This window comes from Planococcus salinarum (genome assembly GCF_007004625.1).
Taxonomy (GTDB): Bacteria; Bacillota; Bacilli; order Bacillales_A; family Planococcaceae; genus Planococcus; species Planococcus salinarum.
Window position 1 is genome coordinate 57,672 of the sequence record NZ_VIFV01000007.1, and the last position, 99,039, is coordinate 156,710.

The following is a 99,039-nucleotide window of genomic DNA, read 5'->3' on the forward strand; positions in this document are numbered from 1 at the left end:
ATTCTCTATTACATATTCCGTCCGCTCGTCCGGTTGCTTGAAAAACGCATGGGACGGGTATCAGCCATTCTGTCGATTTTCATGTTATTCACCATTGTCATTTTCCTTCTCGGCAGCTGGCTCGGCCCGCTATTGGCGAACCAGGTAATGACACTGATCAATAATTTCCCGAGCATTATCGTACGTGTGCAGCACTGGATCAATATGGCGCTGGAAAGTGACTGGTGGCAATATATCGAAGAACAGGATGTCATGCCGGCCCTTCAGCCATCGACGTTGACGGACAATTTTTCTGCTGCATTTGAAAGCTTCGGTGCAAATATCATCGATTTTCTTGGCAGTTTCATCAGTTTAATGTCCAAACTGATCATCGTTCCGTTTGTTCTGTTTTTCCTGCTGAAGGATGGCGAACGGCTGCCTGACAGCTTTCTGAAAATCCTGCCGCAGGATTCACGCGATGATGGACGGAAAATCCTACAGGATATGGACGATAATTTGAGCGCTTATATTCAGGGGCAGGCGATTGTCAGCTTGTTTGTCGGTGCACTCAGCCTGGTCGCTTATATGCTGCTCGGCTTGGAATACGCGGTCATCCTTGCGCTTGTCTCGATGTTCACAAACCTCATACCATTTCTGGGCCCATTCATCGGCGCTGTGCCAGTGCTGATCGTGGCGTTTTTCCAGGAGCCGCTGCTGGCGTTTTGGACCGCAATCGCCATCCTCATCATCCAGCAGGTGGAGAGCAATCTCATCTCGCCGAATGTCATGGGCCATAAGCTCGAAGTGCATCCGGTGACAATAATTTTTCTTCTCTATATCGGCGGGAGTTTTGCCGGAATCATCGGCATGATCCTTGTCATTCCGGTTTATGCTGTCGGCAAGGCCATAGTGGAGAATCTTTACCGCCTGATCCGCTTGAAGTATCCGGAACTGCGCTGAAAATTCCATACGCCAGTTCTCTTTCCGGTTACAATGATTTTGACTGATATCCCTCTGAACAGAAAGAATCTTTTGAACCCTGAAAAAAATACCCCCGGTGAGTCGTTTTAACTGCATACGACGCCGGAGGTATTTTTTCTTTCATTCTATTGGGTTGTTCCATCATATTTCTCATTACGGCTTCTTCGGCCACAAACATTATGTGTCGAGCCGCCTGCCGGACTTAAGAAACTAACTGTTTCTTGACCATCAGCCCTGGTTTAATTTTGTTTCGATGTCGTAGGCTGCCTGTTTTTCAGCCAGCCACGCTGCATATTGTGCATTCAATGCTTCATCGAATAATATCTCTTTGATCTGCTCTCTGCTGTCTTCCAGTGTGGCTTCAGAAGCTTCGGTTTTGTCTGTTACTTTGATGATGTGGTAACCGAATTCCGTTTCTACCGGTTCGCTGATTTCACCGGGTTCCATGGCAAATGCTGCCTCTTCAAATGCAGGTGCCATTGCACCTTTTCCGAAACTGCCAAGTTCCCCGCCGTTTTCGGCAGATGCCGCATCAAGTGAGTATTCTGTGGCAAGTTCTGCAAAGTCGCCGCCATCAGCCAGTTTCTTCGCAACTTCTCCAGCTTGCTCTTTTGTTTCAGTTAAAATGTGGCTGGCTTCGACTTTTACTCCTTGACCAAGTGATTCCTGGTTTTCTTTGAAATACGTTTCTATTGCCTCATCGGTGATCTCGATGTCAGGACCAATCATTTTTTCGATTTTCAAAAAGTGCTCCATCTCGGTTTTGAGATCTTCCATTGTCAGGCCGCTTTCTGCAATGGCTGCTTCCAGCCCCTGGGCACCGCCGTACATTTCTTCATATTCCACCAATTCCGCTTCCAGCTCTTCTTCAGTTACGGTAATGTCCGCTTCCTCAGCTTCCTGGCGTATGATTTCATTGGAAATCAAAACATCCAACGCTTCTGCTCCATTTGTCTGCACCATTTTCTCATAAAGTGCATCCTGTTCGATTTCTTCTCCGTTGACGGTCGCAACGACTTCTTCTTTATTAAATCCGACTATCAGGAATACGACCGATGCGGCGATGATTCCGATTGCAATGTACATGGCTTGTTTCATTTACCATCCCTCTTTCCTTTTGTCTGTACCCTCACCTTAGCAGGCGTTTATGAACAAACTATGACCGATGCATTAACAAAGATGAACAGTTTGCCGACTTGCGGCATGACTTTAGGGAAACCACAATCACCTGCTTGTCTGAACACAAAAAAAGGAGAAGCTGTATTAAAAGCTCCTCCTCACCATAAATGCAATTCAGTTTTACTTCCCTGCCTGATCGCGTTTTACAATCTTGTCGCTCACCTGCTGGCCGCTCAATGTGACCATCGGCATTCCGCCGCCCGGGTTGACGGTGCCACCGACGAAGTACAGATTGTCGAAGAGCTCACTTTGTTTTTTGTGCTTGAAGCCGCCGTTCCGTTTTTTGTCGGAAACGGTGCCGTAAATCGCGCCGCGGTCGGATCCATAGGTACGTTCAATATCATGCGGCGTCCAGACGTCGCGTGTCACGATATTGTCGCGCAGGCCGTGCAGGCCCATGCGTTCGAGCTTGTCCAGGACGCGTTCTTCAAACGCCAGATATTCTTCCGGTGTAAACGGCTCCTCCTGTATATAGGGAATATGCGGCAGGATTTTGATGTTTTCGTGTCCGGGTGGCGCCTGCGTTGGATCGGTTTTATTGACGTTGACCAGATAAATGGTCGGATCGTCCGGCAGTTCGTGTTTTTCGAATACTTTGTCCATCTGCTCGTGCAGGTTCTCCGAAAAAAAGAAGTTGTGGTGGTTCAGGAACGGATAGGTTTTTTTGACACCGAGATGCAGCACAAGGCCGGAGCTCGAGGGTTCGTATTTGTTCACCAGTTTCGTGACAAACTTGTCGTCAACGTCCACCATTTTTTTGTAAAACGGAATGACTTCCATGTTCGAAACATAATAATCAGCGGTTTTGACCGAACCATCTTCGAGCTCGACTCCCGCAATTCCTTTGTCTTTGCTCGTGTGCGCACGGACAACGCCCATTCCTGTATGGAGTTGAACGCCTTCCTCTACCGCAAGCTTCGTCAGGCCTTCCGCCAGTTTATGCGTGCCGCCTACTACATACCAGCAGCCCTGGGCATGTTGCATATAAATCATCATATTGAGGACCGCAGGCGCGCTGTAGGGAGAAGAACCGACGTATTTGACGTAATAGGACAACATGTCGCGCAAATGCGGGTTGCTGATGCGTTTCGCAATCGCGCTGTACATCGTCGACGTCAAATCGAATCCGATCAGCGTTGCAAGGATGCCGTTTTGCGCAACCGCCTCTCTCGGTGACTCGAAGCCTTCTTTTAAGTAGCTGTGTTCTGTCGTCTTGTAGATACGCTGTGCATATTTCAACAACGCATAATACTCCTTCATATCTCCGTGGGTCAGCGCGGGATTAGCCCGCTCCATCAAGTGGAGGTCGCGGTACAGATCCAGTACTGTGCCGTCCGGAAAGAACGAACGCCATTCCAGCTCCAGCCGCTTGATCGGCACATAATCTTCCATCCGCTTGCCGCTACCCTGGAACAATTTATCGAAAATATGAGGCATCGTTAAAATGGACGGCCCCAGGTCAAAGCCGAACCCGTCCTGTTCCAGACGGTTCACTTTCCCGCCGATATGGTCGTTCTTTTCATACAATGAAACCGAATACCCTTTTTGCGCAAGAGAAATCGCCGCAGACAAGCCGCCGAGACCCCCACCGATGACGATCACCGATTTAGTAACATTCCCCATATATGTACCGCCTTTCTTCCCTCATCTTTTTCAGCGCATCGAATCCTTTGATCTCACCCCATCAAAGACATTGCGATACCCTCTTGCTTATAGCTCCAATATACCTTCTTCATGAGCTTTCTTCAGCCCACTGCTGTTCTCCTTCTTATTCCCTGCATAGAAACCATAAAAACTTTTTATATAGTTTTTGTATAGTAATTATACACTTTATTCAATGGAATGGGTGAACACTTGCCTTACCCGTTGTATACGTATAAATTGGTAGCCCACTGTGATTCAGCCAGCAAAAAAAGGACCATCCCATTTTAGTGGCATCGTCCTTACGCATCTTATATGGATCCTCAAGCTTTTTTACAGGTCTGTTCCCGGTTTTCTGCACTGGCTTCTCAGCCGACCAGGTACCCTCTTCTCCGAAAATCAGCTACGGATTTTCTGGCGGATATCCATTGTTTCCTCTTTTTCAATGGCATCCCACTTTTTCTTCAATCGTTTATACAATTTGTATCCCGCAATGTATTCCTCGTAGCCACGCATCTCCCACTTGAATGTATCTTTCAATTCCGCAGATTGATATTCTTCCATAAGATATTCATCCTTTCGTTTATGAAGCTGGATTTTTTCATCGGATTCTTTATCGTTTCGTGCGAACCCTCTGTATGGCTGCACAAGCCGGTCAGCCTTTCTGGAATCATTGCTCCAGCTTTTGCCACGAGAGGAACTTCTCGCGGTGGGCTTTCATATAACAGGGGGTAATACCATACAATTCGTCCGGACAATGTTGGGACAGTTGCAGCAAGTGCCGGAAAACTTTTTCAGATATCTCGTATTTTTCCAGACAATTTGGCATGGCCTTTACTTTTTCGGTTGCCTCTTCCATATCCACGTCATCAATCTGGACCCAGAGTGTTTCAACTTGCGTCTCCTTCTCCCTGCCCTTGAAACGGGTAATTTCACGTGCCAGTCTGGCGAATAAAGTGATGGAGCTCAAACCATTTTCCTTTTGCACATCTTTGGATTTCAGGAAGAGATAAGTGATTGAATTCTGAGAAACCAACTTTTTATCTGCCATTTTTCAGTTCTCCTTTCCACTTCTGGTCAGATTTCTTTTTATAGAAGGAACCGATCAGACCAACGGACTGTTTATGGATCACCGGACCCATTATTGTTAAGGGAAATTTATCGTCCTCACCCTTATTCAATGATTCATACAGTCTAAAGTCTGCCGAATGGAATGTTGCTCTAATTCCATTTACTGATGGGTGAAATTCTCAACCACTGTTCTGCCTTCAATTTCTTCTGATATCTTTACGATTTGCCCTTTTTCATACATGGAGTGGACGGTCCGTTTGGAAAGCGTTTTTTTGTGTACATTGTCCATAAAGCCGATGGAGAACCATTTTCCGTCGGCAGTTTGGACAAAGTCGAGAAGCTTAAAATCTACTTCTTTTAATAACATTTCAGTTACCTCCAGTTTCATTGTCGTTGTCTTCTTCTGGCTGCTGGCTTTTCGGTTCCATGGTTCAAGCGTCTACCCAGGCGGTTTCAGAGCTGAGGTTTTTACTGAACACCGTATTTTTCTCACTTTCACCCTACCCTATTCAGGTGATTGGCGCTGTGACATTTATCACACTTACAGAAAAATATTTTTTCGATAAAACAGGACTATAAATCCACTGTTTTTTTAAAATAATATTTTTTTGTCTTTCTTTGTTACTAACAGACTACCCCAATACCCAATAAATGTAAAGAGCATTAGCAGAGTGTTTTTTCGTGGACTTCTATTCAGGTTTTTTTGTTCCCTGCGGCATATAATAAAATACAGCATTAATCCTGCATCTTTGTTAATCATTAAACATCCTTTATCCCTACGTTTCTCCATTCTTTTTGCACAACTTGGGAATATAGTGAATGAATAAACTCACAAATTGCTATGAAAGGAAGTGACGGAAATGAAAAAAGTTATTTTAGGTTCATTTGCCCTCAGTTTTCTATTAGCCGGCTGCATCGGCACTGATAATACCAGACAGCCCCAGGACTCCCCGATGAATAATGGACACATGGGCGGCCAGGACGGCAGAAATCAGGAAGGCCTGAATGAGAGGGGCATGGGCGGTATGCCGGGTGCGAGGATGGCTGGGTTTGTTCCCTCCCTCGAATCTTCTGAAGGAATCCGGGAACTGTCGATTCCTCCTGTATTGGAAAAACAGCAAGGGCAGGACTTCGATTACGAAGTTACCGCCCAACAGGGCACCACTGAATTTTTCGAAGGCATTTCGACTGACACATACGGATATAATGGTGATTTGCTTGGCCCCACACTTATGCTGGAGGAAGGCGAAAGGGTCGATGTCAAAATCACAAATGATTTGGATGAGCCTACCACTTTCCATTGGCACGGCCTTGAAGTTCCCGGTGAAATAGACGGCGGTCCCCATGGAATCATCCAGCCGGGCGACAGCCAAATCATCACTTTGGAAGCGGATCAGCCCGCCGCCACCCTTTGGTATCATCCCCATGTCCACGGCACGACAGCTGAACAGGTATTCAAAGGCCTGTCGGGAATGTTGCTCATCGGCGAGGCCTCCGGCTCTGATTCAGAGCTTCCGGATGAGTACGGCGTTGATGACATCCCGCTCATTTTCCAGGACCGCCTGTTTGATGAAGACAAGCAATTGAACTATCGCAGGCTGATGAACCTGGACGGCACTTTAGGTGACATTTCCATCGTCAACGGAACCATTAACCCGAAACTGACCATCACGGAACCCGTCATGCGTTTCCGGTTATTGAACGGAGCTAATGCGCGGAATTATACGTTCCGGTTAAGCAATGGCGCAAACTTCACACAAATCGCTTCTGACGGCGGCCTGCTGGATGAACCCGTTGAAACCGACACGCTGACTCTGGCCGCTTCGGAACGCGCTGAAATTCTCATCGACTTTTCGGCGATGACTAAAGAAGAATCCCTCGCCATCATCAACGAGGAAGGGACGATATTGCTCCCCTTTGATGTGGCTCTCGCTGATTCTCCTGCAGACTCTGCCGAATTGTGGACCTCTGAAGAGCCATTTTTGACCCAACAGGAAAAAACCATGCCTGTCTCAAAGGAAATCGAGTTGTTCGGGATGGCGGATATGGTGACGATCAATGGGAGAAAATTCGATATGGATCGCATTGACATGCGCCAGGAACAAGGTGTCACAGAAGTGTGGGAAATCTATAACCGGTCCGATATGATGGGCGGCATGAGCCACCCCTTCCATATTCACGGCACCCAGTTCAAGATCATTTCCCGCGATGGCAAGGAGCCGGAACCGAACGAACAAGGCTTGAAAGACAGCGTGCTGGTTGAACCCGGTGAACGGGTGAAGTTGCTCGTCACGTTCCCGGAAAAAGGCGTTTTCGTTTTCCACTGCCACATTTTGGAACATGAAGATAACGGCATGATGGGGCAAGTCGAAGTGTACTGACACTTCAACGACCAGACCAGAAAGTGAAATGGCCTCCTCCAATAAAACAAAAAAAAACACCCCCATCGTCGCACGCAGGAACAGCGACTGACTGGAGGTGTTTTTTTCTGTCTGGATTCAACATAGCGCACTTACAAAATGATCGTTTACTGTTTTCCTCATTACCGGAAGCACAAAAAGTTACTCCCATAATCCCTGAATTACCGGGTTGTTTCGGTGCGAAAGGCTAAATAGGAATTTTTCACATCAGGGTTGGCCTCCAAAAATTGAACCAGACTGCTTATGCAAAATGCTGTTTCCTTCCCGATATGATGTTCAATTCCTTCAATCTCCTGCTGCATATTCCGGCCCGGGATTTCCAGGGTGCAATACAACCGCTCCAGCGTCTGGTGTTTATCCGCAATGTCTTTGGCTATGCCGCTCCCTTTGGGTGTAAGTTTGAAACCGCGATACCTTTCGTAGGAAACGAGTTTTTCTTCATCCAGCCTTCTCATCATTTTGGAAACGGAAGAAGGAAGGACCCCCAGTAAAGAGGCCACATCGGCAGCCTTTGCGTACCCCTTTTTCTCATTTAATGTGTATATCTTTACCAAATAATCTTCCATATTAATAGTTGGCATCGAATCCGCCCCTTTTGGCGTATCATTTTGCTTCAATGGTTGTCTATCGCATCATGATGCGCGCATTCCATAAAACCTTTTCATACGGATTCCACTTTCATGGCCTCAGTCCGTTAACCCCTCAAAAATCATATCGATGTTCCATTCCATCATTTTCAGGTACGTATCCCCGTCTTCTCCCGGCTTGCCAATGGAATCCGTAAACACCTTCCCTTTGATGTCTCTGCCCGTTTCCCTTGAAACCATCTCCATACTGCGGGGATCGATGCTGGTTTCCAAAAATAGCCCTTGAATCTCCCGATCTTCAATAAGATCCAGAATACGGGTGATCTGTTGCGGAGTTCCCTGGTTTTCCTGATTAATTTCCCAAATATATTCCGCGGTGAAGTCATAAGCTTCGCTGAAGTATTTGAATGCACCTTCACTCGTTACAAAAATGCGCTGCTCTTCCGGAATCTGACTGTAGCGTTCAACGGCTTTCTCATGAAGCGCCTCCAATTCCCCTATATAGTCCTGCGCATTTTTTTCGTACTCTTCTGCATGCTCCGGATCAATCCCGATGAGGGCGTCTTTTGCATTTTCCGCATATTTAATACCGTTTTGGATATCGAGCCAAGCATGGGGATCTTCTTCCCCTTCTTTGCCTTCTGTGGTTAAAAACATCGGTTCGATGCCCTGGCTCAAACGGAAGACAGGAGCGTCATCCCCGGCTTTTCCGGCGGTCCCCATCAAATTTTCAAACCAGGAATTGCCTTCTTCGAGATTGAGGCCATTGTAGAATACGGCATCTGCATCCGTAGTTTTTTGCACATCCAACGGCAGCGGTTCATATTCATGCGGATTGGAGCCGATCGGAGCCAAACTGTGAATTTCCACTCTGTCTCCTCCAATATTTTGGACAATGTCATAAATGATGGAATACGTCGCCACCACCTGCAGTTTGTTTTCCGCTGCATCCGTTTCTCCCTCTTTTGAGTTTGCACATCCTGCCAGGACAAACAGTAAAACCAAACTTGTGAATAATATAATTCTCTTCTTTACCATAGATATTCTCCTCTTTTTAAATATTTTTACCCATCAATTCGTTACGGTTCTTTCGGGCATTTATTTTCTTCCACAAAATTCCCTGTTTCGGTGACAAAAGAAAAGCTGCAAAAAATATTGCCGTCGCCGCAAGGACGATCGTAGCGCCGGATGCCAAATTATAAGTGAAACTGAAATATAATCCGATCACCGCAGCACTGGCACCGATGGCAGCTGACAGAAATATCATTACCGACAGACGGTCTGTCAGCAAATACGCTGTGGCTGCCGGAGTGATCAGCATGGCGACTACGAGCACAATGCCGACTGTCTGCAGGGAAGCCACGGTCACCATCGTAAGAAGCGTCATTAAGAAATAATGAATGAGCCGGACCGGAAGCCCGTAGACTTCGGCCATGGTTGGATCAAAAGAGGTAACGAGCAGTTCCTTGTAAAAAACGTATACAGAAACCAATACGATTAACCCTATGGCCAACGTAATCCATACATCCGAAGGACGGACAGCCAATACATTCCCGAACAAGATGTGGTACAGATCCGTGCTGCTCTCGAGCACCGTGATGAGAATCACGCCCAAAGCAAAAGCTGCGGTAAACATTATGCCGATCGATGTATCCTGTTTGATGCGGCTGTGCTGGCTTACAAAGCCGATACCGATTGCTGTCAGCACTCCTGTGAATACAGCGCCGAAGAAAAAATTGATTCCCACAGCATAAGAAATCGCCACACCCGGTAAAACGGCATGGGAGATTGCATCCCCCATGAGAGCCATTCCTCTCAAAATGATAAAACAGCCGATCACACCGCAAACAATACCCACCATGATGGAAGTCAACAATGCTTTTTGGAGAAAGTCATATTCGATCAGTCCTTCTATAAAAGCCATGTCAGTTCACCCCCGCTTCATGCAAAAAGGATAATTCCTTTTCATAAGCTTTGAGCATAATCTCCGGACGCATTACTTCCTTGGGCTTGCCGGTATGAATGACCTGGTTGTTCAGCAAAAGCAGCTCATCGAAGTATTCGGTCGCTTTGCTTAGATCGTGGTGGACAACCACCACCGTTTTTCCTTCATCACGCAGATCTTTCAACAGTTTGACAATCGTTTCTTCGCTGACCATGTCGATACCGACAAAAGGTTCATCCAAAATGAAAAGATCGGCATTTTGGGCAAGCGCCCTGGCAAGGAATACACGCTGCTGCTGTCCACCTGACAGTTCACCTATTTGCCGATTATGAAAGTGCTCCATCCCCACCTTTTCCAGACAATCGTAGGCAAATTCCCTGTCCTTTTTCTTTGGACGTTTGAAAACTCCGAGCTTGGGATACGTCCCCATTAAGACCGTGTCCAGAACATGGATGGGAAAATCCCAGTCAAACTCGCTCCGTTGTGGGACATATGCGATTTTTTCGCGATTTTCTTCCAACGATTTCCCGAAAATTTCTATCTTCCCCTGATCAATCGCAACCAGTTTCAATAACGCTTTCAACAGGGTCGATTTTCCAGCGCCATTTGGCCCGATGATTCCCAGGACATTCCCGGCTTCAACAGAGAAATTGACCCCCTGAAGCGCCGATTTCCCATTGTAGGATACATGGACATTTTTTAATTCCAGTACAGCAACCATTTACTTCCCTCCTGACATCATTTTTCCTATTCAAAATTGTTTTTCCTAAAGGAAACTTTTTTCTTAGTCTATCCTTTTCTCCGCGAAATGTAAATGGAAAAGCAAAAAGAAGACCTTCAGCCGATTGTTCGGCCTGAGGTCTTCCTTTTTATGTCAGCATTTAGTTGGGGCACAGATGACCGAAATTGATCCGGTGCCAGTTTTCTATCAATCTTTCAATTCCGTTTAACTTTCCATGACTTCCAAAAATTCTTTCACAGTCCCATAAGTTTGGATGTCGCTCATATTGATGCCCAAACTGACAGCGGTTTGAGCGATTACCGGACGGATCCCTGTCACCACCGGCTGGATCCCAAGAAGCTGCAGGATGTCCCGTATTTGAAAAATCTGCTGCGCGACATTCGTATCGAAGTGGTGGATTCCGGAAAAGTCGATTACGAGTCGTTCAATGTCCATATCGACTATTTTGGGAATGACTTCCTTCGACAGATAAACAGCTCTTGAATCGGTAAACTCACCGATGAGCGGCATAATGCCTATTCCACTTTTAATGGGAACAATGGGGGCGGCCAATTCCATGATCTCCTGTTCATTTGCAGCAAGTATTTTTTGGTTCTCCAGATTAAAATTCTTTGTTGTCTTCCGGATGGCGTCATCAAAAATATATATGACATGGTGATAAAGCCGGGAAACTTCACTGGCATCGCTGCTTTCGAGCAAGCCCCTGTTCTGAATTTCCTGCAGCAGCGACAGCCGGAATGTGCTGATGATTTCTACCGTTTTTTTCAGCAGGGTGCCGTCATAGTAAAAGAACCGATCAATATCATAATCCAGTTCCATCTCCTGTGTCTCCTGGCGGGTACTCAGCAATCCTATCGAAACCTTATCCAAAAGGAGCCCGATAAGCTCGTAATGTTTTGCCAGCTGTTCTTCGGTCAGCTCAAGTTGCAATTGATTCGTTGCCTGCCGCAACAGATTTTCGGTCAGGGATTTATTTTCCTCTTTGATGAATTCAGCTATTTTGTAAAGTATAGTGTCCATTCCTCTCTCCTTACACTCAGCCTATCAGCCGTTGTATAAAAGTTATATAAAGTGATTATTTTTTTATTATTCCCCGCGAGGGACCGTGCGAAACCATCGGCGGAAACAGTTCCCGGAACACAGGGAACGAACCTTCTTCCACTTCCGGAATTCCGTCACAAAAAAAAGCACTCCGCCAAGTGAAGCGAAAGTGCACATCCATATCCAAAGGAAAACCTCAAACCCTATCTCTTTTGCGTGATTTCAGTGCTTCCCCCATCAGGAAACGCTTGTTTCGTTAATCCCGTCATCTTCCATCAGATAGCTGTGGCGCGCACGCAATTGCGCTTGCAGCTGTTCCGAGAGCCGGGGTGCGTCATAGGCACAAACTGCAATCAGTTTATTTGCCGAAATGAATTGATTTGCCGTTTTATCATATGTGAGAATCTCTTTTTCAAGGTCCTCCCGGCTTCCCCATTCAATATGGCCCCATGTACGGAAAAACTGGCCTTCGCCTGCAGCCGTATTGAGGGCATCTTTAAAGTATTGAACAATTGAGACCGGAAGAAAATTCCCTTCTCTCCAATAGAATTCGAAGTTATTGGCAAAGCGCACCGACTTCAATTCCTCTGCTGTCACCAGAGATTCCAGGCGACGATAAATCAACGGGGTAAGCCGCGGGTTTTCAATTATCAATATATAATCGCCATTTCGGATCCCATCCAGGATAAAGACCAACACATTGTTGATATAAGACTCTTTTTCTTCACTCAGATAAAAGATGTGTGCTCCATCTGTTTGACGCATCGCAGATGTAAGAGCTGGAATTCTTTTTTCCACCCATTTCCTCCTGTCTATGCATTTGTTTCATTTCCTCAAGTGCAACTCAGTTTTTCATTCAAATAAAAGACGATAAGGAAATCAATCATTATAATATATATCATTATTCAGGAGTAGTCTACCCTTATCTCTCATTCTCGGATTCCCCCGTGGCAGGCTGCGGGCAGCAGACGGGGGCCTTATGTAGGCAAAGAAGAGATTGAAGATGAAGATGAGTTGAAAAGGGACATAACGGAATTCACAAAAGACGAAGCGAAGGTGCATGAACTGCCGGGTATGGGTTGAGGCAACCAAAAAACGCAGAGAGTGCCGCCGCCTCCTCTGCGTTTTTTAGTTGCCGGGAACCCTTGCTTCTGCTCCAACGTCCTGCCAGCTCTTGAAAACCACTTTTCTTCTGATCAATTTCTTGTGTTTTTTCGCTTTTCGCCAGCGAAAAGCATCCATTTTTCTTTTGAACTTAGCTTTTGATGCGTTATTGACCAAAGTCAATCCTGATGTCCGCTTTCCAACCTGCTATTCGGGGTTATCGGGCCTGCGGATTGGCGGATATCGGCGTTCGTGAGATTATTTCCGCGTTCAGCGAAATATTTCCGCGTTCAGGAGATTATTCCCGCGTTCAGCAAAATATTTCCGCGTTCAAAAGATTATTCCCGCGTTCAGCGATTTCTTCACCCATTCGCTCTTCGATTTGAGGCGGTGAACTATCAAAAAAAACAGTAAATGTAATAAATGAATCTATTTACAAAGTATTACGTATCATATATATGGCAGTAAAAAAATGGAGGGATCATTTGAGAAAGTTTCTGTTTATATCGTTTATCGCAACGGCATTCATACTCACAGGTTGCTCTGAAGCGGAAACCCCGCAAATCGGGCCGTACCCTGCAACCGAGATCTTTTCTGACGAACCAGCGGCAATCGGCTACATTGTGGATGTTTTGGAAGAAGAACAGGTGATTTTTGTGAAAAGCGGCGTCACCAAACAAGAAGCAATGGAATTGGATCGCCAAGACATTGGTTTTAACATGCACACGTTTTATTCGAATTCCACCACATTCGACGGAAAACTGAAGAAAGGCTATAAAGTGGCTGTTTGGAAATTCGAAGAAGAGGAAGGCAATGTTCATGCCATATCAGAAAAAATTATCGTCCTGGAAAAATAGAACTGTCCGGATTGAATGGGAATATATCCAATAAGTATTCAGAAGGAATTTGAAATGAAGAAAATTCTGCTTTCCGTAACTGGTGGATTGCTGCTTGGGCTGATGCTCTCTTTTGTTTTTTGGGACTACCAGGGATCCACGTATGGGGTGAAAAACCAGGCCGGAGTGAATCGAACCATCAGTGAGATGGATTTCGATTTCATTTTCAGATCCTCCCTCCTCGTCATTGGGACAGCAGTTATTATCTACTTGATCTGGAGCTATATCAATAAGAAGAATCATGAAAAGTTTGTGAAAAAGTTCAATGCTGATAAAAAACGATGAGACAGGCCATAATTCTTTGAAACTGGAAACCGCACACAAAAGTCCGGATTTACACGTAGAAAAGGAACCCAACTAAAAAACCCCGAATGTGCCACTTTATAAAAAAGTGTGCATCATTCAAGGTTGTTCAATCCGAACGGCCTTCTTATTTTTGAAAGGCTTTTTTCATTTGTGTTTCACTGCCGAATTAACACATGGAACTTAAGTTAACACTTCTTTAGTCAAAAGCCACATTGTGCTGCGCCAGATCCTGATTTGTCCAGGTAATCGTCGTGCCCGGTGCAACCACGATTGTTTCTTCACTGAATTCATAATCGGCAATATCCAGTTCCACTTCTCCTGATTGTTCAGCTCCTTCTTCAACGATAACCGTCATTTTCATCACTGGGTGTGGTTCACAAAAAATGGAGAACTCCCCTGTTTCATTGAATACAAAGCTTGTGGTATCGCCTTTCGATAACAGTTCCGAAGCCTCTCCGCTCATTGCTTCTGGAGCTTGCTCTTCCTCCGGAACTTCAACGGACTCTTCCGCTTCTTCTGCTTCTTCGCTTTCTTCACCTGATGCTTTTTCGGTTTCTTCTGTTCCTTCTGCTTCTTCGCTTTCTTCTGCCGCTTCTTCACCTGATGCTTCTTCGGTTTTCTCTTCTTGTTCTACAACTTCCGTTTCTTCGGCAGCGGCATTCTGATCTTCACTTGTTTGCTGGCCGTCGTCTCCGCATGCTGCTAAAATCAATGCACCACCTGCAAGTATCAGCCCTAACTTTTTATTCATAATAACTCCTCCTCCTTATCGCTCTTATTACTTAAAACGCAAGAAGGAGGGATTTAGATCAGTTATGGCGAACAATGGAGGAAGTTGCCACAAAGAAATATGGATATAAAAGCGACGAAGCGTGGAAGTTCGCTTCTTGGCACCCATTGTATTTCAGCTGTAATCGACCAATCGTAAATTCCTGATTTTGTTTAACTCTTATTTAAGGTGGAAAACACCCCTTGATACCTTTTTGACAAAGGAGTAATTTTATGCAAAAGAAGCAAGTTGGCGTTGTATTCTTCGTTTCATTCACCATAGTCATTGCCCTGGTGCTTGCAGGCGTTTTTATGCCAGAAACACTCCAGCAATGGAGCAACGCCACGCTGTCGTGGGTCAAAAAAAGCTTCAGTTGGTTTTACATGCTGGTAATGACATTTTTCGTCTTCATGGCGCTCTTCCTTGGATTCGGACCTTATCGGAAAATGCGCCTCGGCAAACCGGATGAGAAACCCGAGTATTCGTTTTATACATGGATCGGTTTGATTTTTGCAGCGGGCATGGGCGTTGGACTGGTGTTTTATGGAACGGCCGAACCGATTCTCCATTACATCAATCCGCCACCTGGAACAGAAGCCGAAACAAGGGAAGCGCTAAGAACTTCCCTGCAATATAGCGCTTTCCACTGGGCGCTTCAGCCTTGGGCGGTATATTCCGTTGTGGGACTGGCCATCGCTTTCAGCAAATTTCGGGAAGGGCGCCCGATTCTTCTCAGCCAGTCTTTCCATCCACTCATCGGCGACCGTGTTGACGGATTCGCCGGAAAATTAATCAACATTGTTGCGGTTATCACAACAGCCATCGGTATTGCCACCACTTTCGGTTTGAGCGCATTGCAGGTCAGCGGCGGTATGTCTGAAGTGTTCCCTGTGCCGAATACAACGGCCACCCAATTGATCATCCTTGCAGTCATCTCAGTACTGTTTATGATTTCTGCATTATCCGGTGTCAACAAAGGCATCCGGTATTTAAGCATGATCAACCTGGCCATCGCCGGCCTGTTATTGCTCGCCGTCATTATCCTGGGGCCGACTGCACTCCTTTTTGAAAATTTCATAACGGCAGTTGGCGGTTATTTGGGCAATTACCTCGAACTTAGTCTGACGCTGGCGCCATATTCCGATGAAGGCTGGTTCGGCGAATGGACCATCTTTTTCTGGGCATGGGCCATTTCATGGGCACCTTATGTCGGGACCTTCATCGCCCGGGTGTCCCGCGGCCGGACCATCCAGGAGTTTATCATTGGGGTACTCGCCGTCCCTTCCTTTCTTGGCATTTTGTGGTTTACAGTTTTCGGTGGCACAGCGATTGACATGCAGATCAACGGTGTTGCCGATATTGCCGGACCTACCACGGAAAACCAGGAGCTGGCGCTGTTCTTAATGCTCCAGAACCTGCCCGGCGGATTCATATTGAGCATTATGGCTTTACTGCTGATTGCAATTTTCTTCATTACCTCAGCAGACTCGGCCAGCTATGTGCTCAGTACATTGACGTCGAGCGGCGCCATCCGCCCATCAAAAGCTGTCCGGTTGGCCTGGGGCATTCTGATTGCCGCCACTGCCGCCTCGCTTCTCCTGAGCGGCGGACTTCAGGCGCTGCAGTCCGTCGCAATCATTGCCGCGCTGCCGTTTTCCATCATCATTGTGATTCTGGCCTTTTCACTCATCAAAGGCCTGAAAAGGGATAAAAAACGAGAAGGGTGAAATCTGGAGTTGGTGCAGATGAACACACAAACCACAACAAAAAAACCTCCGTAAAAGTGCCTGGGCACTTCGCGGACGTTTTTTTATTTTCCAATACTTTTACAAACGAAGAAGCTCCATTCCCCCCCGGTTCTAAATCATTCAGGAGTAACGGAGCAACAGACTTTCTGAAGGATAGAATTCCGATAATCGCAACATCCCTCATCCTTTTCGCGCTTCCCCCCCTTTCATCGGCGCCTCTTTTCCTGCCGCAGCTTTCCAGAATCCCTGGACAGTATCGATCAACGCGAACAATGCGACCATAAACAGGATGCCGCCGACAATCCAGTTCAGCGACCCCAAAGATCCGAACAGGTCTTCCAGCCGGGTGAGAAATCCTTCGACGAAAATATTCGGGTTCGTGAAAATCAGGAAAAAAGCCAGCACAGACAGCGCATTGACAACCAGATTGAAGGTGGCAAGCCGCATATCCCACCGTCTCCGGATCCATTTCCACAAATCCATCAGCACCTGCAGGATGACGACGAGCACCACGAGCGGCCAATAGGACAGCAGAATGCTTTGGTTGAAAGCCGGCGTCACCATTGCCAGCCCATTCGCTCCCCCCTCGTAGATTCCCACCAGATTATCGGCGTTAAAGTAGACCGACACCCAAATGGCGGTCCAAATCAGGTCAAATGCCGGCTCGCTTCGCGGAATCGTTCTTTTCTTCGGCATAAAGCTTTCGCTGTCTTTCAAATCATCCGGCGTCCAATCCCTTTCAGGCAACACCAGGGGCTCTTTTCCCGCCGCGCGATTTGAACGGTCGACCCACTCGATTATCACGAATACGAGGGTCACCCAGAAAAAGACACCGACTACCACGTCGATAGCAGCTGCAATTGCGTCCGCAAAGAGACCGGCCATGACGCTGATTACAGAGGCATTGCCCGCACCCGAGAAAATGGTTGTAATGATCAGCACCACCAGCACAACGGTCAGAACAATCGGAATGATGATTTTCAGCAAGGTCAGGTACAGATCAAAAAAACGGGGGCCGATCAAATACCTCGGCATCGAAACGGTGCTGGATATTTGGCTGGCATTGATTCCGCTGGTTATGGCACTTGGAACGATTGCACTTGTTATTGCGGAATACACACCGATTTTCAAAATCATTTCCTATCCGTTAATCCCGGTACTGACGCTGCTCGGCTTGCCCGAAGCTGCTGAAGCTGCGCCAACATTCCTGGTCGGTTTCGCTGACATGTTCCTGCCTGCTGTGCTCGGCAGCGGCATCGAAAGCGAACTCACCCGTTTCGTTCTGGCCGGTGTATCATTGGCACAAATCATCTATATGTCGGAGATCGGCCTCTTGATCCTCCGTTCGAATATCCCGGTGAAAATCTGGGAACTGGCTTTGATCTTTGTTCTGCGGACAATTATCACGTTGCCGATCCTTGTGATATTCGGTCATTTATTTGTTTAATAAAATCAAAAAACCACTTCCAGGAACTTTTTCCTGGAAGTGGTTTTTTATCTTTTTAGCCTGTGGCCAGCTTTTTTCAATAAACAATAAAGTTCTAGACTGGATAAACCGTCTCCACTTCGAACTTTCCGGAGCCCGGCAAAGCTTCAATCAAATCCGCTCCGAACAACGTGGCCGGTGTAAAGCTGCCGGATGGATAGTCGCCTTCCAACAAGCGGCTGACAACTTCCAGTGCTCCATAGACCGTCAAATCGTAGACATTCGCTGACTGGATCCGGACGGTGGTTGTGACACCCTCCGCATTGCGGGCTTCTCCCCAAATATACGCGGGTGCCCCGGCACGCAATTTCTCGTCCGGTCCCTTTACCCGCAGGCTGACCCATTTCTTCAAGCGTTTCTGAATAACCGGCTTAGCAAGCAAAGAGCCGGCCGGGCTGAACAGCCGGGCACCGATGATGCGCGACCGTTTCATGGGAATCCAGGTGGAGATATTCGGGATGCCCGTCGTATGGAAAGCAGTCGACACATCGCCCCACGGAATCCCGATCGCCGTGCGGGTTCCGCGGCCGAAATCGATCTTGCGGCGCTGGCTTCCGATCGGCACCGGCACCAGTTGGCCGTCACGGCGCTCCGCACTGCCGGAACCCATGCCTTCAATCATTGTTTTGTACGTGCCGGGCGAAATGCCGGAGTCGGAATCAAAGCCGAGCGCCAGGTTCGTTGCATCCGGCATCAGTTCTTTCAGCTTGCGCGCCGTGCAGTCTGTCGGTATGACATCAAAGCCAACACCCGAACAAATGGTGATGCCGGCTTCTTTTGCCGCTGCATTCTGCGCGAAACTGTGCTCGAACACGGGAATCTCCCCGGTGATATCCAAATAATCGGCACCCGCTTCCAGGCATGCCTTGATCATCGGTGCGCTCGTTTTCTGGAACGGGCCGGCGCAATGCAGGACAAGGCCAATGTCGGAAAGGTTTTCAGCCGCAGACGGCCCCACCGGAAATACCCTCGCTTCCAATTCCAATTCCTTGGCCAGATAATTGATCATCTCGAGGTTTCGTCCGCCAAGCACAGGGTTCATGCCGCGTTTCTTCGCTTCCCTGGCGATCAATTCACCTGTATAGCCGTAAGCTCCATAAATCAGCCATTTCTTCTGCACGCGCTCCACTTCCTTTTCTTGTATAGTTAAGGTTTCTAAAAGCATACCTCTTGTCAGGAAAGCGTTCAAATCTTACGAGCAGGTGCTGTATCGTTTTATCAGCGATTTCTTGGGGTTTATCAGCGATTTCCGGACGTTTATCAGCGATTATTTTGAGTTTATCAGCGATTTTTTCACCTTTATCAGCGATTCTTTTAAATTCGACAATGTTTATTCCTTGGAGACTTGTTTTCCATCGGCTTGCAGAAAGTTTTTTTATGTAGTAAGATTTTCAAAGTGAACAACTGCACCACCCATACTCTCTGTATAACCTTAAGAATACGGCTTAAGGGTCTCTACCAGGAACCGCAAAATCCTGATTACAGAAAACGATCTTTTCGTTTTCTGTAATCAGGATTTTTTTTATTTTCTGACTTATTTTTTATTCGAAAGGAAGCGCATTTACTATGAATTTGAAAGTGTACATTTTAGCTTTATCGACGGTCGCAGTCGGACTCGTGGAACTGATTGTCGGAGGGATCCTGCCGACCATCGCCGCCGAATTCAATGTGTCGTTGAGTTCCGCCGGCCAATTGATTACTTTATTCGCGTTAATCTATGCAATCGCCGGTCCGGTACTGTTGGTGGCCACCAGCCGCTTCGAGCGTAAGAAAGTTTATCTGATTTCCCTGTTCATCTTTTTCCTCGGCAATGTCATGACGTATTTCAGTCCGGATTTCACCTGGATGGTGATTGCGCGAATCATCACAGCTGCAAGCACGGCGCTGATTGTGGTGCTGTCGCTGACCATCGCTGCGAAAATTGTTGAGCCGGCTTACCGGGCAAAAGCGATCGGCCTCATTTTCATGGGCGTCTCTTCATCGCTCGTTCTCGGCGTTCCGCTCGGCATTCTCATTTCGGATGCATTCGGCTGGCGCGTCATTTTCCTTGGCATCGCCGCCTTGTCGCTCGGCTCGATGGCGCTCATCGCGCTGTTCATCCAGCCGATTCCGGGCAGCACCGCCATTCCGCTGAAACAGCAGCTTAAAGCCGTGGCCAGCGCGAAAATCGGCACCGCTCACCTGGCAACGATGTTCATGCTGGCGGGCCACTATACAGTCTACGCCTACTTCACGCCGTTTCTAGAGACGACAATGAACTTGAACCCGTTCTGGGTCAGCGTCTCTTATCTTGTATTCGGCCTGGCAGCAGTAAGCGGCGGCGCAATCGGCGGCACCATGTCCGATTCGATCGGCTCGAAGAAAAGCATCCTGATCGTGATTTCCGCGTTTGCGGTCTCGCTGTTCCTTCTGCCGTTCACTACATTTTCACTCGTGATCTTCATGCCGGTGATGGTCGTTTGGGCAGCGCTCAGCTGGGCGCTCGCCCCGCCGCAGCAAAGCTATCTGATCGAAACCGATCCCACCACTTCCGACATCCAGCAGAGTTTCAATAACTCCGCGCTGCAGGTCGGCATTGCGCTGGGTTCTGCGATCGGCGGCTTCACGCTCGCCCAAACCGGCGAGGTAACCAGCACGGCCTGGGTCGGCGCTGTGATTGTATTGGGCGCGCTCGGCTTTGCCGTCTTTTCGTTGACACGGCCGGCGGTTAAAAGAAATGAAAAGGAAATTGAAAGCATGTAAATTAAAAAGAGGGCCGCGAAAAATTTCGCGGCCTTCTTTTTTGTGTTTTGAACTTACTAAAAGGCTTTTCGCCTGCGAAAAGCTTCCTTCTTTGGGTTGGTGGTGAGAGGTGGATGGTGGGTTTTGGGTTTATCGTCGGTTTTTGATGGTTTATCGTCGGTTTTTTGGGGTTTATCGTCGATTTTTTGTCGTTTATCGTCGATTTCCAACGGTTTATCGTCGATTCTTCCAATTTACCAAAAAACAGCCATCACCTGATCAGCGCTTTTTCACTCTATAGACACGCGTCTTCCGTTCTCCCGTCACCTCGAGGTCGTACTTTGCCAATATACGCCACACTGCTGCCGGTCCATCCACTCCACTAAACGCCCGAAACTTTCTATTCGTCAATTCCCTGTCAATCAATGAAAAATATTCCTGCACCGCCAAATGGTCGGCAGCGGCATCTTTGTGGCCGCAAGCCTCGCAAATCCAGGATTTCTTTATGCGCTGCATGCGGTGGGTCTCGCATTTATTGCAATAGACTCCGGTTTTTAAATCACGAAGGTCAATTCTGTAAAACTCAATCAGGGGGGATTTTTTAAAGGGGACCTGGTTGGCCGCAATCAGTTTCTCAATGTCCGCGAGCGGATGAGAAACAGCGGTTAGGGGACTGTCCCGAAGAATTCGGTGAAGATATTCGTTCATCTGGTATGTTTTGCAGCTCAATGCGCCGGCAGGCTTGGCGCGGAACACGCATGAGTTCGCGGTAAAGACGAGCAACCCGGCAACGGGCAAATTGATGCGGTGCAGCGCAAACCATTTTTCTATGAAACGGATGTGCTTGTTCAGCTGAAACACCGGATTGTCCAGATTCTGCATTTCGCCGCCTGGCACGGCTTTCTTATAGTACTCCTCGTTCACCGCGTCATAGTGGATTTCACCGCTGACATATTTGGAATCCAGCACAATGGCGCAGCGCTCGGTCAGCAGCAGCCCATCAATCTGCACCGCCCATTCGTTCAATTTCATCTCCAGATTCCACACCGGCACATAATTCTCTTCGAAAGAGAATTCCTTAAACTTTCGGACCATCTTCCCTTCGCCGCGTATTCCGGCAGTCACCCGGTGCAACTGATTTTCAAGGTATTCTCGCTGGCGATGGTTGTAAGGAATCCGTTTCAATAAACACTCAAGCGCTAACGTTTTAGGCAATAAATCCAGCTCTGTTCTTATGCCTTGCACCCCCTTCAAAATGTAAAATTCAAACCTTTTGCTCAATGTGAATGGAGTAATTTCACGCTTTAATAGTAACATATTCCCAGTAAGTGCCTTATAAATTTTTCATCCAACAGAACTACTGTAAATTTTGTTAAGAGTTGGTGAAGACTTCCGCCAAAGGGGTCACGGAGAGACTAAAATCGGTTACCCTGTACGTGAAGGCAAACCAATTCGGAGGAGGAAAATCATTTGAAAATTTCCGCTCAGAACATTTCACTTTCGGCACTCACTTTTGGACTGGTATTCATGACAGGTTTTGAACCCAAACTATTTCCCCAGGAGACCGCGGCCGTCGATAAGAAATATGCGCCGGGGCAGGAAGTGATTGAACGGCTCGGTCCGGACCACGCCCAGGTGTTGGCAGAATTGGACCAGCTCGAACAGCATGTCGCCAGCAAAGGTTCTTTGTCGCTTGACGAATATCTTGAGGTTCAGGGCCAATTGGACAAACTGTTGCAGCGTGTAAATGACACAGCGGTAGCGAGCGGAGACGCGGATGTCGAATTGTTGGGTGAAATTTTGGAGCTGCAGGAAGTGGTTATCGGGATAGATGTTCGCTGACTGTAACAGCTAGTAATAGATAGACAGACGGTGCGATGCTGCGGCATTGCTTTTTTTATTGACAATGAAATTCCACTTCAACCCGACCACAAAAAATAGCAGGACCAACCACTGCCCTGGTCGCCCTGCTAAACTCCGTATGATTATTATAAGCGTTGGAACTTGCATAACGCTCCTTTGCATCTGCTGAATAAATTCCTTCCTAAGCCCCCGGCTTCATCTCCTGCCGGTTCACCCACTCACGCACCATTTCCACATAGGCTTCAGGTTCTTCGATCCCCGGCATGTGGGAACTCTCTTCGAATACATGGAATTCCGCATCCGGCGCGAGGCTCGCGTAATATTCCGTCGCCTCCGGTGTGGCTTCGTCGAAACGTCCGCAGGAGAACAGCGCCGGAATGTCAATTTCCGGCAAACGCCCGGTCACATCGAAGTCTTTTAATGTGCCGGTGACGGTGAATTCGGATGCGCCCCACATGTAGTTGTAAACCTGCTGGTTCATTTGCTTCATGTCTTCCACCAGCTCTTCCGGCCATGGATCGACGCGGCACATATGGCGTTTGTAATAGGCCATCATCGCCTCCTGGTACTCTTCGGAATCGGTCGTTCCTTCCCGTTCACTCCGTTCAATCGTCTCCTGGATGTCCTGCGGGAATTGCTTCAGATACTTGCGCTGGTCCTGCTCCCAGCGCTGCGCATCCAAAGCCGGCCCTGAAAAAATGACGCTGCGGACGCCGCCTGGTTTCTTGAGCAAGTACGACGCTGCGAGCACCGTTCCCCAGGAATGGCCCAGAATATGGACTTCCTTCAGGTCCAGCGCATCGATGACTTGCTCCAACTCTTCAACAAATCGCTCGACCGTCCAAAGCGACGTATCTGTCGGACGATCCGACTTGCCGCTCCCCAGCTGGTCATACTGAATTACCGGACGGTCCGTTCCGAGTTGCCGCAGCGGATCGCTTTCGCTGCTTTTCGATCCGGGCCCTCCGTGCAATATGAGCAGCGGGATGCCGGGACCTTTTCCGGTGATCCGGTACCAGACATTGCCGCCTGTCACTTCGATATGCCCTACTTTTACATCTTCCATTTATCTCCAACTCCTTTTCTTTATACCTGTTCCATACCCTTTCTGTACCTGTATTAAAATCCCTTTTTTTCAAGAAAACCGTCCGGGCTTGGATGGATTCACTCGGCTGCCAATCCATCTCCCCTATAATCCGTTTCACCTGCTGTATAAAATATTTTACCTCACGTATAGAACCGTTTACCTCACGTATAAAAATTTTTAGCTCACATACAGCATGATTTCCCTCACCGTTCCAAATTGCCAGCTGACACCCGCATTTATTCCTTCCCCTTTTCCAGCCTTTCCAATTGTGAATACGAGCACCCACCTACTATAATGGAATAAGTCAGAATATTTAAAATGAAGAGGAGGATAAATGTGAATAAAACAGCGGTTGAGACATTGTTCGTGAATCATTTCGTAGACGGTATTTTGGATCCTGAAAAAGAAATGCTGGGGCCGGTGAAGGACGGCGGCACGATTATCGCCAATTCGGCTCCGGGATGCTGGGGACCGATGATCACGCCCAGCATCATCGGCGGCCATGAAGTGACGAAGCCGGTGTATGTGGAAGGGGCGGAACCGGGAGACGCCATTGCCATCCGGATCGAGTCCATTACGGTGACGTCGCACGCCACCGCCTCCGGCAACGATAAAATGATTGAAGACCGTGCAGACGGCGACGGGTACGTGGCAGCGAAATGCCCCGAATGCGGAACCAAGCATCCGGAAACCGTCATCAAAGGCATTGGCATGGAAGCGATTCGCTGTGCGAACTGCGGAGCCGACGCCACGCCCTTCGTCTTCACGAATGGCTACACCATTTTCTTCGGCGAAAAAGGCGATGTCGGCCTGACCCTGCCGAAAGAAGCAGCTGAAACCATTGCCGAAGCCGGGCGGTTTTATATGAAAACACCCGAAGCGTCCGTACAGAATCCGGTGGTGACGTTTGCGCCGCACGATTTGGTCGGCACGATGGCGCGCATGCGGCCTTTCCTTGGCCAATTGGGGACGACGCCGTCACGCGCCACCCCCGATTCCCACAATGCCGGCGATTTCGGCTCGTTCCTGGTCGGCGCACCGCATGATTACGCGGCCACGCAGGAAGAACTGGAGACGCACCGGACCGATGGCCATTTGGATGTCAACCGGGTGCGTGCCGGTGCTGTGCTGATTTGTCCGGTGAAAGTTGCCGGCGGCGGCGTCTACCTCGGCGATATGCACGCCATGCAGGGCGACGGCGAAATTGCCGGCCACACGACTGACGTTTCGGGCATCACACACCTCCAGGTCCATGTGCTGAAAGGGATGAACATCAAAGGCCCGATCCTGCTGCCGAACGTGGACGACCTGCCTTATACGGCAAAACCGTTCACAGCGGAAGAAAAGCAATCCGCCCAACACATTGCGGACAACTGGAACGTCAATAAAATCGAGGAATCCTATCCGGTGTCCTTTATCGGCTCCGGTCCGAATCTGAATGACGCAACAGAAAACGGCTTGAAACGCGCTGCTGACTTTTTCGGTGTCACCGTTCCGGAAATCATGAACCGCTCGACAATCACCGGCGCGATCGAAATCGGCCGCCACCCGGGCATCGTCACCGTGACGTTCCTGGCACCCGAACAGTATTTGCGAAAAACCGATTTGTTCGAACTGGTAAAAACCCAATACGGTTAATGAAAAGAACCGCGCTTCCCGAAACGGAAGCGCGGTTTGTGTTTGGTTGATTTCATTTTCCTGTAAGTTCCCGCATGTGCCGATCCCCTTCACCACCCGGCTGCATGAATTCCCCTTCTCCTGATTAACCCTCCTCGTTTTCGGGAATCGACTAAAGAACGCATTTTTGGAATGCAGCATATAATCAGAGGAGGAAAATCGAATGAGCAAAACAGCAATTATCACAGGCGGCGGCAGCGGACTGGGACAATCAGCGGCACTGCGCCTCGCGGACGAAGGCATCAACATCTCGGTGGTCGATATCAGTGAAGAAAGCGGCAACGAAACGGTCGACAAACTGAAGGAAAAAGGCGTCGATGCCATCTTCATCAAAGCCGATGTCTCCAAAGCGGATGAAGTGAAAAACTACGTCGATAAAACGCTTGAGCATTTCGGCACGATTGACTATTTCTTCAACAATGCCGGCATTTCCGGCAGCGGCAAAAATTTCCTCGAAACGGATATCAAGGAAATCGACCAGATTGTCGGCATCAACCTGCTCGGCGCGCTTTATGGTTTGCGCTATGTGGCAGAAGCGATGCTGAAAAACGGCGGCGGTTCCATCGTCAATACCGCTTCCAGCGCCGGAGTTATCGGCCAGGCATCCGTCGTCACGTACGGTGCCACAAAACACGGCATCGTCGGCATGACGAAGAGCCTGGTTGCTGAATACGCAAAAGACGGCCTCCGGGTCAACGCCATTGCACCGGGACCTACGGAAACGCCGATGGTCAAAAAATTCTTCGACGACAATCCGGACATGAAAGCGAGCGCCGAAGCGGGCATTCCGCAGAAACGCCTCGGCACGCCGGAAGAAGTCGCAGAGCTCGTCGCATTCCTGCTGACGTCAAACGCCCAGTACATCAACGGCGACACCATCCGCATTGATGGCGGCTTTACGAATACGAAATAAGCAAAAGCCATGCCCGGAAAGGTTCCGGACATGGCTTTTCTACCGCTTATTTGTCTCATTCGAGCAAACAGAAAAATTTCGCTGCGGGGACACTGCTCCTGGAATTTTGATCATGTAAAAGTCATATCCGCGGACCATCTTCTATCATTCATATCCCCGAGCTCTTTTCATCAGGTTTCTTCACCAGCCGGAGGCCAGTCTCCCGTAATTTTCCGTGCAAAGACCACTTGCCCTGCATGATACGTATTGTGCAGTACGATTGTCTGCAGATAGTCGGTGCGGGTATCTTCCCGGCCGGCAACCACTTGTTCCGATAAGTCTTTCCCCGCTTCCTGTTCGGCTTCCTGCAAACCTTTCAGAAAATACGCAATAGCCGAATCCCATTGGTCTTCGCTTTCCGGCACCCGGGAAGCCGGCCAGGATTGTTCATCGGGATTCTGGCTTTTCGGCGTTTCACCTTTTAAAAGATCCAACATGAAATCCTGCCAATAATTCATATGGAACAACAACTCCCAAACCGTATGCGGGAAGTCCCCGGATTTGTTCCCTGCCTGTTCCCAGTCCATTCCATCAAAAACCGTCGCTGTATCGACGTTTACTCCTTCTCCATGGAGACCCTTTTTAAAAAATTGCTGATTCATGATATTCCTCCTCGAGTTTTTTCGCCTGTTTTATTCGAACGGCCCCTCCAACGCAATCTTCCCGATCGTCTTGCCTGTCGTTACATCGCCTCTCCTTCGTTTTCTTCCTTGTCCACTGTAATGTGATTTTCATTTTACACATCGCGTCAGAAGCATACAAAATATTGAACTGCTCCCAGAGGGGAAAGGGCAACTGATTGGAGATAATTTTATGCATCATTGCCAACAAGATAAAGGCGCTTTTTATCGCGGCACAAAAGCAGACTAATGCGCGCGGAAGTCGACATCCGGCCTCCCTGTTCTGCTAAAGCATATTTTATTCCAGTGGGATCTCCATTCTTCTGCTCTTCGTGGTCATACCAAGGGATTTGTAAAATTCAATGGCGGCCGCATTCTCCTCGGATACTCCCAGTTCAATGCTGTTCACTTGGAGGCGACGGCCCAAATCAAAAACATGGTGCATCAGTTGGACGCCGATCCCTTTCTTCCTGTGTGCTTCTGCAACGCATAAACTGTTTATAACCAACACTTTCCTTGCGTTCACAAACGAATTTTCCGTTATCGCTTCTTGCTGCGTCACGACAAAACCGACCAGCTCATCCCCTTCGGCAGCCACAAATACATGCTGCTTCTCATCAGCCAGCTGGCTTTCAAAAAAACCGCGTTCCACTGGCGCGGTATTCTCTTTGTACAAATCGGGCCTTACCGAGACATGAAATTCATGAACCTGCCGGAATAAAGGCAGCAATAAATCATAGTCGTTTTGTGCGGCACTTCGAATAACTATCTCCATAATTTCTTACCCCTCACAAATGATTTCATTCATATAGTACCTTATTCACCACCGTTGCCGCAAAGCCGTTCTGATCGAACTGGTTTGGTCGGTCGGCGTTCGTACATTCCATCACCTTACCCTATACATTTTAACATATATATCCAATCAAACTGTATGCTCTTATGTAAAAATCCTCCGGCACTGGCCGGGTGCCATCGTGTCCATTAACTCCCAAGTAAAATAATCTGAATTTTTCGTTAATTAATTGATATTCGAATAATAATCCGTTATAATAGGGTGCGGAAACAGGAATCAGTAATATTTATTTCAGCTATACTGGTTCTGATTGTTCAGATGCGGCCGTTTGCTGCGCTTGAAAAAATTGATGATTGTCCTGCTGAATGTCGTCGGCTGGAGAAAAAAACCAGAGAAAGCTTATTCGACAGTCACCCTCCCGCCCCCGGAACACGAGCTATGCGTTCACCCATTAAGGAGGAACAGAGTATGTGGAACATCAAGAAAAGCATTTTCATCGACCGGCCGATTGACGAGGTTTATCGTTACGCCATCGACCCGACTCGCTGGTTCCAGTGGTATGTCGGCCTTTCCGAGCCCGAGAATTTAGTCGGCACCGGCGAAAGCGGCACAACGCTGGACATGAAATACACGATGCTGGGCATGCATCTGCCGATTACCGTCAAAGTGGTCGAAACAGGGCAGGATGGGAAGAATTATTTCTGGAACGGCACCATTAAAGGTGCGATAAGCTCCGATCAGCGCTGGACATATGTTCCGGAAGGAAAAGGTGTGGATGTCACAATCGACATGAACTATGAAATGCCCGGCAAGCTGCTGGGGAAAGTGGCAAATAACCTCATCGTGAAAAAACTGATGGACAATTCGATGGATCAAACCTTGAACAACCTGAAGGCCGTGTGTGAAACATCCGAAAACTACAGCATGAATTGAGTTGAACACCCAGCCAATTGAAACCGGCCGATGAACGCACAATCATCAATTTAAAACAGCCGCTCTGAAGGATCTCCTCCTGCAGAGCGGCTGTTTTTTATTTCATCTCCTCCAGGATACTTACACTGGTTCAATCCTTGCGCTTCCGGTGGACGCATTCCACGGGAGCGGCGTCAGGCCCGCTCTGTTCCCGCAGCACATTCTAAAAATCCGCCAAATTTTTGACTCGCCTTTCGCGGAAAGCGTAAAGTAAAAGAAACAGACATGAAGGAGGAGTTTGAAAATGGACGAAATTCCCTTAATCGTTACAACCAGCTGGCTGGCTGAGCACTTGGATGATCTGAAACTGAGGATTGTGGATGCGACGGTATTCATGAAATTCCCGGAAGGCGGCGGACCGCCGAATGTGGAATCCGGCAAAACCTCATATGAACAGGGACATATCCCAGGCGCCGTATACGCCGATCTGGCCGGAGAATTATCGGATCCGGATTCCCCCCTGCCTTTCACTGTTCCGCCCCGCGGATTGTTTATCGAAAAACTGACTGAGCTTGGAATCGGCGATGACACATACACCGTCGTTTACGATCAGAACGCACTGGTCGGCGAAACCGTTGCAGCTTCTTACTGGGCGTCACGCCTCGCCTGGCAAATGCGCTATGAAGGATTCGGCAGGATTGCCATTTTGGAAGGCGGCCTGCAGAAATGGCAGGCGGAAGGCCGCGAATTATCAAAAGCGAAAGTTATTCCTCCGAAAGCCGCTTTTACCGGGAAGCAGCGCCCTGAAATGCTGGCGACCAAAGAAGACGTCCAAAAAGCGATCGAAGACGAACAGACCGTTCTCATCGACAGCCTGTCACCGGAAGAATTCCATGGAAACCAGTCAGCCGATCCGCGTACCGGACATATCCCAAGCAGCCGGAACGTCTTTTTCGCCATCCACGCGGACGAACAGACAAAAGAACTCTATGATGACGGCAAATTGCGTGCTTCTTTTGAACAGATCGGTGCACTCGATCCGGACAAGAAAGTCATCACCTATTGCGGGGGCGGCATTGCCGCAACGTGGACCGCACTGCTGCTGAACAAGCTCGGACAACCAAATGTCGCTGTTTACGATGGCTCGATGAACGAATGGGCAAGCGATCCTTCCTGTCCGGTGGTCAAAAGTGAAAACAGCTAGTATTCAATGAACAAAAAGGGCCGGCTGAAATTCATCCGCATGAATTTCAGCCGGCCTTTTGGCATCAATCGTTTTCACTGATATCTTTCAGGTTCTGCAATGTTTGTTCCATGGAATTGGACATCAGCTTTTTGAAATAAAGTGTATTGGCCAATTTCCCCAGAATGCTGCCCGGCAGTTCATAATCCATTTCAACTTGGATTTCCGTGCCTTCTTCTTTCGGCAGATAGCGCCAGGTTTGTTCGGCATCAATAGCGCCTGTGATCAGGCAGCGCCATACGTATCCGTCATCCACCGGCGCATTTTCCAGCACAAGCAAGTGCAGCGACAGGTACCTTCCGAAAAAGGCATACTTGAGATCCATGCTTGTGCCTTTCTTTCCTTTTCCGAGCAGGTTCTCCGCTTCGGATAAACCAGCGTACCATTGGTACCAGAGCTTCGGATTCGTTGCGAATCGGTGGACTTCCTCCACCCTGCGGTCGATGAAAACTGTTTTCTTCAAATTCCACATTTCAGCATCCTCCTCTCGGCTTGAATTTTCTGCATCATTTCAAGGGGACCTTTTAAAAAAGTACCCGGTTGATTCCAATGGTTGCTGTCCGAAAAAAAGGTTGAAATTCCAAACTCTATTCGCCTAATCCACTTTCATCTTTCATTAATATAACAGGTTTCGGTTAAATAATCTGACTTTTCTGATATCTTTAAAATTTTGTGGTAACATCAGTAGCATAGAAAGAGGATTGATGAGGCGCATCACTTCTGCTCCTTCTTATGGAATTCTCCACTCTTGTCTTTGTGCCTCAGTTTCACAATGGCAATGGCGGTGATCGAGCCGCCGATCAATCCCATGATCATGTCGATCATCGTATCGTCCGGATCGCGCCCCTGTGCGGTGAAACTGAATAATTTATCGCCCGCAAACTCCAGCAGTTCCCAGACAGCCGCTGCCGCCAGGGAAAAGCAGATCATGTACAGTGCGATAAAGGCGTCCGGAAGATGTGGCGCTCCCCCGTTGCGCAACAGACGTCGCAGGATGATCCAGCTGGCGTAGCCGATCCAGATGCCCGAAAAAATATGGAGAAAATCATCAAAGTGATCAATCCGGTAGCCCCCGCCGAATGTTCCGACGACTACTGAGAAAAAGACAAAAACATAGACGATGCCTGCGAAAATGGATGGCAGCGGATAATGTAAATGCCTTTGCACAAGCGCGATGGCCGCCATGACCGCAACAGTCAGAAAACCCATGAACACTTTCGTTCCGTTGTCCTGGCTGTACATGTAAATGATACCTGCCAGCAAAGAAGCCTGGACGGACCAATAGACAATCCGCTCCACTGCGACCGCCCGCCTGTTCTGCATGGATTTCATGAGCATCACCCTTCCGGCCTGCCTGTTATTCACTTGCCCTTGTTGTATGTATTCAACAAATATCGAAAATCCCCTGTCGCCTTGTGCGCAATGCTGCGAATGTTTTAGTGAAGAAAGGAGAATCCAGTTATGAAAACGTTTGTGAGGGTGTTAATCATCTTAACCGCCCTGACCGTCATCGGTGTTATCGCTATTTTTTACGCCATCTACAGTTCGGATCCGGAGCAGCAGGACGTATTGGAGGAAAAAACTTTTGACGCGGAGGTCCGCGAGATGGAAATCCGGGTGGATAATTCCCGGGTGGATTTTCTGCCAAGCGAGGATGAAAATTCCCGCGTTGTGCTTTCAGGAAATAACGATGATTACACGCTGGAGACTAATGTATCAGGAGGACGGCTGATTGTGGAAGTGGAAGAACGGTCCCCATTTTTCAATTTCGGCCTTAACCGCTCTTCCACACTGCAAGTCTTTGTCCCGGCAGACGGAGTGTCGTCGCTCACTGCAGACAGCACGAATGGCGCCATTCAGGCGAACGGCATCAGTGCCGATGACGTGATGCTCGAAGCGAATAATGGCCGCATCGAACTGGAAGCGGTCGACAGCGAAACGCTCAGTGTCGAAACTGCCAATGGCCGCATTGAGCTGACCGATATGGAAGCCGACATTGCAGTCCGCGCTTCCAACGGCCGGATCATATTTACGGATGTATCGGGGGATTTGCAGGCGAAGGCCAACAACGGACAGATCGAGTTGATTGTGGACACGCTCGATTTCCCTGTCGATTTTGAAACGAACAATGGACATATTGAAATCCAAACCGAAAACGAACCAACGAACGCCCGCATCGAGTCACGCGTCGATTTGGGGAGCATTGATGTATATGGACAAGATTCCGAACAGGTCAGTTTCGGCAACGGCGAAGTGCTGATCAATCTCGTTTCGAATAACGGCCGCATAGAGGTGGACTGAGAGGGGTGGACTTCAGTGGGGTTGAAAATCAAAAGAATGCAATTGCCCGATAGCCGGACGTTTTCATATATTGAAGCAGGTGATGCGCCCGGCATCCCGCTCATATTGCTGCACGGCCTCGGCGACACCTGTCGGACGTTCGAACTTTTGTTGCCGCATTTTCCCGACCGGATCCGCGCTACCGCTTATACCCAGCGGGGCCACGACGGCATCGATGCTCCTGAAGCTTCATACAGGACCCAGGACTTCGAAGCGGATTTGCTCCTGTTTATGGAGGCTGCGGCCATCCCGAAAGCCTTCATCCTGGGCGCTTCGAGCGGCGGTTTTGCCGCCAGAAGTTTCGCGGCACACCACCCGGAGCGTGTTCTGGGGCTCATCCTGATGGGTGCCCCTTCCGCGCTCGGCGACAAACCGGACATCGTGAAAACGCAAAAATCCACTTTATCCCGCTTAACCGATCCGGTCAGCCCGGCGTTCATCAAAAATTTCACCGAAAACCTTTTCACCAAACCTGTGCCTCCAGATTTCCTGGAGAGGATGTTCAGCGAATCGCAAAAAGTGCCGGCCCGTGTCTGGAGAGAAACCAGCGAAGCGGTGGTGAAAGAGAAATTCCCAGGCCCTCTCATCAATGTAAAAGCTTCCTCGCTTATTGTGTGCGGCGGTCGGGACACCATTGCCTCACCCGAAGATCAGGAAAAGCTGGCCGGCGCCATCACAGATGCCCGCCTCACCATTTTTCCGCAACTTGGCCATATGCTGTACTGGGAAGACGCCAAAAATGTCGCAAAAGAAATCACCTCTTTTATCGACGAGGTCAGGATGGGGCCGGATTCAGCAAAATTCGAATACGAATAAAATCGAAACTAAGCACCGTCCCTGCTTCGGAATGGCGGTTCGTTTTTGTATTTGAGCGTGTCGCTTTTGCATCCAGTGTTCTCAGCCATTTCCATCTTTCCCTTATAGGCTCCCATTTGAATTCGCCAATCAAAAGGCAGGCAAGAGACCGTTTGATAACGGCTCTTGCCTGCCTTTTAGTTTCGCAGAATAATTTCAATCAGCCGCCGATATACGACATGCCGATCTTGTTGCGGTTTTTGGCTGTCAGTTCGGTACGTTCATCTGAATAGCGGTCGTCGCGGCGCTGCCAGACCGCGCTGATTTTGCGGAATAATTCAGCGTCGTCCAATCCCGTACGCAGCAATTCCCGGATATCGAATCCGGAATCAGCGAACAGGCACGTATAGAATTTGCCGTCCGATGATAGCCGGGCGCGGGTGCATGTCGAACAGAAGGATTCCGATACAGATGTGATAAAGCCGACTTGCGCGTCACTGCCTTTGAAGCGGTAGCGCTTCGCCACTTCCCCGTAATAATCTTCATCGACCGGTTCGAGATCGTACTCCGCCTGCAGCATTTCCAGAATCTCTTTTTTCGTGACGACTTTTTTGAAGCTCCAGCCGTTGTCGTTGCCAACGTCCATGAATTCGATGAAACGCAGTGTGATGCCACGCTCCTTGAAATAGGCTGCCATCGGCAGGATTTCACTTTCATTGACCCCTTTTTGCACGACCATATTGACCTTGACATCAAAGCCGATTTGCTGGGCGCGATCGATTTGCTTGAGGATCGGATCCGGCTTGACGCCCCGGCCGTTCAGTTGACCGAAAAGCTCCGGGTCGAGCGCATCCAGGCTGATGTTCAGACGTCGAAGCCCAGCCGCGTAAAGGTTTTCAGCGTGGGCCCCGAGAAACAGGCCGTTCGTTGTCAAGCCGATGTCCTCGATTCCCTCCACAGAAAGGATCATTCGCACCAAATCCGGAAGGCCGCGGCGCATCAATGGTTCGCCCCCAGTCAAGCGGATCTTTTTAACGCCCATTGCCGCGAACACGGCCGTGAGTCGATGGATTTCTTCAAACGACAATAATTCCTCTTTCGGCAAAAACGCATAATCATCGCCAAACACTTCTTTCGGCATGCAATAGGAGCAGCGGAAATTGCAGCGGTCCGTCACCGAGATGCGTAAATCGCGGATAGGCCGTTCAAATCGGTCCTGTACTGGTGTCACTGCCATGTTCATCGGCTCCTTTCAAAAAACCCGGTTTGTTGATGTTGCGAAAAGCGTCTGTCTCCCCGACTGCTGAGCTGTCCAGCCATTCGGTCTCCACCTTCGCCATGAATACCATGACCCGCAACTGTTCCTCGTCCAATTCCTGTTCCAAACGATCCAAAATGCGTCCATTCCACAGACTGAATAACGGAATGTCGTGATCGTCCGTCCGAATGGCGGTGATATCCACGCCGGGTGAAGCCGCTTGCATCAGCGCCGAAGTTTCCGCAGCCCCGATGAACGGCATGTCGCACGGCAGGACCAGATACTGCCGCGCCGGACGTTCAGCCATGGCCGTGTAGATGCCGGCAAGTGGGCCAAGACCCGCAAACTTTTGGCTGTCGCTGATGACATCCAAAGTTTGCGGAAAGCGCCCCTTCAATTCCGGTCTCGTGATGACGACGACATGCTCACATACCGCTGCCAATGCATCGTAGGCATATTCGTAAAACGCTTTGCCATCCAGTTCAGCGAAAGCTTTCGGCGAGCCGAAGCGCCGGGACAAGCCGCCCGCGAGCAAAATACCGACTGTTTCTTTCATCCTCCGCTGACCGGCGGGATGAATGCGGCAACGTCACCCGGTTGCAGCCGGTCTTCCGGCAACGCATATTCTTCATTGACCGCAATGCGTGCAGCACCCGCGTCAATGCCGGGATATTTCTCCGCAGCCCATTGCGCCAGCTGTTGAACGGTATAACCCGACAGATTCGCCTGTTCCTGGGAAACGCCTGTCACTTCTTTTAATCCCGCAAAATAATGCACAGTAATCATACCCCGTCTCCTTCCGGCTTTTTCTTCTGGTCACCGATCCATTCTTCGCCGTCTTCCCATATTTCCTTTTTCCAGATCGGCACGATTTCCTTGATGCGTTCAATGGCGTATTCGTTCGCCTCATAAGCCGCTTTCCGGTGGGGCGATGACACGGCAATCACGACCGCGATGTCGCTGATGGCCAATTCGCCGATACGGTGGGCAATCGCCGTTTGGGCACCGGGCCAGCGCTCTTCAATTTCCGCGCCGATCTGCGCCAGTTTCTTTTCCGCCATCGGGACATAGGCCTCGTATGCCAGGTACAGCGTCCGGACGCCTTTTGTCCATTCACGCACATGCCCGGTAAACAAGGTCACTGCTCCCGCTTCCGGCCGCAGGACCATGTCCGCATAATGCTGCGGATCGATTGCATGTGTCACAATTTCAAATGTTTTCATGGCGAGTTCCTTTCCAGCCAATCCGCAAACCATTGCGTGATGCGGTCCGTTTCGTTTCGGGCGATCACAGCGCTGGCGTCGACGTCCACACCTTCGTGCGAAACGACGAGTGCGATCCGGCTGAGCGATTTCAATTCCTCCCAATCGCCGAGCGATCGGAGCAGTACTATTTTTTCATAAGGTGCTTCTTTGAACCCTTCGATAAAGATAAAATCAGGACCATTTTTTGCAGCCATGGCGACCAGTTCTTCGACAGCCGCCTCTTCTTTTCGGACATGCTGCTGAATGGCCCCGCCACCGTAGACAATAGCGGATTCAGCACCGCCATTGAAAAAGCGCATACTGTCCGTTGTTGCCGGCGGCATGTCGAGTGCACCGGCATGGCCGTGATGCTTGACGGCTGCGACCCGTTTGCCGCTTGCCGCCGCCTGACGGATCAGCTCCAGCATCAGCGTCGTTTTGCCGCTGCCCTTAAAGCCGACGACCTGCAGGATCTTCAATTCATCCACTTGGCGGCACCTTCTTCTACACCGAGCAGCAGGACATCGACGCGGTCACCCTTTTGAAAACCCCGGCTGCCGCCCGGCAGGACGATCAATGCATTTCCTCGTGCGATAGATGATACAGCATTCGATTTATTGAAACCAGCCGGACGAACTTCTTCGCCGTCGTAGACCGCGCGGATGAAGCGCGTGAAGGGATTGGCTTTTTCAAAATCTTCCGCGAGCAACGCCGTCGTATGCGGCACGAATGGTTTTTGTGCCCCCATCATTTGGAGCAATGCCGGGCGTACGAATAATTCAAATCCGGTAAAGCAGGCGGATGGATTGCCGGACAGACCGAACAGGAAACGGCCGTCTGCCACGGCGACCGTTGTGACACTGCCCGGACGCATGGCGACTTTATTGAACAGTACTTTCGCGCCCAAGCGTTCGTAAATCGCCGGCAGAAAATCGAAATCGCCGACCGAAACGCCGCCGGTTGTGATGAGGCAATCGGTTTCCTGTGCCGCTTTCTTAACCGCCTGATAACTTTCTTCCAGGTTGTCGATCGACATGCCATACATTTTACAGGCAATGCCCATGCGCTTGAGCTGCGCCATGATCATCGGTCCGTTGCTGTTGCGTATTTTGCCGGGTTCGAGTGCGTCTTCGACGCCGAGCAGCTCGGTGCCGGTCGACAGAATGCCGACGGTCGGCAGTTTCGCCACGGTCGGCTGTGAGTAACCGAACGTCGCCAACAGGGCGATTGTCCCGGGGTTGATCACATTGCCGCTCTCAATGACCACTTCGTCCTTTGCCACGTCCTCGCCTTGCAACGATACGTTTTCCAGTTTTTCAAACGGTTTGCGCAGCGTAAACGTGTCGCCTTCTTCGACCGTTTGCTCAAACATCACGACCGCGTCCGCACCCTCGGGTAATTGGGCCCCCGTCATGATGCGGATGGCTTCAAAAGCATTCAGCCTTTTGTGCGAAACTTCGCCGGCGCCGATATGGTCGATGACCCGGAATGTGACGCGCGATGTGCCGGATGCGCCGGCACTGTCGGCGGAACGGATGGCATAGCCGTCATAAGGCGAGCGGTCGAATGGCGGTACGGCCGACGTCGCAGTCAAAGGCTCCGCCAGAATCCGGCCGTAACTGTCTTCTAATGGCACTTTCTCGGAAGCGAGTGAGCCGGCATGCTGCAGCACGGCGGCAACCGCGTCTTTTACTTGCATAGGGGTTCGTTTTTCCACCACTGGCTCCAACTCCTTATAATCCGTGTTATACTTTCATCATTATATGTGAAAAGGGTGATTTACGTGAGTGAACTAACGCATTTCAATACGCAGGGCCGCGCAAAAATGGTCGATGTTTCCGATAAGGCTGAAACCGTCCGCATCGCCCGCGCACAAACTTCCGTTATCGTGAACAAAGACATTTACAGCCAAATCAAAGACGGGGCGAATAAAAAAGGGGATGTGTTTGCAGTCGCCCAAGTTGCAGGCATCATGGCAGCGAAAAACACTGCCCAAATCATTCCGATGTGCCATCCTCTCGCACTCAGCGGCGTGGATATCGCTTTCGAATGGAATGTTGATGAAGACCGAAACCATTACGAAGTCCGGTTGACCACCACCGTCAAAACGACCGGCCCGACCGGTGTCGAGATGGAAGCGTTGACGGCTGCTTCGGCCACCGCGCTGACCATTTACGACATGTGCAAAGCGGCCGGCAAAGAAATGGTTATTGGACCGACGATACTGCTGCAAAAAAGCGGCGGCAAATCCGGCGATTATTCCCGCGGCTGAAGATGCTTGGTCAACTCAAAGACAATATGGCGGAGTTCCGGCAAAATGAGCTTATCCATTGCCAGGCGCACCGCACCGCGGGACCCTGGCAGCACGAACAGCGCTTTAGTGCCGATCGTTCCAGCGGTGGCGCGGCTTAACAGCGCTCTCGAGCCGACGTCTTCCGTGTAGCTGAGGAAACGGAAAAGTTCGCCAAAACCGGCAAGTTCTTTTTCGAATAAAGGCGCCACCGCTTCGAGTGTGACATCCCGTTTGGCAATGCCGGTGCCCCCTGTTGTAATGACGGCGTCCACGGATTCATTTTCCAGCAGACGCCCAACGGCTTGCCGGATTTCAGCGGCATCATCCCTGACGATTTCATAGGCCTCGATTTCGAGGTCTTTTTCCTGTGCCAATTTCCGGATCAGCTGCCCACTTTCGTCTGTCCGCTGATCCCGTGTGTCGCTGACGGTCAGAATCGCGATGGAAATCGGCCCTGTAGAATGAAAAACTTGTGACATGGTGGAACCTCCTTTTTAGCCGAACAGTTGATGATATATTTTCCGGCCATCCGCTGCATTGCGGATGCCGTGGATGATCATGCGGCCATCGCCGAAAAACACCATCCGGTAACCAAGTGCGCGCAGTTGCACAAAATAAGGGGTGCGTTTGACTTCCGCACCCATTCTGTTGGCTGCAAATTCCGCGTCATCGAGTGTGATGGTGCGCGTTGGATCCGGCAAAATCTGGACCGCTTCCCTGCCGCATAACACCGCGTACAAGCCTTCCGAACTCCGCATGAGTGACGGGAATGCCGGGTTTTCACCGCATGTTTCGCATTGCGCATTTTTGATGCGAGCGATGCCGATGTCGTATTGGGAGTTGTCCCATACATTGAAATAATGCACTTTTTTCCGCATCGCCTGTTCGTTGCCGCTCAGCCATTTCATCGCTTCGGCGCATTGCAGGGCAGCTGTTATCTGGACGGCCGGCGAAATGATGCCCACCGTGTCACAGGTTTCATTGACCGCAGGCAGCACCGGCACCAGGCAGCGGAAACAGGAACCTTTACCCGGTACAAACGGGAAGACGGCTCCGGAACTGCCGACGCACGCCCCGTAGATCCACGGCACACCGTACTTCACGCTGGCATCGTTGATCAGCAGCCGCGTTTCGAAATTATCCGTGGCATCCATGACAAGGGTGCTTTTTTTTATGAGTTTTTCCATCAGATCCGCGCCTAAATTTTCCAGATATGTATGGAGTTTCAAATGTGTCCGAATCGCCTTCAGCCGCTTTTCCGCAGCCACCACTTTCGGCGTCATCGCCGCCGCATCCACTTCTGTAAAAAGCTGTTGGCGCTGTAAATTGGAAAACTCCACGTAATCGCGGTCCACGAGGTGGATTTCACCGACGCCGGCACGTGCCATGGATTCCGCAATGGCCGAACCCAGTGCGCCGCAGCCGATAATCGTGATGACGGCCTCCTGAATGGACGTCTGGCCTGAAGCTCCGATCGGTTTAAATAGGGTCTGCCTCGAGTATCTGTCTTCCAAACTGTCCACCTCTTTCCGTCAATCGCTGTTCTGTCATCTGCCCCCGGTCCACTTTGAGGATGCGGTCTGCGAGTTTTTCCGCATCCGCTTTCAAATGGGTCACAAAAATCACCGGAATTTTCCAGCGCTCGTGGATTTTTTGCAGTTGTTGCTGGCACAGGGCGCGGGTGTCATCGTCCAAAGCGGAAAATGGTTCGTCCAGCAGCAGGATATCGGGTTTTGCCGCCAGCGCCCTGGCCAGTGCGACCCGCTGCTTTTCGCCGCCTGAAATCTGGTGCGGGTATTTATCCAGCAACCCTGCAATGCCGAGCAGCTTCGACAGCTCCGTGATGTGCGTCAAATCATCGCCTTTTTTGGTGCCGTACAATATATTTTCCTCGACCGACAGATGCGGAAACAAGGCATAGTCCTGAAACAGGTAGCCGGTCTTTCTTTTCTGGATTTTCAACGGTTTTTGTCCCTCTTCGTAAAAAACTGCCCCGTTCAACGCAATGCTTCCGGCATCCGGCTGTGCAATGCCCGCGATGCAATTGAGCAGCGTCGTCTTGCCGGAACCCGAGGGCCCGATCAATGCGATGATTTCATCTTTCATCGAAAACTCCATGGCCAGTTCAAAATGATCCAGCTTTTTTCTGAAATTCACAGTAAGCATGCCAGCAGTCATTCCCTTCCGATGCGGATAGCATTTTTCCTGCGCCAATAATTGACCCAGCTGATCGCCGCGACGCCCAGCGCCGAAATGATGACGACCCAGAAAATGGCTTTGTCCATCTGTCCCGCTTCATACGCGAAATAGATCGCCAGCGGTATGGTTTCGGTCAAACCCGGTATGTAGCCGGCGATCATCAGTGTCGCGCCGAACTCGCCGATGGCCCGGGCAAAGGCCAAAATCACACCAGCCAGAATGCCCGGCCACGCCAGCGGAAATGTCACCGTCCTGAATATCTTCCATTCGGAAACGCCCATCGTGCGGCCGACATTTTCCCAGCGCGGATCCACTTTTTCAAATGCCGCGAGTGCGCTTTGGTACATGAGCGGCAGCGACACCACAAACGATGCAATGGCCGCGCCGACCCAGGTAAAGACCACCCGGAAGCCGAAGAGGTTCTCCAGCAGGATGCCAAGCGGCCCGTTGACACCGAACAGCACGATGAGCGCAAAACCGATCACCGTCGGCGGCAACACAAGCGGCAGCAGGATCAGTGCATCGACGAAACTTTTGCCAAAAAAATCTTTCCGGACCATCAGCCGCGCGAGCGCTATGCTGACAATAAACACGCAAACTGTGGCTATTGTGGCCACTTTCAACGACAGGAATAACGGAGACAAATCGTACGGCATCATGGCTTTTTGCCTTCAATCGGCATAAAACCGAAATCCGCAATGATCTGTTGGCCCTCTTCCGACAAGATATAGGACAGGAACTTATCTGCATGCTCCTGCTGACTGGATGCGGCCACCATCGCGGCCGGGTATAAGATTTCTTCGCTTCCGAGCGGCATCATGCTCATGTCCGCCACTTCCGCGGACAACTTCGCGTCCGATGCATAAATGATGCCGGCTTTTGCGTTGCCGCTTTCCAGGTACGTCACGACCTGGCGCGCATCTTTGGCGTAAATGAGCTTCCCTTCCAACGACTGCCAAATATCCAGCGCTTCCAGGGACCTTTTGGAATAGCCGCCGAGCGGCACGCTGGCAGGTTCCGCGATGGCCACTGTGCCATCAACCGATGACAGCACCGCTTCCACTTCCGCGCCTTCTTCGATGTCGGAAGAGGCGGCAATGAGCAGGCCATTTCGGGCGAACGGCGCAACGCTGTCTTTCGTGGCCAAGCCTTTTTCCACCAGCGTTTCCATATCTTCAGTGCTTGCCGACAGGAAGACATCCGCCGGCGCACCGTTTTCGATTTGGTTCCGCAATTTGCTGGACGAACCGTAATTCGCAACAATCTCTACCGCCGGATTGTCCTCGTTGAATCCGGCGGTCAGCTCTTCCACTACCCCGGACAAACTCGAAGCCGCCGACACCATCAAGATTTCTTGTTCTGCCGATGGATTGGCTGTGCAGCCGCCCAAGATTCCCGCGGCAAAAGCCAAAACAAGCAGTTTATTTATTAATCGCATAACGCAACTTCCTCCACCGACCCCAGATTTATATCTCTAATTCCTAGCAATATTGTCATTCTACGCCAATAACATTCAAGAAAGCCAGAAAACTTTACAGAAAATTTGACAAAACAATAAAAATCAGCCGTAAAATCCGAAGATTCCACGGCCGAAGGGTTATTGAATTTTATTCACTGACCACTTTGTTGACGGGTTTGACCGAAGCGGTTTTCGTGAGCGAGCGGATTCGTTTGATATCCACTCGGATGACCAGGGAAATGATCAGAGCGATGACGAACAGGCCGGCGAAGAACAGCAGGCTTCCTTCGTAACTGCCCGTCTGGTCTTTCATGTAAGCCGCAAACATCGGACCCGCAAGACCGGCTGCAGCCCAGGCCGTCAAGATGTAACCATGGATCGCGCCCAGCTGTTTCGTGCCGAAGATATCCGCAATATAGGCCGGAATCGAAGCGAATCCACCGCCGTAGCACGTGTAGACCACTGCCAGCATAACTTGGAACAGCAAGGCATTTGATGTAAATGGCAGTAACGCAAACAACGCGATTTGGATAACGAAGAATGCCGTGTACGTGTTCGGGCGTCCGATATAATCGGAAATCGATGCCCAGCCCAAGCGGCCAAGTCCGTTAAAGATTCCGAGTACGCCGACCAAAGCCGCTGCCTGGACAGTCGTCATGCCGATGCTGTCGATTGCGAGAGGTTTCGCTGCCGAAAGAATGGCAATGCCGCAGGTGACGTTGATGAACAGCATGGCCCATAAGTAGTAAAAGCGTTTCGTTTTCACAGCTTCGTTTGCTGTCAGTTCTGACAAATCCGTTTTGCGCTGAACTTTTCCGGTGTCGAGTTTTTCTTGATAGCCGGCAGGCATCCAGCCTTCCGGCGGTTTTTCAAGGTATAGAGAAGACAGTGCCATGATCGCCAGATAAGATGCACCCAGAATATAGAACGTGTTTTCGATACCGACCGAAGTGATCAGCACTTCCATGATCGGGCTGCTGATTGCAGCGGCAAAACCGAAGCCCATGATGGCCAGGCCGGTGGCAAGGCCCCGGCGGTCAGGAAACCATTTAACCAAGGTTGAAACCGGTGCGATATAGCCGATACCGAGCCCGATTCCCCCAAGCGCGCCATAAAAAACATACAGCAGCGGCAAGGACGAGAGGCCTACTGCAAACCCGGAACCGATAATACCGGTCCCGAAACAGATAGCGGCGACCAGTCCGGCTTTCCGCGGACCATACTTTTCAACGAAACTGCCAAAGAAAGCAGCGGATAATCCCAAAAATAAAATTGCGATGCTGAAAGTAAGCTGAACCTGGCTTGTGGACCAGCCGAATTGATCGATCAACGGGTTGGTGAAGTTACTCCAGGCGTAGACGGAACCAATGGAAATGTGGATCCCGACGGCGGACAATGCGATGAGCCATCTGTTCTTCGGTTTCTTTTTCATGTTTTGCTTTCCTCCTGCTATTCTTTTTTTATGTAAAATGAATTCAGAAAATCCAATTCATTGGTTTTCGCTTGTCGGGATCATGTTGCCGTCTTTCACGCGGACCCGCTGCGGGCCGGAGGAAACGCTTACTTTTATGCTTGCCGAAAGTGTTTGGAAGAAAACTCCAAACAGGAAATCCGGGATGCTAATATTTCAAAATATTAAGACTTTTAGCATCATAGCACCCCGATTTTTATTTGTCACCATTTTTTTTTTCACAAAAATTGATGCTGGGTGCCGACGATACGCTGGGGGTTGGTGTAGACATTGAAGGATTGGCCACGGATAAAGCCGACTGCCGTGATGCCGAGTTCTTCGGCAAGGGTCAGCGCAAGCTCGGTCGGTGCCGATTTCGACAGCACGATTTCGCAGCCGATTTTGGCGACTTTCAGCAAAATTTCAGAAGAGATGCGGCCGCTGAAGACGATGACCTTGTCGGCCACAGGGATGTCGTTCATCAGGCAATGTCCGTAAATTTTGTCGAGGGCGTTGTGCCGGCCGATATCCATGCGGGATACGATGATGCCGTCCGCATCGCAAAGCGCCGCGTTGTGGACCCCGCCAGTCTGCCTGAACATTTCGGCGGAGTCCGCCAGCTGTCCCATCAGGCGGAAACAATTCTCCGGCGTCAGCGTCACGCGCGTGCTGTCCATTTTCTTCGTAATCATCGCATCGTGCGCAAAGACAAATCCCTGCCGGCTCATGCCGCAGCACGAACTGATAAAGCGTTTGTTCTGCAGCTGCTCAAAAAACGGGTACACTTTGGCGGCCGTGATGTGAACCGTCCCACTCTTTTCATCGACCCGGATTTCCTCGATGTCTTTGTAATTCGGGATGATCCGTTCCGAAGCCAAAAAACCGATGGCCATTTCTTCCACGTACTCCGGCGAACAGACAATGGTGATGAATTCCTTGCCGTTGATCTTGATGGTCAGCGGCTGTTCGACCACGACCCGGTCCTCTTTTTCGGTGAATGCTCCCTTTTCATAGCGCTGGATGATGCGCTTCTTATCTTGCTCCATCTGCTTTCACTCCCTCTTCAGGTTGCTGGTCGATGGGACGGTCGAAAAGAAAGACCGACACCGCAATGTCATCCTCCACTTTGATGTCCGAGAACAGGTGGACAAACTTCGCGCCGACCAATTCCTCCATGCCGCACGGAGCTGCTTCGGCGTATACGCTTTGGATCATCCGCGTGCGCGCGGCATGTACCATCTCTCTGCCCTGCGGTGTGCGGGCGATAAATTCTTCCGAAGGGCTCAAGTTTCCGTGTAAAGTTGTAACGGCCATGTCGTTGATGAAAACCGTATGGATGCGCTCCGGCCCTTTGCCAAAAAGGTTTTTCCGGAGTTTGCGGATGATATCGTTGAACTCGTGGATTTGTTTGGACACGATCATCTTCTACTCCTTCGAAAAAAATTTTTTGTAATTATTTGATAAATTGATTGTGCATCATCAATGCATTAGTTTATAATAATAGCATATGTAGGCACCACCGTATTTATTGCGGTAGCGCTTTCACCCAGCAGAATATTGGATTGGTACTTTAGCATGTCCTGTTAAGACACTATTCCACTATGAATCATGTGCACTTGTCAAGTGTATTTTTTCATAGTGGAATTTTTTTATCCAAAATTAACCCGGCACTCCATTACGGAACAGCCCCACAAGGAGGTATATGCATGTCTATAAACATCAACGGCGCGGCTTATGAATTCAAAGAAGGACAGACGATTTTGCAGGTGATCAACGAACTGAAGATTTTGCATCCGCAAATCTGCTACATGCCGGAAGTCGACCCGATCGAAACTTGCGATACGTGCATCATGGAAGTGAACGGCGAACTGAAACGCGCGTGTTCGACAAAAGCCGTTGCCGGCATGGATGTCCAGCTGGCCTCTCCGCGCGCCAAAGAAGCGCAGACTGAAGCGATGGACCGAATTTTGGAGAACCACCTGCTGTACTGTACGGTATGCGACAACAACAACGGCAACTGCAAAATACATAATACCGTCGACATGATGGAAATCGAACACCAGAAATATCCGTTCGAACCGAAATGTTCGGTCGACGAAGTCGATTTGACGAACCCTTTCTACCGCTATGACCCGAACCAGTGCATCGCCTGCGGCCAGTGCGTCGAAGTGTGCCAGAATCTCCAGGTAAACGAAACGCTGACGATGGACTGGAACCGCGACCGCCCGATTGTCCTGTGGGACGGCGGCGCAAAAATCAACGATTCTTCCTGCGTCAGCTGCGGCCAATGTGTCACGGCCTGTCCGTGCAACGCGCTGATGGAAACATCGATGCTGGGTGAAGCCGGCTTTATGACCAAGATTCCGGAACCGGTCATGACACCGCTCATCGAATTGGTGAAAGACGTTGAACCGGGCTACAGCGGAATCCTCGCGATTTCCGATGCAGAAGCCAAAATGCGCGAAACGCGCACGAAGAAAACAAAAACTGTCTGCACGTTCTGCGGCGTCGGCTGCTCATTTGAAGTATGGACGAAAGACCGCAAAATCCTTAAAATCCAGCCGGTATCCGATGCGCCGGCGAATCAGATTTCCACTTGCGTTAAAGGAAAATTCGGCTGGGACTTCGTTAACAGCGAAGAACGCATCACCACGCCGCTCATCCGCAAAGGCGACGAGTTTGTCGAAGCCACTTGGGAAGAAGCACTGGATCTTGTTGCATCTAAATTCAAAACCATCAACGACAGCTACGGCAAAGATTCAATCGGCGTCATTTCTTCTTCGAAAATTACCAATGAAGACAATTACGTCATCCAGAAATTGACGCGCCAGGTATTCCAATCGAATAACGTCGACAACTGCTCGCGTTATTGCCAATCCCCTGCGACCGACGGCTTGTTCCGCACAGTTGGCATGGGTGGCGATGCCGGCACGATCAAAGATATCGCAAGCGCCGGACTCGTCATCATTGTGGGTGCGAACCCTGCTGAAGGGCATCCGGTTCTCGCGACTCGCGTCAAACGGGCACATAAATTGCACGGCCAGAAATTGATCGTCGCCGATATGCGTAAAAACGAAATGGCTGAACGCTCAGACATCTTCATTACTCCGAAACAAGGAACGGACCAGGTATGGCTGATGGCCGTCACGAAATACATGATCGACAACGGCTGGCACGATCAGCGCTTCATTGATGAAAACGTCAATCACTTCGGCGAATTCACCGAAGTGCTGGACCAATATACATTGGAATATGCGGAACAGCAGACCGGCATTGCCAGAGAACAACTGGTCAACATTGCCGAAACGATCCGCGACGCTGACGGCACATGCATTCTTTGGGGAATGGGCGTTACACAGAACACAGGTGGTTCGGATACATCCGCTGCCATCTCCAACTTATTGCTCGCAACCGGCAACTACCGCCGTCCAGGCGCTGGCGCTTATCCGCTCCGCGGCCACAATAACGTACAAGGTGCCTGCGATATGGGCTCACTTCCAGGATGGCTTCCAGGCTACCAGCACGTAACCGACGACAACGCCCGTTTAAAATTCGAAACGGCGTACGGCGTCAAAATCGACGACACACCGGGCATGGACAATATCCAAATGCTGCGCGCTGTCGAAGAAGGCATCATGAAAGCGATGTACGTGGTCGGTGAAGATATGGCGCTTGTAGATTCAAACGCCAACCATGTGGACGAAGTCCTGTCCCAACTGGACTTCTTCGTGGTACAGGATATTTTCTTCTCCCGTACGGCTCAATACGCGGATGTTATCTTGCCTGCCGCTCCTTCACTCGAAAAAGATGGCACATTCACGAACACCGAAAGACGCGTTCAGCGTCTTTACAAGGCATTGCCTGAACTGGGCCAATCAAAAGCGGATTGGTGGATCGTCCAGGAAATCGCCAACCGCCTCGGCGCCGGCTGGAATTACAACCACCCAAGCGAGATCTTCGCGGAAATGGCCAGCTTATCACCACTATTCAGCCAGGCAAATTACGCTTCAATGGGCGGCTGGAGCAGCTTCCTGTGGGGCAGCCTGACTGGCGAAAGCACGCCACTGCTCTACGTGGACGGCTTTAACTTCCCTGACAAAAAAGCGCGCTTTGCGCTATCCAACTGGATCGAACCGGTCGTGTTCCCAGAGGAATATGATCTGCACATCAATAACGGACGCCTGCTGGAGCATTTCCATGAAGGCAATATGACCAATAAATCATCGGGCATCCAATCGAAATTGCCGGAAACGTTTGTGGAAGTGTCGCCTGCTTTGGCCGCTGAACGCGGACTCGAAGACGGTTCGACCGTTCGCCTCGTGTCGCCATACGGCGCATTGAAATTGCCGGTTATCGTCACTGGAAGAGTCAAAGGCAACGAATTGTTCCTGCCGATGAACTCGGTCAAAAAAGAGACGGCCATCAACTTCCTGACCGGACCGGCTGTCGACCAGCGCACCAACACCCCTGCCTACAAGCAGACGAAGGTCCGGATGGAAGTTTTGAAAGAACACGGCAAGCGCCCGTTGCCGCGCTCCAACCCGCGCGACAAGAAACGCAATCCTACGACCGGCATCGAAGTCGAACGGAAATGGGCGCGCGAAGGTTACGTACATTTGACCGATTAAACAGTGGAAAGGTGATGTCCTATGGCGAGTCCGATTAGACAACTGACAAAAAAACAGTTGAGCCCCGATGAAATCCGGCAAAACAAACTGCATGAATTGGAATCCCTGCTGGCTGAACAAGACCAGGCGCTCAATAAATTATTGAAAATCACAGGCGATCTGAACGACGCCGGCATCCTCGACGCCGTGCTCGCGATGGTCAAAGCCAAAGAAGGCATCGCGGAAATCGTCGTCCACCAGGCAACCCGCGAACCCATCACCAACCTCATCAACAATATGATGAGTGCGGCCGGTGCGCTTACCGCCATTGACCCGGCCATGACCGAGAAACTGGCCGCGAGTGCCGCCAACGGCTTGAAAGAAGCCGAAAAGGAACGCACCAATGACAAGAAAATCGGGATTTTCGGGCTGATGAAATCGCTCCGGGATCCGGATATCAACCGCTCGATCAAATTCGGCCTGAATTTCCTGAAAGGCATGGGCAAAAGTCTGGGCAATAAATAATGCACTATAATATAGTAGAAACTCATTTCTGAACGTCATAACTGCATGAAAAAAGAAGGGCATCCGGCTTCGGCGGGATGCCCTTCTTTTTGCGGTTCTGGAAAGGAACTTCGGGCGATTTTCCGGCCCGAAGCCCCCTTCCTGTCCACCTGTACATAAAATTCAATTAAATAAACTGAATATTGCAATAAATAAGATAATGGTGTTATCCTGTAGTTGCTAATGGTTGTTTCAGGCCGCGAACTGTCAATGGATGCATGTTGTCAATCAATTGAAAAGGAGGAAAAGCAACCCGCCGTGTCCGTCGAAAAGCTGGAATGGATGTATGAACAGATGGTGAAGATCCGCTACTACGAAGACCAGATGGTGGAAGCGTATACCGAAGGCAAAACGCCTGTCTTCAACATCGGCGCCAGGGCTGTGCCCGGAGAAATGCATTTGGCCACCGGACAGGAACCCGCTGCAGTCGGCATGTGCGTTCATTTGACGAAAGAAGATACAGTTACAGCTCCTCACCGGCCGCATCACAACGCCATCGCCAAAGGGGTTGACCTGAAGAAGATGACCGCGGAAATCTTCGGAAAGGAAACCGGTCTCGGCAAAGGCAAAGGGGGCCACATGCACCTGTTTGATCCGGAAGTGAAATTCTCGTGCGGTGGCATTGTCGGTGCCGGCATCCCCCATGCTCTCGGCGCGGCAATGACCAGCAAGATGCAGGGCAAAGACTCGGTCGCTGTGGCGTTCATCGGGGAAGGTGCGGCGAATGCCGGTTCTTTCCACGAATCGCTCAATCTTGCAGCGGTCTGGAATTTACCGCTCATCGTGGTTGTGGAAGACAATTCCTACGGCATTTCGGTGCCGAAATCGTCGGCCACTTCTGTCGAATCGAATGACTTGCGGGCTTCCGCCTATGGCATTGCCGGAGCTTACGTGAAAGACAATGATCCCGTTGCCATGTACAAAGCGGCCGAGGAAGCGATTGCCCGAGCACGCACCGGCCAGGGACCGACCATCATCGAAATCGAGACCTACCGCTATTTGGGCCATTTCCAGGGAGACCCGGAATTATATCGGGATCCGGCGGAAGTGCCCGGTCTGCGCCAGAAAGATCCGATTGCGAAACTGAAAAAGATGCTGTCCGAAACCGAGAGCGTCAGTGAAAACGATCTGGAAGCGATGGAAAACCGCGCAAAACAAGAAGTGGATGAAGCCTACCAGTTTGCCAGAGACAGCAGTTACCCGAATCCGGAAGACGCCCTGAAAGATGTTTTCAACTCATAAAACAGCAAAGGAGCCGATCTATTGTGGAAACAGCAAAAAAACGAATGCTAACCGGCAATAAAGCGATGGCGGAAGCGATTGCGCAGGAAATGAAAAGGGACACCAATGTATTTGTGCTGGGAGAAGACATCGGGAAATACGGAGGAATCTTCGGTTCCACCCAAGGGTTGATCGACCAGTTCGGGGCCGGGCGCGTGCTGGATACCCCCATTTCCGAAACCGCCTTTATCGGGGCAGCCATAAGCGCCGCCGCTGAAGGGATGCGGCCGATTGCGGAGTTGATGTTCGTCGACTTTTTCGGTGTCTGCATGGACCAGATTTGCAACCAGATGGCGAAAATCCAGTACATGTCTGGCGGCAATGTCAAACTGCCGATGGTTCTCATGACTGCGGTCGGCGGCGGTTACCGGGATGCGGCCCAGCATTCCCAGACGCTGTATGCGACATTTGCCCATATGCCGGGGATGAAAGTCGTGGCGCCATCCAATCCGTATGATTTGAAAGGCATGATGGTATCCGCGATCCGCGATGACAACCCGGTCGTGTTCATGTTCCATAAATCGCTTCAGGGGCTGGGCTGGATGGAGCAGCTGGATGCCGCCGTCGCCAATGTACCGGAAGAATCCTACACCGTGCCGCTCGATAAAGCAAAAGTCGTCCGTGAAGGACGTGACGTGACGATCGTCGGCATTCAAATGATGACGCATTACGCCGTCGAAGCGGCGGAACGGCTGGCCAAAGACGAAAGACGGCATCGAGGCGGAAGTGATCGATCTGCGGTCACTGGCGCCAATCGACAAAGACACCATCATTGAATCCGTCAAGAAAACGCATCGCCTGCTCGTGGTCGATGAGGATTACCTGTCCTATGGCATGACGGCGGAAATTTCGGCAATCGTCGCAGAGGAAGCCTTCTTTGAAATGGAAGCGCCGATCCGCCGGCTGGCCATTCCGGATGTGCCGATTCCGTATAGCGGCGTGCTGGAAGACTTCGTGATTCCGGGGCCGAATAAAATCTATGACCAAGTAAAAAAGATGATGGACGAAGCTTAACAAAGAACCTGGAGGTGGTGGAATGATCAAAGTCCGATTGCCGAAGTTGGCCGAGGGTGTGGATGAAAGCTTAATGGTGCTGTGGTTTGTATCCGTCGGCGACTTTGTCGAAAAGGGAGATCCCCTGGTCGAAGTCCAGACGGAGAAAGCGGTATCTGAAATACCAGCCGAAAGCAGCGGCACCATCCAGGAAATTGCGGTCCAACGAGGCGAATCTGCAAAAGTTGGAGACGTTCTGGTAACAATCGATCCGGACGGGACGCCCGGCAAACAGGCAGCTGCCCAGGAGGAAGCGCCGTCCCGGAAGGCGGACACTGAAACAGCTTCCGGTGGCCAACCGGCCGGCTCTTTCGTCCGGGTGTCGCCGAGGCTCAGAAGGCTCGCAAAAGATCTCGGCGTCAACCTGGATACGGTGAAAGGCTCCGGGCCCAATGGCAGCATCACCGAAGAAGACATTCGGGATGAAGCGGGGCTTTAAGGAAACTCATAAAACAAAAAAACAACCGCCATTCCTTTTTGGAATGGCGGTTGTTTGCGGTTGGATTATAAGTTGTTCTCCCTGCTTATTCCTTACTCAGCAAGGCTCTTTCTCACTCCGGTTTACAACTTCGCGGTCGTGCCGCCATCAATCATAAATTCCGCTCCTGTGGAATGGCTGGAATTGTGTTTGCCACAGAGACTTATTTTCCCCGGACGTCGGCGTTTTCTTAACTATAGAAGGACCGTTTTTTATAACAACCAAACTCCCCAGCCTCGCCCAGTGAAATACGGGCACGGGCTCTCTGCCCGCATGTGTGGATCCTGAAAAACCAATGGGGCTTTTAAAATCAAGCGATAATAAGAAAAATCTGCTGTTTTTCCACTCTTCTTTGAATTTAATAGTACATTCTATAGGTGTCTGAATAAAACAAATAGTATAATAATATCATTTTCAGAATATTTATAGAACTATTGTGTAAATTAAAGTAAAATTACAAAGATTGGAATAGAATTAGTTATAAGGAGGTATCACTCAACACAGCACTATTCCGTCGAAGGTTCCAAAAAAATACGAATTTAAGGGGCAAACATGAATGCAGCAGAATTTTAAGCGTTTTTCGATTTATGCATTGATTTTCCTATTGGCAATCTCGTCGTTCGGCGGACAGGGTTTTGCTAATACTTCAACACCTGACTCTTCACCGGCGACACTGCACCTCAATGAAGGTGCCACTGCATTAGAAGAACTGACTGTCATTGTTGAACTGGACGCGGAATCGATCTTACAGGCAAAACATAACGGAAAGAGTCAAAGTGAACAATTCTTAAGCAAGGAGCGCGACCGGATTCTTGCTGAATTGCAGGAAGACGGCGTTTCGGTTGAGCTGATCCAGGAATACGATACTGTATTCTCAGGCTTCTCGATTGAAATCGCTTCAAGCGATCTAAATACATTAGCGGAAACCGCTGGCGTTAAAGCGGTTTATTCCAACCAGGAGTACCTGGTCACGCCGTTTGATGCGGCGTCGATCGATCCTGAACTTTACAGCCCGCAAATGTTGGACAGCGCACCGTTCATCGGTTCTGATGACGCATGGGCAGCTGGCTATACAGGCGAAGGCGTTACCGTAGCAGTTCTTGATACCGGTGCTGACTACACGCACCCGGATCTGGCGCACGCTTTCGGCGACTATAAAGGCTGGGATTTTGTAGATAACGACAACGACCCACAGGAAACACCTGCGGGCGACCCACGCGGAGCTTCAACGAACCACGGTTCTCACGTATCGGGTACGATTGCAGCTAACGGCAACATCAAAGGTGTGGCACCTGATGCTACGCTTCTTGCCTACCGTGTTCTTGGACCTGGCGGCAGAGGAACAACAGCGAACGTAATCGCTGGTATCGAACGCGCAGTTACTGACGGTGCAGACGTGATGAACCTTTCTCTTGGCGCAGCAGTAAACGACCCTGATTATGCAACAAGCATCGCGTTGGATACAGCGATGGCTGACGGCGTGGTTGCAGTCACTTCTAACGGCAACAGCGGTCCTAAAAACTGGACAGTCGGATCTCCGGGAACTTCCCGTGAAGCGATCTCAGTTGGCGCAACACAACTTCCTTACAATATGTACAGCGCTGAGCTGTTCACTTCTGAAGGTGTAACTTATCCTTCAGCTGCCACAATGGGCTTCCCAAATGAAGAGGCGCTTCTGGCGTTGAATGAAGGCGAATATGAATTTGTTGATTCAGGTCTTGGATCATCAGCTAACTTTGCAAATGTTGACGTTGCAGGCAAAATTGCGTTGATCTCACGTGGTGATTTCGCGTTTGTCGACAAAGTGCAAAATGCTAAAAACGCCGGAGCAGTTGGCGTTGTGATGTACAATAACGTGGCAGGCGAAGTGCCGAACGTTCCAGGCCTAGCACTTCCAACAATCCGCACAACACTGGCGGACGGCCAAAAACTGCTTGCTGAATTGGCAGCAGGAAACAACACGATTTCATTTGATATCGAATTCGCTCAAGCAGTCGGCGAAACGATGGCAAGCTTCTCATCACGCGGTCCCGTTATGGACACGTGGATGATCAAACCGGACGTTTCAGCTCCTGGAGTTGCAATCGTCTCAACAGTTCCAACGCATAATCCGGCGAACCCGCACGGCTATGCTTCAATGCAGGGAACTTCAATGTCAGCACCGCACGTAGCGGGAGCAGCAGCGTTGGTTCTTCAAGCGCATCCTGACTGGGACGTAGACTTTGTCAAAGCGGCGTTGATGAATACTGCAGAAAAAATCTACGATGCAGACGGCACGCTTTACCCGCATAACTCGCAGGGCGCAGGAAGCATCCGCGTTCTTGATGCCATCAACACAGAAACATTGGCACTTCCTGGCAGCCACTCTTTCGGAATCTTTGAAAACAATGACGACAAAGAAGTGAAGCGCCAGAAATTCACTGTCCATAACCTTTCGGACGAGCGCAAAAACTACTCGATCAAATTCACTGGACACGAAGGCATCAAAGTTCAAACAAGCAAAAACCTTCAAGTGCAGCCAGGCAAAACACAGGACCTGAACTTCAGTGTCCAAGTTGACGCAGGGAAATTGGCACCTGGATACTACGAAGGAACATTCATTTTGAGTGACGGTACGCAAACAATTGAAGTACCAACAATCCTGTTTGTTCAACAGCCGGATTACCCGTTGATCACTTCAATCGCTTTGGGCCTTTCAGGCGGTAACCTTGTCGGCAACGTGAACTTGCCGGCTGGCGCAGACCATTTTGAGCTTCGCATCCGCAACGCAGCAACAGGCGAGTTATTGACAACAACAGCTCAAGCAACAGATCTGCCACGCGGCTTACACTCATTCACTTGGGATATGACGATCGACGGAGCGCCATTAACTCCAGGCGGTTACCAAATCAATGCGTACGCGAAAAAAGGTGACAGAGATATCGAATTTGTCGGCGGCGTTCTGACAATCAACGCTGAATAAATTCAATAACACATGAACACAAAAGACGGGGGATTTCCCCCGTCTTTTTGTGCGGGGAAAATTAATCGCCCCTGTAGTGGGGCTTCAATTCCCTTTCTCATCAAGCGAGGCCTTTGTGCCAGTAACTTTTTCTAATCGCCCCCCTTTTAGGTTCTTTGTTTTGCCACCTGTCCATTTCCCCTTGTATGGAAGCGCTGTGACCAGCATGCTCGTTCAATCTGTTCACAAACTTTTCACGCGCCACCAGGCCAGGCTGTGAGAAAGGTCACATCCGGAATTGGGAGTATTTGTTAGAGTTGAAGTGACATGAAAGGAGTGTTCGACATGATGAAAAATATCGGCTATGCCAGCATTTTCTTATTGATACTTGCTGTCGTGGCCATCGGTGTTTTGAACAGCGAACTGTCTGCTGAGAAATCCAAATCAGCGGAAGTCCAACCAGACAGCACCGAAACAACCCAAACACAAGAAGCAACGGCAGGGATTTCGCATGCCCCCCCATCTTTGGAAAACGTGCCGAAAGGGCCGGAAGGTGAAGCGGTGAAACGGGGCTATGAACTCGTCAACAACACATCTGAAGTGCTGCGCGCGGATGCGGCCAGTGTGGAAGACGGCCAAGAGCTCATCAATGCATTATCCTGCACGAGCTGCCACGCAGGAGCAGGACTCGAGGAAGATTCTTCGTCGCTCGTCGGAATGGCTTCCGCTTATCCGATGTACATAGGCCGCTCCGGTGAAATCGTGACACTGGAAGAACGCATCAACGGCTGCATGGTCCGCAGCATGAACGGTGAAATGTTCGCGGAAGATGATGAGGACATGGATGCCATGATCGCTTATTTCACGTACATTTCGGAAGGCATCCCTGTAGGCGCCGACATGCCATGGCGCCATAACAATAATATGGAAGATGTTCCGCTGCCGGATGTCAATAACGGCGAAAAGCTCTATCAGTCCAGTTGCATTGCGTGCCACGCTGCGGACGGCTCGGGAACCGGCTCGAACACCGGTCCAGCCGTTTGGGGAGAGGGCTCGTTCAATGACGGCGCAGGACTCGCGCGCATGTCGAAAATGGCCGGTTACTTGCAGAACAACATGCCAAAAGGCGCTGAGCAGACTTTATCCGACCAGGAAGCGAGTGACCTCGCTGCTTTTGTCCTATCGCAGGACCGCCCGGAATGGGAAGGCCATGAGCAGGACTGGCCAAATGGCAACCGCCCGCCGGATGCCATGACCAAAGAACGCCGCGACCAGGTCAAGGACGGTACGATCGACTGGAATGAAGTGCTCGGAAAAGGAGCCGAATAAACAGCAGAACACCCATCGCCTGATTCGGCGATGGGTGTTCTCTTTTCTATTCATCTATCGGCTTTTGCGCAGCAAGCTGGATGACGTGCGACAACCCCTTGTGCATCTTTCCTTCATTCCGTTCAACTTCGCCCGTAAAGAAATGGACGAGGCGGAAATCGGCAAATGCCGCCAGCACTTCTTCCGGCCGATACAGGAACGATTCTTTTTTCGGTCCCCCTGTGCCAAATTTGAGCTGCTCTTCAGAATACACTTCCATCAGGAAATAGCCGCCCGGTTTCAAAGCGCGCCGCACACCCTCAAAGGTTTTCTGTTGGACTTCTTTCGGAAAGTGGCCAAACACACAGATGATTTCATCCCATTTCCCTTCAGGCCATTCAGCCTGCGCCAAATCCACTTCCGCAACGAAAACGCTGACTTTCCGCTCCTGTGCCAACTTCTCTGTTTTCGCCAGACCGCTCTTTGCAAAATCCCAGGCGGTGACGCGCATGCCCTGTTCGGCAAGATGGACCGCGTTACGGCCTTCCCCTTCCGCTATCGCGAGTGCATCTCCTGTGAGTCCAAGTTTTGCATGCATCATTTCGATGAATTCATTCGGCTCCGTGCCGTATAAATAATCGTCTTCCTGAAAACGTTCGTGCCATGTAGTCATACCGGTGCCTCCTAAAATCGTATTGCTTCCAGCATAACCGCCAAACAAAAAAGATGGAAAGATTGTGCTTGTAGGAAGATGGGGGATGGTTTGTTTTTAACTCTCAGGGGGTTACGGGATTTCCATGAAGAACTTTGGTTTCACTTGCAGTGATAATAAAAAGACGACGATTTCTTTTTCCAAAGAAATCATCGCTTTTTTCTTGTTCTGTGCAGAATTTTATTTTATTGAAGCCCTACTGCATCGACAGCAGCAGTAGCATCTGCATTACTGAATCCTTCAAATACTAATTGGTCGATCAAACCGGCTCTTGAGAAAGCAGTGTATTCAAGATAATTCTCTGCCATTTTTACTGCCTGCGCACCCCAATCCGCAGTGATTTTATCTGCAGCGTAAGTAGCATCAGCATTATTAAAACCTTCAAATTCTAGTTGACCTATTAAACCCGTTCTTGAAAAAGCAGTGTACTCGAGATAATTCTCTGCCATTTTTACTGCCTGTTCCCTCCAATCTACATTGATTTTTTCTACAGCGTAAGTGGCATCTGCATTACTGAACTCTTCAAATACTAACTGTTCGATTAATCCGCTCTTAGAAAAAGCAGTGTAATTTAAATAATTCTCAGCCATTCCCACCGCTTGTTGCTGCGATACCGTCTCCGCATTGGCCTTCGCTTCTTCCTCTGCTTTGGCCTTCGCTTCTTCCTCTGCTTTGGCTTTTGCTTCTTCCTCTGCTTTAACTTTCGCTTCTTCCTCAGCTTTGGCTTTCGCTTCTTCCTCAGCTTTTGCCTTCGCTTCTTCCTCTGCTTTTGCCTTCGCTTCTTCCTCTGCTTTTGCCTTCGCTTCTTCCTCTGCTTTGGCTTTTGCTTCTTCCTCCGCTTTAGCTTTCGCTTCTTCCTCCGCTTTGGCTTTTGCTTCTTCCTCCGCTTTGGCTTTTGCTTCTTCCTCTGCTTTGGCCTTCGCTTCTTCCTCAGCTTTTGCCTTTGCTTCTTCCTCTGCCTTGGCTTTTGCTTCTTCCTCTGCTTTTACTTTCTCTTCTTCCGCAGCCTTTTTCTCCATTTCTGTCGCTTCGACTTCCTCCTGATCAACCAAAGGCTCCTCCGTATTACTAACTTCTTCCCCACAACCACTTAGAAAAATTGTTAGACCTGCCACCCATAGAATTTTTTTACTTTCCCACATGAGTACACCCTCCCTACAGCATATTAAGTTGCGGTACAGGTTCTCAGTTCCCCTCCCCCCATTCTGCTGGCATGCAATTTTATAGTGAGAATTCTTAATACAAACAAAAGGCAATTATAATTGACAGCTAAGGATCACTTTCTTTATTCAAACTTTATTGATTTAATTTTAACACAATTATCATATAATTATTAATATTAAGAAAATTTAATACTACTAATAATCATTATTTTAATTAAGGATGAGATCCCATTAGATTAAGTCACTCTATTAGAACTCCTATAAGTATGACTATACACCCCATTGACCTTTTAACTGGGTTAGGCCAGCCGAGAATTTATATTTAGTAATTCCTGAATTCCGCCTATGCGCCGTTCAGTTATAACTATTTAGAAACTGCAATAAAAAAATGTGATTCTATATTTCCACCCTTGCGGCTGCTTAGCTCCTTAATATAAAAATGCAGTTTCTTAATAAAAAATGAATTGTGGTTGACACAGGGCTATGCTTCTTCGGAAAATGAATTGAAAAAGGCAAGCGCTCGGAAAGAGCGCTTGCCTTTTTGGGCTTCTCACGTTTTATCGTCGATTTTCATAGGTTTATCAGCGATTTTTATGAGTTTATCAGCGATTTTTCACCGTTTATCAGCGATTCTCCTAAATCTGCTCGCCAATACCATCATTCACACTTCACCTATTTCTCCGCAAACACTTCCACCTTCTCAACCACAGGCTTCCTCGCCACTCCTGTCTCGACAGCTGCCCGGGCAACGGCTTCTGCTACGGCCGGCGCAACGCGCGGATCGAAGGGTGCTGGGATAACGTAATCATTATGAAGGTCATTTACTTCCAGCAAGCCGGCAATCGCCTTGACGGCGGCAATCTTCATGGCTTCATTGATATCGCTTGCCCGCACATCAAGCGCGCCGCGGAATATCCCCGGAAACGCAAGCACGTTATTGACCTGGTTCGGAAAATCGGAACGGCCGGTGCCGACAACGCGCGCGCCGGCTTCTTTCGCCAGATGCGGCAGAATCTCGGGATTCGGATTGGCCATGGCGAAAATGATTGCATCGGCATTCATGGAACGGATCATGTCCTGTGTCAGCGCCCCTTCAGCCGAGACGCCGATAAAGACATCGGCTCCCTGGATCACATCTGCCAGCTGGCCTTTTTCTTTATGGAAATTGGTCATCTCCGCAACCTGCACTTTGTACGAATTCATGCCATTCGGGCGCCCTTCATAGACCGCTCCTTTGGTATCGCACATGATGATATTCGGGAAACCGAAACCACTCAGCAGTTTCACCACCGCAATTCCGGCAGCCCCTGCTCCGTTAACGACCACTTTCGTTTCGTCCACAGCACGGCCTGTCAGTTTCAGCGCATTGATCAAACCTGCCAGCGTGACGATTGCCGTGCCGTGCTGGTCATCATGGAACACCGGAATGTCCATTTCCTGCCGCAGGCGTTCTTCGATAATAAAACACTCGGGCGCTTTTATGTCTTCCAGATTCACACCGCCAAATCCGGGTTCCATCAATTTGACAGTCCGAATGATCTCTTCCGGATCTTCCGTTTTCAAAGCGATCGGAAAGGCATCGACTCCCGCAAAACTCTTCAGCAGCGCCGCTTTCCCTTCCATGACCGGCATCGAAGCATCCGGCCCGATATTGCCAAGGCCAAGCACCGCCGTGCCATTCGTCAAAACAGCGACGGTATTGCCTTTCATCGTATAGTCATATGCGGCCGCTTTATCCCGCTTAATTTCCTTGCACGGTTCCGCGACTCCGGGAGAGTAAGCCAAACTCAAATCATACTCATTTCTCAAAGCGACTTTTGAAACAATCTCCAATTTCCCCTGATGTTCCCGGTGCATTTTCAGCGCTTCCTGTTTCAGATTTGTCATCGCTTCCACTCCCTATTCATAATTCTTCATTATATAGATATTAGGGAAGATTAGAAGAGTTTGGGCTCCAATTAAAGAATATTCAGACTTTTGACTGAGACAAAAAGAAATGCACTGCATAAAACATATTGCATTTTGACTAGCACTGAGGCCGATCAAGTCTCTCCCTGTTTATCTCTATGCGTTTCGGGAATACATAAAAAAACTGCTGTGAAAGGAAGATTCCTATGAGTAATCAACAATCATCTGAACAAGATAAGAATATTAAAAAAATGAATGAACTTCTTGAAGAAAAAAAGGAGCAAACTTCCCATAACCAGAACTCCAATCAACAGGAACAGAAAAACCAGTCGTTAAAAGATGGTGCGCATACTCCAGATGAAAATAATACGTTAACTGAAACCAAGAATAACCGTCTTCCCTGATGCTCGGTTTGAGCCTCTTGGGATGAGAAGCTCACATTTGAGTCAGGTGTTTTCCCCTATCGCAAAACGTGAAAATAGAAAAAACGACCAGCAAATTGTATTCTGATTTGCTGGTCGTTTCTATATGATAGAAAAAATATGACTCCTATAGAAACCGGCACTTTTTACGCGCAAGACATATTTTTCGGTCCGGAAAGAAGAAACGGCATGATTATTGACCGCAAAATCTTCCACGATGAGGTACTATTATTCAATTAAGAATGACGTAAATTGTAGTACCTTGTCCAAATCGTTCAGATTTTTTCTCTTGAAATGGATTTTCCTAAATTCCTATTGCTCGATCTGATCAATAATAACGCCAGGAATAGAAATTGATCCACCCATTGTAGATTCGTAAGTAATTAAACCGCTTGATAAGCCTCTAATTGTGATAGTGTCGTCTTCTAAAATGCGAGAGTCCAGCACTGCAGCATCAAACTCTGCAAATAGGATAAGATCATAATCATCATTTACAGCCAATCTTATTTGTGTCAGGCCATCGCCTTCCATTACTTGAATGACAGTTCCCCGGAACTTAACTTTTTCAAATAAATAGTCATCAGGGTTTCTTGCTAACTGATCATAAGTGATACCAGTATCATAACCGACTCTTTCCGCTTCCTCAGCTGCAGCTTTTTCTTCCGCTGCTTTTTTCGCCTCTGCTTCTTCTTTCGCTTTAGCTTCAGCATCAGCTTTCTCTTTGGCAGCAGCTTCTTCTGCAGCTTTCTTCGCTTTTTCTTCATCTTCTTTTTTCTTCAATTCGGCTTCTTTCGCTTTTCGTTCTTTTTCTTCCAAGAGGAAAAATGGTTCTGCTTCTTTTACCTTCGCTTCCAATTCTTTAATCTTTACAGCTGAATCATCATTAGCAGATTCAAGCGTTTTGATTTTCGAAGCCAATTCCTCATTTGCTGCTTCGAGGGTTTCTTGCTTCTTAAGATTTTCATCTGTAGAGGCGTCGACCTCAGACTGAGAAGGTCCAAAGCTTGCTCCAATTATCAATGCGATCAATGCCACTACTATGTATCTCCATCTGCGTTTTACAAAAGCTGTAATTTTCTCCATTTCAACAATTCCCCTTTTCAATATCTCTATTGAACCATCATAGTATACTTGCAGTTTAATTAATACAATTATTAAAATTAAATATGCCTTATTACATAATTAATTAAATGGTAAGATCCAACTTAAATAGTATGCAAAAGATGTCATCCAAACATACCGCGATGCTTTCCAAGAATTCTGCAACGCAGATATCCAGTATCTTCATTATGCGAATCCCGGAACAGCACTGTGTACTCGTACGGAAATATTCCATTATAGAAGCAGGTTCATTGCCCTGTTGAGATCTAAAAACTTCGTTTGTTATTTACCTGTTATAAAAAAAGTCTATCCGCCTTTATTCCATAATCGAATTTCCACTGATCTTAAAATCGAGCCCGTCGCGTATAAAGGTGAAGCTCGCGCTTTTGCCATTCCCGCCAACCACAAGATCGTATGCATGATATCTGCGTTTGAATTCCAGCACTTCCAATTCTTCGATTCCATCAGGACGCGAATTAACACCATATAACGAAATGACGTATGCCGACTCTTTCACCGCAATTTGTTCCGCTCTGGCACGCAATTCGTTTTCATCAAGGTCCATTTCTGCCAGCTCAAACAGCTGTTCCACTTTTTCCAATCCCTCCGCCTTCAAATATTGCTCCGAATAAAAATGCGAAGCAAACATTTGATAGGCAAAGAACAGTGACATCAACAGAATCGCAGCCGAGTGGACAGGAAATTCATAGCGGCTTTCCGAGATGATGCGATCCAGCTTAACCGTTGCCCAGATTGCCCCAATTAGGGCTGCCAAGAAAGTGAGCGCGCCAATGATTGAATTTAAAAATAAAAAGCCCACTAAATAACTGTATTTCATGAACAGATAAAATACCGTACCGGCTCCCATAAGAATAAATAACGTCCTAATCGAACTTCTCACCACAGCTCTCCCCCTTAAATATAAAACAAAACGCCCGGCATTTACCGGACGCTCTTACTTTATTGATATTGTTTGGAACTGCCTTGATAGAGTACCCTGTTTTATTTCTCCCCCATATCCTTCGCCTCTTCCGCATCCCGCACGTTCTTCTGCACAGTGACAACAGCGAACAAACTCAAGACAAATGAGATGCCATAAAAACCTTTCTCGCTCAAAATGATGCTGCCGGCGTTGAACAGGCCGATTGCCATGAGCGCGATGGACGAAATCAGCGCGAACCAACTGATGCCGTAGTAGAGGTTCGTGACTTTCATTCCTTCGTCACGGTCTCGGACGGCTTTTTGAAGCGACACGGCCGAGTAAAGGCCAAGAATCAGCAATACGATATAATAACCTTTTTCATTCAATTCCATTCCCGCGTTGTACAGCCCGATCAAATACGACGATACGCCGATCAGCAATGCACCCCAAGCCGCGCCAACGAATGCGCCTGTCGGTTCACCCAGTCTGCGCTTCTCCGCCGGTTTCTTTACAAACACATCTTCTTCTCTTTCCCCCAACATAAATCCAGCCCCTGTCTTTTGATAATGTGAATTAACGCTATTTAACAGAATTAAATATTAAGATTATTCTACCATATTCGTAGGGCTTCAGAATGACTTCTCAAAGGAAAATTTTTGAAAGATAAAAGGAACTTTTTTCATTTTTCCCCAAAACAAAACCACCAAACAGAAGGACTCCCGCCGGTGGCTCTCAACTTCCTCTATTCAGCCAGTGATTTAATGATCAAAACTCCTCATGCGTAGCCGGGTCCATATCAAACAACCTGCCATTGGGACGCGACAACCCTGCTATCACACTCATTTCAGCATCGCTCAAGCTGAAATTGAATATCTCCAGGTTCTCCCGCTGCCGCTGGGGAGATGTGGAACGCGGAATCGAAATCGAGCCGATTTGGTATTGCCAGCGCAAGACCACTTGGGCAATCGTCTTGTGGTGGTTCGCGGCGATTTGGCTGATTGTTTCATTCGTCATAATGGCCGCTGCTTTGGCAATCGGGCTCCACGACTGTGTTTGGATATTGAGTTCCTCATGCATGCTCCGCTGCGCTTCCTGATTAAAGAACGGATGCAGTTCGACCTGGTTCAGACTCGGCGTTACGCCGGTCTCCAGAATAATGCGCTCCAAGTGCTCAGGCAGGAAATTGCTGACACCGATCGACCGGACGAGGCCCCATTTCTTTGCATCAATCAACGCTTGCCACGCTTCCACGTATAAATCTTCATTCGGCAACGGCCAGTGGATCAAATACAGATCGAAGTAATCCAGATTTGAACGGTACAGCGATTCCTGAATTGCCACCATCGCTTTGTCGTACGTATGATAGCGGCCGGGCAGTTTCGATGTCACCCACAGATTTTCACGGGAAACGCCGCTGCGCCTGATGCCTTCCCCGACGGCTCCTTCGTTCTCGTAATTATACGCCGTGTCGATCAGCCGGTATCCGGCATTGATTCCGCTTGCGACCGCGTTCGCCCCCGCATTGCCCCACAGCCCGTATGTACCGAGTCCGGTAACCGGCAAGTTGGTGCCATCGTTCAACGTCACTTCTGGTATTGCTCTTTCCATCCGCTTCCACTCCTCACGTTTCTGCTTTAAGGTTACCCTTACCTGATTGAAAACTCAAACAATTCTGCCGACTGAAAATAAAAAGAGGCCAGCGCGGGAAGTTGCGCTGACCTTAATTTTGGATATGCCATTTTATCGTCGATTTTTTTGGATTTATCGTCGATTTTTGCGGGTTTATCGTCGATTTTTGCGGGTTTATCGTCGGTTTCTTGGAGTTTATCGTCGATTCTTCCATTTATCAGCGATTTTCGATGGTTTATCAGCGATTTTCTCCTGTTTATCAGCGATTTTTTTCCGTTTATCAGCGATTCTTCTATCTGCCTCACTCAACCCCCATGCTTCGGAAACAGAGCCTTCCCATTTTTAACAAATACCCATACAACGGCAACCAGAAAGATTCCGATTCCTGTTAAAAGAATGACTTGAATGGCCGTCGACATCGCGGGATCCAACTCTCCGCTCGCGTATGCACTATAGATCGCAAAGAAAGCCCAGGCGATGGGAATCGGAAAAGCGGCGTTTTTAAAACGTACAAGGTAAAGGAGGACAAACGCGACGGCAATCCCCAATACGATCATCGTCCAGATGGAATCAGAAATTCCAAACCCGTCCCATTCCAGTTGCACCAAAAACACAGAGATGTTGACGATCGAGGCAATGAACACCCACGACCCGTAGAGGGTGAAACTGAGCCCTGCAAGAGTGGAAGGAAAATCAAAGCGGTTTTTATAGATTCTTTCCACGATGAAGAGCAAGGAGAACAGCATGGCCAAAATCAGCAGCGTGGATACGCCCATCAGCTCATACGAAAAAGCGACGATCCAGCCCATATTGAACACGGAACTCGCGATGAATAAAGGCGAAATCAGCAGCACCAGCCTGCTGACATTCGGGTCCTTCCTTTTCACCAAAAAATAAATCAGCGTAATCAGCAGCAAACTGTAAATGACACCCCAAATCGAAAAAGCAAAAGATGCCGGAGTTATGAGCGTCGTGTATTTTTCTGAGATATCTGCCTGACTCTGCCCATTAAAAAACCCTGAAGATCCGAGGTAATTTACGCCGAGCGTTAAGAAATAGAAAACCAGATTAACTACCGTGAAGATTGTTGTTTTTTTCAGCGTCTTTTCATCCATCGTGAAATCATCCTTCCGTTCGCTATTTTTTATTCCATGAACCTCTCTCTGCAGAATCGATTCCCGCAAAATATTTCCTGGTACGTCCCTTGTTACTCTTCTCTTCCCGAAATGGCGTCCCGGTAAAACTGTTTCCTGGCAAAGCAAAAACCGCCGAACGGAATAAATTCTGTCGACGGTTTCAAATTTTTTATTTAATATTCACTTCTCCAAAGCAATCCAGATATGCGCCAGGTGATGCTCTTCGTGCCAGCACAGCTTCGCCAGGGTTGACGCGACGCTGGTTTCGCCGTCCATCTGATGGGTGAAGATGCGGGCCAATTGGGATTCCGTCAGATGCTGACTGAGCGCGACGATCCGTTCGTTCAGCCCATCCAGTATCCGAATCGAACTTTCCACCGGCAGTTCGTTGTCCGGCAGCGTCGCCCATTGTTCTTCGGCGAAAGAAAGAACCGTCGGATTGTCCTCCGTGAGAGCCAGTTTCAGGCGCTGGTACAGGGTCAATTGCGAATCCGCAATGTGATGTACCAGTTGCTGCACGGTCCAGCTGCCTTCTCTGTACTGGCCCGCCAATTGCGCATCACTCAAGCCATCGACTGCTTCCCGCAGCCGCGTCGTGTAAGTTCCGATTTTCCCGAGCCATTCCTGGGTGTGTTCAGCTGTCACGTACTCAGGAACCTGTAATTGTCCAATTGGAAATTTTATATCCATTCTTCTAACCTCTTTCCTTAACAGTATTTGTGGCGATCGCATTCACGCTCACTATCTTAACGGCACTTTTTTAGAGCTGACAAAGGAAACTGAATTCCACTGCCTGAGTGCACTCCAAAAGGGCACAATCCATCAACCCTTCCGGTACTTATCCTCAATCACTCGATAATTTTCATGATTGATCTTATCCCATTCCGTCTTTTTGTACATTCTGCTTTTCAGATTATCGTTAACCCAAACAGGATCATACTCCCTGAAATACTGACTGTCCGCCCACACTTTTGTCTCTTTATGCTCCGGATGCTTGGGATTCCGGTAAATTTTCAGGAACTCGTAAAACCCGGGTATGCCGCCGACATCTTCCGGCGGTGCTGTCTCTGCCCCGTCCAGCAGCGTCGGGAAGCCGAAATAGTAATCATCGACGATTGCTTCCAGTTGGATGCGGAACTGCCAGCCGTCTCCGAAATCATAGCGATAGATGAGCTCGCCATGCTTCTCCAGATATTCATCAATCTTGATGCCTGAAGGCTTCCGCACAACCGCCGCCATTCGCTCCTGATAAGCCTCTTCAAACCGCTTATATTCCGGCTCCATATTCTTCAGCCGCTCCGCGAACTCTTTTTTATTCTTCTTATAGTACTGATGTTCATGGTAGGCTTCCTCGTCGTTCGTTACCCGAATGCCGTCTTCCGCCAAATCAAATTCGAACAGATGATAGCCATCCATAGGATAGCCGCTCTGAAAATTGCTCGTCTGCTGCACAATGTCATGGAGCATGTTGAAAGTGGCGCCTGCCGGCATGATCACCTTGCGCCAAATCAGCGGATTGGAGTGCTCAAGTTCGATTCGGATGATGTATGATTTCATAATTCGCCCTGCTCTCTCAGAAAAGTTTTTTAAAGCATGTTTCAAAATATTTCATTTCCCAATAGGATTTAGTCGTACGTTTTGCCAGTGTTTCTAATCTCCGCTTATTAAATAACAAAACCACGATCCAAACAGGCATGGCTATAAAAATGTTGAGAGCACTGATATATATAGCGGTATTATTAAAGACCCTAACGACATCTTCTATGCTCTTCCCGGTATTGGCGACAATACTAAGCACAATTAAACCAAAGAGAATCGATACCATAATTAGATGATAAGTAATCCATATCTTTTTATTTTTCACCTCTTATGCGTTTCGTGACATTTCGTAAAAAATTTTATACATCATAAAGTTGTTTAAAAAACTCATATGAAGATTGCCAAATTGAATATTCAGCGTTTTTCTTGATTCGGCTTTCCCTGTTTTTATTTCCTCAATTTGCTCTTCTAACCACAGTAGACTTTCGATACTATCGACTAAATTTTGCCGGCTTTCTTTTGCATAATCCTCGGCAGCTGACAGTTCCAGTAAAGTAATTCTGGCGCCTCTCACTTCTAATAAAATGTAATCTAAATCATCCAAACTGAAATTTACAGGTTCTTTGCTGAGCAGCCAGTCCTGTTCAAACAACGGAAGGACATACTGTGTCCGCTCAGTTGTTAGATCTATTGGGTCAGCTTCTTCCATTTCCGCTAAATCCTCTTCAAAAGAACTTTTGAATTTATTTAAATCTTCCTCATATCCATCGACAACCAAAGGGTCAGGTGTATACGAATAGCTTTTCGTAATACTGAAAACTGAATAGGGATAAAACCAGGCCATTAATAGAATGAATACAACAGCTGACCCTGCTAAACTTAAAATGATTTTTTTCGTTTTCTTCGTCACATTAATACCTCCAACCTCTTAAATAGACGCTCCTTTTAGTGTAAGAACAATTCCCCATTTACTCTATACATATTTTAACATAAATAAGCTGAACCCTTTTTATTGAATAAATGGTAATATGTTTCCAAGTTAGTTTTGAATTGTTTCTTTCCTTATGAGACAATTTAGGATATCCATCCAAATCGTTTTTTCAAAGGAGCGAGTTCAATAGATAAACGAAGGAAAGCTACCCCTAAATCTTTAACTCTGATAAGTGTAATTTTCGGGTTATTCATTATTTTCCAAAGTATCCAGGTTATTTATACCCCTTATACTTTTGTGAGCGTTGTAAACTTAATAAGTGTTATCGCTCTATCTGCAGCTACAGGATCTTTTATCAGAGAAATATTTGTTTTTAAAAAATAAACTCAATGGAACAATGAGATTTATGATTTCCGAATTCGAAGTTGTAATGGCGTTTTATCGTCGATTTTTTCATGTTTATCGTCGATTTTCACCCGTTTATCGTCGATTTTTTCATGTTTATCGTCGATTTTTACCCGTTTATCGTCGATTCCATAATATTTACTCTCAAAAGCCACGCAGGCCTTTCCTAAATAAAACCGCCACACGGAAAATTTTCCGTCGACGGTTCTGCAAATTTATTATTGAATTCCTTTTAAATGGAATATTCCCAACCAATCTTCGACAATTCATCCAGCAGCGCCCTGCGTTTCGTATCATAGAATCCCGAAAACCGCTCATAGAAATTTTCACGCCAATAAAAAAAAGAAACCCGCCACCGAGTCTCTTCCATTATGTATAAACCTTTACCATGCTTATGAAATATTCAAGTGCTGCTTTATTATGTATAAATGATGTTCATGGAGAAGATGCTTTTCTAAATCACTGAAATCAACCCAGCACACTTTTTCTTGTTCCACTGGCTCTGCAATCTTTTCCAACAGTTCACATGCATACAATATTCCGATATTGTGTTGAGAGTCATGGGGGTATTTTGCTGAAACCCAATGCCTTTCAGCTTTACCTATAGGCTGAATGATTTGGACTTCATGACCTGTTTCCTCAACACTTTCCCTTAATAACGCACTTTCTGGAGATTCATCTTCTTCAACCCCACCACCAACTAAAAATAAAATCCCGTCCGAATCTTCTACACATAAAAATTGTTGTTTGTCATTTTGAATGACAGCATACGCTCCGGTTCTTTTCCAATAATTCAAAGTATAATTGCGTTCTCCAAAAGTCCTCATTGCCCGCCTCCTGCTTGTGATTTCAAGTAGCTATTATAACAAAAAAATCGTTCTCAAAGCGCAGCAATGAAAAAGCCACACCCGCAACGTTTATGCAGCGGGCATGGCAGTCGTTCAGAAGTGTTTCTTTTCAAATAACGCGAAATATTTTAATACGGGTTTAAATAATACCTCTGGACATTCGGCCACAACTTGGCGATCAGAAGGAGCAGACCATAGGCCATATAGAACAAGTGAAGGCCGATGACCACTTGCAGCAAATAAACCTGAACCGTGATCCAGATGATCAGCGCAAACCCGATGTAGAGGGAAAATCCCAAGATCCAGTGTTTGTCTTTGAAAACATTCAGTGCCTCTCCAAACTTGGAATGCCTTTTGCTGAATAAATAATAAGCGATGACCAACGGGAAAACGCCAAGCACAGTGAAAAGGAGGATTCCGGGAATCAGAAAATTACTGAAAACGTCGTTCTCCAAGTAAGAAACGGGGAGGTCCATGTAATTGTCTTCTCCTGTGGGCGACAAGATAAATGCTATGCCTCCATAAATTGCTCCAACCGCTAAAAATACATGAAGAAAAATCAGGACCTTTACAGAAGCCGGCCGCTTTTTGCTGATTTTCTGCATTATCTCCACCTCTTTTAATTCAATGCATTTCTTCAATCACTGCTTCCCTGAAAACGGCAAAATCAAAATGCACGAAGAACTCTTCCCCTTTTCCCGCTATAAAGGATTCTCCGTGCAACTCCTGTTGAATCAATGAAATTGTTGCCGTCTATCTATTCGTTATATTATAGTAGAAACGCATTTTTCCTGACACGCTTCTCCCTTACCCATCATTTATTCAACCACCAAATCGAAGCGTTCAAGCCCATCGCGAACATTACCCACGCGATGTACGGGACCATGAGGTTGCCGGCAGTTTGATCGTATTGATAAAATACGTACGCCGACCACGTGATTGTGGCGAGCATCAACACCATTTCCGCAAGTGCGGTGCCGCGCAGTCCCCATTTGAAGAACAGGAAGGACCACAGGAAGTTCAGGCCCAATTGCAGATTGTAAGGGAGCAGCACTTTCGCCGTTTCGTTTTTCAGTGCAGCTTTTTCCGCCGCGCGGTATTTCGCCAGCTCCATGGACGTGTACAAAGCGGTCCATGCCAAAGGAAAGATCCAGGGCGGCGGGGAAAAGGAAGGCCTTTTCAATTCGGCGTACTCTTCTTTGGTGTTGCGGTTTGCGAACGCGCCGGATAAGGAGCCGCCGACCAGCGGCACCGCTACGCTCAGCGCCAGTTTGCCCGGGTTGATCTTGCCATTCACTTTCAGAAACTCCATGCGTTTTCCTCCTCTGATTTGAATTGTCTCGTCCAGGAACGCGGCTTATGCCGCTCATGCCCCCATATTAAATCCCTTGAAACTCCGCCTCCCATTTTCCATATAATAGCATAAATCCCGCTTTTCTATCAAATTTATCTGAATAGTTTGTGCGATTTGTTCTAACAGAAATTCATATGCGCATTACTGTTAAAGATTAAAACGCCATCGCCCGGAACCTCCTGGTAACGGGGCGTTAATACGGTGCCAAATTTCTATGAGCGGTTTTCGGGTTTCAATGAGCGGTTTTTTATGTTCTATGATCACTCAGCCATTTTTCACCCTGAAATCATCAGTCCCCACTGCTTTCCAGGGAGCAGCGACAGATAGAGCCATGTCTCCGAAGGCAAATGGATGAGCTCCATCGTCTGAAAGAAACAGCACATTTTGTTTTGCAATAAAATAACCCAGTTCATATTGAACTGGGTCGTCATTGATATATTTTTTCGGGATACTGACGGAACGTACTCCGATCACTCAGTAACACTTTGCGGTTTTCCCTCTAATTCAACAACTCTTTTTTCAAGTTCTTTAAAATTTCTGATGCTGTTTAACGCTGTCGTAAAACCGACAAGTCCGAAAGAAAATCCTGCCATTCCAAAAATGAACCCCACAAGCGCGAAAATCTCCATGTAATCCCCCTATTTAATACTTCAAGACAATTTCTCTTAAATCATTTATTCGTCAACTATTCCGCCACGTGAGTTTGAGTATAGTTCCTGAGAAACTCTTCATCCAGTTTATCACAGCTATATACAGAAAATACTTTTAATTTTTTATTGGTGCAACCATTAAGAATGCCTACCCTTCACGGATTCTCAGGTTCTTCATGTGCCTTTTACGCCTGAAGCGTCTCATCCAATTTCCTGATCTCAGATCGGGACATCAAATAGACATCGCCAAAAATGTCGATTTGGTCTCCCTTTACACGCAGCGCGCAATCCTTGTTCGACGCGTAAATATCCATTTCCTCCGATAAGAGAGCCAGTTCGTCCTGAACCCGCGCCATGTTATTCTCCAGGTCAAAGTGGGACAGGACCGAAAAATTATGAAGGCCAATGCCCTCGCAGACAGTACTTTCCTCAACATCGTATCCAAAGTTTCTGGAGGCCAGCCATTTCGCCGACATATTAATCGCACCAGCGCTGGCTCCCATCACAACGGCCGGGCTCCTTTTAATCCCTTCACCCAGTTCGTATTCCTTCAAAAAGGCATTCTGTTCCAGCGTATCTCCACCCAGCAGGAATATGACGGAAGCATTGTGAAGCAACCTATGGGCACCCTCCTTCTGCATCCTGTAATCGATCACATGAACTTCTTTAAATGTAATGCCAGCTTCATGGAGCCACGAAAGTTCCGCAGCCCCCTCCTCTTCTTCACCCCTTGGATTCGCACTGATCATCACAAGCGATGCTCTATCCGTTATATCTTCCTGTATGGCCCTTCCCAATTGTTCCGGGAAGAAATTGCTGAACCAGCCTAAATAATAATAAGTTTTCATATGTACCTCCGCATCAGACTATAAATAACGTTCCACTGTAAAAAAGATTCTACATAGAGGGAGAATATTCCTTTTAACGCCGGAAATCCACTAAACTCCAACGGAGCTTGAGCTTCCCCTCGTGACGGGTGCCTCTGCATTTGCCGCTCTTGCATAAATAATGGCTCAGTGGCACAATTATAGAATGAATGGCAACGAAAGGAGCAGAATCGATGGCTCGGCGTTCACGTCCCATACCAAAAAATCAGCTGCTCTACACGCAGCAGCATCTTGCAAACGAACGCACGTATCTTGCGTGGATCCGGACGGGCATTTCCATTGTCGGTGTCGGCTTCCTGGCGACCAGCCTCCACTTCACCATGGGGATCATCCGCAACCAGTTTGTCGATATCTTCACCATCACCCTGGGGATTTTCTCTTGTATTTTCGGGCTGACCATCATCTTTTCCGCCACCCAGAACTACAAGAAAAAAAGGCAACAGATCATCAATGAAACCTTTTATCCGTCAAACTTGCACATATCCTTAATTTCTTCCATGCTCGCCATCATGATCATCATGGTAATCATCTACTTTTTCATGATCATGTAGCGGCAGAGACCGCTCGTCTTTTTCAATAGCAACGCAAAAAAAATCAGCTCCCGGCCGGGAGCTGATTTTCTTCTTTACCATTGATGCGGATGAAGGGACTCGAACCCCCACGGTGTTGCCACCACTAGACCCTGAATCTAGCGCGTCTGCCAATTCCGCCACATCCGCAAGGTCGTTATGCTGAAGACTGTGAACAATAAATATTTTGCCTTTGATGAGACAAAAAGTCAACTGGAATGTTTTTGAATGAATCGACCGATTTTCTAATTTTAAATTTTCGTAGAGCCCGGGGAGCGATGGGTGATATACTCGAGAGTGGAAATACGACATAAAGGAGAAGTTGATCCAAAGATGATGCGATCCTTCCAATTCAACGGCAGCAGAATCCTGAAAACAGGACTGGCCATATTTATAACCGCCACGATCTGTGTATGGCTGAACTGGCCGCCGGTATTCGCGGTCATCACGGCTATTGTGACGATTGAGCCCACGGTCAGCGACTCGATCAAAAAGGGACTTGTCCGGTTCCCGGCTTCTGCCATCGGTTCTGCATTTGCTGTGTTCTTTATCACGCTATTCGAGAATGCCCCGATCACCTATACACTCGCTGCCGTCGCCACGATTCTGGTCTGTTACCGGCTTAATCTGCATGCCGGTCTGCTCGTGGCCACTTTGACAGCCGTCGCGATGGTCGAAGTCATCCACGATCATTTCCTGATCGCGTTCTTCATACGGCTGGGGACGACGACGATCGGCCTGCTCGTGTCCATCGCTGTCAACATGCTCGTTTTCCCGCCCAACTATCAGAGAGACATTCTGAAAAGCATCCAAAGCATCAGTGAACGTGCCGGAACGATGCTGGAACACACATTCCACACGATCCTGTTTGACGGCGATGCGAACCTTCAGGAAGACCGGGATCTTGTGAAGCGGTTGACGACGGAAGTCAGGAAGACAGAGAAATTGATCCATTTCCAACGGGATGAATTCAGTTTGTACCCCTGGGTCCGCGACCGGGAAACCGGGCTTCGCATGGCGGAACGGCAATTGCAGTTCTTACATAACCTCGAGTTCCATCTGGATGCGCTGCTCCGCATCCCGTTCCAGAGCATCAAGTGGTCACCGGCCGAGCGCAATATCATCATGCAGGCCGTCACGGAACTGGCCCACGACCTGCAGAATTCCGTTGAATACGACCATGAAACCCATCAGCACCAGTTAAAGATCATCACCGACTTCTTCTGGGAAGACAGCAAAGTCGTATCGACCAGCGACGCCCTGCACCCTACCCTGTTCCCGCCGGAGTTCAGGATTCTGTACGAGCTCATCACCATTTATGATTTGGTCGATAAGTTTTTCGATCCGAATAGTGTGAAGGCGGCGCGGGAGGCAGAGATGTGAAAACATTAAGAAAACGGCCGTGGCGGAAACAGTATTGTTTCCGCCACGGCCGTTTAATAGTTCCCGATCGGCTAAAACAATCTGGAGCGGAATGAGCAAATTATTGAGTAAAGATGGGAGGGAATTTATTTTTTCCCAAAATAAAATATGCCGATTCCAATCCATACCAGCATAAGAGCTGAACAAAAGATCAAGACAGGTACGATCCCGAATTGCGAGATGAGGGGCAGTGAAGCTGCAGTGAATAATCCCCCTCCCACAACGGGTTCAAACATCAACTGTTTGTAACCGAATGCTTCCAATGCTTTGGATTTGTCTTTCGAATCCGCAATCCGGATGAGCATCAACCCTGCGGCAGTCATTCCCATGGACTGTCCGTAATCCCCAATTCCGCGCTCGAACCAGTAGTCGGGAATCATGCGGGGTGCCAGAAAGACAAATGCTACGGTATTCCAGGCAATTCCTGTTGCAGCCAACAGTAAAAATGGAGTCAGATTGTTACCGATTACCGTTAAAGATAAAGTGGCCAATGCACTGACAATCAGGAAATCCAAAGCAAATCCTTGAATGCGCAACACCATTCCCCGGTTGACGAGTTTGTACTTATCATACTTATCCAAAAGGAGTTGGAGCAGGACACCGCCGATCATCGCTAAGGGAAACAAAGGTAAATAGGCCATAATCTCGGTTTCTGTCCATGCTCCCCAAGTGACCGATTCTAAATAGATAAGCCCTTCCAGCAGAACCTTGCCGATCAGAATGGCTACTCCCACTACTGCGACATGCAAGGCCAGAGGTTCAATCGACTCAGGTTCTGTCGTCATTTCACCTGCAGCCGGACGCTCTTCGGGTTCTGTAATGCCTCGAAGTTTATTTTCCGGAAGGTCATTCGGGTTATCCAAGACCTTCGCTTTGTCCTTTTTCACGCCCCAATTGATTAAGATGATTCCAAATACAACTCCTGAAACCACCCCTACAGTAGCTAATCCGATGGCCAGGTCAGCGCCTTCGCTGAACCCCAACTCCTGAAAAGTGCCCGCCAAACCCGCACTTGTTCCGTGTCCGCCTTCAAATCCAATTTCGATTAATGCTCCGGCCATCGGATTCATGCCGAAAAAAGGAGCTAATACCAGGAGCGCCAAAAGAAGGCCAAAGACATATTGTCCCCAAGCTGCTGTTTGGCCAAAGGAAACCTGGGGACCGGCCAACAGCCAAATCTCTTTTATGTTGGGAATCTTTTTTCCTAAAAACAGACTCGCAAAAATAACACTGATCAGCAAACCCGGAAAAGCAGACCAGGATTCGAGCACCCTCTCGGGAAAAAGTCCATTTGAAACAGGAGTCGATCCGTTGGTGAAGAGACTCACTACGGCCCCTAATACTTCAGGGCCCAGAAATAAGCCGATAAACCCGGCGATAATTGAACTTGGCAGGAAATATTTTTGAAAAACAGAAAAACTTACACGAATCCATTTCCCTATCAACAGTAAAATACCGATCAGTAATATGCTGAACCCTACCATCTCTGGCGACATCACATAACCCTCCTAAACAAGCAACCTTTGACCTGTATATCGTATTTTAAATTTATAAACCTCTTCCCTATGTTTTAGGAGGAAAAACATTAAATTACCAGCTATTGTGAAGTATAAATTATAGTGTATTACCCACCATGAATTGTGTATTATCGGAAACCACAAACAGCACAGCTTTTTCTTCATCCACATGAAAACACCTGAAGAATCCGTCCCCTTATTGAATCCAACTGGTTCTTCATATATTTTTTTGTATAATCGGAATAAGGGTTGTCACAGGGTGGCGGCTCCTTATGGTTTCTCTCATGTTTCGAAGGGTATTAGCATAGAGAAGAGGAGAGTTACTTCTCTTCACGGCAAACGGAATGAGCCGCTAGACATCAGTACAATATATGAAGGAAGTGAACCACCCATGACTTATCTCTTATTATTAGTAGGATTCGCTCTTTTGATCAAAGGAGCTGATTATTTTGTTGAAGGTGCTTCAAAAATAGCGCAAAGCTTGAGGGTTTCCCCCTTATTGATCGGCTTGACGATTGTCGCTTTCGGTACAAGTGCACCGGAAGCGTCGGTCAGTTTTATCGCCGCTTTCGAAGGAAACAGCGCTGTAGCTGTCGGAAATGTAGTCGGCAGTAACATCTTTAATATCACGTTCATCTTAGGGGTGACCGCCCTGGTTTTCCCGTTGCTGGTTCAGAGCGAAACCATACGGAAAGAAATTCCCTTCGCCTTGCTGGGCTCCGTTGCATTGCTGCTGCTGATCAGCGATATCCAACTCGGATCCGGAGACAGCAACCTCATCACAAGAACGGAAGGCATTATGCTGCTCCTGTTCTTTGCGATTTTCCTTTACTATATCTTTGAAGTCGCAAGGAAAGATCGGCTGAACATCGAAGCGACTCCCCCTGATATCGAGAACGTCTCCAAGATGAAAAATTCGCTCCTGACAATCGGAGGACTTGCTGCCATCGTATTCGGTGGTAACCTCGTTGTAGAAAACAGCATTCAGATCGCCCTTTCCCTTGGAATGAGTGAGACCTTGGTCGGTTTGACAATAGTTGCTGTGGGAACTTCACTTCCCGAGCTCGTCACCTCCATAACCGCGGCTTTGAAGAAACAGGTCGAGATTGCTTTAGGAAATATTATCGTACGTTGTTTATATTATTTTAAGGAACTAACGAATAGAAATAAAGTTGATATGAAAACAGAAAATGCCCGCATTCCTTGTCACATAACAGGAAATGCGGGCATTTTAGTTTCCGTCCCATTACTATCGTTCAGAATTGTTTCTTTCGCTGAGAGAAAATTTGTAGAACGCAGTTAATATCGCTGTTCCGAATAAACAGACTCAGGAAGCAACGATTTGGGAACTGCTACTCTCACGGTGACAAGCTCATTGACAATCTGACTGAATTTCAGATCACATACTGCACTCAATACACGGTAGCTGTCCTCAAACGAAAAATCCAGCCAGCTTGCCAACTGGTTTGTTGTCTGAAGCAGGGCCGTATGAATGGCCTGTTCGTAAGTATCGGCGGAAGCGATGAAGTAGAAGAACTTCTCATCTTCAACCACCGGATTCTCTATAATGAAAGGAACTTTCGTAAACCGCACCTTGATGACACCGCTTGTTTCAATGCCGGTTCCGCTCAATTCCCCGTCGCCCATGGCCGCATGCAAATCGCCAAAGGCAGCTAATGCCCCTTCGGTAAAAACAGGCAAGTATAATTTATTGCCGGCTTTAATGTCTTTTGTGTCCAGGTTGCCGCCGTGGGTCCCTGGGAGCGCCGTTGAAACTTCTCCTTCTTCCGGAGCAACACCGGCTACCCCGATCATCGGCTGCAGGGGAATCTTGATTGTTTCATTGAACTCCACATGGTCTTCGTAAATCGGCAGAATTTTTGTCGAAGAGTTGGAAACGGAATTCCCTAATGGCCCCAGACCCGGTGCAGCCATCATGATTCCGTAATCGCCCGTTTTAATGTCCAGTACTTCCACGCACAAGGTATCTCCCTTTTGCATGCCGTTGATGTAGATGGGGCCAGTCGCAGGATTCAACCGGCTCCTGTCAAAATCTTCGCGGTGAGTTTCCTCGGTTTTCACTTGGCCGTCATAACAGTCATTTGTTTCGATCTCCACGACTTCACCCAATTCCGCAAAATAAGCGGGCTGGTTCTGACTCGAAAAATAAGTGATTGTTCGGTTGCTTGGAAAATGCTTCATCAGTTATCATCCTTTTTAACGTTATTTCTAAGCGATTAATTAAAACTCCCCCTTCACACCTTTCCTCAGCCACTTCGCCGTCAATGTGTCCGACTGGAGCATCCGTTCCGGTGTGCCTTCAAACAGGACTTCTCCGCCCCTTTTTCCGCCGCCTGGGCCCATTTCGATAACCCAGTCGCTCGCAGCGATAAAGTTCAGATTGTGCTCGATGAGGATGACCGAATTGCCTTTGTCGACAAGCCCCTGGAAAACGTCCAGCAGGTGCGCGTTGTCTTTGGTGTGCAACCCTAACGACGGTTCATCCAACAAATAGATCTGCCCTTCTTTTTTCAGGTGGCTGGCCAGTTTGAGGCGCTGCACTTCGCCGCCGCTCAACGAACTGGTCGTCTGGCCGAGTGTCAGGTAGCCCAAGCCGACATCTTTTAAGGTATCCACTTTTTTAACGATTTTCGGCATTTTCAAATACTGATTGGTTTCGTCAATCGACAGTTCCAGAATCTCCACGATATTTTTTCCTAAGTGGCGATGCGACAGGGCTTCATCCGAATAGCGCGTCCCTCTGCAGGCTTCGCACGTGACGGTCACGGGATCCGCAAAAGCCACATCCGGCGTGGTTACGCCTTTGCCTTCGCAGACCGGACAGGCTCCCGTCGAATTGAAGCTGAACAAGCCCACCGGCTGCCCCGTTTCTTTGGCCAGAATCGACCGGATGTCGTCCATGATCCCCATATAGGTTGCAAGTGTCGACCGGCTGGACGTTCCGATGCTGCCCTGGCTGACCGCAATGGTTTCCGGATAGTTGTCGGTAAATGCGCCGAACATCAACGAACTCTTGCCGGAACCCGAAACGCCGCATACCGACACCAGGGCGTTTTTCGGAATGTCCACACTGACATTTTTCAAATTGTTGGCTGAAGCATTGTTGATCGAAAAACTGTCTTCTGCCTGTCGCGGGGTTTTATTGACGGTGACTTTATGAGCCAAATCGGTGATGGCGGACTCTTTCTGTAAGCCTGCCTGTGCGCCCTGGTAGACCACTTCGCCGCCGCTCACGCCAGCGCCGGGGCCCATTTCAATGATTTCATCCGCTGTTTTGATGACGGCCAAATTGTGTTCGATGACAACGACGGTATTGTAGTTGTCCCGCAAACTTTCCAGCATGTGCGTCAACATCTCGATTTCTTTCGGATGCAGTCCCGCACTCGGTTCATCGAAAATATAGGTGATGTTGTTCAGGCTGCTGCCCAAGTGACGGGCGATTTTCACGCGCTGCGCTTCGCCGCCGGACAGCGTGCCCACTTTTCGTGCCAGACTCAAATAGCCCAAGCCAAGATCCACCAGCTGTTTGACATTCGGATAGGCTTGCTGCGCGATGGAAGTGCCGACCGGGTCTTCTATTTTTCCCAGTTCATCCAGCAGGTCCGTCATTTCCAGCCGGTCGTATTGGGCGATATTGAGCCCGTTGATTTTGCATTCCAGCACTTTCGGGTTCAATCCCGACCCTTCGCAGGTCGGGCACGGTGTATTTGTGGTCATCGCCAACACGTCATCCTGGGACGTTATTTTCAGTTTCGTGAGGTCCCGGTTAATGTACAGGCGGATAAACCTGGGAAGGAGGCCGTTCCATTCGATGTCCCGTTTGCCTACTTTGTAATAATAAGTTCCAAATGCCCGCTCGCCTTCCGGCGGTCCGTAGACCAGAAGATTATACTTTTCTTCCGTGAAATCTTTGATGGGGAGATCGGGGTCGAACAATCCGCCGTCCACCATCCATCTGCCCTGCCAGCCGGGGGGTGCCAACGGCTTGAATCGCACTGCGGAGTCCCTCAGTGACTTCGTGTGATCGATGAGTTTGTTGATATCCGGCACCACGATTTCGCCGTATCCGCTGCATTCCGGGCAGTTGCCGAACGAACTTTCACTCGAAAACTCGGTGGCTGAGCCGATTGGCGGGCTGCCGATCCGTGAGAACAGCAGCCGGATTAACGGATCAATGTCCATATACGTACCGGCCGTCGAGCGCGAATTGCCTCGAACCGGTTTCTGTTCCACGACGACCACGGGGCTCAAGTTCTGCATCAGGTCGGCGTGCGGCCGCTCGTACCTCGGCATCTGGTGCCGGATGTACAGCGGATAGTTCAGCGTCATCTGCCTTCTGCTTTCCGTCGCCAGCGTATCAAAGACGACGGAGCTTTTCCCTGAACCGGACAGGCCGGTAAACACATTGATCTTTTCTTTCGGGATATTCAAATCGATGTTCTTTAAATTATTCTCGCGGAGCCCGCGCAAAATGATTTCATCTCGTTTTTCGGTCATGTGTGCATTCTCCTTTTCCAATCAAGCCAGGGAACTACCCTACTATATAAGTTGAATGAATCAAATTATAGTGAACGATACTGCTCTCAGCGTTAAGAGGTTATAAAGTAAAATTCTTTATATAGTAAATGGGTTCCCTGTTTGGGGTAGGCTCACACAAAGGTGTATAAAAGGATCAATGAAAAAAATCCGCTCTCCATTTAAAGAGACGGATTTTTTATGCAGGTTTATCGTATATGTTGAATCATGTTTGTCACAGGGACGCGGTTTTTGAAGCCAATCTTCGAATGTCATTCTGATGGATATATCGTCCTCGAAACCATTTCCAGTTTCAAACTATTTAATTATAGTGGGGAGGCGATTTTATAAGTGGCCTAACCAAACATGGGGATCAACTCAGAATCAGTGCGCTTTGCAGCTCTAAAATTCACAATCAGGGAGGGGCCCCATTCACAAAAAATCCCTATAATTCACCTTCAACTCTAAGAGTATTCTATGCTCGGTATAAGATATTCTTTAGTATTTAAATGAAACGAAAAATGCATCCGGGCTAATCAGCGCCGGAGGCATTTTCCATTAATTATTTAAACTAAAATCATCCACAGAATAAGCGTGACACTAATCGCTACAATTCCCTGCAGCAAAGTTGCTGCTGTTTGGGCCTTGTAAGCTTGAGTGACAGACATACCGCTGAATTCCTTTACGACCCAGAAATAACTATCGTTAACGTGGGAAACGACCATTGCTCCTGCACCAATTGCCATAACTACTAGTGCGAGCGGAATCGCGCCCTCAATTCCTACTTCCAAAAGCAGCGGTGCCACAAGTGAGGACGTAATAACGATGGCTGCAGTGGATGATCCCTGTGCTGTCTTAAGAGCAGCTGCAATCAGGAACGGAATAAGCAAGAATAATGCACCGGTAAAGAATGCGCTGTCACCGAAACTTTGGATAAAATCCGCAACTGCCGTCGCTTTGATTACAGTTCCAAATGCACCGCCGGCTCCCGTAATCAACAGGATTGGCGCTGCTTCTTTTATGCCCAAAGTGATCCAGCCAGTCAGCGTTTCTTCATCATAACTCGGCAACAGTAAGAAAGCGAAAAGCAGACCGATCAACAAAGCTACGACCGGGGCACCCATGAACAGGAAGATATCGGCAACCAACCCTTCCCATCCTGCAAACGTTGTAACAGAGCTCATGCCAATCAGGAGAATTGGTATGAGAATCGGTGCAAATGATTTGAAAGCTGATGGCATTTCACCGAATCCCGCTACGATATTTTCGTAATCGTCAGCGAAAGATCCACTTCCTTCTTCTTTAATATGTATAGTCGGTCCCACTTTTCTTGCCCAGAAGTACCCGATGGCCACGACAGGAATAGCCACAATAAGACCAATCAAAATGATAGTCCCTAAATAAGACTCAGCTCCAATATTCGCTGCAGCTGCAACCGGACCAGGCGTTGGGGGCACAAGTGTATGTGTTGCAAAAAGACCCGTTGACAACGCGATGGCCATCGATGCAACTGTGACATTCGCTTTTTTAGCAAGCGCTTTCTTAAGCGAGGAAATAATAACATAGCCAGAGTCACAAAATACCGGGATACTGACAATTGCTCCAATCAGACTCATTGCAAGCTGTGGACGTTTTTCGCCTATAACCCGAAGTACCACTTCTGCCATCCGAAGTGCTGCACCCGATTTTTCAAGGATGACCCCAATGAACGTACCGAAAATGATGACAAGTCCAATTCCACCCATAAGTCCACCGAAGCCGGTATTAACTGATTCTACTACGACAGCAAGCGGTAGACCTGCAAATATTCCAATACCAAACGAAGCAATAATTAACGATAAGAACGGATGAAGCTTCAGTTTCGCTGTCGCGAATATAACGAAAAGAACACCTGCTGTAATAAGTAAAACAAGACCTAACCCTTCCACTTTTTTCACTCTCCTTTTTTAGTGGTAAATTCCTTTTATCACTCTGAAAACTTGTTTTGTTTGCTCCGTAAGCAATGCATCTGCATTGGTCATGCACTCCTGAAGTGACATTGGTTTATTCACAATGGAAAAGCAGCCTGTAAACTTTTTTTGCAATTTCTCCATGTCTCCCCCAAGGCTACCGGATATCAAAATAACCGGCACATTGTGTTTCTGTGCTAATTCGGCAATGTGTCCTGGTGCTTTTCCATAAAGTGTCTGCTCATCACTTTGCCCTTCTCCCGTTAACACAAGCGAAGCATCCAGAATCTCATTTTCCACTTCAATTGCACTCGCCATTAGTTGTGCACCCGATACGAGTTCCGCACCGATAGCCAGGAAAGCAAAGCCAAGCCCGCCTGCTGCACCAGCGCCTTGTTGATCTTGAAAATCCCGGTTCAGCTCCGCCTCAATGAGCCTGCCGTATCTTCGCATCGCTTTGTCATACTGCCCCAACTGACTTCCCATAATGCCTTTTTGAGGTCCGTAGATGTAGGTTGCACCCAATGGACCGCATAGTGGATTGTTTACATCACTTGCTACACGGATAGTAACGGAAGCGAGACGGGAATCCAGCTTTTCTACGCTGATCTTGTCCACTTTCAATAAATCAGAGCCATATGCACCGAGCTTATTGCCCTGCTCGTCCCAAGCTTCCAACCCGAGAGCCATGAGCATACCCAAACCGCCATCATTTGTTGCGCTTCCACCGAGTCCTACAATGAACGTTGTACAATTTTGGTCAAGAGCATCTTTTATTACTTCCCCGATTCCGAAAGTTGTTGTGAAATCCGGGTTTCGAGAGTCTTCCGGCACTTGAACAAGTCCAGCGATACTGGCATTTTCGATAATGGCTGTATCCGTTCCAATTCGCGCATAGTATGTGTCAATTGTTTCGCCGAGCGGTCCTGTGCAAGTGACCGGAATTCGTTTACCGGCTTGTGCAGTCAAGAGAGCTTCCATCGTGCCCTCTCCTCCATCTGCCATCGGCTTTAAAACGACTTTGTTTCCTCCATCTACTTGAAGGATTGCTCTGGCCATCGCCCTAGCAGCTTCTGCCGCAGACAGGCTGCCTTTAAATGAGTCCGGAGCAATAACTATTTTCATATAATGCCTCCTTTTCCAATTGTCATTGACTTAATTTAAACGGAAAATGATAACGCTTTCAATTGGCTGAATTAATGAAATTTTCTATACATATCTCCGAATTTTTGTGCACCTGCACAGTTTCTCACTCCATACGTTGCAGAATTAACTGAAGGATAAAAGCATCGTAAAAAACCCGGGGTTGCAATCCGACTTTTTCTTTTAGCTGTTCCAGGCGATACTGCAGGGTGTTCCGGTGGATATGCAGTGCTTTGGCTGTCTCTTTGACGGAAAAATCCATTGCAAAATAACAAGTGAGCGTTTGAATATAAAGTGGACCGAGTGCGTGCAGCCGCTCCTCGTATACAGCACAGATACTGATGAATTCTTCATCCGGTACAGCGACTGCAAGCCGCTTAAGATACCAGTCACTGCTATAAGTGATTTTGTCCTGGCTCTTATTAAAGGCTAATGCCTGCTTAGCTTGCTTATACGATTTCTGGATACCAGCCAATCCTTTCCCTTCTTCTCCAACTCCCAGCCGGCCACTCTGTATGTCCAGCTGTTCTGCCCACCCCATAATTTGCATAAGCGGTGAAGAAGTAATGATTATCATTTCCTCGTCCGCAAAAGGGAGTGCAAATAACAGCCTAAGACCGGCATCAGCAAGTTTGCGCCCGACTTCCTCGAAAGCATCCTGTGCATTGGCATTTGCTATGACCAGAACTCTCCATGCTATATCAATACCGCTGTTCGACCAGTACTGCGCTTCTTCTCTTAGTTTCACCTCATCGTATCCCGCCGGTTCCATCAATTGATGAAACCAGGTTATCCACTGTCTTTCTTTATAAAATTCCTGCTGCCTGATGTAAATCTGCTCCAATACTATTTCAACAGAGACACGGATAAGGCCGGTAATTCGCAGTATATCTTCCGGTTCTCCACTGACACCTACAACTCCGTTCATACGGTTTTGGTGAATGATCGGCAAATTAACACCCGGTTTTGTTCCTATGTAATGTCGATGAGTTTCTTTATTTAGCATAAGCGGTTCACCAGTTTCAATCACCTGAATGGCGCCGCTGTGACGCTCATTTATCCGTAAGGGATCGGTACTGGCAACAATTCGACCATCGAGATCCATAATGTTAATGTCCACATCGATATATTCTGCTAACCGTCTGACAATCTCCTGGCCTAACTCCTGATTAATTTTCATTTCGTTCCCGCCTTTCTTTTATCTCTGCAAGAATCAAAGCACCCGGCGCTACTGAACCGATTCTTTGGTAATAGAAGAGCTATGAAATTTGCTTCCCTGAGAGAGGCACAGTTGCATAACAGCCATAGCCAGAATTGTTTTTTTAATAGCTAAGACATGTATACCATAAGAGCTTCTTTCCTGGGTAAGCAATTTTCAGGGAAACAGAAAAATAATGGGATTACATGAATGCCCTCAAGCTTGTTTGAATCTATTGTATTTAAGATGAGCGGATTTTAAAACGGCCGGGCCGGAAACTGAATTTGTCGCTCCCCATGGTATTTGACACTGAACGGACCCCATCTGCTGGCAGTCTGATAAAGAGCATCCTTCCCGATGACTTTGTTATCAATGATCCACACCCTGCTGTCAGCCGAAAAAAGGGGCGTGTCTGCATAACAGACACGCCCCTCAGAACTTTTTAAGCTTGTTTTATTCCGTCTTCACGATCCATTGATCGCGGCTCAATTGCCTGGGGATCAAGACCATTGCCGAGTGAGCCGTAGACCAACTCTGCCCGGGGATCAATTAATTCTGTCCCATTGTAATAAACCCTGGGAGTCTTCCACAACGCTACTAAAGCATTCGACATGGGCATTTCATGATAAAGACCGGGCCATTTATCCTTTATATGCCCCTTCACCAAAGGATAATACTTAGAGCTCATACTTGGAAATAGATGATGCTCTGTATGGTAAGAAAAATTAAAATGTAAAACGTCAATCCATTTTGGAACCGTCACCGATAATGTGTTCGCGAGTGGATCATTTACCGGAACCTGTGGATTCAGCCGATGGTTAGTCGATATGTACGCCATTACAATTGTATTCGCAATTAAATGGGGAATCAAAAACATAAATACCCAGTTTGTTATTCCCACGAAGAAAACTAATCCTGTCCAGGCAACCCACGGCAGTAAAAACTGTATCCAAACAGCCAATCGGTTTTCAGGCTTAAACTCTTTAACATACGCGAAAAACATTCTGACAGAGTGCAACGTGAACGTGAAACTTAAAGAGAAAAACTCAAAAAATGCCCGTACTGAAAATGGCAATCGGTAAATAATCTTTAATGCGGGCTTTTTGTCTAATTGTTCTTTTGTTAACCAGGCATCCGGATCTTTTTCTTCATCTTGCGTGTGAACGTGATGGGTCATATTATGCCATTTACGCCACAGTCTGGGTCCAGTTAGAAGAGGGAAAAAGAAAACAGCTCCCAGAAAATTACGCAACCCGACTTTTTTCACGACCGTTCCATGTAAAATTTCATGGCCCAGGAATCCCATCGAGGCAAAGCTTGTGCCAATTACAACAGCAATGGCTATGTTCGCAAGAAAAGGTAAATCATAAACACCAATAGCAAACATCCCTGCTATTGTAATCATTAAATAAGCCAGCCCTCCAAGCAGACGCCCTGGAACTGGTTTAAATGCTTTTTTGGGCAGATGCGGCGATACTTTAGACGCGTACCAGCCAAACGAGTGAAATCCTTTATCCATACTTCTCCTCCAATTAACATACAAAATTTCTTCTTTCTTAACAATCAGACGCGATAAGACGAGTGTTATTCCCGGCTTAATACGAAAGCCTTGTCCTAAGCGACCGAGGAGCAGAAGCAGCGATTTGGCGCACGAACCATCCAAACTAAAAATTCACATTCGTATTTGTATTTTCGCGCGTTGCTCCACTATAAAGGTTAACCCTACAAATTCATAATGTTTTCATCTCCTCTTCTTTATTAAATTCCCGGTATCATATGGCTGCAGACACCTGGGCACAATTCGTGACAAGTCCCCTTTTGCATAAAAAAAAGAACATCCAACTCCAGGAACGTTGCATTCCTGGGCTTGGATGTTCTTTGGTATTCAACTGACGCCGATTTAGAAAATCATTTAAAATTGTTTCTTTTCCTGGGAAGCTATTTTTACTATGAGCGGTTTTCCAAGTTCTATGAGCAGTAATCGGCTTTCTATGATCACTCAGCTATTTCAGCCCCCAAATCACCCTTCATTTACTGTCCAAGAGCAAAACACTGCAGATAAAATAGAGCAGCTCCCGCGAAATCACAGGTGCTGCTCCTTTCTAATTAATCTTCCCCAACTCATCCAACAACGCTGTCCGCTTCGGATACATGAACTTCAGCTCGTCAATCAATCCGGCCGCCGCTTCCGCACCAAGAGCCTCTTTAAAACCTTTGATCATTTGGCAGGCACTCCAGTAGGCCTTGCGGTTTGAAGCTCGTTCAATCAGGCGATAAATATAGGCCGTATACAACTCATTCACTTCATGCGGATAATCGGCCAGCAGATACTTATACAGATATTCGATTTCATGGGGATTGACGCGGCAATACTCAAGCATCTCTTCGAATTTTTTCTCTTCAATCAGAATCCTGACATAAAGCGAACGGCTCAGCAAGCCCGATTTCATCTCTCCCAACAACCTGTTCTGCGTCTCCGGCCATTGCTCCGCAGACACGAGACTCTTCAGCTTGTAGTAATACTCTTCTTCTCCGCGTACCGCGAACTCGAAGCCTAGGCCAATCATCTCTTCCGTCTTGCCCATTTTTTCATAAGCTGTAAAGCGAAGCTTCTTCCATTCATACACCAGTCCTGCGAGCTTGGCATCCAACAGTTCCGACTCATCACACAACCGGATCACCCGCTCAAATTCACCTGCATCCAGCACCTGCTGGACTTGCGCTTTGCGAATTTCGGGCTTGTGGTGATGCTTCACATAGAACGCTTCAACCGCTTCCCGATCTCCGCGCTGCTGCAAAATCGCCAGCTGGTGTCTGCGGAATTGTTCTTCTTCGTAATCGTAAGATTTATCTCGCATTTCATTGCTGCTAATCAGTTTTTCAATAAAATCATAAAACTTGTCTGAAAAGTCGCCCCGTTCATTCCATTGCAGCACAGATGCCAATAAATCACCCGCAGCATCCGTAATGTCCTGCTCCAAATTGAACAGGATATGCGGATAGAGCAGTTCAAGCATGTGGTCGACAGTCATTTCATCCAGTTCTACCGGCCATTCAGCAAGCACCTCGTCGATATTGGCCAGGCCCTCATAGACCGCTGAACTGATATCACCTGCCGAATCATCCGCCATCTGGAGCATTTCCGTACATTCTTCAATGACAATAAGGCTCAGCCGAATCATCTTTTCAGCATCTTGCTCCACATTCAGACCATCGATAAATTCCAGAACTTCCTCTGGCCCTTCGAGCGCCAAATCCGTCCGGTCCCATTCGATAAATTCTCCACGGCTTGCCCGGCTTGCCGATTTCCGGATAATCCGCCTCGCCTTTTCTTCATCCATCCCATCAGGATTCGCGAATTTCTCCGTCAAATGGAGATGGACGGCTGGCTGCTTCTTGATGAGCTCCTCCAGGATTTCCAGCAGCTCTGCTTTTTTCAGCGCCTTTAATTGCGCCAGCACATCCACTGCCGCCGAACCGTTCTCTTTTTTAGTTTCACGAATCGCCAGGCACACCGCCACTTCATGCTTGCACAGCGAATCCGATTCGAATGGGCAGGTGCAGTAAGAACCCAAAATCGTCCCGTCTTTCGCCAAATTGACCGCCACCTCGTAATCCCGCGTGCCCGCTACAATCGCGTTCCACCGATTCGGCGCAACTTCTGCCAGCTGCTCTACAAAATTCTGCTCAAAATAATCCAGGCCGCGGTTATAAAGCTTCACCGGCACGGTTGTTTTCAGATTGCGTAAGTTCATGAGAATTCCCCCTGGGTTGATTATAACCTGCGGAGGTTTTGGGTTGAATAGGAAGTTTCGATATAAAAGCAAAAGCCGTATCCGGTAACCCCTGAGGGCAGTGGATACGGCTTCTGGCAGATGTAATTGTCGTTAAGGATTTGACACAGGAAGACGTTTATCAATCATTTATGAACAGCCGTGATCTCTTCCATCAACCCAACCCATTCTTCTCTTTTGAAATCATACAATTCCAGCTCCGTCTTTCTCAGAACCATGTGGAGGCTGTCGAACTTCTCGTCTGAACGGAACCTCCACCAGCTTTTGACATTTGACGTCTTGGTGCCCGGCTCGTAATAATCCAATGTAGCTTCAGGATTTATAATTCCCTCCACCCTTTCAGCATCCAAATAATCGTGCGGAAAATCAATGTAAAGACCCAGCGCCCCTTTATGAGGCGTAATGTACCCGATTTTATGCGAAGAATCCGCGTCCTTTTTCTCAAGCGCGCCGTTCCACGGAACCGGTTTATCGCTGGCAATCATAAGCCGAGCACCCTCATTCGGTTCAATCCTGCAATTCGGAAGATTCTTAAACACTTCGACCATCTCGCTCATTTTTTGTTCTACGGTTTTGTTCATGTTGCTATCCATCCCTTTCAATTCAGCTATCATTCATGCATGCTGCAAATCCTGCCAGGCAAAACAACGCCGCTTATAAGATTAATTTTTTATTCCACTACCTGATATTCTATCATGTTCCCCTGATTGCACGATGTTTCATTTCTTTACTTTTAATTTTGCTTCTCGGGGAACAACTCAATCTCAAATTAATTTATACTGATGAATAAAAAAACCGCAACCGACATGCTGAGGCAGTCGGTGTGGCTAAGTATAAAGTGTCATGTATTGTTAAAATCGTTTCGAGTTGTTACTTTCCCAGGGATGCGATTTAATTGTCCGCCGATGCTGGTGTGAAATACCGGGTCATGACTCCAAATTAGGATTCACCAAGTAGTATGAGAGTTTCCTGCTACTAGATGTTGGGGCCATACATGCCAAATAACAATAATGCAACGTGTAATAACCCTTGAATGAAAATTACGTATCCTTCTGCCAGAAAAAAGTCGCGCCATATTAATTGTTGCTTTTTCACAAGTATAAAATAGGCAGCAATTAATATGTTCGGTAAGGAAGCGAACAATAATGAGATAGGAATTAGAAAATGCAAATTATCGATGTAATACTGATCAGATGTTTCCATCGAGCCACTCATATAAAAAACTAAAACTACGATGGGATGAAAGGGTATAAAGACTAAAATAGTATTAATAGCAAAACAAACCTTTACCATATATAAACTCCCCCTGCCATCGACTAATTGTAAATAACAGCATTTTATCTAACACATCACCTTACGTTATTGTTGTAAAAAGTGAGCATAAGACTCCACCAGTGCATGAGGTCCCCACTTACCATCATCATCCTTATCTCCAGTAATATCAGCTGCCAAGTAATTATCCAAATTAATCTTTTGACCAATTTTATCGTAAATCACTGATAAAAGGTCCCCTTTTATTCTGTAATTAAAAATAACTTCGATTCAGTACTGTATCTGCCACATTCTTTGTGTAATATTCTCGTCCAAATGAAATTGTGTTTTCATACGGGTGACTTGATTGCCAATTCTATGAGCGGTCTCAGTAATTCTATGAGCGGTTATCCGGGTTCTATGAGCGGTTATCGCCATTCTATGATCACTCAGCTATGTTTTATCCCTTATCAGCCGCTGCTCGTATTTGGAAATCCCGCTTCCCGGCGAATGACACAATTAAAATACAAAAGCCGCATCCGGTAATCCCTGAGATCACGGAATAAGGCTTGTTCTTGGTGCTGATGTTGCCAGTAAACTAAATTGGGTTTGACGCAGGGAGGCGATTCCCCATATTTTTGCATACATGAAACGGGCCTTGTCAAAGGGCGGAATTTTGTCCGGGACTATCAGAAGCCTTATAAGGATTCATTTGATAAGATAAGAGTCAGGCGCTGGAATCTGGGCACTGAAAAATTTCATTTAAAGACTGTTTACACAGTAAAATAAAGAATCTATCTCACCAGGAGCTGAACTTATGGAACAACATACGATGTCAGGAAAAACGGCCATTATCACGGGGGCGAACAGCGGACTCGGATTTGAAACGGCTAAAATTTTCGCCGGGCTGGGTGCACGGGTCATCCTGGCTGTCCGTGATATCGAAAAAGGAAAGATAGCCCAACAGGAAATTAAAGAAGAATCTTCTCAGGCAACTGTCGAAGTCATGAAACTCGACTTGTCTGACTTGGATAGCGTACGGGCTTTTGCAGAAGGGATCATAAGCCGCTCTGATTCCCTCGATTTGCTTATCAACAATGCGGGCGTTATGACCCCTCCTTATGCTAAGACGAAAGACGGCTTTGAGCTGCAGTTCGGCAGCAACCATCTCGGACATTTTGCCTTGACCGGCCTGCTCTTGCCATTGCTCCTCCGCACAGAGAATTCACGGGTGGTAACACTCAGCAGTCTTGCACACCGAAAGGCCGCCATAGACTTTGATAACCTGGACGGCTCAAAGGGCTATAAAGGGATGAAGTTTTATGGCCAAAGCAAACTGGCGAATTTAATGTTTGCTGCAGAGCTCGATAAGCGATTGAAGCAACACGGCTTATCGACGCTTAGCATTGCTTGCCATCCCGGGATTTCTGCAACCAATCTTTTTAAATTGGGCAACCGGGAAATGCCCCGAATTTTCAGAGGGCTTATGACCCGCTACTTACAGCCTGCCACGATGGGGGCACTTCCCACAGTCTATGCCGCCACCGACCCTGGCATAAAAGGCGGCGAATACATCGGGCCGGACGGCAAAGGCCAACGGAGAGGCTCCCCCGCTCTAGAGGAACCTGATCCGGCAGTGAATGATGAAGCAATCCGCCAGAAGCTCTGGGAAGTTTCAGAGGAGCTGTCCGGCGTAACTTTTGATTTCAGCAAATAATACGTTCAAAGTGAAAATGGTCAATGTAATCAAAAAAGCGTATGCGATCTCCTTCCGGGAAATTGCATACGCTTTTCAAATTTTTATCTCCTGTCACTTTTCTTCCATACTAATAAAAATAGATAGATTACATCTTGCTTGAAACAGGTCGATTAAGGATATAGTAGCTGTACAAGAACTTTTCTTATTTAACACGCGTGATACACATTAGGAGGTCTCTATGATGAACCCACAAATCTTAATCGTCGGAGCTGGCCCCACTGGCTTGGCTCTTGCCTATAGCCTGGCGCGTCAAGGCGTGCCATTTCGGATCATCGATAAAAGCGCAGGAACCGGCACAGCGTCACGTGCGCTCGCTGTGCATGCGCGCATATTGGAGCAGTACGAGCAACTTGGGCTGGCCGAACGCAACATCAAGCGGGGACATCCGATTTTGTCGCTGGATATCAGCGACGGCAAAGAAGTGAGAGCCACAGTAAAATTCCATGATTTGGGCAAAGGGCTGAGCCCGTTTCCGTTTATCTTGAGTTTGCCGCAAGACGAGCACGAAGAAATTCTCGTGGACGAATTACGTAAAATAGGCGTCGAAGTGGAATGGAACACCACGTTGGTTTCTTTTGAAGACAAGGGAAAAAGCGTGAACGTCGTACTGCAACAACAAGGACAGCCGGTAGAAAGAGCAGAGTTTGCTTATGTATGCGGATGCGACGGGGCCGGCAGCATGGTCCGAAAAGGACTGGGACTCGAATTTCCCGGCGGCACGTATAAGCAATTATTCTTTGTTGCCGATATCGAAACCGAGAAACCGGCAGACGCCATGGAAAAGATGGACATGTACATGGACGATGACGGTTTTATGCTGTTTATGTCCGTCCGGAACGCCAAAACCAAACGGATCCTCGGCATTGTGCCGGAGGATTTGAACGAACGCACCGATCTCCAATACAGTGAAATCAGCGATTATATTGAAAATAAAATCCGTGTGACCGCGGCCAAGGTCAATTGGTTTTCGACCTACCGCGTCCATAACCGCGTAACCGAGCAATTTGCCAAAGGGCGCATCTTCATCTTGGGCGACGCCGCCCACCTGCACAGCCCGGCCGGCGGACAAGGCATGAACACCGGCATTGGGGACGCCATCAATCTGGCGTGGAAGCTCGCAGCGGTGATTCAAGGGAAAGGTTCTTCCAGAATATTGAACACGTACGAAAAAGAGCGAATCGTCTTTGCGCGCCGGTTGATCGCGACGACCGATACAGCGTTCAAAACGATCATCAACCAAAAACTGCGCGGCACCTTGCTGCGCCAGTATTTCGTGCCCTATGTCCTGCCGTCGATATTCAAATTTTCCTTCTCCCAAAAAAATGCGTTTAAGATCTTGTCTCAAATCCACATCAATTACCGCAGCAGTCCCTTGAGCAAGGGCAAAGCCGGCAAAGTCTACGGCGGCATGCGCCTGCCGTGGATCGAAACCGCAAGCGGCGATAATTTCGAACCGCTGCGCTCAGTCGATTGGCAGATTCATATATACGGCAAAGCGAAGCCCGAGCTGATCGACTTTGCCCGCTCGCAGTCGCTTGAACTCCATGAGTTTGCATGGGAAGCGAAGATGAAAGACGCAGGATTCAAGCAAGATGCGCTGTACCTGATCCGACCGGACGGGCATGTGGGGCTTGCGAGTGAAAAGCAGTGGCTGCGTGTGTTGAAAGCGTATTTGGAGGCTTATGGAATTGTGGCTTTTGGAGTGGAGTGAGGCAGAAACAGTAAAGGAGGCTGGAGGGATGAATCCGTGAGGGAATCATTCCTCTAGCCTTCTTTCACTTATTCGCCGGACAGTTCAGACCCCTATATTCCGATTTTCGGGCTTTTCAAGCCAAAGAAGAACCTGACCGCAAACGGATCCGCCTTCCGCACTTTGCAGTCTCCCGAAGATACAGTAGTTGCATAGACTTTTATCAAGACTTCGTCATCTCTCGGGACCGGCTTATCCACTTCCCGGAGTTCCATAACTTCCGGCGGCCCGTAAGTTTTATGGACGCTGGCCTTCATTAGGAAACTCCTCCTTCCACGCTTGGTTTTAACGGGATTATTTCAGGTATTTTCTTCCCTTTGAACAACAGCCATATAGCCAATGCCAATTCCCCTATCACTCCCGGCACCGCTACGATCAACAGAAATATCATTTCGTAATCGCTGTAATTGGAAAGCAGAACCTGTGCAAAATTATCAATCAGGTAACCCAGCCCCGCAAGCATCACCAAAATCCCAATAATTTTGGGCATGAAATTGGATTTGAACACCAAATAACCGATGAGCAGCAAATGAAAGCCGATAAACACGAGTCCAATCAACCACCCATTATTAAAGGCATCAATCAGCAGCATAACCTGCGTTTGCAATTGGCTTGTTTCCATCGCTGCCAAATACATTTCTCCTCTTATCAATTGCAAAACACTTAAAAAATTAAACATGGCTGCCGCAAAAATGGCAGTGTAGATCAGTCTGAATGCCGCCGCCAGCAAAGCAAGGCTTTTGTTCACTTGTCTTAACAGAATGTACAGCGACCAGGATACGACAACATCCAGAAGAAGTACGATGATGAAACCTGCAATTCCAAATCGGAATAACAAGTCATTGGCAAGAAGATTCTGGACAGTTGCTGCTGCATTTCCGGGTACAATCAGGCTTTCAAACACAAAAAAATTCACAAATAGAGCGATGATAGCCATTACCAGCAAGCTAAACCCTGTAAGCCGCGCGTAAAAAAGATGTGATTTTTCAGCAATAACGCCTGTCATTTTAATTTCTCCCAGTTTTCTTTTTGAATTTCCTGCATTAATGTATTAACTGAAAGCAAACCGCCTTACTTCTTCGAATGAGTCATATCCCGCCCTTCGGCTCCGAGAATAGTAAGCAGCCTTCACGTTGCCATTTCGGCTGTGTCCAAAAGATCGCCCCTTTCTTTGCTGCTCCAAATTATTCAATACGTTGGAACTGAAAGTGTTTTTTGTAATTCTCTCAAACACCGGCAACTCCACTATTTTAATCAGAATATTCAGAATTTAACTAGGTTAACAGTACATCTAAAAGGCTTTTTAAGCAATTTTAAATAGCTGTTTATCCTCCTGCAGCATGAAAGCGCAAATTCCTTGAGATTCTGATTCCCGGAAAATATCCCAGCTGCGATTCCCTCCAGTCCAGTTCCCATTCTCCGTATAGTTTTTACAGGTGTATAAACCGAAAAAAACACACCCGCTATGCTGCTGCAGACGGGTGTGGCTAAGTATAAAGTGCCGTGTATTGTCAAAAGGTCGCGATTTACTGCAGCCTGCAGTAATTATAATTCTGCCAACCCCATAAACAGCTCCACTCCTGTTTCAATGAGTTCATCACGGAAATCATACTCATTTGTATGTGTTTGAGGGTAATCTTCTCCATTGCCAATGTAGAAATAAGCGCCCTTCGTCAATTCGGTATAGTGGCCGTAGTCTTCAGATGTACGCAAAACTTCTTCCATTTCAACTAATTCCATACCTTTTGCAGCTGCAACCTGGCGGACCTTATCCGAGCTCTCTTTGTGGTTAAACGTTACCGGGAATTCATCCGTATATGAAAAGCTTACCGATAATCCGTATCTCTTTGCCTGATCTTCTACAAGGTTTTCAATATTTTTTTGAAGTTCATCCAAATTCTTTTCATGCAAAGCGCGAATAGTCAGGAGTAACTCCCCTTCACCGGCAGATATACCAAAAGCTTTGCTTCCTACTGAGGCGCCGATAACCGTACAAACAACCGGGCCTTGTTTCTTCATAGCATTTGTAAATTCAGGAATTGCATTAATGATATTTGCTATAGGAAACGAAGGATTAACCCCCTCGTCAGGGTCACTGGCATGAGCAGGGGTTCCTTTCATGCTGATTGTCATTCCTTTTGACGCAAATTGCGCAGTGCCATCGATGACGGCCACTGACTTGAACGGTTGGCCACTCATGTTGTGATACCCAAAAATTTCATCTATGTTCTCTTCCTTTATCAAATCCGCACATTGAATCGCCCCGTCCGCTGTTTCTTCGGCGGGCTGAAAAAGGAAAAAGATGTTCCTGTCTGCGCCTTTCTGATCGATTTCCAACGCAAAACCGGCAAGTGTGGCTGCATGTCCATCGTGCCCGCATTTATGAGCTTTACCGGGAAATCGGGATCCATATGGCACGTCAATGACTTCGTCCATCGGCAAAGCATCGTAGTCTGCCCGGAAAGCTACGTTCCTTCCGCCTTTTTTTGCTCGATAAGCCGCGTAGAACCAATTCCCTTTATCGACAATCTCCAGTTTAGTATTTGATTTCAAAAAATTGATCAGATGCTGTTTTGTCCACTCTTCTTCATTGGACAGTTCCGGATGCTGGTGCAATTCGTGACGCAATTGTTTTGCTGATTCAAAATTTTTGCTTTCCACAAAATCCCACTCCTTGTTATCGACTTTGGTTCCAAGGGTTCCTTGTATTGCTTCACAGGGAAATTTCGTTCAGGGAATCGGTTTTGCTCATCCAATAAAAGCTTCTGCCTCGGGAGTCTCATGGATCAACGGATTGTTTCTTCCGACCATGTCATCCCCTCGTTCCCTCAGCTTTTCTTTAATCCTAGCGGGGTTCAGTGAGCGTGGCAAGAAAAGTAATTCACATTGGCATGCTGCAAATCGGTGTTCGGCAATTGGTGTTATTATGAAAGGAATGCGCAGGGGCGGAACAGGAGGAAATGAAATCCTCAAGAAAAGCAGTGAGAAATCCATAAACAGAATGCTCAATGATGAATCTGGTGATAATGATGAATAACAGAAAAAACCACAACCGACATGCTGAGGCAGTCGGTGTGGCTAAGTAAAGCGTATTGTCAAAATAGTGCAGAGTTGTTTTCTTTCCGAAAGACGCAATTTCAAGCCGCCACTTGCAGAAAATTCTTAAAGCCTTTGTTCTTAACTTTACAAAATTCAATAAATCCTATTATAAACGATGGAAATGTTGTATGATTGTCCTCATCTCTACATTCTAATCAATTGATTTAAAGGGGTCCTGAGCTTGAAAATGATGGAACTGAAAATAACTCAAAATACGAATCCGAAAGATAAACCGACAAAGGCCCAAATTCCATTCGGGACAATTTTTACAGATCATATGTTTACAATGGATTATGAAGAAGGAAAAGGGTGGCATGAACCGAAGATTGAACCATACGGACCGATCACCCTTGATCCGGCCGCAATGATTTTTCATTATGGGCAGACAGTTTTTGAGGGGTTGAAAGCTTACCGGACAGAAGACAATCGGGTGTTATTGTTTCGACCGGAGAAGAACTTGGAGCGTCTAAACCTTTCAAGCGAGCGCTTGAGCATACCGGCAATCGATGAAGAAGTCGTGCTTGCGCATTTAACAAAATTGATCGCGCTTGAAAAAGCTTGGGTGCCTTCGACAAAAGGAACGTCTTTATATATTCGTCCGTTCATCATTGCAACTGAAGCGAACCTTGCAGTAGCACCATCGAAAAGTTATAAATTCATGGTAATCCTGTCTCCAGTAGGCCCTTATTTCCCAGGTGGTCTGAAACCTGTAACGATTCACGTGGAAGACCAGTTTACCCGTGCAGTTAAAGGCGGTACAGGGATGGCTAAAACGGCTGGGAATTATTCTTCTGGCTACCAGGCGCAGACAAATGCCAAAAAGACAGGCAACGCGGATGTTTTATGGCTGGATGGCGTCGAGAAGAAATACATTGAAGAAGTGGGAAGCATGAATATTTTCTTTAAAATCGATGGAGAAGTAATGACCCCGGAATTGAATGGCAGCATTTTAAAAGGAATCACCCGGACATCCATCATCGAGTTGCTTGGAACGTGGGACATCCCGGTTACAGAAAAGAAAATTTCTGTCCAAGAACTATATCGGGCCTATGAAGAAGGAAAAGTCGAAGAAATTTTCGGTACTGGAACAGCAGCCGTTATTTCACCAGTCGGCGAACTAAACTGGTTAGGCCGTAATTTACTCGTTAATAACGGTGAAATCGGGGAATTATCCCAAAAAATATACGATACGATTACAGGAATTCAGACAGGAAAGCTGGAAGATACGCTGGACTGGACTGTAGAAGTAAAATAACAGACCAATTAACCCCCGGAACTTTTGAACTGAGCCCCATTTTATGGCCAGTTTAATAAAGTTACCCTGCAGCCAGACTGCAATCAGATGACTTCGGTATTTTGTGCCGGAGTCTTTTTTTAGATTCCATTGCTTCCGCGTTCCGTTGTAATACTCCATGTAATCATCCACCACCCTTTCAATTCATTTTGGCTGCTTTTTTAACAACTCATTTTCCACTTCCAGGTATTTAATGCGTGCTTCCGCTTTGCTTTCTCTGCAGCAACTTTCATAGACATAGGCAATGCCATACAAAAAAGAAAGCCGAAGTCAGCCGTGACTTCCGCTTTCTTCCTGTCTGATGTTTTCCCGGTTCATCTAAACCTCCTGCCGTTTTTTCATGGCTCGGATCCAAAATCCTCCGTAAATCGTCTTGGCATCATATGCGACAACAAATGCATTGGGATCCAGTTCCTTCACTGTGCGGTATAATTTCACTTCCTGTTTCTTCGGCATCAGGATTTGCAGCGAGCTCCGTTTTCCTTCATAGCCGTTCGCCTCCCAATCCGTCACGCCATACCCTTTTTCACGCAGTTGGACAGCCAGCCTGCCGGAGTTATCCTGGGAAATGACATTGGCGGTTACATAGCCCAAACTCAATTTATCTTCAATTTTGGAACCGACCACAATCCCTGCAGCGAAACCGAATGCATAGGCGAGTAAATTCTGTATATTTGCCAGATTATCCAGCACCAGCCCCAGCCCAAGGATATTAATGATGACTTCCAGTATAGACAAAGCAGCAGCCGAATACTGGAACCCTTTCATCGTCAGAATCATTCGGACGGTTGCCAGCGTGACAAAACTCAAACTGATCGTAAAAATAATCACTACCAATAAAAGAGGATGCATATCCAAAAAATAAAAACCTCCCAAACAAAATTATGAAATATTTTCCTTTTTTATTTTTCTAATATTATTTATTTCCCTTTTAAATAACCAATAAACAACTTCCGGCTTTTTTAAGCCTTCCTTCATAAGTGCTTTGACTTTCCTCATTCTATTTGCCAAAGCTTCTTTCTATTGAAAAAGACTGCAGGATAACAACTTTATCCGCAGTCTTTTCCATCCATCTCTTTTTCATTCCTCTTGCTGCTGAACCCTTGAATGGATGCCTTCTATAAAAATGTCTATAGCGATAGGGATACTCTTGTCGAGATCAACCGGCAACTGGAAACTGGCTGTCCTTTTCAATGAAGCAAAACCGTGTAATATACTTCGCAGGCCTCTCACTATATGAATGGCCATTTCTTCTTCCAATTGGTAACTCTGAAGAACTTGCATCACAAGTTTCACAACTGCTTTCTGCACATGCTGCAGATTTTCATCCGAATGATCCGGGATGCGGTTCGTCGCTTCGTAAAGGCCGGGATGAATTCCGGCAAAGTCAATATAAGCGCGGGAAAGTCCGTGGATTGCCTCGTCGCCTTTGCTTCCTATGACGGCTGGCAACAGATGGGCATAAAGCTGCTCGGTACCGTATATCGCCAATTGCTGTTTTAACCCTTCCAACCCATCAAAGTGATTATATAAGGATGGGGATTTAATATTCAATTCTTCAGCCAGTCCATTCAGCGACAGCTGCTCAAGTCCGTTCCGATCAACAAGCTCCGCTGCTTTTTCAAGAATTATTCTCATATCCAACTTTGTTCTGCCTGCCATTTTCCCACTTCCTAATTCGCTAGTTTAGTTGCCGCGTTGCTTCCTCGATAGCCCGGTCCATCTGTTGACCTGGATTCTCCAGCATCTTTCCATGTCCCACTGCCAACAAAACCGGATTTAGAGCTCTTAGTTTCAGGGCGCTCCTTAAAGCTTCCTCTTTGTTCCATGTCGCCATGGCTGGAAACGGGAATAGAGGCTTCATCACTCCAGAAACGGCTATGCCCCCACGCGTCTGTAAAGCATCTCCTGCCACCAGGACACCATTCCGCTTATCCAGCAGGCTGATTGAGCCAGGTGTGTGCCCTGGCGTAGCAATCACTTCAAGCGAACCGATCCGATCACCTTCTGCCAATAAAATATCAGGTGTCGTCTTGATCCTTTTCGGCACTCCACCTCGAATCGGGGTCGTCGGTTCAGTCGCGAGTAACCCCTTATCCCCAGCCAACAAGCGTGCATCTCTTCCTGAAATGGAAACACGCAAATCGGGAAGTGCTTCCTTCAATGCATCCAATGCGCCCACGTGGTCGCTATGAGCATGTGTCAGGATCAAGTTGGTTATGGGCTTGCCGATCTTACGGGCAGCCAACAGAATTTTTTTGGCGCTATAAGGCATGGCGGCATCTATCAAAGTTAAACCGTTCTCTTCCTCCACCAGATAACAGTTGACCGGAAATAGCCGAGGCATAAAAGAAATTTGATGCACTGTTCCCCTGCTGACCATTTTCATGTGACAATATCCTCCTTTGAGTTTGGACTAATCTTATTAGTATTATAACTAATATGATTAGTTTTCACAATATTTAATCGTTAATGACGGAGACAAATGCGCAAGTTTAAGCTTGTACCGATAATCGTTCAATTGTTTCTCTGGTCCGGAAAAATTATTTTTTTCGTTGTTTAAATAATACGAAAAAAAACCCGCCCTATAGTTGAACAGGCGGATTTTCATGCAGGTTTATTGTAGACGGTGAATTGAGTTTGACACAGGGAGACGAATTTTGAAGAAACTCCATCCCCTTGAACTAGATAGGTAGTGCATTCCAAAAGTTAAAGTTCAATTCTAACTCTTGGAGTGCACCACCGTGTCCAGATTCTTTTTACCATTATATATTAATGTAGATTATCATATTAAGTCGAACGGTTAGAAAAATAAAAATAGCTCAAGTGGGTACACAGTAGTTAACGCGAATCAACTAAGGAGTGTCCCCAAATGAGCTATGCCCAAATTATATCACGGGAACGTGTGCTAATCGAGAGTTATTGCCTGGAAGAGAAATCGCTGTCCTACATGGCGAAACAGTTGAAACGAAGTAAAAGCACCATCAACTATGAATTGAAACGATGTAAGCCGTATAACGCCCTTTTGGCACAGGCTGATTACGAGGCTAAACGTGAAAACTGCGGCTCCAGACGATCGGTTAATCAAGAAGACGTCGATTATATCCTGTCCAAACTG

Annotated in this window: 98 protein-coding genes, 1 tRNA gene, 2 pseudogenes and 1 riboswitch (1 of these 102 cut by a window edge); of the genes and pseudogenes, 30 read left to right on the forward strand and 71 right to left on the reverse strand. The window is 47.9% G+C overall.

Translation table 11 applies throughout. The annotated features are described in order from the left end of the window. Window positions 1-939, forward strand: the 3' portion of a protein-coding gene (locus DIJ65_RS05970) for an AI-2E family transporter (RefSeq protein WP_071151831.1). 144 nt of this gene lie to the left of the window's left edge; only the last 939 of its 1,083 coding nucleotides appear in the window; its start codon lies off the left edge, out of view; the stop codon is at window positions 937-939. 249 nt (window positions 940-1,188) lie between these two features. Here the strand turns inward: DIJ65_RS05970 and DIJ65_RS05975 are convergent, their stop codons facing one another. The 5 genes from DIJ65_RS05975 to DIJ65_RS05990 all read right to left on the reverse strand — a co-directional run bounded on the left by DIJ65_RS05975 (window position 1,189) and on the right by DIJ65_RS05990 (window position 5,218). After that, the gene (locus DIJ65_RS05975) at window positions 1,189-2,058 is read right to left on the reverse strand and encodes a peptidylprolyl isomerase (protein WP_071151832.1); all 870 of its coding nucleotides are present in this window, start codon (window positions 2,056-2,058) and stop codon (window positions 1,189-1,191) included. A gap of 201 nt (window positions 2,059-2,259) precedes the next feature. Next, window positions 2,260-3,762, reverse strand: a complete 1,503-nt coding sequence (locus DIJ65_RS05980; RefSeq protein ID WP_071151833.1) for a phytoene desaturase family protein — start codon at window positions 3,760-3,762, stop codon at window positions 2,260-2,262. A 417-nt stretch (window positions 3,763-4,179) separates the two neighbouring features. Then, window positions 4,180-4,344: a hypothetical protein gene (locus DIJ65_RS16265; RefSeq protein WP_154706051.1), complete on the reverse strand. Its 165-nt coding sequence runs from the start codon at window positions 4,342-4,344 to the stop codon at window positions 4,180-4,182. Between the two features lie 106 nt (window positions 4,345-4,450). Further along, on the reverse strand, window positions 4,451-4,831 hold the full coding sequence (locus tag DIJ65_RS05985; protein ID WP_117300003.1) for a hypothetical protein: 381 nt from the start codon (window positions 4,829-4,831) through the stop codon (window positions 4,451-4,453). 180 nt (window positions 4,832-5,011) lie between these two features. Next, window positions 5,012-5,218, reverse strand: a complete 207-nt coding sequence (locus DIJ65_RS05990) for a hypothetical protein (protein ID WP_071151836.1) — start codon at window positions 5,216-5,218, stop codon at window positions 5,012-5,014. Window positions 5,219-5,711: 493 nt separating this feature from the next. Here DIJ65_RS05990 and DIJ65_RS05995 point away from each other — a divergent pair, with 493 nt between their 5' ends. Then, window positions 5,712-7,232, forward strand: a complete 1,521-nt coding sequence (locus DIJ65_RS05995; protein ID WP_117300001.1) for a multicopper oxidase family protein — start codon at window positions 5,712-5,714, stop codon at window positions 7,230-7,232. A gap of 200 nt (window positions 7,233-7,432) precedes the next feature. Here the strand turns inward: DIJ65_RS05995 and mntR are convergent, their stop codons facing one another. The 6 genes from mntR to DIJ65_RS06025 form a co-directional block, all read right to left on the reverse strand. Continuing rightward, window positions 7,433-7,852 carry a transcriptional regulator MntR gene (mntR, locus tag DIJ65_RS06000; RefSeq protein WP_117299998.1) on the reverse strand — a complete coding sequence of 140 codons (420 nt, stop codon included), beginning with the start codon at window positions 7,850-7,852 and terminating at the stop codon, window positions 7,433-7,435. A gap of 105 nt (window positions 7,853-7,957) precedes the next feature. After that, a complete protein-coding gene (locus DIJ65_RS06005; protein WP_117299996.1) occupies window positions 7,958-8,896 on the reverse strand; it encodes a metal ABC transporter substrate-binding protein in 939 nt (312 codons plus the stop codon). Window positions 8,897-8,912: 16 nt separating this feature from the next. Continuing rightward, window positions 8,913-9,782 carry a metal ABC transporter permease gene (locus DIJ65_RS06010; protein WP_117299994.1) on the reverse strand — a complete coding sequence of 290 codons (870 nt, stop codon included), beginning with the start codon at window positions 9,780-9,782 and terminating at the stop codon, window positions 8,913-8,915. A gap of 1 nt (window position 9,783) precedes the next feature. Further along, a complete protein-coding gene (locus tag DIJ65_RS06015) occupies window positions 9,784-10,524 on the reverse strand; it encodes a metal ABC transporter ATP-binding protein (protein ID WP_117299992.1) in 741 nt (246 codons plus the stop codon). 225 nt (window positions 10,525-10,749) lie between these two features. Then, window positions 10,750-11,565 carry an STAS domain-containing protein gene (locus DIJ65_RS06020; protein WP_117299990.1) on the reverse strand — a complete coding sequence of 272 codons (816 nt, stop codon included), beginning with the start codon at window positions 11,563-11,565 and terminating at the stop codon, window positions 10,750-10,752. Window positions 11,566-11,823: 258 nt separating this feature from the next. Further along, a complete protein-coding gene (locus DIJ65_RS06025; RefSeq protein ID WP_117299988.1) occupies window positions 11,824-12,384 on the reverse strand; it encodes an MEDS domain-containing protein in 561 nt (186 codons plus the stop codon). A 791-nt stretch (window positions 12,385-13,175) separates the two neighbouring features. On the opposite strand from DIJ65_RS06025, the gene DIJ65_RS06030 reads away from it, so the two are divergent. Both DIJ65_RS06030 and DIJ65_RS06035 read left to right on the forward strand, forming a co-directional pair. Beyond that, window positions 13,176-13,547 (forward strand): hypothetical protein, encoded by a 372-nt coding sequence (locus DIJ65_RS06030; RefSeq protein ID WP_117299986.1) that lies wholly within the window; start codon window positions 13,176-13,178, stop codon window positions 13,545-13,547. A 54-nt stretch (window positions 13,548-13,601) separates the two neighbouring features. Next, window positions 13,602-13,871, forward strand: coding sequence for a hypothetical protein (locus DIJ65_RS06035; RefSeq protein WP_117299984.1), 270 nt, complete (start codon window positions 13,602-13,604; stop codon window positions 13,869-13,871). A gap of 217 nt (window positions 13,872-14,088) precedes the next feature. On the opposite strand, the gene DIJ65_RS06040 is transcribed toward DIJ65_RS06035, so the two are convergent. After that, window positions 14,089-14,643 carry a plastocyanin/azurin family copper-binding protein gene (locus tag DIJ65_RS06040; RefSeq protein ID WP_117299982.1) on the reverse strand — a complete coding sequence of 185 codons (555 nt, stop codon included), beginning with the start codon at window positions 14,641-14,643 and terminating at the stop codon, window positions 14,089-14,091. A 251-nt stretch (window positions 14,644-14,894) separates the two neighbouring features. Between DIJ65_RS06040 and DIJ65_RS06045 the strand changes: the two genes are divergently transcribed. Next, complete coding sequence (locus DIJ65_RS06045) at window positions 14,895-16,388, forward strand: BCCT family transporter (RefSeq protein ID WP_117299980.1); 1,494 nt, start codon at window positions 14,895-14,897, stop codon at window positions 16,386-16,388. A 201-nt stretch (window positions 16,389-16,589) separates the two neighbouring features. Here the strand turns inward: DIJ65_RS06045 and DIJ65_RS06050 are convergent, their stop codons facing one another. Continuing rightward, a complete protein-coding gene (locus DIJ65_RS06050) occupies window positions 16,590-17,396 on the reverse strand; it encodes a hypothetical protein (RefSeq protein WP_142836469.1) in 807 nt (268 codons plus the stop codon). 40 nt (window positions 17,397-17,436) lie between these two features. Here DIJ65_RS06050 and DIJ65_RS06055 point away from each other — a divergent pair. After that, window positions 17,437-17,856 (forward strand): annotated as a pseudogene (locus DIJ65_RS06055) (YjiH family protein); the annotation flags it as partial. Between the two features lie 94 nt (window positions 17,857-17,950). Here DIJ65_RS06055 and DIJ65_RS06060 read toward each other — a convergent pair. Continuing rightward, the gene (locus tag DIJ65_RS06060; RefSeq protein WP_230321286.1) at window positions 17,951-19,015 is read right to left on the reverse strand and encodes a saccharopine dehydrogenase family protein; all 1,065 of its coding nucleotides are present in this window, start codon (window positions 19,013-19,015) and stop codon (window positions 17,951-17,953) included. 282 nt (window positions 19,016-19,297) lie between these two features. Next, a riboswitch (purine riboswitch) is annotated at window positions 19,298-19,397 on the forward strand. 64 nt (window positions 19,398-19,461) lie between these two features. Between DIJ65_RS06060 and DIJ65_RS06065 the strand changes: the two genes are divergently transcribed. Beyond that, window positions 19,462-20,637 carry an MFS transporter gene (locus DIJ65_RS06065; protein WP_071152471.1) on the forward strand — a complete coding sequence of 392 codons (1,176 nt, stop codon included), beginning with the start codon at window positions 19,462-19,464 and terminating at the stop codon, window positions 20,635-20,637. A 258-nt stretch (window positions 20,638-20,895) separates the two neighbouring features. Here the strand turns inward: DIJ65_RS06065 and DIJ65_RS06070 are convergent, their stop codons facing one another. Then, window positions 20,896-21,831, reverse strand: a complete 936-nt coding sequence (locus DIJ65_RS06070) for a nuclease-related domain-containing protein (RefSeq protein WP_185959499.1) — start codon at window positions 21,829-21,831, stop codon at window positions 20,896-20,898. Window positions 21,832-22,086: 255 nt separating this feature from the next. Between DIJ65_RS06070 and DIJ65_RS06075 the strand changes: the two genes are divergently transcribed. Next, on the forward strand, window positions 22,087-22,458 hold the full coding sequence (locus DIJ65_RS06075; protein WP_117299970.1) for a hypothetical protein: 372 nt from the start codon (window positions 22,087-22,089) through the stop codon (window positions 22,456-22,458). 202 nt (window positions 22,459-22,660) lie between these two features. On the opposite strand, the gene DIJ65_RS06080 is transcribed toward DIJ65_RS06075, so the two are convergent. Continuing rightward, window positions 22,661-23,545, reverse strand: a complete 885-nt coding sequence (locus DIJ65_RS06080; RefSeq protein WP_117299968.1) for a proline iminopeptidase-family hydrolase — start codon at window positions 23,543-23,545, stop codon at window positions 22,661-22,663. A 339-nt stretch (window positions 23,546-23,884) separates the two neighbouring features. On the opposite strand from DIJ65_RS06080, the gene DIJ65_RS06085 reads away from it, so the two are divergent. Together DIJ65_RS06085 and DIJ65_RS06090 are read left to right on the forward strand one after the other, a co-directional pair. Then, window positions 23,885-25,204: an acetamidase/formamidase family protein gene (locus tag DIJ65_RS06085; protein ID WP_117299966.1), complete on the forward strand. Its 1,320-nt coding sequence runs from the start codon at window positions 23,885-23,887 to the stop codon at window positions 25,202-25,204. A 202-nt stretch (window positions 25,205-25,406) separates the two neighbouring features. After that, on the forward strand, window positions 25,407-26,156 hold the full coding sequence (locus DIJ65_RS06090; protein ID WP_117299964.1) for an SDR family NAD(P)-dependent oxidoreductase: 750 nt from the start codon (window positions 25,407-25,409) through the stop codon (window positions 26,154-26,156). 170 nt (window positions 26,157-26,326) lie between these two features. On the opposite strand, the gene DIJ65_RS06095 is transcribed toward DIJ65_RS06090, so the two are convergent. Next, complete coding sequence (locus DIJ65_RS06095; RefSeq protein WP_117299962.1) at window positions 26,327-26,797, reverse strand: DinB family protein; 471 nt, start codon at window positions 26,795-26,797, stop codon at window positions 26,327-26,329. 316 nt (window positions 26,798-27,113) lie between these two features. Next, the gene (locus DIJ65_RS06100) at window positions 27,114-27,590 is read right to left on the reverse strand and encodes a GNAT family N-acetyltransferase (protein WP_071151929.1); all 477 of its coding nucleotides are present in this window, start codon (window positions 27,588-27,590) and stop codon (window positions 27,114-27,116) included. 486 nt (window positions 27,591-28,076) lie between these two features. Between DIJ65_RS06100 and DIJ65_RS06105 the strand changes: the two genes are divergently transcribed. Together DIJ65_RS06105 and DIJ65_RS06110 are read left to right on the forward strand one after the other, a co-directional pair. Next, entirely contained in the window at window positions 28,077-28,541 is a 465-nt protein-coding gene (locus DIJ65_RS06105; protein ID WP_071151928.1) for an SRPBCC family protein, read from the forward strand. Between the two features lie 283 nt (window positions 28,542-28,824). Next, the gene (locus DIJ65_RS06110) at window positions 28,825-29,724 is read left to right on the forward strand and encodes a sulfurtransferase (protein WP_071151927.1); all 900 of its coding nucleotides are present in this window, start codon (window positions 28,825-28,827) and stop codon (window positions 29,722-29,724) included. Window positions 29,725-29,788: 64 nt separating this feature from the next. Here the strand turns inward: DIJ65_RS06110 and DIJ65_RS06115 are convergent, their stop codons facing one another. Then, complete coding sequence (locus DIJ65_RS06115; RefSeq protein WP_071151926.1) at window positions 29,789-30,235, reverse strand: SRPBCC family protein; 447 nt, start codon at window positions 30,233-30,235, stop codon at window positions 29,789-29,791. Between the two features lie 242 nt (window positions 30,236-30,477). Next, window positions 30,478-31,095 carry a DUF2238 domain-containing protein gene (locus tag DIJ65_RS06120; protein WP_117299961.1) on the reverse strand — a complete coding sequence of 206 codons (618 nt, stop codon included), beginning with the start codon at window positions 31,093-31,095 and terminating at the stop codon, window positions 30,478-30,480. 129 nt (window positions 31,096-31,224) lie between these two features. On the opposite strand from DIJ65_RS06120, the gene DIJ65_RS06125 reads away from it, so the two are divergent. Together DIJ65_RS06125 and DIJ65_RS06130 are read left to right on the forward strand one after the other, a co-directional pair. Then, window positions 31,225-32,064, forward strand: coding sequence for a DUF4097 family beta strand repeat-containing protein (locus DIJ65_RS06125; RefSeq protein ID WP_071151923.1), 840 nt, complete (start codon window positions 31,225-31,227; stop codon window positions 32,062-32,064). A gap of 15 nt (window positions 32,065-32,079) precedes the next feature. Then, window positions 32,080-32,919 carry an alpha/beta fold hydrolase gene (locus DIJ65_RS06130; protein ID WP_071151922.1) on the forward strand — a complete coding sequence of 280 codons (840 nt, stop codon included), beginning with the start codon at window positions 32,080-32,082 and terminating at the stop codon, window positions 32,917-32,919. A gap of 199 nt (window positions 32,920-33,118) precedes the next feature. On the opposite strand, the gene moaA is transcribed toward DIJ65_RS06130, so the two are convergent. Genes moaA through DIJ65_RS06160 form a run of 6 tightly spaced genes read right to left on the reverse strand, consistent with a single transcriptional unit; the run spans window position 33,119 to window position 37,120 of the window. Beyond that, window positions 33,119-34,135 (reverse strand): GTP 3',8-cyclase MoaA, encoded by a 1,017-nt coding sequence (gene moaA / locus DIJ65_RS06135; protein ID WP_071151921.1) that lies wholly within the window; start codon window positions 34,133-34,135, stop codon window positions 33,119-33,121. After that, window positions 34,104-34,712, reverse strand: coding sequence for a molybdenum cofactor guanylyltransferase (mobA, locus tag DIJ65_RS06140; RefSeq protein ID WP_071151920.1), 609 nt, complete (start codon window positions 34,710-34,712; stop codon window positions 34,104-34,106). The genes moaA and mobA overlap by 32 nt, the downstream gene beginning before the upstream one ends. Continuing rightward, a complete protein-coding gene (gene moaD / locus DIJ65_RS06145; protein WP_071151919.1) occupies window positions 34,709-34,942 on the reverse strand; it encodes a molybdopterin converting factor subunit 1 in 234 nt (77 codons plus the stop codon). The genes mobA and moaD overlap by 4 nt, the downstream gene beginning before the upstream one ends. Next, complete coding sequence (locus DIJ65_RS06150) at window positions 34,939-35,379, reverse strand: molybdenum cofactor biosynthesis protein MoaE (protein WP_071151918.1); 441 nt, start codon at window positions 35,377-35,379, stop codon at window positions 34,939-34,941. The genes moaD and DIJ65_RS06150 overlap by 4 nt, the downstream gene beginning before the upstream one ends. Beyond that, window positions 35,376-35,888: a molybdopterin-guanine dinucleotide biosynthesis protein B gene (gene mobB / locus DIJ65_RS06155; RefSeq protein WP_071151917.1), complete on the reverse strand. Its 513-nt coding sequence runs from the start codon at window positions 35,886-35,888 to the stop codon at window positions 35,376-35,378. The genes DIJ65_RS06150 and mobB overlap by 4 nt, the downstream gene beginning before the upstream one ends. Then, window positions 35,876-37,120 carry a molybdopterin molybdotransferase MoeA gene (locus DIJ65_RS06160; protein ID WP_071151916.1) on the reverse strand — a complete coding sequence of 415 codons (1,245 nt, stop codon included), beginning with the start codon at window positions 37,118-37,120 and terminating at the stop codon, window positions 35,876-35,878. The genes mobB and DIJ65_RS06160 overlap by 13 nt, the downstream gene beginning before the upstream one ends. 63 nt (window positions 37,121-37,183) lie before the next feature. Here DIJ65_RS06160 and moaC point away from each other — a divergent pair, with 63 nt between their 5' ends. Then, window positions 37,184-37,672 (forward strand): cyclic pyranopterin monophosphate synthase MoaC, encoded by a 489-nt coding sequence (moaC, locus tag DIJ65_RS06165; protein WP_117299958.1) that lies wholly within the window; start codon window positions 37,184-37,186, stop codon window positions 37,670-37,672. Here the strand turns inward: moaC and DIJ65_RS06170 are convergent. From DIJ65_RS06170 to DIJ65_RS06205, 8 genes are all read right to left on the reverse strand, one after another. Continuing rightward, complete coding sequence (locus DIJ65_RS06170; RefSeq protein ID WP_071151915.1) at window positions 37,657-38,172, reverse strand: MogA/MoaB family molybdenum cofactor biosynthesis protein; 516 nt, start codon at window positions 38,170-38,172, stop codon at window positions 37,657-37,659. The two genes, moaC and DIJ65_RS06170, sit on opposite strands and share 16 nt — an antisense overlap. A gap of 15 nt (window positions 38,173-38,187) precedes the next feature. After that, window positions 38,188-39,207: a ThiF family adenylyltransferase gene (locus tag DIJ65_RS06175; protein ID WP_071151914.1), complete on the reverse strand. Its 1,020-nt coding sequence runs from the start codon at window positions 39,205-39,207 to the stop codon at window positions 38,188-38,190. Continuing rightward, on the reverse strand, window positions 39,173-39,859 hold the full coding sequence (locus tag DIJ65_RS06180) for an ATP-binding cassette domain-containing protein (RefSeq protein ID WP_117300081.1): 687 nt from the start codon (window positions 39,857-39,859) through the stop codon (window positions 39,173-39,175). Before DIJ65_RS06180 ends, DIJ65_RS06175 begins: the two co-directional genes overlap by 35 nt. Before the next feature lie 8 nt (window positions 39,860-39,867). Further along, window positions 39,868-40,551, reverse strand: coding sequence for a molybdate ABC transporter permease subunit (modB, locus tag DIJ65_RS06185; protein WP_071151912.1), 684 nt, complete (start codon window positions 40,549-40,551; stop codon window positions 39,868-39,870). Further along, window positions 40,548-41,330 (reverse strand): molybdate ABC transporter substrate-binding protein, encoded by a 783-nt coding sequence (gene modA, locus DIJ65_RS06190; protein ID WP_071151911.1) that lies wholly within the window; start codon window positions 41,328-41,330, stop codon window positions 40,548-40,550. Before modA ends, modB begins: the two co-directional genes overlap by 4 nt. A gap of 169 nt (window positions 41,331-41,499) precedes the next feature. Then, a complete protein-coding gene (locus tag DIJ65_RS06195; protein WP_071151910.1) occupies window positions 41,500-42,783 on the reverse strand; it encodes an L-lactate MFS transporter in 1,284 nt (427 codons plus the stop codon). Window positions 42,784-43,040: 257 nt separating this feature from the next. After that, entirely contained in the window at window positions 43,041-43,847 is an 807-nt protein-coding gene (fdhD, locus tag DIJ65_RS06200; RefSeq protein ID WP_071151909.1) for a formate dehydrogenase accessory sulfurtransferase FdhD, read from the reverse strand. Continuing rightward, the gene (locus tag DIJ65_RS06205; RefSeq protein ID WP_071151932.1) at window positions 43,834-44,217 is read right to left on the reverse strand and encodes a Na-translocating system protein MpsC family protein; all 384 of its coding nucleotides are present in this window, start codon (window positions 44,215-44,217) and stop codon (window positions 43,834-43,836) included. The genes fdhD and DIJ65_RS06205 overlap by 14 nt, the downstream gene beginning before the upstream one ends. A gap of 290 nt (window positions 44,218-44,507) precedes the next feature. On the opposite strand from DIJ65_RS06205, the gene fdhF reads away from it, so the two are divergent. The 7 genes and pseudogenes from fdhF to DIJ65_RS06240 all read left to right on the forward strand — a co-directional run bounded on the left by fdhF (window position 44,508) and on the right by DIJ65_RS06240 (window position 55,054). Beyond that, complete coding sequence (gene fdhF, locus DIJ65_RS06210) at window positions 44,508-47,429, forward strand: formate dehydrogenase subunit alpha (protein ID WP_117299956.1); 2,922 nt, start codon at window positions 44,508-44,510, stop codon at window positions 47,427-47,429. A gap of 21 nt (window positions 47,430-47,450) precedes the next feature. Next, the gene (locus tag DIJ65_RS06215; protein WP_117299954.1) at window positions 47,451-47,933 is read left to right on the forward strand and encodes a helical membrane plugin domain-containing protein; all 483 of its coding nucleotides are present in this window, start codon (window positions 47,451-47,453) and stop codon (window positions 47,931-47,933) included. A 249-nt stretch (window positions 47,934-48,182) separates the two neighbouring features. Then, window positions 48,183-49,214: a thiamine pyrophosphate-dependent dehydrogenase E1 component subunit alpha gene (locus DIJ65_RS06220; RefSeq protein ID WP_117300079.1), complete on the forward strand. Its 1,032-nt coding sequence runs from the start codon at window positions 48,183-48,185 to the stop codon at window positions 49,212-49,214. A 44-nt stretch (window positions 49,215-49,258) separates the two neighbouring features. Continuing rightward, window positions 49,259-50,267 (forward strand): annotated as a pseudogene (locus DIJ65_RS06225) (alpha-ketoacid dehydrogenase subunit beta). Window positions 50,268-50,289: 22 nt separating this feature from the next. Further along, window positions 50,290-50,745, forward strand: a complete 456-nt coding sequence (locus DIJ65_RS06230) for a biotin/lipoyl-containing protein (RefSeq protein ID WP_117299952.1) — start codon at window positions 50,290-50,292, stop codon at window positions 50,743-50,745. Between the two features lie 595 nt (window positions 50,746-51,340). Beyond that, window positions 51,341-53,746 (forward strand): S8 family serine peptidase, encoded by a 2,406-nt coding sequence (locus tag DIJ65_RS06235; protein WP_117299950.1) that lies wholly within the window; start codon window positions 51,341-51,343, stop codon window positions 53,744-53,746. A gap of 324 nt (window positions 53,747-54,070) precedes the next feature. Further along, window positions 54,071-55,054 carry a c-type cytochrome gene (locus DIJ65_RS06240; protein WP_117299948.1) on the forward strand — a complete coding sequence of 328 codons (984 nt, stop codon included), beginning with the start codon at window positions 54,071-54,073 and terminating at the stop codon, window positions 55,052-55,054. 46 nt (window positions 55,055-55,100) lie between these two features. On the opposite strand, the gene DIJ65_RS06245 is transcribed toward DIJ65_RS06240, so the two are convergent. The 3 genes from DIJ65_RS06245 to DIJ65_RS06255 all read right to left on the reverse strand — a co-directional run bounded on the left by DIJ65_RS06245 (window position 55,101) and on the right by DIJ65_RS06255 (window position 58,795). Continuing rightward, window positions 55,101-55,706 (reverse strand): SAM-dependent methyltransferase, encoded by a 606-nt coding sequence (locus tag DIJ65_RS06245; RefSeq protein WP_117299946.1) that lies wholly within the window; start codon window positions 55,704-55,706, stop codon window positions 55,101-55,103. A gap of 224 nt (window positions 55,707-55,930) precedes the next feature. Beyond that, complete coding sequence (locus tag DIJ65_RS06250) at window positions 55,931-57,001, reverse strand: Ltp family lipoprotein (RefSeq protein WP_260678690.1); 1,071 nt, start codon at window positions 56,999-57,001, stop codon at window positions 55,931-55,933. Between the two features lie 579 nt (window positions 57,002-57,580). Then, window positions 57,581-58,795 (reverse strand): NADP-dependent malic enzyme, encoded by a 1,215-nt coding sequence (locus DIJ65_RS06255; protein ID WP_117299944.1) that lies wholly within the window; start codon window positions 58,793-58,795, stop codon window positions 57,581-57,583. Between the two features lie 227 nt (window positions 58,796-59,022). Between DIJ65_RS06255 and DIJ65_RS06260 the strand changes: the two genes are divergently transcribed. Further along, window positions 59,023-59,220 (forward strand): hypothetical protein, encoded by a 198-nt coding sequence (locus tag DIJ65_RS06260; protein WP_117299942.1) that lies wholly within the window; start codon window positions 59,023-59,025, stop codon window positions 59,218-59,220. Between the two features lie 330 nt (window positions 59,221-59,550). On the opposite strand, the gene DIJ65_RS06265 is transcribed toward DIJ65_RS06260, so the two are convergent. The 16 genes from DIJ65_RS06265 to DIJ65_RS06335 form a co-directional block, all read right to left on the reverse strand. Further along, window positions 59,551-60,321, reverse strand: coding sequence for a toxin regulator (locus DIJ65_RS06265; RefSeq protein ID WP_117299940.1), 771 nt, complete (start codon window positions 60,319-60,321; stop codon window positions 59,551-59,553). 334 nt (window positions 60,322-60,655) lie between these two features. Further along, window positions 60,656-61,240 (reverse strand): hypothetical protein, encoded by a 585-nt coding sequence (locus DIJ65_RS06270; RefSeq protein ID WP_142836471.1) that lies wholly within the window; start codon window positions 61,238-61,240, stop codon window positions 60,656-60,658. 101 nt (window positions 61,241-61,341) lie between these two features. Further along, window positions 61,342-61,803, reverse strand: a complete 462-nt coding sequence (gene yiaA, locus DIJ65_RS06275) for an inner membrane protein YiaA (RefSeq protein ID WP_117299937.1) — start codon at window positions 61,801-61,803, stop codon at window positions 61,342-61,344. Window positions 61,804-62,026: 223 nt separating this feature from the next. Next, on the reverse strand, window positions 62,027-62,869 hold the full coding sequence (locus DIJ65_RS06280; protein ID WP_117299935.1) for an aldo/keto reductase: 843 nt from the start codon (window positions 62,867-62,869) through the stop codon (window positions 62,027-62,029). 38 nt (window positions 62,870-62,907) lie between these two features. Further along, window positions 62,908-63,195 carry a hypothetical protein gene (locus DIJ65_RS06285; protein ID WP_117299933.1) on the reverse strand — a complete coding sequence of 96 codons (288 nt, stop codon included), beginning with the start codon at window positions 63,193-63,195 and terminating at the stop codon, window positions 62,908-62,910. Continuing rightward, entirely contained in the window at window positions 63,196-64,005 is an 810-nt protein-coding gene (locus DIJ65_RS06290; protein ID WP_117299932.1) for a tryptophan-rich sensory protein, read from the reverse strand. A gap of 201 nt (window positions 64,006-64,206) precedes the next feature. Further along, entirely contained in the window at window positions 64,207-64,716 is a 510-nt protein-coding gene (locus DIJ65_RS06295) for a YfiT family bacillithiol transferase (protein ID WP_117299930.1), read from the reverse strand. Window positions 64,717-64,848: 132 nt separating this feature from the next. Continuing rightward, the gene (locus DIJ65_RS06300; protein WP_117299929.1) at window positions 64,849-65,583 is read right to left on the reverse strand and encodes a plasmid pRiA4b ORF-3 family protein; all 735 of its coding nucleotides are present in this window, start codon (window positions 65,581-65,583) and stop codon (window positions 64,849-64,851) included. Window positions 65,584-65,893: 310 nt separating this feature from the next. Continuing rightward, window positions 65,894-66,475: a hypothetical protein gene (locus DIJ65_RS06305; protein ID WP_117299925.1), complete on the reverse strand. Its 582-nt coding sequence runs from the start codon at window positions 66,473-66,475 to the stop codon at window positions 65,894-65,896. Window positions 66,476-66,900: 425 nt separating this feature from the next. After that, a complete protein-coding gene (locus tag DIJ65_RS16270; RefSeq protein ID WP_154718713.1) occupies window positions 66,901-67,056 on the reverse strand; it encodes a hypothetical protein in 156 nt (51 codons plus the stop codon). A 237-nt stretch (window positions 67,057-67,293) separates the two neighbouring features. Next, window positions 67,294-67,728, reverse strand: coding sequence for an NUDIX domain-containing protein (locus DIJ65_RS06315; protein WP_117299922.1), 435 nt, complete (start codon window positions 67,726-67,728; stop codon window positions 67,294-67,296). Between the two features lie 149 nt (window positions 67,729-67,877). Beyond that, window positions 67,878-68,354: a hypothetical protein gene (locus DIJ65_RS06320; protein WP_117299920.1), complete on the reverse strand. Its 477-nt coding sequence runs from the start codon at window positions 68,352-68,354 to the stop codon at window positions 67,878-67,880. 209 nt (window positions 68,355-68,563) lie between these two features. Further along, complete coding sequence (locus DIJ65_RS06325; RefSeq protein WP_117299918.1) at window positions 68,564-69,061, reverse strand: TspO/MBR family protein; 498 nt, start codon at window positions 69,059-69,061, stop codon at window positions 68,564-68,566. A 306-nt stretch (window positions 69,062-69,367) separates the two neighbouring features. Further along, window positions 69,368-69,577, reverse strand: a complete 210-nt coding sequence (locus tag DIJ65_RS06330) for a hypothetical protein (RefSeq protein WP_117299916.1) — start codon at window positions 69,575-69,577, stop codon at window positions 69,368-69,370. Further along, the gene (locus DIJ65_RS16275) at window positions 69,574-69,732 is read right to left on the reverse strand and encodes a hypothetical protein (protein WP_185959500.1); all 159 of its coding nucleotides are present in this window, start codon (window positions 69,730-69,732) and stop codon (window positions 69,574-69,576) included. Before DIJ65_RS16275 ends, DIJ65_RS06330 begins: the two co-directional genes overlap by 4 nt. Before the next feature lie 206 nt (window positions 69,733-69,938). Further along, on the reverse strand, window positions 69,939-70,601 hold the full coding sequence (locus tag DIJ65_RS06335) for a Type 1 glutamine amidotransferase-like domain-containing protein (RefSeq protein WP_117299915.1): 663 nt from the start codon (window positions 70,599-70,601) through the stop codon (window positions 69,939-69,941). Between the two features lie 212 nt (window positions 70,602-70,813). Here DIJ65_RS06335 and DIJ65_RS06340 point away from each other — a divergent pair, with 212 nt between their 5' ends. Further along, window positions 70,814-71,191: a YidH family protein gene (locus DIJ65_RS06340; RefSeq protein WP_117299913.1), complete on the forward strand. Its 378-nt coding sequence runs from the start codon at window positions 70,814-70,816 to the stop codon at window positions 71,189-71,191. An 84-nt stretch (window positions 71,192-71,275) separates the two neighbouring features. Here the strand turns inward: DIJ65_RS06340 and DIJ65_RS06345 are convergent. Beyond that, window positions 71,276-71,359, reverse strand: a tRNA-Leu gene (locus DIJ65_RS06345). A 186-nt stretch (window positions 71,360-71,545) separates the two neighbouring features. On the opposite strand from DIJ65_RS06345, the gene DIJ65_RS06350 reads away from it, so the two are divergent. Next, the gene (locus tag DIJ65_RS06350; protein ID WP_117300075.1) at window positions 71,546-72,592 is read left to right on the forward strand and encodes an FUSC family protein; all 1,047 of its coding nucleotides are present in this window, start codon (window positions 71,546-71,548) and stop codon (window positions 72,590-72,592) included. A gap of 125 nt (window positions 72,593-72,717) precedes the next feature. Here DIJ65_RS06350 and DIJ65_RS06355 read toward each other — a convergent pair whose 3' ends face one another. Continuing rightward, window positions 72,718-74,127 (reverse strand): sodium/glutamate symporter, encoded by a 1,410-nt coding sequence (locus DIJ65_RS06355; RefSeq protein ID WP_117299911.1) that lies wholly within the window; start codon window positions 74,125-74,127, stop codon window positions 72,718-72,720. Between the two features lie 412 nt (window positions 74,128-74,539). Here DIJ65_RS06355 and DIJ65_RS06360 point away from each other — a divergent pair, with 412 nt between their 5' ends. Beyond that, complete coding sequence (locus DIJ65_RS06360) at window positions 74,540-75,451, forward strand: calcium/sodium antiporter (RefSeq protein ID WP_117299910.1); 912 nt, start codon at window positions 74,540-74,542, stop codon at window positions 75,449-75,451. Here the strand turns inward: DIJ65_RS06360 and DIJ65_RS06365 are convergent. From DIJ65_RS06365 to DIJ65_RS16280, 9 genes are all read right to left on the reverse strand, one after another. Then, window positions 75,448-76,350, reverse strand: coding sequence for an acetamidase/formamidase family protein (locus tag DIJ65_RS06365; RefSeq protein WP_117299908.1), 903 nt, complete (start codon window positions 76,348-76,350; stop codon window positions 75,448-75,450). The two genes, DIJ65_RS06360 and DIJ65_RS06365, sit on opposite strands and share 4 nt — an antisense overlap. Window positions 76,351-76,389: 39 nt before the next feature. After that, window positions 76,390-78,666: an excinuclease ABC subunit UvrA gene (locus tag DIJ65_RS06370; protein ID WP_117299906.1), complete on the reverse strand. Its 2,277-nt coding sequence runs from the start codon at window positions 78,664-78,666 to the stop codon at window positions 76,390-76,392. A gap of 584 nt (window positions 78,667-79,250) precedes the next feature. Beyond that, window positions 79,251-80,612 (reverse strand): GntP family permease, encoded by a 1,362-nt coding sequence (locus tag DIJ65_RS06375; RefSeq protein ID WP_117299904.1) that lies wholly within the window; start codon window positions 80,610-80,612, stop codon window positions 79,251-79,253. Between the two features lie 18 nt (window positions 80,613-80,630). After that, on the reverse strand, window positions 80,631-81,758 hold the full coding sequence (locus DIJ65_RS06380; RefSeq protein ID WP_117299902.1) for a glycerate kinase: 1,128 nt from the start codon (window positions 81,756-81,758) through the stop codon (window positions 80,631-80,633). A 124-nt stretch (window positions 81,759-81,882) separates the two neighbouring features. After that, window positions 81,883-82,956, reverse strand: a complete 1,074-nt coding sequence (locus tag DIJ65_RS06385) for a CdaR family transcriptional regulator (RefSeq protein ID WP_117299901.1) — start codon at window positions 82,954-82,956, stop codon at window positions 81,883-81,885. Window positions 82,957-83,416: 460 nt separating this feature from the next. Continuing rightward, window positions 83,417-84,493: a Delta(10) desaturase DesB gene (locus tag DIJ65_RS06390; protein WP_117299899.1), complete on the reverse strand. Its 1,077-nt coding sequence runs from the start codon at window positions 84,491-84,493 to the stop codon at window positions 83,417-83,419. Between the two features lie 583 nt (window positions 84,494-85,076). Further along, window positions 85,077-86,729: an SWIM zinc finger family protein gene (locus tag DIJ65_RS06395; RefSeq protein ID WP_117299898.1), complete on the reverse strand. Its 1,653-nt coding sequence runs from the start codon at window positions 86,727-86,729 to the stop codon at window positions 85,077-85,079. Between the two features lie 164 nt (window positions 86,730-86,893). After that, window positions 86,894-87,349 (reverse strand): hypothetical protein, encoded by a 456-nt coding sequence (locus DIJ65_RS06400; protein ID WP_117300073.1) that lies wholly within the window; start codon window positions 87,347-87,349, stop codon window positions 86,894-86,896. 778 nt (window positions 87,350-88,127) lie between these two features. Beyond that, window positions 88,128-88,265: a hypothetical protein gene (locus DIJ65_RS16280; protein WP_154718712.1), complete on the reverse strand. Its 138-nt coding sequence runs from the start codon at window positions 88,263-88,265 to the stop codon at window positions 88,128-88,130. 571 nt (window positions 88,266-88,836) lie between these two features. On the opposite strand from DIJ65_RS16280, the gene DIJ65_RS06405 reads away from it, so the two are divergent. After that, entirely contained in the window at window positions 88,837-89,736 is a 900-nt protein-coding gene (locus DIJ65_RS06405; protein ID WP_117299894.1) for an oxidoreductase, read from the forward strand. A gap of 223 nt (window positions 89,737-89,959) precedes the next feature. Then, window positions 89,960-91,489, forward strand: coding sequence for an FAD-dependent oxidoreductase (locus DIJ65_RS06410; protein WP_117299893.1), 1,530 nt, complete (start codon window positions 89,960-89,962; stop codon window positions 91,487-91,489). A 92-nt stretch (window positions 91,490-91,581) separates the two neighbouring features. Here the strand turns inward: DIJ65_RS06410 and DIJ65_RS06415 are convergent, their stop codons facing one another. The 3 genes from DIJ65_RS06415 to DIJ65_RS06425 form a co-directional block, all read right to left on the reverse strand. After that, entirely contained in the window at window positions 91,582-91,785 is a 204-nt protein-coding gene (locus DIJ65_RS06415; RefSeq protein ID WP_117299891.1) for a hypothetical protein, read from the reverse strand. Then, entirely contained in the window at window positions 91,785-92,534 is a 750-nt protein-coding gene (locus DIJ65_RS06420) for a DUF4386 domain-containing protein (protein WP_117299890.1), read from the reverse strand. The genes DIJ65_RS06415 and DIJ65_RS06420 overlap by 1 nt, the downstream gene beginning before the upstream one ends. Window positions 92,535-93,073: 539 nt before the next feature. After that, a complete protein-coding gene (locus tag DIJ65_RS06425) occupies window positions 93,074-94,189 on the reverse strand; it encodes a M20 metallopeptidase family protein (protein ID WP_117299888.1) in 1,116 nt (371 codons plus the stop codon). Between the two features lie 628 nt (window positions 94,190-94,817). Here DIJ65_RS06425 and DIJ65_RS06435 point away from each other — a divergent pair. Continuing rightward, entirely contained in the window at window positions 94,818-95,882 is a 1,065-nt protein-coding gene (locus DIJ65_RS06435; RefSeq protein ID WP_391527598.1) for a branched-chain amino acid aminotransferase, read from the forward strand. Here the strand turns inward: DIJ65_RS06435 and DIJ65_RS16705 are convergent. The 4 genes from DIJ65_RS16705 to DIJ65_RS06450 all read right to left on the reverse strand — a co-directional run bounded on the left by DIJ65_RS16705 (window position 95,796) and on the right by DIJ65_RS06450 (window position 98,310). Then, complete coding sequence (locus tag DIJ65_RS16705) at window positions 95,796-96,056, reverse strand: IS3 family transposase (RefSeq protein ID WP_391527597.1); 261 nt, start codon at window positions 96,054-96,056, stop codon at window positions 95,796-95,798. The two genes, DIJ65_RS06435 and DIJ65_RS16705, sit on opposite strands and share 87 nt — an antisense overlap. Before the next feature lie 183 nt (window positions 96,057-96,239). Further along, entirely contained in the window at window positions 96,240-96,773 is a 534-nt protein-coding gene (locus DIJ65_RS06440; RefSeq protein ID WP_313903012.1) for a DUF2179 domain-containing protein, read from the reverse strand. A gap of 228 nt (window positions 96,774-97,001) precedes the next feature. Further along, window positions 97,002-97,583, reverse strand: a complete 582-nt coding sequence (locus DIJ65_RS06445) for a TetR/AcrR family transcriptional regulator (RefSeq protein ID WP_117299883.1) — start codon at window positions 97,581-97,583, stop codon at window positions 97,002-97,004. Between the two features lie 19 nt (window positions 97,584-97,602). Then, window positions 97,603-98,310, reverse strand: coding sequence for an MBL fold metallo-hydrolase (locus DIJ65_RS06450; protein WP_117299882.1), 708 nt, complete (start codon window positions 98,308-98,310; stop codon window positions 97,603-97,605). A 483-nt stretch (window positions 98,311-98,793) separates the two neighbouring features. Between DIJ65_RS06450 and DIJ65_RS06455 the strand changes: the two genes are divergently transcribed. Beyond that, the coding region (locus DIJ65_RS06455) for a helix-turn-helix domain-containing protein (RefSeq protein WP_142836473.1) at window positions 98,794-99,039 on the forward strand (246 nt) is incomplete at its 3' end.

Coding starts and splice junctions, on each gene's coding strand:
- DIJ65_RS06380 (WP_117299902.1), bottom strand. CDS start 81,758: ATGAAAATAGTTATTGCTCCGGACTCATTTAAAGGCAGCCTGTCTGCG.
- DIJ65_RS06115 (WP_071151926.1), bottom strand. CDS start 30,235: ATGTGGAATTTGAAGAAAACAGTTTTCATCGACCGCAGGGTGGAGGAA.
- DIJ65_RS05975 (WP_071151832.1), bottom strand. CDS start 2,058: ATGAAACAAGCCATGTACATTGCAATCGGAATCATCGCCGCATCGGTC.
- DIJ65_RS06125 (WP_071151923.1), top strand. CDS start 31,225: ATGAAAACGTTTGTGAGGGTGTTAATCATCTTAACCGCCCTGACCGTC.
- DIJ65_RS06215 (WP_117299954.1), top strand. CDS start 47,451: ATGGCGAGTCCGATTAGACAACTGACAAAAAAACAGTTGAGCCCCGAT.
- DIJ65_RS05980 (WP_071151833.1), bottom strand. CDS start 3,762: ATGGGGAATGTTACTAAATCGGTGATCGTCATCGGTGGGGGTCTCGGC.
- DIJ65_RS05990 (WP_071151836.1), bottom strand. CDS start 5,218: ATGTTATTAAAAGAAGTAGATTTTAAGCTTCTCGACTTTGTCCAAACT.
- fdhF (WP_117299956.1), top strand. CDS start 44,508: ATGTCTATAAACATCAACGGCGCGGCTTATGAATTCAAAGAAGGACAG.
- DIJ65_RS05985 (WP_117300003.1), bottom strand. CDS start 4,831: ATGGCAGATAAAAAGTTGGTTTCTCAGAATTCAATCACTTATCTCTTC.
- DIJ65_RS06105 (WP_071151928.1), top strand. CDS start 28,077: ATGTGGAACATCAAGAAAAGCATTTTCATCGACCGGCCGATTGACGAG.
- DIJ65_RS06110 (WP_071151927.1), top strand. CDS start 28,825: ATGGACGAAATTCCCTTAATCGTTACAACCAGCTGGCTGGCTGAGCAC.
- DIJ65_RS06195 (WP_071151910.1), bottom strand. CDS start 42,783: ATGAAAAAGAAACCGAAGAACAGATGGCTCATCGCATTGTCCGCCGTC.
- DIJ65_RS06350 (WP_117300075.1), top strand. CDS start 71,546: ATGCGATCCTTCCAATTCAACGGCAGCAGAATCCTGAAAACAGGACTG.
- DIJ65_RS06005 (WP_117299996.1), bottom strand. CDS start 8,896: ATGGTAAAGAAGAGAATTATATTATTCACAAGTTTGGTTTTACTGTTT.
- DIJ65_RS06095 (WP_117299962.1), bottom strand. CDS start 26,797: ATGAATCAGCAATTTTTTAAAAAGGGTCTCCATGGAGAAGGAGTAAAC.
- DIJ65_RS06435 (WP_391527598.1), top strand. CDS start 94,818: ATGGAACTGAAAATAACTCAAAATACGAATCCGAAAGATAAACCGACA.
- DIJ65_RS16275 (WP_185959500.1), bottom strand. CDS start 69,732: ATGGAGATTTTCGCGCTTGTGGGGTTCATTTTTGGAATGGCAGGATTT.
- mobA (WP_071151920.1), bottom strand. CDS start 34,712: ATGAAAGAAACAGTCGGTATTTTGCTCGCGGGCGGCTTGTCCCGGCGC.
- moaA (WP_071151921.1), bottom strand. CDS start 34,135: ATGGCAGTGACACCAGTACAGGACCGATTTGAACGGCCTATCCGCGAT.
- DIJ65_RS06370 (WP_117299906.1), bottom strand. CDS start 78,666: ATGACCGAAAAACGAGATGAAATCATTTTGCGCGGGCTCCGCGAGAAT.
- DIJ65_RS06180 (WP_117300081.1), bottom strand. CDS start 39,859: ATGCTTACTGTGAATTTCAGAAAAAAGCTGGATCATTTTGAACTGGCC.
- DIJ65_RS06450 (WP_117299882.1), bottom strand. CDS start 98,310: ATGAAAATGGTCAGCAGGGGAACAGTGCATCAAATTTCTTTTATGCCT.
- DIJ65_RS06245 (WP_117299946.1), bottom strand. CDS start 55,706: ATGACTACATGGCACGAACGTTTTCAGGAAGACGATTATTTATACGGC.
- DIJ65_RS06260 (WP_117299942.1), top strand. CDS start 59,023: ATGAGTAATCAACAATCATCTGAACAAGATAAGAATATTAAAAAAATG.
- moaD (WP_071151919.1), bottom strand. CDS start 34,942: ATGATTACTGTGCATTATTTTGCGGGATTAAAAGAAGTGACAGGCGTT.
- DIJ65_RS06170 (WP_071151915.1), bottom strand. CDS start 38,172: ATGTCACAAGTTTTTCATTCTACAGGGCCGATTTCCATCGCGATTCTG.
- DIJ65_RS06120 (WP_117299961.1), bottom strand. CDS start 31,095: ATGAAATCCATGCAGAACAGGCGGGCGGTCGCAGTGGAGCGGATTGTC.
- DIJ65_RS06100 (WP_071151929.1), bottom strand. CDS start 27,590: ATGGAGATAGTTATTCGAAGTGCCGCACAAAACGACTATGATTTATTG.
- modA (WP_071151911.1), bottom strand. CDS start 41,330: ATGCGATTAATAAATAAACTGCTTGTTTTGGCTTTTGCCGCGGGAATC.
- DIJ65_RS06355 (WP_117299911.1), bottom strand. CDS start 74,127: ATGTCGCCAGAGATGGTAGGGTTCAGCATATTACTGATCGGTATTTTA.
- DIJ65_RS06240 (WP_117299948.1), top strand. CDS start 54,071: ATGATGAAAAATATCGGCTATGCCAGCATTTTCTTATTGATACTTGCT.
- DIJ65_RS06400 (WP_117300073.1), bottom strand. CDS start 87,349: ATGAACAAAACCGTAGAACAAAAAATGAGCGAGATGGTCGAAGTGTTT.
- DIJ65_RS06365 (WP_117299908.1), bottom strand. CDS start 76,350: ATGAAGCATTTTCCAAGCAACCGAACAATCACTTATTTTTCGAGTCAG.
- modB (WP_071151912.1), bottom strand. CDS start 40,551: ATGATGCCGTACGATTTGTCTCCGTTATTCCTGTCGTTGAAAGTGGCC.
- DIJ65_RS06220 (WP_117300079.1), top strand. CDS start 48,183: ATGGATGCATGTTGTCAATCAATTGAAAAGGAGGAAAAGCAACCCGCC.
- DIJ65_RS06325 (WP_117299918.1), bottom strand. CDS start 69,061: ATGGAGTTTCTGAAAGTGAATGGCAAGATCAACCCGGGCAAACTGGCG.
- DIJ65_RS06340 (WP_117299913.1), top strand. CDS start 70,814: ATGGCTCGGCGTTCACGTCCCATACCAAAAAATCAGCTGCTCTACACG.
- DIJ65_RS06265 (WP_117299940.1), bottom strand. CDS start 60,321: ATGGAGAAAATTACAGCTTTTGTAAAACGCAGATGGAGATACATAGTA.
- DIJ65_RS06295 (WP_117299930.1), bottom strand. CDS start 64,716: ATGGATATAAAATTTCCAATTGGACAATTACAGGTTCCTGAGTACGTG.
- DIJ65_RS06045 (WP_117299980.1), top strand. CDS start 14,895: ATGCAAAAGAAGCAAGTTGGCGTTGTATTCTTCGTTTCATTCACCATA.
- DIJ65_RS06320 (WP_117299920.1), bottom strand. CDS start 68,354: ATGCAGAAAATCAGCAAAAAGCGGCCGGCTTCTGTAAAGGTCCTGATT.
- DIJ65_RS06335 (WP_117299915.1), bottom strand. CDS start 70,601: ATGAAAACTTATTATTATTTAGGCTGGTTCAGCAATTTCTTCCCGGAA.
- DIJ65_RS06230 (WP_117299952.1), top strand. CDS start 50,290: ATGATCAAAGTCCGATTGCCGAAGTTGGCCGAGGGTGTGGATGAAAGC.
- DIJ65_RS05995 (WP_117300001.1), top strand. CDS start 5,712: ATGAAAAAAGTTATTTTAGGTTCATTTGCCCTCAGTTTTCTATTAGCC.
- DIJ65_RS06360 (WP_117299910.1), top strand. CDS start 74,540: ATGACTTATCTCTTATTATTAGTAGGATTCGCTCTTTTGATCAAAGGA.
- DIJ65_RS16265 (WP_154706051.1), bottom strand. CDS start 4,344: ATGGAAGAATATCAATCTGCGGAATTGAAAGATACATTCAAGTGGGAG.
- mntR (WP_117299998.1), bottom strand. CDS start 7,852: ATGCCAACTATTAATATGGAAGATTATTTGGTAAAGATATACACATTA.
- DIJ65_RS06405 (WP_117299894.1), top strand. CDS start 88,837: ATGGAACAACATACGATGTCAGGAAAAACGGCCATTATCACGGGGGCG.
- DIJ65_RS06065 (WP_071152471.1), top strand. CDS start 19,462: ATGAATTTGAAAGTGTACATTTTAGCTTTATCGACGGTCGCAGTCGGA.
- DIJ65_RS06090 (WP_117299964.1), top strand. CDS start 25,407: ATGAGCAAAACAGCAATTATCACAGGCGGCGGCAGCGGACTGGGACAA.
- DIJ65_RS06280 (WP_117299935.1), bottom strand. CDS start 62,869: ATGGAAAGAGCAATACCAGAAGTGACGTTGAACGATGGCACCAACTTG.
- DIJ65_RS06015 (WP_117299992.1), bottom strand. CDS start 10,524: ATGGTTGCTGTACTGGAATTAAAAAATGTCCATGTATCCTACAATGGG.
- DIJ65_RS06390 (WP_117299899.1), bottom strand. CDS start 84,493: ATGGATAAAGGATTTCACTCGTTTGGCTGGTACGCGTCTAAAGTATCG.
- DIJ65_RS06410 (WP_117299893.1), top strand. CDS start 89,960: ATGAACCCACAAATCTTAATCGTCGGAGCTGGCCCCACTGGCTTGGCT.
- DIJ65_RS06415 (WP_117299891.1), bottom strand. CDS start 91,785: ATGAAGGCCAGCGTCCATAAAACTTACGGGCCGCCGGAAGTTATGGAA.
- DIJ65_RS06315 (WP_117299922.1), bottom strand. CDS start 67,728: ATGAGGACTTTTGGAGAACGCAATTATACTTTGAATTATTGGAAAAGA.
- DIJ65_RS06040 (WP_117299982.1), bottom strand. CDS start 14,643: ATGAATAAAAAGTTAGGGCTGATACTTGCAGGTGGTGCATTGATTTTA.
- DIJ65_RS06235 (WP_117299950.1), top strand. CDS start 51,341: ATGCAGCAGAATTTTAAGCGTTTTTCGATTTATGCATTGATTTTCCTA.
- DIJ65_RS06085 (WP_117299966.1), top strand. CDS start 23,885: ATGAAGAGGAGGATAAATGTGAATAAAACAGCGGTTGAGACATTGTTC.
- DIJ65_RS06385 (WP_117299901.1), bottom strand. CDS start 82,956: ATGAAAATTAATCAGGAGTTAGGCCAGGAGATTGTCAGACGGTTAGCA.
- DIJ65_RS06020 (WP_117299990.1), bottom strand. CDS start 11,565: ATGGACACTATACTTTACAAAATAGCTGAATTCATCAAAGAGGAAAAT.
- fdhD (WP_071151909.1), bottom strand. CDS start 43,847: ATGGAGCAAGATAAGAAGCGCATCATCCAGCGCTATGAAAAGGGAGCA.
- DIJ65_RS06150 (WP_071151918.1), bottom strand. CDS start 35,379: ATGAAAACATTTGAAATTGTGACACATGCAATCGATCCGCAGCATTAT.
- DIJ65_RS06440 (WP_313903012.1), bottom strand. CDS start 96,773: ATGCATCCTCTTTTATTGGTAGTGATTATTTTTACGATCAGTTTGAGT.
- DIJ65_RS06290 (WP_117299932.1), bottom strand. CDS start 64,005: ATGGATGAAAAGACGCTGAAAAAAACAACAATCTTCACGGTAGTTAAT.
- DIJ65_RS06035 (WP_117299984.1), top strand. CDS start 13,602: ATGAAGAAAATTCTGCTTTCCGTAACTGGTGGATTGCTGCTTGGGCTG.
- DIJ65_RS06255 (WP_117299944.1), bottom strand. CDS start 58,795: ATGACAAATCTGAAACAGGAAGCGCTGAAAATGCACCGGGAACATCAG.
- DIJ65_RS06300 (WP_117299929.1), bottom strand. CDS start 65,583: ATGAAATCATACATCATCCGAATCGAACTTGAGCACTCCAATCCGCTG.
- DIJ65_RS06010 (WP_117299994.1), bottom strand. CDS start 9,782: ATGGCTTTTATAGAAGGACTGATCGAATATGACTTTCTCCAAAAAGCA.
- DIJ65_RS06420 (WP_117299890.1), bottom strand. CDS start 92,534: ATGACAGGCGTTATTGCTGAAAAATCACATCTTTTTTACGCGCGGCTT.
- DIJ65_RS06445 (WP_117299883.1), bottom strand. CDS start 97,583: ATGGCAGGCAGAACAAAGTTGGATATGAGAATAATTCTTGAAAAAGCA.
- yiaA (WP_117299937.1), bottom strand. CDS start 61,803: ATGTTGGGGGAAAGAGAAGAAGATGTGTTTGTAAAGAAACCGGCGGAG.
- DIJ65_RS06395 (WP_117299898.1), bottom strand. CDS start 86,729: ATGAACTTACGCAATCTGAAAACAACCGTGCCGGTGAAGCTTTATAAC.
- DIJ65_RS06080 (WP_117299968.1), bottom strand. CDS start 23,545: ATGGAAGATGTAAAAGTAGGGCATATCGAAGTGACAGGCGGCAATGTC.